At 57.8% G+C, this 115,343-nt stretch carries 103 protein-coding genes, 4 tRNA genes and 1 riboswitch (2 of these 108 only partly in view); of the genes, 42 read left to right on the forward strand and 65 right to left on the reverse strand.

All coding sequences use genetic code 11. The annotated features are described in order from the left end of the window. The 3 genes from C4S72_RS09285 to C4S72_RS09295 all read left to right on the forward strand — a co-directional run. Positions 1-242, forward strand: the final stretch of a protein-coding gene (locus tag C4S72_RS09285) for a sensor histidine kinase (protein WP_104002731.1). It extends 1,858 nt beyond the left edge of the window; 242 of the gene's 2,100 nt are visible here — the last part of the coding sequence; its start codon lies beyond the left edge, outside the window; it ends in the stop codon at positions 240-242. Between the two features lie 195 nt (positions 243-437). Further along, positions 438-2,183 carry an OFA family MFS transporter gene (locus C4S72_RS09290; RefSeq protein WP_104002732.1) on the forward strand — a complete coding sequence of 582 codons (1,746 nt, stop codon included), beginning with the start codon at positions 438-440 and terminating at the stop codon, positions 2,181-2,183. Positions 2,184-2,402: 219 nt separating this feature from the next. Next, on the forward strand, positions 2,403-3,485 hold the full coding sequence (locus C4S72_RS09295; RefSeq protein WP_104002733.1) for a hypothetical protein: 1,083 nt from the start codon (positions 2,403-2,405) through the stop codon (positions 3,483-3,485). Positions 3,486-3,512: 27 nt separating this feature from the next. On the opposite strand, the gene C4S72_RS09300 is transcribed toward C4S72_RS09295, so the two are convergent. The 12 genes from C4S72_RS09300 to nifL form a co-directional block, all read right to left on the reverse strand. Further along, on the reverse strand, positions 3,513-3,836 hold the full coding sequence (locus C4S72_RS09300; protein ID WP_104002734.1) for a DUF3144 domain-containing protein: 324 nt from the start codon (positions 3,834-3,836) through the stop codon (positions 3,513-3,515). Further along, positions 3,826-4,026 carry a hypothetical protein gene (locus C4S72_RS09305; RefSeq protein ID WP_104002735.1) on the reverse strand — a complete coding sequence of 67 codons (201 nt, stop codon included), beginning with the start codon at positions 4,024-4,026 and terminating at the stop codon, positions 3,826-3,828. Before C4S72_RS09305 ends, C4S72_RS09300 begins: the two co-directional genes overlap by 11 nt. A 29-nt stretch (positions 4,027-4,055) precedes the next feature. Next, positions 4,056-4,322, reverse strand: a complete 267-nt coding sequence (locus tag C4S72_RS09310; protein ID WP_104002736.1) for a BolA family protein — start codon at positions 4,320-4,322, stop codon at positions 4,056-4,058. Continuing rightward, on the reverse strand, positions 4,322-4,639 hold the full coding sequence (grxD, locus tag C4S72_RS09315; protein WP_104002737.1) for a Grx4 family monothiol glutaredoxin: 318 nt from the start codon (positions 4,637-4,639) through the stop codon (positions 4,322-4,324). Before grxD ends, C4S72_RS09310 begins: the two co-directional genes overlap by 1 nt. A gap of 15 nt (positions 4,640-4,654) precedes the next feature. Then, on the reverse strand, positions 4,655-5,386 hold the full coding sequence (locus C4S72_RS09320; RefSeq protein ID WP_160115481.1) for an ankyrin repeat domain-containing protein: 732 nt from the start codon (positions 5,384-5,386) through the stop codon (positions 4,655-4,657). Further along, complete coding sequence (locus C4S72_RS09325; protein WP_160115482.1) at positions 5,379-6,983, reverse strand: SagB/ThcOx family dehydrogenase; 1,605 nt, start codon at positions 6,981-6,983, stop codon at positions 5,379-5,381. The genes C4S72_RS09320 and C4S72_RS09325 overlap by 8 nt, the downstream gene beginning before the upstream one ends. Before the next feature lie 4 nt (positions 6,984-6,987). Beyond that, positions 6,988-7,584, reverse strand: a complete 597-nt coding sequence (locus C4S72_RS09330; RefSeq protein ID WP_104002740.1) for a nitrogen fixation protein NifQ — start codon at positions 7,582-7,584, stop codon at positions 6,988-6,990. Further along, positions 7,584-8,006, reverse strand: coding sequence for a thioredoxin domain-containing protein (locus tag C4S72_RS09335; protein ID WP_104002741.1), 423 nt, complete (start codon positions 8,004-8,006; stop codon positions 7,584-7,586). Before C4S72_RS09335 ends, C4S72_RS09330 begins: the two co-directional genes overlap by 1 nt. Positions 8,007-8,017: 11 nt before the next feature. Further along, the gene (locus tag C4S72_RS09340; protein WP_104002742.1) at positions 8,018-8,296 is read right to left on the reverse strand and encodes a 4Fe-4S binding protein; all 279 of its coding nucleotides are present in this window, start codon (positions 8,294-8,296) and stop codon (positions 8,018-8,020) included. 10 nt (positions 8,297-8,306) lie between these two features. Beyond that, positions 8,307-9,818: a nitrogenase cofactor biosynthesis protein NifB gene (gene nifB, locus C4S72_RS09345; RefSeq protein ID WP_104002743.1), complete on the reverse strand. Its 1,512-nt coding sequence runs from the start codon at positions 9,816-9,818 to the stop codon at positions 8,307-8,309. A gap of 297 nt (positions 9,819-10,115) precedes the next feature. Next, a complete protein-coding gene (gene nifA / locus C4S72_RS09350; RefSeq protein WP_104002744.1) occupies positions 10,116-11,723 on the reverse strand; it encodes a nif-specific transcriptional activator NifA in 1,608 nt (535 codons plus the stop codon). Positions 11,724-11,733: 10 nt separating this feature from the next. Further along, entirely contained in the window at positions 11,734-13,317 is a 1,584-nt protein-coding gene (nifL, locus tag C4S72_RS09355; protein WP_104002745.1) for a nitrogen fixation negative regulator NifL, read from the reverse strand. Between the two features lie 284 nt (positions 13,318-13,601). On the opposite strand from nifL, the gene rsxA reads away from it, so the two are divergent. From rsxA to C4S72_RS09400, 9 genes are all read left to right on the forward strand, one after another. Beyond that, positions 13,602-14,174 (forward strand): electron transport complex subunit RsxA, encoded by a 573-nt coding sequence (gene rsxA / locus C4S72_RS09360; RefSeq protein WP_104002746.1) that lies wholly within the window; start codon positions 13,602-13,604, stop codon positions 14,172-14,174. A 28-nt stretch (positions 14,175-14,202) separates the two neighbouring features. Then, complete coding sequence (locus tag C4S72_RS09365) at positions 14,203-14,727, forward strand: RnfABCDGE type electron transport complex subunit B (protein ID WP_104002747.1); 525 nt, start codon at positions 14,203-14,205, stop codon at positions 14,725-14,727. Between the two features lie 64 nt (positions 14,728-14,791). Beyond that, positions 14,792-16,339 (forward strand): electron transport complex subunit RsxC, encoded by a 1,548-nt coding sequence (gene rsxC, locus C4S72_RS09370; protein ID WP_104002748.1) that lies wholly within the window; start codon positions 14,792-14,794, stop codon positions 16,337-16,339. After that, positions 16,336-17,400, forward strand: a complete 1,065-nt coding sequence (locus C4S72_RS09375) for an RnfABCDGE type electron transport complex subunit D (protein ID WP_104002749.1) — start codon at positions 16,336-16,338, stop codon at positions 17,398-17,400. Before rsxC ends, C4S72_RS09375 begins: the two co-directional genes overlap by 4 nt. Positions 17,401-17,402: 2 nt before the next feature. After that, positions 17,403-18,101, forward strand: coding sequence for an electron transport complex subunit RsxG (gene rsxG / locus C4S72_RS09380; protein ID WP_235009080.1), 699 nt, complete (start codon positions 17,403-17,405; stop codon positions 18,099-18,101). After that, positions 18,098-18,799: an electron transport complex subunit E gene (locus C4S72_RS09385; RefSeq protein WP_104002750.1), complete on the forward strand. Its 702-nt coding sequence runs from the start codon at positions 18,098-18,100 to the stop codon at positions 18,797-18,799. Before rsxG ends, C4S72_RS09385 begins: the two co-directional genes overlap by 4 nt. Further along, on the forward strand, positions 18,796-19,062 hold the full coding sequence (locus C4S72_RS09390; RefSeq protein WP_104002751.1) for an RnfH family protein: 267 nt from the start codon (positions 18,796-18,798) through the stop codon (positions 19,060-19,062). The genes C4S72_RS09385 and C4S72_RS09390 overlap by 4 nt, the downstream gene beginning before the upstream one ends. Positions 19,063-19,326: 264 nt before the next feature. Next, positions 19,327-21,240 carry a bifunctional diguanylate cyclase/phosphodiesterase gene (locus C4S72_RS09395; protein ID WP_104002752.1) on the forward strand — a complete coding sequence of 638 codons (1,914 nt, stop codon included), beginning with the start codon at positions 19,327-19,329 and terminating at the stop codon, positions 21,238-21,240. Beyond that, entirely contained in the window at positions 21,237-21,923 is a 687-nt protein-coding gene (locus tag C4S72_RS09400; RefSeq protein WP_104002753.1) for a transglutaminase-like cysteine peptidase, read from the forward strand. The genes C4S72_RS09395 and C4S72_RS09400 overlap by 4 nt, the downstream gene beginning before the upstream one ends. Positions 21,924-22,104: 181 nt before the next feature. Here the strand turns inward: C4S72_RS09400 and C4S72_RS09405 are convergent, their stop codons facing one another. Both C4S72_RS09405 and C4S72_RS09410 read right to left on the reverse strand, forming a co-directional pair. After that, entirely contained in the window at positions 22,105-28,176 is a 6,072-nt protein-coding gene (locus C4S72_RS09405) for a retention module-containing protein (protein ID WP_146071889.1), read from the reverse strand. A gap of 269 nt (positions 28,177-28,445) precedes the next feature. Next, positions 28,446-34,325 carry a retention module-containing protein gene (locus C4S72_RS09410; RefSeq protein ID WP_160115483.1) on the reverse strand — a complete coding sequence of 1,960 codons (5,880 nt, stop codon included), beginning with the start codon at positions 34,323-34,325 and terminating at the stop codon, positions 28,446-28,448. Between the two features lie 336 nt (positions 34,326-34,661). On the opposite strand from C4S72_RS09410, the gene C4S72_RS09415 reads away from it, so the two are divergent. The 5 genes from C4S72_RS09415 to C4S72_RS09435 all read left to right on the forward strand — a co-directional run bounded on the left by C4S72_RS09415 (position 34,662) and on the right by C4S72_RS09435 (position 36,592). Then, positions 34,662-34,737, forward strand: a tRNA-Asn gene (locus tag C4S72_RS09415). Between the two features lie 26 nt (positions 34,738-34,763). Further along, a tRNA-Asn gene (locus C4S72_RS09420) sits at positions 34,764-34,839 on the forward strand. A gap of 16 nt (positions 34,840-34,855) precedes the next feature. Then, a tRNA-Pro gene (locus C4S72_RS09425) sits at positions 34,856-34,932 on the forward strand. A 67-nt stretch (positions 34,933-34,999) separates the two neighbouring features. Further along, positions 35,000-36,250 (forward strand): glycosyltransferase, encoded by a 1,251-nt coding sequence (locus C4S72_RS09430; protein ID WP_104002756.1) that lies wholly within the window; start codon positions 35,000-35,002, stop codon positions 36,248-36,250. A 265-nt stretch (positions 36,251-36,515) separates the two neighbouring features. After that, positions 36,516-36,592, forward strand: a tRNA-Pro gene (locus tag C4S72_RS09435). Positions 36,593-36,666: 74 nt separating this feature from the next. Here C4S72_RS09435 and C4S72_RS09440 read toward each other — a convergent pair. From C4S72_RS09440 to C4S72_RS09450, 3 genes are read right to left on the reverse strand one after another with little or no spacing between them, the layout of a single operon-like run. Further along, complete coding sequence (locus tag C4S72_RS09440; protein ID WP_327332608.1) at positions 36,667-37,116, reverse strand: ATP-binding protein; 450 nt, start codon at positions 37,114-37,116, stop codon at positions 36,667-36,669. After that, positions 37,113-37,457, reverse strand: a complete 345-nt coding sequence (locus C4S72_RS09445) for an STAS domain-containing protein (protein ID WP_104002758.1) — start codon at positions 37,455-37,457, stop codon at positions 37,113-37,115. The genes C4S72_RS09440 and C4S72_RS09445 overlap by 4 nt, the downstream gene beginning before the upstream one ends. Positions 37,458-37,514: 57 nt before the next feature. Further along, positions 37,515-39,539, reverse strand: coding sequence for a CHASE2 domain-containing protein (locus tag C4S72_RS09450; RefSeq protein ID WP_146071890.1), 2,025 nt, complete (start codon positions 39,537-39,539; stop codon positions 37,515-37,517). A gap of 454 nt (positions 39,540-39,993) precedes the next feature. On the opposite strand from C4S72_RS09450, the gene glsA reads away from it, so the two are divergent. From glsA to C4S72_RS09485, 7 genes are all read left to right on the forward strand, one after another. Further along, the gene (gene glsA, locus C4S72_RS09455; RefSeq protein WP_104002760.1) at positions 39,994-40,956 is read left to right on the forward strand and encodes a glutaminase A; all 963 of its coding nucleotides are present in this window, start codon (positions 39,994-39,996) and stop codon (positions 40,954-40,956) included. A gap of 220 nt (positions 40,957-41,176) precedes the next feature. Further along, complete coding sequence (locus tag C4S72_RS09460; RefSeq protein ID WP_160115484.1) at positions 41,177-41,644, forward strand: FecR family protein; 468 nt, start codon at positions 41,177-41,179, stop codon at positions 41,642-41,644. Further along, positions 41,641-42,348 carry an OmpA family protein gene (locus tag C4S72_RS09465; RefSeq protein ID WP_104002762.1) on the forward strand — a complete coding sequence of 236 codons (708 nt, stop codon included), beginning with the start codon at positions 41,641-41,643 and terminating at the stop codon, positions 42,346-42,348. Before C4S72_RS09460 ends, C4S72_RS09465 begins: the two co-directional genes overlap by 4 nt. 18 nt (positions 42,349-42,366) lie before the next feature. Then, on the forward strand, positions 42,367-43,701 hold the full coding sequence (locus C4S72_RS09470) for a TolC family outer membrane protein (RefSeq protein WP_104002763.1): 1,335 nt from the start codon (positions 42,367-42,369) through the stop codon (positions 43,699-43,701). A 317-nt stretch (positions 43,702-44,018) separates the two neighbouring features. Then, a complete protein-coding gene (locus tag C4S72_RS09475; RefSeq protein ID WP_160115485.1) occupies positions 44,019-47,246 on the forward strand; it encodes a PAS domain S-box protein in 3,228 nt (1,075 codons plus the stop codon). After that, the gene (locus C4S72_RS09480) at positions 47,243-48,232 is read left to right on the forward strand and encodes a response regulator (protein ID WP_104002765.1); all 990 of its coding nucleotides are present in this window, start codon (positions 47,243-47,245) and stop codon (positions 48,230-48,232) included. The genes C4S72_RS09475 and C4S72_RS09480 overlap by 4 nt, the downstream gene beginning before the upstream one ends. A 163-nt stretch (positions 48,233-48,395) precedes the next feature. Beyond that, positions 48,396-49,718, forward strand: a complete 1,323-nt coding sequence (locus C4S72_RS09485) for a hypothetical protein (RefSeq protein WP_104002766.1) — start codon at positions 48,396-48,398, stop codon at positions 49,716-49,718. A gap of 34 nt (positions 49,719-49,752) precedes the next feature. On the opposite strand, the gene hypE is transcribed toward C4S72_RS09485, so the two are convergent. The 14 genes from hypE to C4S72_RS09555 are packed head-to-tail and all read right to left on the reverse strand — an operon-like array spanning position 49,753 to position 61,283. Then, positions 49,753-50,778 carry a hydrogenase expression/formation protein HypE gene (gene hypE / locus C4S72_RS09490; protein WP_104002767.1) on the reverse strand — a complete coding sequence of 342 codons (1,026 nt, stop codon included), beginning with the start codon at positions 50,776-50,778 and terminating at the stop codon, positions 49,753-49,755. Beyond that, positions 50,775-51,923 carry a hydrogenase formation protein HypD gene (hypD, locus tag C4S72_RS09495; protein WP_104002768.1) on the reverse strand — a complete coding sequence of 383 codons (1,149 nt, stop codon included), beginning with the start codon at positions 51,921-51,923 and terminating at the stop codon, positions 50,775-50,777. Before hypD ends, hypE begins: the two co-directional genes overlap by 4 nt. Then, positions 51,920-52,180 carry a HypC/HybG/HupF family hydrogenase formation chaperone gene (locus C4S72_RS09500; RefSeq protein WP_104002769.1) on the reverse strand — a complete coding sequence of 87 codons (261 nt, stop codon included), beginning with the start codon at positions 52,178-52,180 and terminating at the stop codon, positions 51,920-51,922. Before C4S72_RS09500 ends, hypD begins: the two co-directional genes overlap by 4 nt. A gap of 28 nt (positions 52,181-52,208) precedes the next feature. Further along, the gene (gene hypF / locus C4S72_RS09505; protein ID WP_200826705.1) at positions 52,209-54,527 is read right to left on the reverse strand and encodes a carbamoyltransferase HypF; all 2,319 of its coding nucleotides are present in this window, start codon (positions 54,525-54,527) and stop codon (positions 52,209-52,211) included. Then, complete coding sequence (locus tag C4S72_RS09510) at positions 54,527-55,978, reverse strand: sigma-54-dependent transcriptional regulator (RefSeq protein ID WP_104002770.1); 1,452 nt, start codon at positions 55,976-55,978, stop codon at positions 54,527-54,529. Before C4S72_RS09510 ends, hypF begins: the two co-directional genes overlap by 1 nt. A 39-nt stretch (positions 55,979-56,017) precedes the next feature. After that, positions 56,018-56,968 (reverse strand): hydrogenase nickel incorporation protein HypB, encoded by a 951-nt coding sequence (hypB, locus tag C4S72_RS09515; RefSeq protein ID WP_104002771.1) that lies wholly within the window; start codon positions 56,966-56,968, stop codon positions 56,018-56,020. 1 nt (position 56,969) lies between these two features. After that, the gene (hypA, locus tag C4S72_RS09520; RefSeq protein ID WP_104002772.1) at positions 56,970-57,302 is read right to left on the reverse strand and encodes a hydrogenase maturation nickel metallochaperone HypA; all 333 of its coding nucleotides are present in this window, start codon (positions 57,300-57,302) and stop codon (positions 56,970-56,972) included. A 1-nt stretch (position 57,303) separates the two neighbouring features. Then, positions 57,304-58,287, reverse strand: coding sequence for a hypothetical protein (locus C4S72_RS09525; RefSeq protein WP_104002773.1), 984 nt, complete (start codon positions 58,285-58,287; stop codon positions 57,304-57,306). Positions 58,288-58,291: 4 nt separating this feature from the next. Next, the gene (hybE, locus tag C4S72_RS09530; RefSeq protein ID WP_160115486.1) at positions 58,292-58,789 is read right to left on the reverse strand and encodes a [NiFe]-hydrogenase assembly chaperone HybE; all 498 of its coding nucleotides are present in this window, start codon (positions 58,787-58,789) and stop codon (positions 58,292-58,294) included. Beyond that, positions 58,782-59,000 (reverse strand): rubredoxin, encoded by a 219-nt coding sequence (locus C4S72_RS09535; protein WP_104002775.1) that lies wholly within the window; start codon positions 58,998-59,000, stop codon positions 58,782-58,784. The genes hybE and C4S72_RS09535 overlap by 8 nt, the downstream gene beginning before the upstream one ends. After that, positions 58,997-59,860, reverse strand: a complete 864-nt coding sequence (locus C4S72_RS09540; protein ID WP_104002776.1) for a hydrogenase expression/formation protein — start codon at positions 59,858-59,860, stop codon at positions 58,997-58,999. Before C4S72_RS09540 ends, C4S72_RS09535 begins: the two co-directional genes overlap by 4 nt. Positions 59,861-59,885: 25 nt before the next feature. Further along, on the reverse strand, positions 59,886-60,317 hold the full coding sequence (locus tag C4S72_RS09545; protein WP_104002777.1) for a thioredoxin domain-containing protein: 432 nt from the start codon (positions 60,315-60,317) through the stop codon (positions 59,886-59,888). A gap of 2 nt (positions 60,318-60,319) precedes the next feature. Continuing rightward, positions 60,320-60,643: a HypC/HybG/HupF family hydrogenase formation chaperone gene (gene hypC / locus C4S72_RS09550; RefSeq protein WP_104002778.1), complete on the reverse strand. Its 324-nt coding sequence runs from the start codon at positions 60,641-60,643 to the stop codon at positions 60,320-60,322. A gap of 1 nt (position 60,644) precedes the next feature. Further along, positions 60,645-61,283 carry a HyaD/HybD family hydrogenase maturation endopeptidase gene (locus C4S72_RS09555; protein ID WP_104002779.1) on the reverse strand — a complete coding sequence of 213 codons (639 nt, stop codon included), beginning with the start codon at positions 61,281-61,283 and terminating at the stop codon, positions 60,645-60,647. A gap of 382 nt (positions 61,284-61,665) precedes the next feature. Here C4S72_RS09555 and C4S72_RS09560 point away from each other — a divergent pair, with 382 nt between their 5' ends. Together C4S72_RS09560 and C4S72_RS09565 are read left to right on the forward strand one after the other, a co-directional pair. Next, a complete protein-coding gene (locus tag C4S72_RS09560; protein ID WP_104002780.1) occupies positions 61,666-63,087 on the forward strand; it encodes a two-component system sensor histidine kinase NtrB in 1,422 nt (473 codons plus the stop codon). A 346-nt stretch (positions 63,088-63,433) separates the two neighbouring features. After that, positions 63,434-65,668: an NADP-dependent isocitrate dehydrogenase gene (locus C4S72_RS09565; RefSeq protein ID WP_104002781.1), complete on the forward strand. Its 2,235-nt coding sequence runs from the start codon at positions 63,434-63,436 to the stop codon at positions 65,666-65,668. A 106-nt stretch (positions 65,669-65,774) separates the two neighbouring features. Here the strand turns inward: C4S72_RS09565 and C4S72_RS09570 are convergent, their stop codons facing one another. The 9 genes from C4S72_RS09570 to C4S72_RS09610 form a co-directional block, all read right to left on the reverse strand. After that, positions 65,775-67,409: a sensor domain-containing diguanylate cyclase gene (locus tag C4S72_RS09570; RefSeq protein WP_104002782.1), complete on the reverse strand. Its 1,635-nt coding sequence runs from the start codon at positions 67,407-67,409 to the stop codon at positions 65,775-65,777. Beyond that, complete coding sequence (locus C4S72_RS09575; protein WP_146071891.1) at positions 67,354-67,788, reverse strand: type 2 periplasmic-binding domain-containing protein; 435 nt, start codon at positions 67,786-67,788, stop codon at positions 67,354-67,356. Before C4S72_RS09575 ends, C4S72_RS09570 begins: the two co-directional genes overlap by 56 nt. 11 nt (positions 67,789-67,799) lie before the next feature. Further along, on the reverse strand, positions 67,800-68,981 hold the full coding sequence (locus C4S72_RS09580; protein ID WP_104002784.1) for a hypothetical protein: 1,182 nt from the start codon (positions 68,979-68,981) through the stop codon (positions 67,800-67,802). 419 nt (positions 68,982-69,400) lie between these two features. Further along, a complete protein-coding gene (locus C4S72_RS09585; RefSeq protein WP_104002785.1) occupies positions 69,401-70,132 on the reverse strand; it encodes an ABC transporter permease in 732 nt (243 codons plus the stop codon). After that, on the reverse strand, positions 70,129-70,821 hold the full coding sequence (locus C4S72_RS09590; RefSeq protein ID WP_104002786.1) for an ABC transporter permease: 693 nt from the start codon (positions 70,819-70,821) through the stop codon (positions 70,129-70,131). Before C4S72_RS09590 ends, C4S72_RS09585 begins: the two co-directional genes overlap by 4 nt. Positions 70,822-70,915: 94 nt before the next feature. Continuing rightward, positions 70,916-71,674: a transporter substrate-binding domain-containing protein gene (locus C4S72_RS09595; protein WP_104002787.1), complete on the reverse strand. Its 759-nt coding sequence runs from the start codon at positions 71,672-71,674 to the stop codon at positions 70,916-70,918. 56 nt (positions 71,675-71,730) lie between these two features. After that, positions 71,731-72,504: an ABC transporter ATP-binding protein gene (locus C4S72_RS09600; RefSeq protein WP_104002788.1), complete on the reverse strand. Its 774-nt coding sequence runs from the start codon at positions 72,502-72,504 to the stop codon at positions 71,731-71,733. A 344-nt stretch (positions 72,505-72,848) separates the two neighbouring features. After that, on the reverse strand, positions 72,849-74,801 hold the full coding sequence (locus tag C4S72_RS09605; RefSeq protein WP_104002789.1) for a methyl-accepting chemotaxis protein: 1,953 nt from the start codon (positions 74,799-74,801) through the stop codon (positions 72,849-72,851). A gap of 264 nt (positions 74,802-75,065) precedes the next feature. Beyond that, positions 75,066-75,683, reverse strand: coding sequence for a LysE family translocator (locus C4S72_RS09610; protein WP_104002790.1), 618 nt, complete (start codon positions 75,681-75,683; stop codon positions 75,066-75,068). Positions 75,684-75,983: 300 nt separating this feature from the next. On the opposite strand from C4S72_RS09610, the gene C4S72_RS09615 reads away from it, so the two are divergent. Next, a complete protein-coding gene (locus C4S72_RS09615; protein WP_104002791.1) occupies positions 75,984-77,405 on the forward strand; it encodes an aminotransferase-like domain-containing protein in 1,422 nt (473 codons plus the stop codon). Between the two features lie 60 nt (positions 77,406-77,465). On the opposite strand, the gene C4S72_RS09620 is transcribed toward C4S72_RS09615, so the two are convergent. From C4S72_RS09620 to cfa, 3 genes are all read right to left on the reverse strand, one after another. Beyond that, on the reverse strand, positions 77,466-78,002 hold the full coding sequence (locus C4S72_RS09620; protein WP_104002792.1) for a DUF924 family protein: 537 nt from the start codon (positions 78,000-78,002) through the stop codon (positions 77,466-77,468). A gap of 18 nt (positions 78,003-78,020) precedes the next feature. Further along, on the reverse strand, positions 78,021-78,851 hold the full coding sequence (locus C4S72_RS09625; protein WP_104002793.1) for a DUF6920 family protein: 831 nt from the start codon (positions 78,849-78,851) through the stop codon (positions 78,021-78,023). A 77-nt stretch (positions 78,852-78,928) separates the two neighbouring features. Then, entirely contained in the window at positions 78,929-80,128 is a 1,200-nt protein-coding gene (gene cfa, locus C4S72_RS09630) for a cyclopropane fatty acyl phospholipid synthase (protein WP_104002794.1), read from the reverse strand. Positions 80,129-80,389: 261 nt separating this feature from the next. On the opposite strand from cfa, the gene C4S72_RS09635 reads away from it, so the two are divergent. Then, positions 80,390-80,692 carry an antibiotic biosynthesis monooxygenase family protein gene (locus C4S72_RS09635; RefSeq protein WP_104002795.1) on the forward strand — a complete coding sequence of 101 codons (303 nt, stop codon included), beginning with the start codon at positions 80,390-80,392 and terminating at the stop codon, positions 80,690-80,692. Here the strand turns inward: C4S72_RS09635 and pdxR are convergent. Further along, positions 80,689-82,122, reverse strand: coding sequence for a MocR-like pyridoxine biosynthesis transcription factor PdxR (gene pdxR, locus C4S72_RS09640; RefSeq protein ID WP_104002796.1), 1,434 nt, complete (start codon positions 82,120-82,122; stop codon positions 80,689-80,691). The two genes, C4S72_RS09635 and pdxR, sit on opposite strands and share 4 nt — an antisense overlap. Positions 82,123-82,213: 91 nt before the next feature. Here pdxR and C4S72_RS09645 point away from each other — a divergent pair, with 91 nt between their 5' ends. From C4S72_RS09645 to C4S72_RS09665, 5 genes are all read left to right on the forward strand, one after another. Further along, complete coding sequence (locus C4S72_RS09645) at positions 82,214-82,816, forward strand: pyridoxamine 5'-phosphate oxidase family protein (RefSeq protein WP_104002797.1); 603 nt, start codon at positions 82,214-82,216, stop codon at positions 82,814-82,816. Positions 82,817-83,084: 268 nt separating this feature from the next. After that, positions 83,085-83,885: a transporter substrate-binding domain-containing protein gene (locus C4S72_RS09650; RefSeq protein WP_104002798.1), complete on the forward strand. Its 801-nt coding sequence runs from the start codon at positions 83,085-83,087 to the stop codon at positions 83,883-83,885. A gap of 62 nt (positions 83,886-83,947) precedes the next feature. After that, on the forward strand, positions 83,948-84,622 hold the full coding sequence (locus C4S72_RS09655) for an amino acid ABC transporter permease (RefSeq protein ID WP_104002799.1): 675 nt from the start codon (positions 83,948-83,950) through the stop codon (positions 84,620-84,622). A gap of 43 nt (positions 84,623-84,665) precedes the next feature. Next, positions 84,666-85,325: an amino acid ABC transporter permease gene (locus tag C4S72_RS09660; RefSeq protein ID WP_104002800.1), complete on the forward strand. Its 660-nt coding sequence runs from the start codon at positions 84,666-84,668 to the stop codon at positions 85,323-85,325. Next, complete coding sequence (locus C4S72_RS09665; protein ID WP_104002801.1) at positions 85,303-86,031, forward strand: amino acid ABC transporter ATP-binding protein; 729 nt, start codon at positions 85,303-85,305, stop codon at positions 86,029-86,031. The genes C4S72_RS09660 and C4S72_RS09665 overlap by 23 nt, the downstream gene beginning before the upstream one ends. On the opposite strand, the gene C4S72_RS09670 is transcribed toward C4S72_RS09665, so the two are convergent. Then, positions 86,002-86,928: a LysR family transcriptional regulator gene (locus C4S72_RS09670; RefSeq protein WP_104002802.1), complete on the reverse strand. Its 927-nt coding sequence runs from the start codon at positions 86,926-86,928 to the stop codon at positions 86,002-86,004. The two genes, C4S72_RS09665 and C4S72_RS09670, sit on opposite strands and share 30 nt — an antisense overlap. A gap of 108 nt (positions 86,929-87,036) precedes the next feature. Between C4S72_RS09670 and C4S72_RS09675 the strand changes: the two genes are divergently transcribed. After that, on the forward strand, positions 87,037-87,270 hold the full coding sequence (locus C4S72_RS09675; protein WP_104002803.1) for a DUF2798 domain-containing protein: 234 nt from the start codon (positions 87,037-87,039) through the stop codon (positions 87,268-87,270). Positions 87,271-87,305: 35 nt separating this feature from the next. On the opposite strand, the gene C4S72_RS09680 is transcribed toward C4S72_RS09675, so the two are convergent. From C4S72_RS09680 to C4S72_RS09695, 4 genes are all read right to left on the reverse strand, one after another. Then, complete coding sequence (locus C4S72_RS09680) at positions 87,306-88,727, reverse strand: NAD(P)/FAD-dependent oxidoreductase (RefSeq protein ID WP_104002804.1); 1,422 nt, start codon at positions 88,725-88,727, stop codon at positions 87,306-87,308. A 29-nt stretch (positions 88,728-88,756) separates the two neighbouring features. Further along, on the reverse strand, positions 88,757-89,095 hold the full coding sequence (locus C4S72_RS09685; protein WP_104002805.1) for a TfoX/Sxy family protein: 339 nt from the start codon (positions 89,093-89,095) through the stop codon (positions 88,757-88,759). A 21-nt stretch (positions 89,096-89,116) separates the two neighbouring features. After that, on the reverse strand, positions 89,117-90,640 hold the full coding sequence (dgt, locus tag C4S72_RS09690) for a dGTPase (RefSeq protein WP_104002806.1): 1,524 nt from the start codon (positions 90,638-90,640) through the stop codon (positions 89,117-89,119). Between the two features lie 76 nt (positions 90,641-90,716). Next, positions 90,717-91,205, reverse strand: a complete 489-nt coding sequence (locus C4S72_RS09695; protein ID WP_160115487.1) for a GNAT family N-acetyltransferase — start codon at positions 91,203-91,205, stop codon at positions 90,717-90,719. 258 nt (positions 91,206-91,463) lie between these two features. Between C4S72_RS09695 and C4S72_RS09700 the strand changes: the two genes are divergently transcribed. Beyond that, entirely contained in the window at positions 91,464-92,444 is a 981-nt protein-coding gene (locus tag C4S72_RS09700; RefSeq protein WP_104002808.1) for a nucleoid-associated protein, read from the forward strand. On the opposite strand, the gene C4S72_RS09705 is transcribed toward C4S72_RS09700, so the two are convergent. Further along, positions 92,445-93,776 carry a Na+/H+ antiporter NhaC family protein gene (locus C4S72_RS09705; protein ID WP_200826708.1) on the reverse strand — a complete coding sequence of 444 codons (1,332 nt, stop codon included), beginning with the start codon at positions 93,774-93,776 and terminating at the stop codon, positions 92,445-92,447. Positions 93,777-94,049: 273 nt separating this feature from the next. Here C4S72_RS09705 and pyrC point away from each other — a divergent pair, with 273 nt between their 5' ends. Next, positions 94,050-95,087 carry a dihydroorotase gene (pyrC, locus tag C4S72_RS09710; RefSeq protein WP_104002810.1) on the forward strand — a complete coding sequence of 346 codons (1,038 nt, stop codon included), beginning with the start codon at positions 94,050-94,052 and terminating at the stop codon, positions 95,085-95,087. 72 nt (positions 95,088-95,159) lie between these two features. Here pyrC and C4S72_RS09715 read toward each other — a convergent pair whose 3' ends face one another. Together C4S72_RS09715 and C4S72_RS09720 are read right to left on the reverse strand one after the other, a co-directional pair. Next, positions 95,160-95,393, reverse strand: a complete 234-nt coding sequence (locus tag C4S72_RS09715) for a DUF5062 family protein (RefSeq protein WP_104002811.1) — start codon at positions 95,391-95,393, stop codon at positions 95,160-95,162. A gap of 70 nt (positions 95,394-95,463) precedes the next feature. After that, a complete protein-coding gene (locus C4S72_RS09720) occupies positions 95,464-96,678 on the reverse strand; it encodes an MFS transporter (RefSeq protein WP_104002812.1) in 1,215 nt (404 codons plus the stop codon). A gap of 187 nt (positions 96,679-96,865) precedes the next feature. On the opposite strand from C4S72_RS09720, the gene C4S72_RS09725 reads away from it, so the two are divergent. Next, a complete protein-coding gene (locus tag C4S72_RS09725; RefSeq protein WP_104002813.1) occupies positions 96,866-97,363 on the forward strand; it encodes a hypothetical protein in 498 nt (165 codons plus the stop codon). Between the two features lie 439 nt (positions 97,364-97,802). After that, the gene (locus C4S72_RS09730; protein WP_104002814.1) at positions 97,803-97,997 is read left to right on the forward strand and encodes a hypothetical protein; all 195 of its coding nucleotides are present in this window, start codon (positions 97,803-97,805) and stop codon (positions 97,995-97,997) included. A gap of 51 nt (positions 97,998-98,048) precedes the next feature. Here the strand turns inward: C4S72_RS09730 and C4S72_RS09735 are convergent, their stop codons facing one another. Then, positions 98,049-98,492 carry a YtoQ family protein gene (locus C4S72_RS09735; RefSeq protein WP_104002815.1) on the reverse strand — a complete coding sequence of 148 codons (444 nt, stop codon included), beginning with the start codon at positions 98,490-98,492 and terminating at the stop codon, positions 98,049-98,051. Between the two features lie 110 nt (positions 98,493-98,602). Next, entirely contained in the window at positions 98,603-99,490 is an 888-nt protein-coding gene (locus tag C4S72_RS09740; RefSeq protein WP_104002816.1) for a LysR substrate-binding domain-containing protein, read from the reverse strand. A 177-nt stretch (positions 99,491-99,667) separates the two neighbouring features. Here C4S72_RS09740 and putP point away from each other — a divergent pair, with 177 nt between their 5' ends. Further along, the gene (putP, locus tag C4S72_RS09745; protein WP_104002817.1) at positions 99,668-101,146 is read left to right on the forward strand and encodes a sodium/proline symporter PutP; all 1,479 of its coding nucleotides are present in this window, start codon (positions 99,668-99,670) and stop codon (positions 101,144-101,146) included. 24 nt (positions 101,147-101,170) lie between these two features. Beyond that, positions 101,171-102,040 carry an urea carboxylase-associated family protein gene (locus C4S72_RS09750; protein WP_104002818.1) on the forward strand — a complete coding sequence of 290 codons (870 nt, stop codon included), beginning with the start codon at positions 101,171-101,173 and terminating at the stop codon, positions 102,038-102,040. A 155-nt stretch (positions 102,041-102,195) separates the two neighbouring features. Here C4S72_RS09750 and C4S72_RS09755 read toward each other — a convergent pair whose 3' ends face one another. The 8 genes from C4S72_RS09755 to C4S72_RS09790 form a co-directional block, all read right to left on the reverse strand. Beyond that, positions 102,196-102,795: an arylesterase gene (locus tag C4S72_RS09755; RefSeq protein ID WP_104002819.1), complete on the reverse strand. Its 600-nt coding sequence runs from the start codon at positions 102,793-102,795 to the stop codon at positions 102,196-102,198. 84 nt (positions 102,796-102,879) lie between these two features. Next, entirely contained in the window at positions 102,880-103,545 is a 666-nt protein-coding gene (locus tag C4S72_RS09760; protein ID WP_104002820.1) for a gamma-glutamyl-gamma-aminobutyrate hydrolase family protein, read from the reverse strand. After that, entirely contained in the window at positions 103,518-104,504 is a 987-nt protein-coding gene (locus tag C4S72_RS09765; RefSeq protein ID WP_104002821.1) for an amidoligase family protein, read from the reverse strand. The genes C4S72_RS09760 and C4S72_RS09765 overlap by 28 nt, the downstream gene beginning before the upstream one ends. Before the next feature lie 71 nt (positions 104,505-104,575). After that, positions 104,576-104,911 carry a putative quinol monooxygenase gene (locus tag C4S72_RS09770; protein ID WP_104002822.1) on the reverse strand — a complete coding sequence of 112 codons (336 nt, stop codon included), beginning with the start codon at positions 104,909-104,911 and terminating at the stop codon, positions 104,576-104,578. 154 nt (positions 104,912-105,065) lie between these two features. Next, positions 105,066-105,659: a uracil-DNA glycosylase family protein gene (locus tag C4S72_RS09775; protein ID WP_327332622.1), complete on the reverse strand. Its 594-nt coding sequence runs from the start codon at positions 105,657-105,659 to the stop codon at positions 105,066-105,068. A gap of 103 nt (positions 105,660-105,762) precedes the next feature. Then, entirely contained in the window at positions 105,763-106,617 is an 855-nt protein-coding gene (locus C4S72_RS09780) for a GNAT family N-acetyltransferase (RefSeq protein WP_104002823.1), read from the reverse strand. A 10-nt stretch (positions 106,618-106,627) separates the two neighbouring features. Further along, positions 106,628-107,557: a DUF808 domain-containing protein gene (locus C4S72_RS09785; RefSeq protein ID WP_104002824.1), complete on the reverse strand. Its 930-nt coding sequence runs from the start codon at positions 107,555-107,557 to the stop codon at positions 106,628-106,630. A 25-nt stretch (positions 107,558-107,582) separates the two neighbouring features. Further along, positions 107,583-108,566 (reverse strand): META domain-containing protein, encoded by a 984-nt coding sequence (locus C4S72_RS09790; protein ID WP_160115488.1) that lies wholly within the window; start codon positions 108,564-108,566, stop codon positions 107,583-107,585. Between the two features lie 229 nt (positions 108,567-108,795). Here C4S72_RS09790 and C4S72_RS09795 point away from each other — a divergent pair, with 229 nt between their 5' ends. Next, the gene (locus C4S72_RS09795) at positions 108,796-109,353 is read left to right on the forward strand and encodes a flavodoxin (RefSeq protein WP_104002826.1); all 558 of its coding nucleotides are present in this window, start codon (positions 108,796-108,798) and stop codon (positions 109,351-109,353) included. A 104-nt stretch (positions 109,354-109,457) separates the two neighbouring features. Here the strand turns inward: C4S72_RS09795 and C4S72_RS09800 are convergent, their stop codons facing one another. Genes C4S72_RS09800 through C4S72_RS26180 form a run of 3 tightly spaced genes read right to left on the reverse strand, consistent with a single transcriptional unit; the run spans position 109,458 to position 112,879 of the window. Next, positions 109,458-111,512 (reverse strand): GspE/PulE family protein, encoded by a 2,055-nt coding sequence (locus C4S72_RS09800; RefSeq protein ID WP_104002827.1) that lies wholly within the window; start codon positions 111,510-111,512, stop codon positions 109,458-109,460. Positions 111,513-111,514: 2 nt separating this feature from the next. Next, complete coding sequence (locus tag C4S72_RS09805) at positions 111,515-111,925, reverse strand: hypothetical protein (RefSeq protein WP_104002828.1); 411 nt, start codon at positions 111,923-111,925, stop codon at positions 111,515-111,517. Between the two features lie 45 nt (positions 111,926-111,970). Beyond that, positions 111,971-112,879, reverse strand: coding sequence for a pilin (locus tag C4S72_RS26180; protein WP_200826745.1), 909 nt, complete (start codon positions 112,877-112,879; stop codon positions 111,971-111,973). Positions 112,880-113,154: 275 nt separating this feature from the next. Then, a riboswitch (cobalamin riboswitch) is annotated at positions 113,155-113,369 on the forward strand. A gap of 168 nt (positions 113,370-113,537) precedes the next feature. Between C4S72_RS26180 and C4S72_RS09815 the strand changes: the two genes are divergently transcribed. Further along, a protein-coding gene (locus tag C4S72_RS09815; protein WP_200826709.1) for a cobaltochelatase subunit CobN crosses the window boundary here: on the forward strand, positions 113,538-115,343 show its 5' end (the start). 2,607 nt of this gene lie beyond the right edge of the window; 1,806 of the gene's 4,413 nt are visible here — the first part of the coding sequence; it begins with the start codon at positions 113,538-113,540; its stop codon lies beyond the right edge, outside the window.

The following is a 115,343-nucleotide window of genomic DNA, read 5'->3' on the forward strand; positions in this document are numbered from 1 at the left end:
GCGGAATTCCCACCGACCAGTTAGCGCGCATTTTCGATCCCTTCTACTCCCGCGGCAAACAGGGCACCGGCCTGGGCCTTTCGATCAGCCAACGCCTGCTGGAACAGGCTGACGCAAGTATCAAAGTGCGCTCGCGGCAGGGCCTTGGCACCCTGTTCGTGATTCACCTCAAGCCAGGCAGCCGGTCCGAGTACTGCACACAGGGTCATTTCGACCCGGTTTCCGAGTTTATCGGGTCATAACGACCCGCCCTCCGCTGCAGCCTTAAACCCTTTTTTGTCCTCGCCCCCCCGACATCTGTGCGTTTGCCCCAGATGGCGCGGGTATTGCGTTGGCTTTTGCTGCTGACAAAGCAAAGGCGGATCCGCGATCTGCCTGTACCCCAGATACTTGCAATCCAGGGGCAAACAATAACGATAACAGCGGAGCTACACCCTATGTCGAACAACGCTTACCAGAAATCTGGCCCTTTTGCCTTTCTGCTGAAAGAGCGAATCGTCGCCAAACCTGGCTTCAATCGCTGGCTGGTTCCCCCCGCCTCTATCGCGATCCACCTCTGCATCGGCTCGGTTTACGCCTGGAGCATCTTCAACCCGCCACTGGTGCGTCAGCATGGCGTTGTTGCCAGCGCCGCCGATGACTGGTCGCTGAGCTCGGTGGTCTGGATCTTCTCCACCGCTATCGTCTTTCTCGGTCTGGCGGCCGCGTTCGGCGGCAAATGGCTGGAAAAGGTCGGTCCACGTGCGGTCGGCTTTCTCGCCGCGATCCTCTGGGGCGGCGGCTTCCTGGTCGGTAGCCTGGGCATCATGCTGGACCAGCTCTGGCTGCTCTATCTGGGCTACGGCGCGCTGGGCGGCTGTGGTTTGGGGCTGGGTTACGTATCGCCGGTCAGTACACTGATCCGCTGGTTCCCGGACCGGCGCGGCATGGCCACCGGCATGGCGATCATGGGCTTTGGTGGCGGTGCGATGATTGGTGCACCACTGAAAACCTGGCTGCTGTCGGTGTTTTATGAAGCACCTCAATACCTGGGTAAAGTCGCCGATGTCAGCCTGATCACCGAGTCCGGCCGTCGCTTCGCCGAGGTTGCAGGCCAGAAGCTTGAAGTTGTCGTCGCCAGCGCCGCGGATATGGCTAACATGCCGATCCCCGGCCCTGAGGGCGTCTACGTGGTCAACACCGGTAACACCGGCGTCGCCAGCGTCTTTCTGACCCTCGGTATCGTCTACTTTGTTGTGATGACCATCGCCGCCTTCTCTTACCGCGTGCCGCCCGAGGGCTGGAAGCCGGAAGGTTGGGAGCCGCCCAAGGCAGTCAGCGGCAAAAATCGTCTGATCAGCAACAACCACGTGCATATCGACCAGGCACTGAAAACACCTCAGTTCTACCTGCTTTGGCTGGTGCTTTGCCTCAACGTGACCGCCGGCATCGGTGTGATCGGTGTGGCGAAAACGATGATGACCGAGATTTTCGGTACTACCTTACCCAACATTGTTGATACCGGCTTCGCCGCCACCTACGTATTGATGATCAGTGTGTTCAACATGGTGGGCCGCTTCCTCTGGGCATCGACCTCCGATTTCATCGGCCGCAAGAACACCTTCCACTGCTTCTTTATCCTCGGCATGCTGCTGTATATCTCCATCCCCTTCTTCGCCGGTCAGGTAAGCAGCAATCCGTCGGTGGTCTGGCTGGTCCTGTTCTGCATCGCCACCATGGTGATCTTCACCATGTACGGCGGCGGCTTCGCGACGATTCCGGCCTATCTGGCGGATATCTTCGGCACCCTGCATGTGGGCGGCATCCACGGACGCCTGCTGACTGCATGGAGCACCGCCGGTGTTCTCGGCCCCTTTGCGATCACCCACCTGCGCGAAGTTTCGCTGCGAGATGCCATCGAATCCCTGGCCTACAAGGTTGATCCCGCTGTATTCCAGCAGACCTTTGGCGCCGGCGTAGACCAGCTGAATGCGCTGATCGCTTCCAAAACAGTGACCCTGGGCCGTCTCATGGAGATCGCACCGGCCGGCACCATCGACCCGACGCCAGGACTCTACAACACCACCATGTATGCCATGGCAGGATTGCTGGTGATCGCGTTTATCGCTAACACCATGATCCGCAAGGTGTCTGAGAAGCATCACGTGGAAAATACGCACCCTGAGGAGGTGCCGGCAAGCTAACCGCCCGCTTCCCGACTAACCAACAAGCCCGCCCTGCCCGGCGGGCTTGTTGCTGTATGGCGCTTGTTTCTAGCGCTGATTTTCAGTGTAAAACGAGCACATTCGGCCTGCATTTTGGAGGTCTCACGCCCCTGATTTAACGCTCACTTTTTAGCCATTCGCGCCGATATACCCCTATCCATGCCCCTCTATTAACTTCTTTGCGCCAGAGCCACGACGATGATTATCAGTCAAAGCCAGATCAGCTTCAGCAGCAGCCATCAGCGCAGCGAGCGCACAACGCAAAGCGAATCTCTGGAGCTATATCGCAGCGATGCCGCCGGCGTGGTGCGCCGCGTCTCCAATGACACCTCACCGGTCAATGGGGCCGCTCAGGTTGCCGCCGCCCATGGGGCAGAAATGGCCTCAGCGAAGACTGCGCCCGAGGCGCGAACCCTGACAGCAAAAGAGTCAGCGGTACCCGGCTCGGGGCAACAACTGACCGATCCCAGACTGAGACTGCAAGCGCTGCTGATTGCCATGCTCAGCGGACGAGAGATCGTGCTGTTCGATATGAACGACCTGAGTGTAAACAAGGATGGCCAGCCCCCAGCGGGCTATCCGACCGAGATATCAGGTGATATAGCGGTGCCAGGCGCTACCGGTATGCGCTACGAATGGAACAGGCAGACAGAGATCAGTGAAGATAGCCGCTTTATCGCCGCCGGACGGGTGACCACCAACGACGGGGTCAGTTTCGATATCGGGCTGAACGTGAAGATGAGCTATCACAATATCGAGCACGAACGACTGGTGCTGACCGCCGGCGTGCAGTTGAAAGATCCGCTGGTGGTGAACTTCGATGCCAGCGCCGCTGAACTGAGCTCGCAACGGATCGCTTTCGATATAGATGCCGATGGCACGAACGACAACATCAACCTGCTGGCACCCGGCAGCGGCTTTCTGATGCTGGACCGCAACGGGGACGGCATAGCCAATGATGGCATTGAGCTGTTTGGCGCCCTGAGCGGCAACGGATTTGCCGATCTCAGCAGCTATGATGAGGATGGCAACGGCTTTATCGATGCCGGTGACACGGTGTTCGGCGAGTTACAGATCTGGATCCGCAATGCCCAGGGTGAGGACGAGTACGCAAGCCTTGCAGAAAAAGGGATAGGCGCGCTCTACCTGGGATCGGTAGAAACACCCTTTTCACTCTATCAAAGCGGCACCGAGCTGCGTGGCGAAGTGCGCGCCACCGGGCTGTTTATCCGCGAAGACGGCAGCACCGGCAGCCTGCAGCAGATCGACCTGGTGGTCTGAACCACCCGGGCGATCCGTCACACGGGATCAGTGCGCGGTTTCCGCCTGCTGATCTTCAGCTATCCCCATGTACTCTTCAAAGTTGGCGATGTAATCCATCAGGTTGCCATCGTAGAGCTTGCGGAAACGATCGGAGAAATACTCCACCGCCTTATCGCGCTTGCCGGCCAGTTCGTCCGCATTAGTCACGCTGCTGGCGGCGATATAGGCGTTATAGCGCGCGGCTGCATAGATAAACGCTACGCCCATCTTGTGCTCGCCCTGCTTGGCGGCCATCTCGTTGGCGATCTCGATCAGCTTGTTGGTGGTTTCAACGAACTCATCGTCAAACAGATTCTCTTCAGCACTCATCGTGATTCTCCATCAGTTTGCGTTGAAAAATAGACTGGCGACCGATCGACAGATGGCGGTGGCGGCAGTAGCGCCCCGCCGCCATCAACATGGCGACCCTGGCGATGCCGCGGCCAAAGCCGCCGCTGGAAAGATCAGCAAACTGGTCCAACGCCTGCTCGCTGTTTTCCCGTGATGTCAGTGCTTTCATGCTGAGCACCTCCGAAAGTTACCCGGCAATCAGCACTCGAGCTGCACCAGGTGGGTATTCTGCAATTCGGCAAACTGCGCCGGCGTATAGGCCTTGATCGTGAGCGCGTGCAGGCGCCCCGTCTTCAGCTGGGTTTGAAACAAAGCGAGCACCAATTTCTGACGCTGCATCAGATTTTGTCCTTCGAAGGTGTCGCTAATGATGGCGAGGGTAAAACTGCACTCCTCACCACTGACATCGATCTCTGCGTCGGGCAGCGCCTGCTGGATGATCGCTTCGATTTCACTGGTCTCCATCAGGCACCTCCGGCGGATTCAAGCATCGGTTGCAGGCTGCCGTCTTCAATCATCGCCACGATCACATCACTGCCACCGACCAGTTCACCGCCGATAAACAGCTGCGGAAAAGTCGGCCAGTTAGAGACGCTGGGCAGCTTTTCGCGGATAAACGGCGCTTCCAGCACATTGACGAAGGCGTAGCCCTTGCCGGTGGTTTTCAGCGCTTCTACCGCATTGCGTGAGAAACCGCACTTGGGATCTTCCGGCGTGCCTTTCATGTAGAGCAGTACAGGGTTATCGGACAGCTGCTTACGGATCTTGTCTTCGGTTGTCATGATGCATCCCTCGGTTTATTGGCCCACGGCCTGACGATGCGTGGCCATCAGCAGTTTCATAATCTCGCGGCTACCGGCCACCTCGACGGCAAGAAAGCCATCCAGGGTTTTCAGACCAGTATCCGCACCCCCGGCCAGCAGCATCTCGACCATTTCGCGCCGGCCCGCCGAAGCTGCCCAGATCAGCGGTGTCGCGCCGTTGGCGTTCTGATTATCAAGATCAACACCCTCACCGATCAGCAGGCTGACGGTGGCTGAATCCCCCGACCGCACCGCAAACCAGAGTGCGTTGTTGCCATCATCGTTGCGCCGGTTTACATCGGCACCTACAGCGATCAGGCGGCTGACTTCAAGGCTGTCGCCGCGGTGTGACGCCTGCATCAGCGACGTCATACCGTATTCACCGGCCTGATCCTGATTCTGCTCTGCGCTCATCTGCCTCACTCCAAGTAGGGGTAACCAGGCCCGGTAGCCGCCATCGATACTGAAACTGCGGCTGAAGCCAAAATCGCGGAACATCCTTGCCATTTCGATACTGCGGCTTCCATCTTCGCAGTAGATCAACATCAATCGGGACGGCTCGACCCGGGTCAGCAGGCGCCCGAGCACCCGGTCATCCAGATGCATCGCGAACGGATGCCGGGAATCCTCGTAGCAGTCCAGCTCCCGCATATCCAGCAGGTAGGCCGGCTCTTCCTTCAACAGCTGTTCAGCGGAGCGTATATCCATCTTCAGTAACTCACCCATCGACAGCCTCCCGAAGGTGGTGGTAACCGGATAATCCGCTGACCCGCTCATCTCTCAGCCCCATACCGGCGGCAAAACCGTAGATCGCCTGGAACTGCTCGCCCTCAAGACCGAGTAGCTGATGCACGGCATCGTCAAAAAAGCAGCCGATACCGGTGCCGTTGAGCCCCAGTGCGGTGGCAGCCAGGTAGAGGTTCTGCCCCAGCATGCCCGCTTCGCGATAAAGCTGTTGGTAGGCCGCGAGGCCATCCTGCAGCAACGGGTCCTGATACTCGGCGATCATCATCAGCGTTACGGCGCTGGCGGCGGCAATCATCTGGTTACAGCAGAGCTGCGCCGCCAGTTTGCGCGTGTTCGCCGTCTTCAGATGGATCAGACGCAGATCATCGTTGAGGTAAACATCGCTGGTGTCGGGCCAGCGCGTCATCGTCGTCTCTCTCAGCAGGACCGCTCCGCTATCCGAGCGCGGCATCAGGTAGAGGCCGGGCTCCAGGCCTTCCACGTTATGCACAAACAGCAGCAGGTGCAGACGAGCGGGATCAAACTGCATGCGGCTGGCACCGGATACCAGCGGTTTGAGCAGTGCGGCAAACTCGTCGTAACCAAGCCTGCGCTGATGGTCATAGCCCTGGGCGCTGCGCCTTGAGATCAATGTCTGCCTGGCATTAAGTGGGGCTTCCCGCAGTGTTTCAGAGCCAGTAGGTGCCCGGACAAGACTCGCACTGACGTTGGTATCCAGCCGCTCCGCCATCGCTTTGCACGCTTTCCAGCGTTGTAACGGCCTGGGCCCAAGGCGTGAAGGTACGCCCTGCCAGTTAGGCGCCTCGCGACAGACCTTGGCGAGGCGGGCGTAGTCCTCTGAACGGCCTTTAAAGGTAAGCAACCATTCGGGATGCTCAGGTTCTACACCGTCAAACTCCGCCCGATCTATGCCGCAAAGTGCCGCCAGCCGCTCTCGCCCCGTATCGACCAGCTCCAGCTCCCATCCCTGCAGTGCTGCGGACGCCTGGCACTGAGCCAGCTGATGACCGCTATCGAGCAGACAGTAGCGCAGGCTGCGCTCGCCGTACTTCCAGGCCTCGCGCTGCAACACGGAGGTCTGTATCAGCGACACGGCAGTGACGCTCTCTGCCTGCAGCTCCAGGCGCTGTTCCAGACAATGACTGAGCACGTCGTAGTGATACACACCGGCTGGCCAGTTCGAACCCGCGGGTAACAGCAGATAAAGCTCACCAGGATGCAGGTTGCCGCTGGAAGGATTCGCCCTCAGCGACCAACGATCCGGGCCAAACACCTTCCAGGCGGTAAGGCCCGCAGCGTAGCGCAGAAACGCGGACAGGGATTCCAGCGTCAATGGCTGAGACTCAAGCTGACCCGCAAAAAGCACCCCGGCATCTGGCGCATCAGCCCTGTCATCGGGCAACGGCAGTGCCAGTTTCGGCGCGCCCTCAAAGGAGCGAAATACGTTAGGCTGGTCGTCCCAGTCCAGAGTTTCGGGCCCCGGCGCGTACCCCTCCAGGCGGTGCTTGCTCAGTTGGTGATAAGCACCGAGCTGCTCCATGGCGGTCTGTTCGGCGGTCGCAGTGATGGCAGCCATGTCGTCACTCCTCCGGCCCAAAACATTCGGCATAGGCGCTGCATTGGTCGCAGCTCGGTGCGCGGCAGACATAACCGCCACCACGTTCGCAAAGTTGCTTGTAGAAGAATCGTTTCCACTTCATATCTCGGTCGTTAAGCGCTTTTAACGCCGGGTAAGCCCGTTGCATCAGATCGCTCAGCTCGCTGCGATCAGGCAATCCAAGATCACGCCAGAGGTGATCGCCGCCCAGGCAGGCGGTGGCGATAATCAACGACAGCTCAACCGGTGCCGCCGGGCTGCGGAAATCCTCGAGCAGCTCGACAAGTTCGATACGCTCATCGTCACGTATGCGCATCAGCTCTTCGCGCAGATCGGAGCGGGTTTGTATCAGATGCTTTTCCGCTGGATCAGCCGCGATAAGGTCGCTGTCGTCAGCAAAATGCCGCTCGATCAAGCGAGCAAACTGTTCTGCCTCCAACCCCAGATTCAGGGGCAGGCAGCCGACCCCGCGACGGGGACCGAGTATTAGGTGAGCGAGATGACGGTCGGTTTCTCCACCCGCCGCGACCGCCATCAATCGCTCTAACTGGTTCTGTGTCTGCACTGCTACCATCGCCATCAGCCCGACTCCGCTCTGCACGCATCGCTGCTGTGGCTCTTGGGACAGGTTTCGATATCCTCATCGGGGAGCCGCTCAAGACCGATCAATCGATCGATCTGCTCGGCGTCGAAACCCTGCAGACACTGCCCGCTGACTTCCATCAACGGACGTCGAATAAGTAGCGGATCGGCGCAAAGCTGCGCCAACACCGCTTCGGGATCCTTGAGGTCAAGCGCCAGTTTGCCCGCCTTAAGATCCGGATGACTCTTGTTGATCCAGCCTGACACCTCGGTGCCGAGATAGGGGCGAAGGCTTTCTGGTGACCAGTCTGCGGTCAGCAGGTTGCGGGCATCGAGTGAATGCCCCGCCTCCTGCAGCAGCCGCTTCTGCTTGCGGTTGTTTATACAACCGGGCTTTTCGTAGAAGACCACCTCAGCCATCGCGTCGCCCCTTATCGTGCCTGGATCTCGGCCATCGCTTTTTCCATCATTTCCGGCGGAATCCCGGTGAGGGAACCGGCCGGGTTCACCGCCTCGCCAGCAGCATCGAGGATCGCGCCTTCGATCGGGCAGATACTCGCGCACTGAGGATCGGCGTGATCGCCCTCGCACTCGGTGCACTTTTTCGCATCGATCATGAAGTGCGGCTTGGCGTCGTAGATCGCGTCTGACGGGCATACATCGAGGCAGGCCCAGCAGTTAACGCAGCTTTCGATAATGCTAAGAGACATGGCTACCTCCTCAGGCGGTCATCTGGCTGTCTTCGGACTTGGCTTCATCCAGCTTGCCGGTCTTGATCATCTCTTCGTAGACGTCCATGACCGCTTCCTCGATCGGCTCCATGGCATGCTCGCCGTTCGGCGCGATGCCGGCCTCTTCCAGCAGGCCCCAGGGCTCGAAACCAATCTTGGAGCAGAGCACCACTTCACAACCGGTCAGGGCACGGATGCTGCCTGCCAGAGCACTTTCCTTCTCACCGCAGCTGTCGTCACCGATACAGTACTGGTCGACCTTGCGGTGGCTGATAAAGCGCACGCCATCGCGGGAGGCTTCGTAGATCAGGAACTCGGTGGCGTGACCGAAATGCTGGTTGATCATGCCGCCGCCGCTGGTAGCCACCGCCATCAACACCGGACGGAAGTGCTTGTTGTCCACAGCGGGACCGCTCGGGACTTTGACCGCAGCCAGAGCGGCACGGCGTTTTTCCTTCTCCGCCAGCTCTTCCTCGATGCCCTGGTGGATGATGGCGCGTTTCTTCATCGCCGCGTCGTAGTCGATATCCATCGCCTCGATCTTGTCGATGGTGAACTCGTCGCCGCGGTCTTCACCGAGCAGACCCACCGCATCGGCACGGCACTGACGGCAATGACGCATCATGTTCATGTCGCCAGAGCAGGCATCCTGCAGATCCATCAGCTCTTCGTTGCTCGGACCACGCTGGCCCATCACACCGTAGAAGGTGCCGTGTTCGGCTTCGGCGATCAGCGGCATCACGTTGTGCAGGAAGGCGCCCTTCTGCTTGACGATGCGGCTGACTTCCTTGAGATGTTCGTCGTTCACGCCCGGAATCATTACCGAGTTGACCTTCACCAGGATGCCGCGCTCCACCAGCATCTCGAGCCCCTTCTGCTGACGCTCGATCAGGATCTTGGCGGCTTTCTTGCCGCGGATACGGCGGTTGTTCCAGTAGATCCAGGGATAGATCTTGGCGCCGATCTCGGGATCCACGGTGTTGATGGTGATGGTGACGTGGTCGATGTTGTGCTTGGCCAGCTCTTCCACGGCATCCGGCAGCGCCAGACCGTTAGTGGATACACAGAGCTTGATATCCGGCGCTTCGGCGCTGAGGCGACGGAAGGTCTCAAAGGTGCGATCCAGGTTGGCCAGTGGATCGCCGGGGCCGGCAATACCGAGCACAGTCATCTGCGGAATATTTGCCGCCACGGCCTTGGTTTTCTTCACTGCCTGGTCCGGAGTCAGCAACTCGGATACCACACCCGGGCGCGACTCGTTGGCGCAGTCGTATTTACGGTTGCAGTAGTGACACTGGATATTACAGGCCGGCGCTACCGCTACGTGCATACGGGCAAAGTAGTGGTGAGCGTCTTCCGAGTAACACGGGTGGTTATGGACCTTCTGTTTGATCTCATCTGACAGATGAGCCAGCTGATCGTCACTACTGCCGCAGGCACTGGCTGAACAACCGCCTTCAGTGCTCGGACTCTGTTCTTCGTTCAGGACTGTCAACTCCATCGTTTTCACTCCTCTGAGGCCTCAGGGCCGGTTGTCAGTTGCAGATCACCTGCTGACAAGAGGGTTGCAATCGGTGGGCCACAGACTATGTGTCTGTTTTAAAAGGACTTAGCCGGATTTGGCGGGTCTTTTCCTTGTGTCTTGTGGTACAGACAGCGGCGCTTTGTCATATCTGCGACATCGCTAGTTGTTAGCCGCGACGGGCTGTTAATACCACTCACAGAAAACCGCCAGAAAACAGAAAGCCCCGCAGCGGGCGTGCCGGTGCGGGGCTTGGGTCCGGATTGATTGTTTCGATCAGATCTTCTTCACATCGATATTCATCGTCTGGATGCGATAGGCAATCTGGCGCGGCGTCATGTTGAGCAGACGCGCCGCTTTGGCCTGAACCCAACCGGCCTGCTCCAGCGCTGCGATCACTCGCTCCCGCTCATCGAGCCCGGGATCATCCAGCATCGGCTCCGGCTCGCCGGCAGACGCTGTCATCGACGCAGGCATCGGCATACTGCTCGGCCCAGGTGCTGCCGAGCGCTGCATATCCAGCCCCTGCAAGGAGAGGGTCTGCGGCTCGATATTGCCATCTTCAGTCATGATCGCCGCACGCTCGAGTACGTTTTCCAGCTCGCGCACGTTACCTGGCCAGTTATGCCCCATCAGCACGCGGATCGCCGCATCAGAGATGCTGAGCTTGCGCCCCTGATTTTGTGACAGCTTGTCGAGCAGGAAGCTGCACAGCTCCGGCAGGTCCGCCTTGCGCTCACGCAGGGCCGGCAGGTTGATCGGCATGATGTTGAGACGATAGTAAAGATCCTCACGGAAGTTGCCTTCGCGCACCTCTTTCTCCAGGTCACGGTTGGTCGCCGCCACGATCCTCACGTTAACGCGGATCGTCTTGTTACCACCGACTCGCTCAAACTCGCCTTCCTGCAGCACACGCAGCAGCTTGGCCTGGAACAGCGGCGAGATCTCACCGATCTCATCGAGGAACAAGGTGCCGCCATCGGCCTGTTCGAAACGCCCCTGGCGCATCTTCACCGCACCGGTAAACGCGCCCTTCTCATGGCCGAACAGCTCCGATTCCAGCAGGTTTTCCGGCAGTGCCGCGCAGTTCAGCCGCACAAAGCTGTTATGCGCCTTGGGCGAGTTGTAATGAATAGCGCAGGCCACCAGCTCCTTACCGGTACCGGATTCACCGCGGATCAGCACCGTGGTATCCCACTTGGCGACGCGACGGATCTGGTCGAACACCTGCTTCATCGGTGTGGTGTGCCCCACCATCAGGTTTTCGAAACCGAACTTGGCGCGCACGGTACGACGCAGCTCGTCACGCTCGTCGGTGATGCTGCGCTGCTGGTTCTGCACCTGCGCGAGCAGACGCACCGCCTGAACCACCAGGTTGGCGACCATCTCCATAAACCGGGACTCATCCGCCAGGAACTCTTCCAGTTCCGAGGCGGGCTGGGCACTGAGTACACCGATTACCTCGCCGCTCTGATCCTTCAGCGGCACGCCGATAAACGGCGCCTCCCAGTCATACAAAGCGAGTCGGTCCAGGAACTTGGGCTCCGAGGAGAGACGCATCAGCACCACCGAGTTTCCGCTTTGCAGAATGGTGCCGATAATCCCCTCACCACGCCGGTAGCGCACGGCGTTCTTGGCCTGCTGAACCATCTCAGAACCGCTGTGCACGGCACTTACACAGAGCTCGCCGAGCTCCGGATCCATCAGCGCTACCAGGCCATGCTTCATGCCGCCCTCTACGTGTAGCACTTTGAGTAGCTCTTCCAGGCTGGCATTCAGGTCCAGCGACCGCGTTAAAGTCCGGCATACGATACTCAGCACGCTGAGCTGCCGGTCGAGGAGCTCAGAACGGTTACGCGGGGTGAAGATTCCTTGCATCGTCATAATCGGCTCCTTAGCTGCGGGCTGTTCCCAGGGGTAGATGGACACAGACTCGGCAGCCCTCCTGGTAGAGGGGATCGATATGAACGGTTCCCAGGTGCTCGGCGACAATCTCCTGAACGATAGTCAGGCCCATGCCATAACCGGCACCCTTGTTGGTATTGGGTTTGGTGCTGAAGAACGGCTCAAAAACTCGGGTACGGTACTCTTCCGACACACCGGGCCCTGTATCGGAGATATTCACCACGACATCGCCGTTTTCAACCCGGGCGACGATACTCAGCTCACGCCTTGATGCGCCGCTGGACGCCATCGCTTCAATAGCGTTGTCGACCAGTTGCTTGAACAGACTATGCAGACGGCTTTCGAAACCGATCATGGCAGGCATGTGCAGCGGCGGATGCCAGTCCACCAGGATGCCATGCTTGAGCAGATCGCCGGTGGAGAGCTCCAGCACGTTGCGCAGCAGCTCGTTCATGTTGATCGAGGTTTTTACCCCGGGCGTTTCGCTCGGCACCGCCTGCTCAAGCTTCTCACGCGCTTCGTTACCGGCATCGATTGCCTCACGCAGGGCACCGATCACCTGCTCGGTCAGCGCACGCTCATCGCCCTTGCGCTGCTCCAGCATGCGCACGGCGGCGTTCATCAGGTTGAGCGGACGCTGGAACTGGTAGAGCGCGCCGTTCAACGCCTCACGCATGCTCTGCAGCGCTTCTTCTTCAGCGATCAGCAGCTTGAGTGCGTTCATCTGCTCGGCGTGCTGACGACGGCGCAGCTCGGTAACGTCGTTGATCACCAGCATCAGATAACGCCGCTCAGGCTGGGCGAAGAAGGAATCGGCGGTTTCATCACCGATCTCGATCATGCTGCCATCGATGGAGAACCAGCGCGGCGTGCTGTTACGGCCGATATCCAGACGGATCTCATAATCGGTAAAACCAACACCACGGTCACGGATAGCCTTCAGCCGCTCGCCCATCTCATCCTGGAGTGCGCGCAGAATCACATGGCTCGGCTCCTGCGGACACATATCGGTGGCCAGGGTTTTGTAGGCGAGGTTGTCGAGTACGATGCTTTCGTCCTCATCGAGCAGCACCATCGCGACGTTGGCGGCGTTAACCGCTTTTTCGATCATCGCCTTCTGATTCTGTACCCGCTGTTCCAGCGAGTAGAGCTCGGTAACATCACGATGCATACCGAGGTAGTGGATAGGCTGGTTTTCCTCATCCAAAACCGGCGCCACCATCAGCTCGGCCAGGTAACGCTTGCCATCCTTACGCCGGTTGACCAGCACCCCTGACCAGGGCTTGAGCTGCTGCAGCCGGCCCCAGAGCGCATCGTAAACCAGCCGAGGCGTGTTGCGGTTGGAGAGAACCGACTCGTTGCGGCCGAGCACCTCGCTGGCGGCGTAACCGGTTTCCTTGGTGAAGGCCTTGTTGCTGTAAAGAATGTTGGCGTGAAGATCGGTGATGGAGATCGCCACCGGCGAGTGCTCTACCGCCTGGAAAAACACGCTGGGCGGCAGCCCCTGAAGCAGGTCGCTGTTTTCCAGAACAGGAGTCTCATCGGTGATACCTGGCTGCTTCGTTTTCGCCATGCTCTCAGCTCCTAAAATGACGGGATGTTCTGAAGAAGCAATTACTGCGCCACCGACTGAGAGACTTATATATAAAGAAAAACCACACTAAATAAGTGGTAAATGTAGTAAGCACGACACATAAAAGTGCACGCCTGCACCGATCTGTTACAAACACAACAATGTCGTTATTCAAACAGTTATCGCTAAAATAACCTCTTTTATTTTCAACGACTTACCCATGGCATGCTTGGTGCACTCAGCACCCCAGAAGACTGATTCCCCGTCTGGAGGCTAAGCGCGACATGGAACTGATCACCCTTTTCATCGGCACCGTACTCGTGAATAACGTGGTGCTGGTCAAATTCCTCGGCCTCTGTCCGCTGATGGGGGTCTCCAACAAATTCAGCACAGCCACCGGCATGGGGCTGGCGACCACTTTCGTACTTACGCTCTCCAGTGTCTCCAGCTGGATCATGGAGTACTACATCCTCGAGCCGCTGAACCTGCAGTTCCTGCGCATCATCTCGTTCATTCTCGTGGTTGCCGCTGTTGTCCAGTTCACCGAAATGATGGTGAAGAAGACCAGCCCCCTGCTGCACCAGACCCTGGGTATTTTCCTGCCGCTGATCACTACTAACTGCGCCGTACTTGGCGTGGCGCTGCTGAACGTGCAGGAGGGCCTCAGCTTTATCCAGAGTGTGGTGTATGGCTTTGGCGCATCGATCGGTTTTTCGATGGTGCTGATCATTTTCGCCGGCCTGCGTGAACGCCTGGCGCTGTCCAACGTGCCTGCCACCTTCGCCGGCGCACCAGTGGGCCTGGTCACGGCGGGGCTACTGTCGATGATTTTCATGGGCTTTGGCGGGCTCGTCTGAGCCTGCCCGCAAAAAGGAGATATTCGCCATGGTAACTGCTGTTGCTGTCTTGACACTTCTCGGTCTCGCTCTGGGGCTGCTGCTCGGCTATGCCGACAAGGTGTTTGCGGTGGAAGAGAACCCCATCGTCAAGGAGATCGAATCGATGCTGCCCGGCACTCACTGCGGCCAGTGCGGTTTCCCTGGCTGCAGCGGTGCCGCCGAAGCGATGGTCGCGGGTGACGCAGCTGTCACCTGCTGCCCTCCCGGCGGTCGTGCCCTGGCCCAAGCCCTGGCGGAAAAGCTCGGCGTGGATGCGGACCTTTCCGGCATGTCGTCGGAGCCGATGCTGGCGAAGATCGAGGAGTCCCTCTGCACCGGCTGCTGCCGCTGCTACCGGGTCTGCCCCACCGACGCGATTATGGGCGCCAACAAGCAGATCCACGTGGTCTTCGCAGATGCCTGCACCGGCTGCGGCAAATGCGTAGACGCCTGTCCGGAAGACTGCATCGCCATGCAGCCCGAGCAGGAATCCCTCGACAACTGGCACTGGCCTAAACCAGCGGCGGCTTAACTTAAGAAATAAGTTAAGGCATAAGCGGCTGAATGAGTTGGCTGTATTAGTGGCGGAGTAAGTTATGTTTGGAAAACTGAAAATCCGGGGCGGCGTCCACGCCGAAGAGCGCAAGGAGCAGAGTACCGGCCTGCCGATCCATGTTCTAGGCATTCCGCCGGTATTGAAACTGCCGCTGCGTCAGCATGCGGGCCGCGCCGCCGATCCGGTGGTCAAGGCCGGTGACTATGTACTCAAGGGACAGCTGATCGCCACCTCTACCGGAGCCGATGTCTGCGCCTCGCTGCACGCGCCCACCTCAGGTACCGTCACCGCCGTCGGTCCGGTCACAGCACCGCACCCCTCCAGCCTGACCACCGATGCGATCACCATCGAACCGGATGGTTTGGATAAAGGACTGGAGTCCCTGGAAAGCGGCGATCCAATGCAGCTGTCACCGGCGGAGATCGCCGACCGCGTCGACCAGGCCGGTATCGTCGGCCTTGGCGGTGCAACCTTCCCGGCAGCACTGAAACTCAAATCCGGCGCGCGGCAGAAGATCGATACGCTGATCCTTAACGGCAGCGAGTGCGAACCCTATCTCACCTGCGACGACATGCTGATGCGTGAGCGCGCCTTTGGAATTATCTCCGGCGCACGATTGATTCAGCGCGCCATCGGTGCACGCCGTATCGTCGCAGGGATTGAAGACAACAAGCCAGACGCGATCGAGGCGATGAAAGCCGCAGCCGCCGGCTTTGCTGATGTCAGCGTACAGGTGATTCCAGCCCGTTATCCCATGGGCTCAGCCAAGCAGCTGATTCACGCGATCATGGGCCGTGAGGTGCCTGCGGGCGGGCGTAGCTCCGAAGTCGGCGCGCTGGTACACAACGTAGCCACCGCCTTCGCGGTGCATCAGGCGCTGTACGACAACCGCCCGCTGCTGTCGCGCATCGTCACCCTGTCCGGTCAGTGTATCGACACCCCGCGCAACGTGGAGGTGCTGCTCGGCACACCAGTGAGCTGGCTGCTGCAGCACAGCGGCGGCCTGAAGGAAACACCGGCACGAATCGTCATGGGCGGACCGATGATGGGTCAGATTCTGCGCACCCAGGATGTGCCGATCACCAAGGGTGCCAGCGGTATTCTCGCCCTGGCCGAACCGGAGATCAGCAAGACCGAATCCTCTCCCTGTATCCGCTGCGGCAGCTGCGTCAACGCCTGCCCCATGGGTCTGGTGCCGCTGGAGATGGCGCGCCATGCCAACGCCGAAGATTTCGAGGGCGCCTCCGAGTTTGGTCTTAGCGACTGCATTCTCTGCGGCTCCTGCGCCTATGTCTGCCCATCACATATTCCGCTGGTGCACTACTTCCAGTTTGCCAAGGGCGAGCTGAGCGCCAAGCGTGAACAGACGCGCCGCGGCGAGCTGACCAAGTCCCTGTCGGAAGCACGCAACGCACGCCTGGAGAAAGAAGCTGCCGAGAAAGCCGCCGCCAAGGCCGCAAAAGCGGCCAAGGCCCAGGCTGCCAAGGAAGCCCGCGAAAAAGCCAAGGCCGAAAAAGCGGCCCAGCAAGAGAAAGAGCAAGCCGCCCAGGAAGTCAAAGCACAAGCCAACGAGGAAAGCGGAGCATGAATCAACTGGTCTCCTCCCCCCACGCCCACAACCGCAGTTCCGTGCAGCACACCATGCTGCTGGTCTGTGCGGCACTGCTGCCGGCCACACTTTACGGGCTTTACCTGTTTGGCTGGCCGGCAATCAACCTGTTTGTACTCTGTCTGGCAACGGCTATCGGCAGTGAGGCGGCCTGCCTGAAGCTGGCGGGACGCTCCACCCAGAGCTGCTGGGATGGCTCAGCGCTACTGACCGGCTGGCTGATCGCCATGACGTTGCCGCCCTGGGCACCCTGGTGGATCGCCGTGGTCGGTACCCTGTTTGCGGTGGTCATCGGCAAGCACCTGTATGGCGGCCTGGGCCAGAATCTGTTCAACCCGGCCATGCTGGCCCGCGTCGGGCTGTTGATCTCTTTCCCGGTGGAGATGACCACCTGGATCGATGTCACACCGATCACCAGCGCCGCCGCACCGGGCTTTATCGACAGCCTGGCGATTACCGCCGGCATCACGCCGATCCCGGATGCGGTGACCGGTGCCACGGCCTTGGGCCATGTCAAAACCGCGCTGACCATGGATGTGACAGTACCGGATGCGATGGCGGAGTCTTACAGCGCCGGCAGCGCCTTCTTCGGCAATATCCGTGGCAGCCTGGGGGAAACCTCCGCCCTGCTGCTGTTGCTGGGCGGGCTGTTCCTGCTCTACAAGCGCGTGATCAGCTGGCATATCCCTGTCTCCATGCTCGGTACCCTGATGGTTCTGTCGCTGATTTTCAGCCTGGCGAATCCGGACCGTTTTGAGCCGCCGCTGTTCCATCTGCTAACTGGTGCAATGATGCTGGGCGCCTTCTTTATCGCCACCGATATGGTCACCTCGCCCACCACATCTACCGGGCAACTGGTGTTTGGCGCCGGCATCGGGGCCGTAGCCTTTATTATCCGCAGCTGGGGCTCCTTCCCGGAAGCGATCGGTTTTGCCGTGCTGTTTATGAACGCGATCACGCCGATTATCGACCGTTATTTCCGCCCTCGTATCTATGGCTACACCCTCACTGGCAAGCCGATTAACACAGGCAAGGAGTGATCATGAGAAACGAAGGCATGACAACCACACCGATCGTACCCAGCTACACCCGGGGTATCGGTTACCAGGCGGGCCTGCTCGGCGGTATGGCGATGCTGGTCAGTATCATTCTGATGCTGGGTGAACACGGTACCCGCGCGGATATCCAGGCGCGGATGGAGGAGGACCGACAGGCGATGCTGTCTCAGGTCCTGCCCGCCAGCCTCTACGACAACAATCCGCTGGAGAGCACCACGAAGCTCGATGGTAATCCCTTCGGCGGCGACCCCACGGTGTTCCTGGCCAGCAAGGACGGCCAGTTGACCGGGGCCGCCTTTGAGGTGATCGGCCAGGGCTACAGCGGCGACATCATCGTACTGATTGGCGTTGACGCCCAGGGCGAACTCACCGGCGTGCGCACCATCGCCCATGCCGAAACGCCGGGCCTGGGCGACAAGATCGAGATCGCCAAAAACGACTGGGTTACCAGCTTCAATGGCTATTCCCTGGACAACCTGACCGAGAAGCAATGGGCCGTGAAAAAGGATGGCGGTCAGTTTGATCAGTTTACCGGCGCGACGATCACGCCCCGCGCCGTGGTTGGTGCCGTCCATGAAGGGCTGCAGGTGTTCCGCGATCAGAAGGAGCATCTGCAAAGCGCCGTGACCGATCAGAGCCACCTATTATCCGCTAAGCAGGCAACAGAGGAGGCGCCGCAATGAGCAGCCCATCCTATAAAGAGATCTGGAGCGAAGGGCTCTGGCACAACAACGTAGTCATGAGCCAGATGCTGGCTCTCTGTCCGCTTCTCGCCGTCACCACCACCGCCAGTAACGGCCTAGGCATGGGGCTCGCCTCTCTGGTGGTGATGGTGGTCTCCAACATGCTGGTATCGATGATTCGTGGCCTGATCACGCCGCAGGTGCGCATCCCGGTCTTCATCGTGCTGATTGCGGCGATGGTGACCATGGTCGATATGTTCCTCAACGCCTGGATGCATGAACTCTACAAGGTACTGGGGCTGTTTATCCCGCTGATCGTCACCAACTGCGCCATCCTCGGTCGTGTCGAAAGCTTTGCCTCCAAACAGCGGGTGCTGCCCTCAATGCTCGATGGTTTCGCCATGGGCGTCGGCTTCACCTGGGTGCTGGTGCTGCTTGGCGCCATGCGCGAGTTCTTCGGCGCCGGTACCCTGTTCGCGGATGCCTCGCTGCTACTGGGTAACTGGGCATCGGTCATCGAGATGAATATCTTCCCGGATTATGGCGGCACCCTGCTGCTGATTCTGCCCCCTGGTGCGTTTATCTGCCTGGGGTTGATGCTTGCCGGTAAACGGGTGCTCGACCGCGCCCTGGAGAAGCGTGCAGAGGCATGCGCCGAAAACAAAAATGAAGAGGGTTCACTGGAGGGCGCGGTATGAAGGTCGCCGTCGCGTATGCCAGTAGCAGCAAGCAGGAGTGGCTGAACCTGAACGTGGAAGAGGAGTGCACTGTAGAAGACGCGATCATCAAGTCCGGCATTCTGCAGCGCTTCCCCGAGATCAACCTGAAAACCCAGAAGATCGGCATTTTCGGCAAGCTGACCAAGCTTCAAGCCAAGCTGGCCGACGGAGACCGGGTCGAGATCTACCGTAAAATCGTCCGCGTCATGGATGAAGATGACGACGAGGATGATGACGACTGAGTTCTGCCGAACCAGCCCCTTCACTATGAAACAGCCGGTGCCCTGCGCAACCGGCTGTTTTCGTTTAACTGCGCGTTATATTAGCTTTTAAATAACAGCAATTCGGAACTAAACTGACCCTAACTTCATCGCTGCAGGTTGCGAGTCTGCGCGCTTTGCAGCCGTTGAATTCATTCAATCCAAAAGGCCAGCTTGTCCAGCCGTCAGTGGCTGAGGTGCCGCAGCAGCCAGACGCCACTGGCTGTTTGAGAAGGGAGTCTGTCGATGACGCTGTCCAAGCAGCTGATGCTGTTGATCTCCGCCATGTTCCTGGCGATCTTCGCAATCAACTTCTACACCAGCCTGAACAATATCCGCGGCTATCTCCAGGATGAATCGGAGATTCACGCCCAGGATACCGCCACATCACTTGGACTCTCCCTGAGCCCCTATATCCTCGATGAAGACGACACCATCCTCTCGACCATGGTGAACACCATCTTCGACCGCGGCTACTACCTGGAGATCCTGCTGGAGAACATCGACGGCAAGGAGCTGGTCCGGCGCACCAATCCCAAGAGCTTTGAAGAGGTGCCCGAATGGTTCACTGACCTCTTCCCGATGCAAACCGCTACCGCTGAGTCCGAGATCGACGCAGGCTGGGTTGTCGGCGGTACAATCTTCGTCACCATTCACCCTGGGCTTGGTTACCTCAAGCTTTGGCAGCAAGCGAAGGATTCACTGATGTTTGCCGCCATCTGTCTGGTGATTTTTATCGCCCTGCTGGTGCTGATTCTTGGTTTGGTGCTGCGACCACTCGGCGTCATCAACAAGCTGGCCCTCAGCATCGCCGATGGCCATTTCGGCAAGATCGACAAACTGCCCTGGACCACAGACATCCGCAACGTGGCTAACTCCATGAACCTGATGTCCGGCAAGATCGAAAAAGTGATCACCAACCTGAACAACCGCCTGGAGGAAACCGGCAAGCGGCTGCGGGTTGATGAGCTCACCGGCCTGGAAACCAAGGCCACCTTTGAAACCGAGATGAAAGACCGCTTTATGTCGCGCCAGGAAGGCTACCTGTTTATCCTGCGCATCGACGAGCTCGGCAAACTGGCTTCGCGCCTGAGCAGCGACAAGGTCGACACCTTTATCAAATCTTTTGTCACCGAGACCCGCGAAGCGCTGAAGGATCAGGGCGTGGCTGGCGACTTCATGTACCGTATTGTCGGCGCCGAATTCATCCTGATTACCGACTGCAAGAGCCAGGAAAGCGCAGAGGCACTTTGCAAAGCCGTGCTGAAACGGCTTGAGGCGCTGGGCAGCGAATATGGCAAAGAGAACGTAGCCCATATCGGCGGCGTACCGCTGGATCCGCAAGGCACCACCGCCTCGCTGGTATCTGCCGCCACCGAAGCCTACGAAAAGGCCCGCCTGATAGGCCACAACAGCTTCGCTATCACCCAATACAGCGCGAACACTCGTAGCATGGATGAGTGGAAACAGCTGGTGGGCCAGATCGTTGATAAACGCCTGGTGAAAGTCGATTACGGCGTTAAAGCCTACAGCCTTGCCGACGGCAAAGAGGATATTCTGGTCCTTGAAGAGGCGATGTCGCAGGTATTCGATGAGAAAGGCGAAGCCCTGCCGATCGGTACCTTTATCTCCGTGGCAGAGACACTGGGCCGTATTCTCGAGTTTGACCTCAACATCGTCACCCGCGTACTGGAATATATCCGCCGCGAGAAGGTGGAACACGATGTCGCCGTGAACCTGTCGTTCACTGCCCTGGCCAGTAACGAATTCCGTGGCGACTTGTTCAAGCTGTTGGAGGACAACAAGGATATCGTCAGCCATCTGGTGTTCAGTATCACCGCCTACGGCGCGACACGGGATATGAAGTCCTTCGAAAGCTTCATCAACTTTGCGCACCGCAACGGCGCCAAGGTGATCCTGAAACGCTTTGAAAGCCGCTTTATCCCGATGGACAGCCTCAAACAGTTCCGCCTCGACTACATCAGGCTGGCACGCATCTACACCGAAAACATCGGTAACGATGCCGAGAAACGTCGTCTTGTGGAAGCGATGAAAGAACTGGGCGAGCTGCTTAACGTCAACATCCTCGCGGAGTCGGTCGAAAGCGACAACGACTACCAGGCAGTGCGCGAGATTGGACTGACAGCGGCAAGCCGATGAACCTAACCCTGAAACCCTGCCGGCGCCTCGGGCGCCGGGCGCTGGGCGCTCTCAGCCTGGGCCTGGGCCTGGCGCTGAGCCTCAGCCCTCAGGCCAGCTTCGCCAAAGGCCTGGTCGAATTCAGCCCTGCCCTGCTGAGCCGGGTCGAGGCCAAGTTCGGCCGAGGCGCGGTGATGCGCCTGAACGCGCTCAAAGACCTGGCGGATAACAACCAGTCGGCCACGGAAATGGACAAGGTCAAGGCGGTCAACGACTTCTTTAACCAGGTCCCCTACTACACCGACCCGGTGCACTGGAAAATGAAGGACTACTGGGCCACACCTTTCGAGAAACTGACCACCTATGGCGGCGACTGCGAAGACTACGCCATCGGCAAGTACTTCACCCTGCGCGAACTCGGCGTACCCGACGACCGCATGCGCATCATGTACGTCAAGGCGCTGGATTGGGGCGAAGCCCACATGGTGCTGACCTACTTCCCCCAGCCCCGCTCCATCCCGCTGGTGCTGGACAACCTCAAGCCCCAGATCCTGCCCGCCAACCAGCGCAAGGACCTGGTACCGGTCTACAGCTTCAACGCCGACAGCCTTTGGCTGGCGAAAGAACGAGGCGTAGGTAAACGGGTGGGCAGCTCAAGCAAGCTGGGGTTATGGACTGATTTGCAGAAAAGGATTGATCAGTAAGGCGGGATCTAATGCGGCTGGAAATCAGCCTTGGAAATGAGAAAGCCCCGGCGGAAACGTTGGGGCTTTTTTCTGTACCGCGGGTAGACCGTTATTCAGCATTGATCATGCTCTGGCCATAAAAGCGACAACGAAAAAGGCCGGCGTTTTAGCGCCGGCCTTTTAGTGCCTAACTCAGTGTTTAGCTGTTATCGACGTTCAGGTTGCCGTTGCTAATCAAGGTACTGAGGTCTTCTCCAGTTACACCATCCAGTGTGATGACCTGATCGGCGGCAGCGGCTGCTTCACCAGCATTGGCTACACCTCCCATACCACCATTGGTACTGATGTAGAGTGTACTATCGCTACCATCGTCATCGACGTAGATGTACTGGTCGATAGTAGCTTCGGTTTCATCAACAAGCAGGTCGGCTAGGTCCAGCACATCGCCTTCGGCTGTGTTGAAGTCAGTGATGGTGTCCTCGGCAAAGTTACCGATACCGACACCACCCTCATCTCCTCTATTCCAGACAAAGACATCAATACCGGCGCCGCCCGTGAGAGTGTCGTCACCCTGGCCACCGACCAGGATATCGTTCTCGTCTCCGCCTATCAGAATGTCATCGCCCTCATACCCAAGCAGCGTTGCTGCCTGATCTGGAGCACTTGCCTCAAGCGAATCTCCGCCGGAAGTACCCTCTTGGATTTCGTGATCCTCAGGGCTGAGCTGAATATGGATGCCATCGGTAATGGTCACGCTGTCGCCGTCACCATCGGTAAGTTCAAGATCGTAATCCATGGTGATCAGATCCCCCGGCGTCGGCACACCCGCACCGAAAGCGCCGAGTTTAAAGGTACCGCCCGACTCGTAGTGATACTCAACCGAGCTAAACCCGCTCGATGTGAAGGTTGCGACCGTCATACCATCGACAACCCCTTCGACCAACGCAGTGCCATCGGCATCATAACCGAGTTCGACAGAGACCAAGCGGGCACCCGATCCAGTACCGAACGTATGATCCCCATCACTGGTGAATCTGAATGTCTCATTATTGTAAGTAACCCAGATACTGGTGATGGTATCTTGGGCCCCATCGCCGACGACGTTATCCAAGTCATTATCATCATATGCTTTGATCAGCACATCAGAACCGGAAGTTGCCGTGAATATGACCGACGCTCCGTTAACAGTATTGTGCGCGTCGAACGTATAGTCCGCGTTCGCAACGCTCCAGTCCTGCTGGGTGGGAGTACCGGTCAGGCCCCGAACATAATCTACTCGCATCGCCTCGCCTGAACCGACACTTTGACCTGAGGAGATACCCCCTTCATTCGCGTTGGTATTTGTCTTACCAGCGGTAACCCCATTCACCATAGGCGTTAAGAGGATATCCTGCTCGCCATTCGCATCAGTTGGGTTCTCATCCAGGAAGTATGCATAGTTTGTGTTGCCGCCATGGAAATCAAAACCTGCATCTTGCACTGAATACGTTGTGAGGCCTCCATCTATCTGCCCGTACAGCGTGAAGGTGTATGTATCATCAGTAACGTCTGTCGCATCAACGTTCAGAGTGATGGTAAACACCTGCGAGCCGGTTACCGCCGCAGAATCACCGTTCAATACGCCATCCGGCTCAGTGGTTGAACCCACCAGACTGCCATTCGCCGCCAGGTAAAGGTATACAGCCAACCCTCCGCTGGTATAACCACTGTCAGAACCATTGGTGGCGGTGAACCTTAAAGTACCGGCCCCATCGGCACCGAAGTTGTTGCCGATATTTCCGTCACTGACATCAAGAGACACAGTGGTCGTACCCAACGCCCCCGTCTTGTTCACAACGAAGGCAACCTCTGGGTCGATCACGGTCGGCAGGTCATCCACGAAGCTGAACGCGCCACCGATGTTGACGGTCTCGGAGTCGCTGGCACTGTCGTCATCACCGTCGGTGATGCTGGCAGAGGCGGTCAGCTCGATGCTGCCCGCGGCCAGTCCCAGGCTGCTGATGCTGTTGTTAGTAGCATCGCCATCGGCCAGTTCGTCGGTGTGGTCGATCTCGGCGTACTGGGTCAGGGTCACGGTGCCTTCGCTACCGCTGCTGTTGTCCACGCTGATGCGGAAGATGGTGTCGCCACCGGCGGTCTGGCCGATGATGTCGTCACCGTCCATCACCAGGGTGATGGCGTTGCCGTCGCTGCTCAGGCCAGTGGCGGCCAGGCCGGCACCAATGCTCAGGCTGTAGCTCAGGCTGGCGGCCGTACCGTCATCGTCTGCACCCATATCCTGGGTCAGGCCGAACAGACCGGAGAAGTCGCCGCTGTCGGTATCGCTGGCGGCACCGATGGTGTTGGCATCGTCGGTGCTCAGGCTCGGGATGCTGGCCTCGGTGACGGTCACGTCCACGGTCGGACCATCATCCAGGAAGGTAACCGTAAAGTTATCCTGCGCTGGATCGCCTTCGTTGTCGGTGATATTCGCCGTTACATCTACAACGATCGGATCATTCGGGTCGGTATCATCCGGGTGGGACATAGCCTGCAGTTGAGTGACCGTGTAGGTTCCGTCGCCATTGACGACGATTTTCCAGTCACCGTTATCCGCGGCCAACGTCTGAGTTGCGTTATTCCAGGTTGCACCGGTGGCGCTGAGGCTCAGTGTGCCGGCACTGTCGTTGCCGTAGGAGGTGGAGAAGTCTTCGGTCACCGAATCCAGACCGCCGGTCTCATCAAGAACAGCGTTATCGACCTCAATTTCCGGTTTGGAATCAGGTCCAATCGTAATAGTCAGAGTGGCCTGAGAGGTGTCGCCATCGGCGTCGGTGATCTCATAGACCACGTCGATGCTGCCCTCTTCACCCGCTGAGGGGGTGTAGGTCACGCTGTCAGTACCGGTCACAACCGCGGAGCCAGTACCGCTGTTGGAAACGATGCTGGTTACGGTAGCGCCATCAGCGCCCTGGATGTCATTCGCCAGAACGTTGTAGGTGACAGCGGAGTCTTCATCTGTACCGGTGCTATCGTTAACGGCGATTGGGCCGTCATCCAGGAAGGTTACGGTGAATACGTCCTGTGCCGGATCACCTTCGTTATCGGTGATATCAGCGGTCACGCTTACCACGATCGCATCGTTCGGATCGCTGGCGTCCGGGTGCGTCATCACCTGCAGCTGAGTCACGGTGTAGGTGCCATCGCCATTGACGACGATCTGCCAGTCACCATTATCGGCAGCCAGTGTATTGGTAGTGCCATCCCAGGTAGCACCGGCAGCGCTCAACGCCAGGGTACCGGCACTGTCGTTACCGTAGTTGGTGCTGAACGACTGGGTATCGGAGTCCAGACCGCCAGTTTCGTCAACGCTGGCGTTAGCCACGCTGATGGTCGGCTCGGAGTCTTCACCGATAGTGATGGTGAGGGTGGCCTGAGAGGTATCGCCATCGGCGTCGGTGATCTCATAGACCACGTCGATGCTGCCCTCTTCACCCGCGGCAGGGGTGTAGGTGACGCTGTCGGTACCGGTGACAACCGCAGAGCCCGTGCCGGTAGTGGAGACGATGCTGGTCACGGTAGCGCCATCGGCACCCTGGGTGTCGTTAGCCAGCACGTTATAGGTCACCTGCGTATCTTCCGCAGTGCTTGTGCTGTCATTAACCGCGATTGGGCCGTCATCCAGGAAGGTTACGGTGAATACGTCCTGTGCCGGATCACCTTCGTTATCGGTGATATCAGCGGTCACGCTCACCACGATCGCATCGTTCGGATCGCTGGTGTCCGGGTGCGTCATCACCTGCAGCTGAGTCACGGTGTAGGTGCCATCGCCATTGACGACGATCTGCCAGTCACCGTTATCGGCTGTCAGGGTGTCCACGCCATCCCAGGTAGCACCGGCAGCGCTCAACGCCAGGGTACCGGCACTGTCGTTACCGTAGTTGGTGCTGAACGACTGGGTATCGGAGTCCAGACCGCCGGTCTCGTCAACGCTGGCGTTAGCCACGCTGATGGTCGGCTCGGAGTCTTCTCCAATGGTGATGGTAAGAGTGGCCTGAGAGGTATCGCCATCGGCGTCGGTGATTTCGTACACCACCTCGATGCTGCCCTCTTCACCCGCGGCAGGGGTGTAAGTCACGCTGTCGGTACCGGTCACAACTGCAGAACCGATGCCTGTGGTGGAGACGATGCTGGTTACAGTAGCACCGTCAGCACCCTGGATATCGTTACTCAGAACGTCAACGGTAACCGGAGTATCTTCAGCAGTGGTAGAGCCATCATCCTTGGCAGTCGGAACGTCGTCGATAATTTCAACAACGATACTGGCAGGCGCTGAACTTACTGTGCCGTCCGATACCGTCAGAGTGAATGTATCCTGCTCAGGACCTGCTTCATCGGTGGTAGCCTGAGTCAGTTCATATTCATAAGTCGCCACGCCGGTGGCGGCATTGTAGGTGGTGACGGTAAACGTGCCGTGCTCACCAGCAAAGCTGGTACCCGCCAACGCAGCCAATGCAACAGTCGTGCCGTTGATGGTGACGCTCTGCAGGTCGTCGAGACCATCCGGATCAGAAACAGAGAAGGTACCGTAGGCAAACTCGGACGCAGAAGCGGCATCGGAGCCAGCAGGCAAGCCAGCTTCGTAAACCACATCGGCGCTGCCATCGGCCAGCGGGTTGGCAGTGATTTCCGGCGTATCGTTCTCACCGGCAACGTTGATGGTGACATCAGCAAAGCTGCCCGGGTTAACACCGTCGGTGACCTGGTAGGCGTTTTCAAACACGACCGCCAGGGATTCACCACTATCCAGAGCTGTCTGCGCCGCAAGCCCGGCATCATTCAGAACAAAGGTGTAAGAACCGTCAGCGGCGATGCTGAGATCACCGTATTCATTGCTGAGCTGAATCTGGGAACCGGTAGGAATAACTACGGAAAGGTTACCTGCAGCGGCATCGCCATCTTCATCGGTATCGTTCGGCAGAACATTACCGCTGATGCTTGCGCCTTCGCTCAGGGTCGCAGAGTCGTTCACGGCAACCGGCGTAGTATCGTCATCGATGATGGTAACAGTGCCGCTGGCCGCATCCGGGTTAACACTGGCATTAACAGCGCTCAGGATCTGGATACCGAAGGTTTCGTTACCTTCGTCCAGCCTGTCCTGCTCGATGTAAACGGTAACAGGTATAGAGGTAGTGCCGGCAGGGATTACTACCGTCTGCGGACCTGTACCACCGTCATACCAATCGACGCCATAAGTGGCGTCACCGCCACCTAACTGATAGGTCACGGTCACATCCTGATCGTAAGCATTGCTCAGGATAAGGTTAAAGGTGACTTCCTTGACGTTCCCCGGGTCAGAGCCTTCAGGAATGAAAACGTTGTTCCCACTAACGACCACACCATCGCTACCCGGTGTGCCAGGATCTGTAGGATCTGTAGGATCAGTGGGATCGGTCGGGTCAGTGGGATCGGTCGGATCGGTCGGTGTATCGACGCTGACTTCGACAGAAACACTGACGGTCGGCAAATCGTCGATCAGAACAGGCTCTTCACCCTGCGGCTGCTCGACCGCAAAACCGATGCCGGTAGTGCCGTAGCCTGCAGTCGGATCGACCTCGCCACCGGTGCGGTTGATTACAACGATGCCGGCACCTTCGTTACCGTCAGGTCCACCGGCGCCTGCACCGGCAGCCGGAGCACCACCTGCTGCGGTGGCTTCACCCACGGCGGTCGGGTCAGCGCCTGCCAGGATGGCGGCCTGGATAGCATCTAGATCACCAAAGGAGTCGCCATCGGTAACGGCTTCAGTGTTATCGAACTGATCAGCAGGGGTAAAAGTATCACTGGACGCGAGCCAGCTCTGGCCACCTTCGAGTACAACGGGGCCGCCGACATCAAGCGTCATATTAATGCGGGAATCAGGGCCAGTACGGATCACTTCATCGGCATAGATAAGGTCGCCGGCCATCAGAATTCTTTCAGAGCCATCCGCAGCAACCGCAACTACTGTGCCGGATACGGCGGTCACACTGCCGATCACTTCGCCATTGATGCCCTGGGACTGGCCTTCGGTACCGAAGCCGGCATCTGCCGCCGCCCAGCTGTCGCCACTGGTCAGGGCCAGGGATTCACCGTTGGTAAGGGCCACTTCAATACGGCTTTCGTCCGCCGGACGCACAACGTCATCCGACATGATGGGATCACCGAGCGCCAACTGGCGTTCCGTTCCATCGGGAGATACTGCAACGGCGGAGCCCTGCAGGAATGATACTGTTCCAATTACGTCTGACATGATCCACCTCTGATAGTACTTTTATACTTCGAACCAAAGGTGCGTCCTTGCCCATTACAGCCGGGCATTCCATGCCCATCACGGCCAAGCTTTCTCTGTGTAATCATGTCAACAGACAAAGCGTTCATATAACCATGCGTCTAATGCCAGTAAAGCAGCTTCTCGAATCGAAGGTACTGTACCCTGGTACATAAGCGTGATCTTATGCAGACAAACACAAAAAAAGCCCACCGGTTAAGGGCGGGCTTTCATCATTCGGGGTGGTTTTATCAGGATTGGTCGACCGAAAGGTTACCGTTATTGATTATACCCGCCAGTGCCTCTGCTTCGGTCGCGGCGGATCCGGGCGCTCCGGCCAGGGTATCGAACGAGGTGTTCTCCAGCACGATTCGCTGGTCGACCTCGCTGCCTGCACCGCCAGATCTTATGGCGATTTCCACGTTAGCACCGCTTTCCGTCATTTCAATGTAGTTATCCAACAGCGCCTGTACGCTCAAGGCTTCTACATCGCCGCTACCATCGAGTTCGTAAGACTCGCCATGCAGCAGGTCGCTGAGATCAAGCACATCGCCTTCATCGACATTGAAATCAACCACCCTGTCTTCGGGCACAAACTGACTATCAGCATCGCCATCCATCCAGCGGAAGGTATCCGCCCCGGAGCCACCAGATAGAATGTCACTCCCGCTGCCACCGATCAGGATATCGCCTCCCTCCTGGCCGTAGATGATATCGTTGCCAGCCCCGCCCTTGAGGATATCGTCACCACCCTCGCGACCGCTCTCCACAGCGAGCTCAGCGTGGTTGTCCCGGATATAGGCAAGGGTATCCGCCCTGCTCCAGGCAGGATCGATGCCCGCGCCATTCTCAAGTGCATTAAACACGTTAAAGCCCGAACCATCCGGCAGGTCGATACCCTGACTTTGGGCAAGCAGGTCAGTATTGAGCGCGTCACCGAAGATAAGATCATCCCCCATTCCACCCTCAATCTGGTCAGCCCCCACTGCGTGAAGGTTGGTAACCGGAGCCAACCCCACAAGGGTTTCGCCCAGCGAAGTGACATCATCCAGCGGGATGTAATCGTCCGTCGCGACGATGTTCAACGCCTCCGCCGGAGCGCTGTCAGGATCGGTAATACGTACACCGATTGAGTAGACGGTGCCGAGTGACTTCAACAGATCCACTTCACTGACGTTATCGGCGCCATAAAACGGCCAGAGCCCAGGGAAAGTGCCGGTAGCATGTTCCATGGCAAACAAGCCATGGTCATATATGGAATTACCATTGTTATCGAGAAACCGGTTGGGCCGTCCGTCCGATACAAACACAGTCTGGTTGATGGCATCACCATCGGCCTCTTTGAGCCACTCGTAGGCCTTCTCCAAGCCAGCCTCGTAGTTGGTATTGCCATCAGCCACCAGCACTTCGGCCACATACGCTTTCGCGGCGGCAACGCCGACGGCAGTCGACAGATCAAACGGCTCAGCATCGGTAGCGTAATTATCGAACGTCACCAAACCCAGGGTCACCGTTCCGCCAGCGTACTTGCTCAGCGTATCGATATACGCCTCCACTGCAGCCTTGTATTCCACAAGCCCCGGATCATCATCATCCATGCTGGCGGATACATCGAGTATCAGGGCGATATGGTAATCCTGAGGTTGATCCACCGAGGTCACGCCACCGACATCGCCGACGAGAATATCGTTGTCGCCACCGGACGTGTCCAAACTGTTGTCATCATTGTCACCAAAGAGATGCAGGTCTGGCAGATTTTCCTCAGACAGCGTGACCTCAATCTCGGCAGACCCTCCATTACCGTCTGTTGCCGTTACTGTAATCACATGCTGATTAGGCCCGGTCTCGAAATCATTGGCGAAGGATTTAGCCCCTGCCTCGGTCAAACTGATTTCCCCCGTTGCACTGTTGATGGCGAACAGATCGTTATCAAACGCATCGGTCTGATTTTCGCTGATGCTGTACGTCAACGTATCGCCATCTTCATCGCTGGCCGACACTGTGGTCAGTACCGCCATTGCGCCGCTGTTTTCTGAATAAGAGGCATCAAAGGAATCTTTATCGAACTCTGGATCAGTGTTGCTATCAATCACCGGAACGCTGGTTTTACCCGATGTAATCAGTCGCTCATATTCAGAGCCCCCTGAGGTTACCGCGACAATACTGTTTGCCAGCTCATCCTCGCTGCCAAGATCGCCTGAGGTGTAGCTAACCGTCGTTGAACCGCTTGTTTCCCCTGCGAGTATGGTGATCGTCTCACCACTGGCCAGCTGAAACACCAGGTTCTGGTCCGGGTCGATCTCTCCAGGAGAGCCTGTGAGCCGTATGGTGTAGGTGATATCGCCCCCTTTATCCGAAATTTCATCGGTAGAGGTACTCAACGTGGCTGTTACGGGATCGATGGTGTCATTGACTTTGACCGTGGCGGTATCGCTGCTATCAAGAGCCTCGAAGTTACCGCCGCTAACGCTGCTGATAGCGACTTCGTAGCTTTCGCCATCCACGTAGACGTCATCGCCCTGAACGCTGAACGGCTCGGAGGTACCCGAGGTCTCACCCACGCCGATGGTGATCGTGGCGCCATTATCCAGGGTGATTACCAGCGGGCTTTCGGTCACTGGCGCTCCGAGAGTCGCCGTAATGCTGGCAGAACCGCTGCCTTCATTAACGGTGATATCGCTGAGGGTAATGACAGTCGTATCGATGGTGTCGTTAATGGTGACGGTAGCGGTATCGCTGCTATCCAAGGCCTCGAAGTTACCGCCGCTGACGCTGCTGATGCCGACTTCGTAGCTTTCGCCATCCACGTAGACGTCATCGCCCTGCACGCTGAACGGCTCGGAGGTGCCTGTGGTCTCGCCCACGCCGATGGTGATCGTGGCGCCGTTATCCAGGGTGATCACCAGCGGGCTTTCGGTCACCGCTGCCCCTAGAGTCGCCGTAATGCTGGCAGAACCGCTGCCTTCATTAACGGTGATATCGCCAAGAGTAATAACGGTCATATCAATGGTGTCGTTAATGGTGACGGTAGCAGAATCGCTGCTATCCAGGGCCTCGAAGTTACCGCCACTGACGTTGCTGATGCCGACCTCGTAGCTCTCGCCATCGATATACGGATCATCGCCCTGAATGCTGAACGGCTCGGAGGTACCCGAGGTCTCGCCCAAGCCGATGGTGATCGTGGCGCCGTTATCCAGGGTGATCACCAGCGGGCTTTCGGTCACCGCCGCACCGAGAGTCGCCGTAATGCTGGCAGAACCGCTGCCTTCATTAACGGTGATATCGCCAAGGGTAATGACAGTCGTATCAATGGTGTCGTTAATGGTGACGGTAGCAGAATCGCTGCTATCCAGGGTCTCGAAGTTACCGCCACTGACGTTGCTGATGCCGACCTCGTAGCTTTCACCATCCACGTAGACATCATCACCCTGGACGCTGAACGGCTCAGAGGTGCCTGTGGTCTCACCCACGCCGATGGTGATCGTGGCGCCGTTATCCAGGGCGATGACCAATGGGGATTCAGTGACCGCTGCCCCCAGAGTCGCCGTAATGCTGGCAGAACCGCTGCCTTCATTAACGGTGATATCGCCAAGGGTAATGACAGTCGTATCGATGGTGTCGTTAATGGTGACGGTAGCGGTATCGCTGCTATCCAAGGCCTCGAAGTTACCGCCGCTGACGCTGCTGATAGCGACTTCGTAGCTTTCGCCATCCACGTAGACATCATCGCCCTGCACGCTGAACGGCTCGGAGGTACCGGTGGTCTCGCCGACGCCGATGGTGATCGTGGCACCATTATCCAGGGTAATCACCAGCGGGCTTTCGGTCACCGCTGCACCCAGAGTCGCTGTGATGCTGGCAGAACCGCTGCCTTCATTAACGGTGATATCGCTGAGGGTAATGACGGTCGTATCGATGGTGTCGTTAATGGTGACGGTGGCAGTATCGCTGCTATCCAGGGCCTCGAAGTTACCGCCGCTAACGCTGCTGATAGCGACTTCGTAGCTTTCGCCATCCACGTAGACATCATCACCCTGGACGCTGAACGGCTCAGAGGTGCCTTTGGTCTCACCCACGCCGATGGTGATCGTGGCGCCGTTATCCAGGGTGATGACCAATGGGGATTCAGTGACCGCTGCCCCCAGAGTCGCCGTAATGCTGGCAGAACCGCTGCCTTCATTAACGGTGATATCGCTGAGGGTAATGACAGTCGTATCGATGGTGTCGTTAATGGTGACGGTAGCGGTATCGCTGCTATCCAAGGCCTCGAAGTTACCGCCGCTAACGCTGCTGATGCCGACTTCGTAGCTTTCGCCATCGATATACGGATCATCGCCCTGCACACTGAACGGCTCAGAGGTGCCGGTGGTCTCGCCCACGCCGATGGTGATCGTGGCGCCATTATCCAGGGTGATGACCAATGGGGATTCAGTGACAGCTGCCCCCAGAGTCGCCGTAATGCTGGCAGAACCGCTGCCTTCATTAACGGTGATATCGCTGAGGCTAATGACAGTCGTATCGATGGTGTCGTTAATGGTGACGGTAGCGGTATCACTGCTATCCAAGGCCTCGAAGTTACCGCCACTGATGTTGCTGATGCCGACCTCGTAGCTCTCGCCATCGATATACGGATCATCGCCCTGCACACTGAACGGCTCAGAGGTGCCGGTGGTCTCGCCCACGCCGATGGTGATTGTGGCACCATTATCCAGGGTGATCACCAGCGGGCTTTCGGTCACTGGCGCTCCGAGAGTCGCCGTAATGCTGGCAGAACCGCTGCCTTCATTGACGGTGATATCGCCAAGAGCAATGAAAGTCGTATCGATGGTGTCGTTAATGGTGACGGTAGCGGTATCGCTGCTATCCAAGGCCTCGAAGTTACCGCCACTGATGTTGCTGATGCCGACTTCGTAGCTTTCACCATCCACGTAGACGTCATCGCCCTGCACGCTGAACGGCTCGGAGGTACCGGTAGTCTCGCCCACACCAATGGTGATCGTAGCGCCGTTATCCAGGGTGATGACCAATGGGGATTCAGTGACAGCCGCACCCAGAATCGCCGTAATGCTGGCGGAGCCGCTGCCTTCATTAACGGTGATATCGCCAAGGGTAATGACAGTCGTATCAATGGTGTCGTTAATGGTGACGGTAGCGGTATCGCTGCTATCCAGGGCCTCGAAGTTACCGCCGCTGACGCTGCTGATGCCGACCTCGTAGCTTTCGCCATCGATATACGGATCATCACCCTGCACCTCAAATGGCGTAGATAGGCCGGTTGTAGATCCAACAGGAATAGTAATTGTCGAGCCGTTATCCAGGGTAATAATCAGCGGAGTCCCGCTAACAGGCTCAGAAACGGTTGCTGAGATATAACCTGCTTCGGCTCCTTCGTTCAGCGTAAGATCACTGAGGAGTACCACGGCATCGAACAGAACAACAAGCTCTTCCCCTGCCGGCTGCTCAATGCTGAACCCAATCCCTGCTGTCTGATAACCAGCGGAAGGGTCCACCTCACCTGCCGTCCTTGCCAAGACGACGAAATCAGCGCCCTCGTTACCGCCGGGTCCACCACCTGCGCCAGCGCCTGGTGCCCCGGCAGCGGTAGCCTCACCCACGGCTGTCGGATCCTGCCCCGCCAGAATTGCGGCCTGAATAGCATCAAGATCCCCAAAGCTTTCGGTATCAGCCACTGCAGCGCTGCTATCGAACTGGTCTGCCGGTGTGAAGGTATCTGACGAAGCCAACCAGCTCTGCCCGCCCTCAAGAGTAATCGACTCGCCCGTCACCATGGACATTTCAATACGGCCATCTGGGCCGGTGCGCACCACCTCATCTGCGTAGATAGGATCGCCGGCAAGCAGCACCCGTTCTACGCCGCCAACACCAACCGCAACCACTGAGCCGCTGACGAAACTTACCATCCCGGCGACATCTGCTTGATTGCCATTAGCGAAATCCGGCGCGAGCCAGGTTTCTCCTTCACCCAGCGAGAGGGTCTCACCATTGGTCAGGACCAGCTGAATACTGGCCCCCGCGGAAGTCCTCAGCTCTTCATTTGGGAAGATCGCATCACCAGCGCTTAATTCCCGTTCGCTTCCATCTACCGATACCGCAATCACGCTTCCATTCAAGGAAGCAACATTCCCTGTCAACCCGGCCATCTTGGCACCTCATCCAAATTGAGTTCGAAAGGCCCAGCGTCCTGCCGGGCTTGCTATGACCAGTAAAGCGCCTGAGGAAAATCGCACCACTGTCCTGTGGTACTAGGAGAAATTCCTAGCCGGGCGAACGCCCATCGCTCGAACAGGCTATATAAGCGATAGCTAACCAGGGAGCCGACACGCTGAATTGGCCTAAGTCATTATTTGATCAGGAATTAACCACAAAAATTGGGTTAAAAAACTTTTCCGATTCCCGCTTGACTCACCCCGCCTCGGTCACTAATATACGCGCCTCGGTTGAGGTGTTCCTCGATAGCTCAGTTGGTAGAGCAGTAGACTGTTAATCTATTGGTCGCTGGTTCGAGTCCAGCTCGAGGAGCCAACCGCCTTAATCGAAATTCGGGATATTCCTCGATAGCTCAGTTGGTAGAGCAGTAGACTGTTAATCTATTGGTCGCTGGTTCGAGTCCAGCTCGAGGAGCCATCCTGAAGTAGAAAGTCGGAGTGTAGCGCAGTTTGGTAGCGCATCTGGTTTGGGACCAGAGGGTCGGGGGTTCGAATCCCTCCACTCCGACCATCTTCTACATCCTTCCCCTGAACCACCCCTTAGATTTAAGATTCCTCGTCCGGGTGGGTTACTCAGCATGAACATCCTTGTTATCGGTTACGTTTGGCCTGAACCTGCGTCCAGTGCTGCTGGCTACCGCATGCTTGCCCTGCTTGATGCCTTTCGCGCCCAAAACTGGCAGGTCACCTTTGCCAGCCCCGCCGAGAAAAGTATCCATCGCACCGACCTGCCCGCGCGCGGCATCCGTGAAGTCAACATTGCGCTTAACTGCTCCAGTTTCGATGAGTTCATCTGCGACCTGAAGCCCGATCTGGTCATGTTTGACCGCTTCATGATGGAAGAGCAGTTCGGCTGGCGGGTAGAAAAGTGTTGCCCTCAGGCTATACGCCTGCTCGATACCGAAGATCTCTCCTGCCTGCGCCATGCCCGACACCAGGCCAGCAAGCAAAGTGGGCAGGTTGAACTGGATGTGCCTGCCGAGCTTCTTTATTCGGATCTCGCCAAGCGCGAAATCGCCGCTATCCTGCGCAGTGACCTGACACTGATGATTTCCGGAGCGGAGATCGAACTGCTCACGCAGACTTTCAACGTTGATCCTAACCTGCTGCTGAACAGCCCATTTATGCAGCAGCCGGTTTTACCGGCACAGCAACAACAGCTGCCTTCTTTTGGCCAGCGCCAGCATTTTATTGTGATCGGGAATTTTCGCCATGCCCCCAACTGGGATGCTGTACTCTGGTTGAAGCAGACGATCTGGCCTCGCATCCGCGCTCGCCTGACTGAAGCAGAGCTGCACATCTACGGCGCCTACCCTCCTCCCAAGGCAACACAGCTTCACAGCCCCACACAGGGCTTTTTTATAAAAGGCTGGGCCGAAGACGTGAATCTTGTGATGCAGCAGGCACGGGTCAACCTGGCGCCCCTGCGTTTCGGCGCGGGCCTTAAGGGCAAGCTGGTCGACGCGCTTGCCTGCGGTACACCTTCAGTCACGACCTCTGTCGGCGCAGAGGGCATGGCCGCTGAGCAGCACTGGCCCCAGCCGGTCGAGGATAATGCCGAGCAGTTTGCAGACATGGCCGTAGCGCTTTATACCCAACCGGAACCCTGGCTGGAATACCAGCAACAAGGCTTTACACTGCACAACCTGCGCTTCGACTTTGCTCGCCATGCCGACGCGCTGATTGAGCGGATACTAAAGCTGAAGCGCGAACTGGATAGCCACCGGCTCGCCAACTTCACCGGCGCCATGCTCAGACACCACAGTATGAAGAGCACGCAATACATGGCTCAGTGGATCGAAGCTAAAAATCGTAAAATAGATAGCTGACTTTCAACCGCTCCACATCAGCAGAGCTGATGTCCTACCTGATTGAAGCCGCCTTTGTCAGCATGACTCTTCGACAATGCTTGAACGTCAGTCCGTCGAGCCTGCGACCCACCGTCTGTGGATCGGTGATTATTCGACATTTACTTAAACGACTATAAATCTCTGATAAATTTCTTTATCATCAAGGCATTATCAGGGTGTTGCCAGGAATATCCAGGATCGCTGGCTCAAGTCCAGCTCAAGGAGCCATCCTGAAATAGAAAGTCGGAGTGTAGCGCAGTTTGGTAGCGCATCTGGTTTGGGACCAGAGGGTCGGGGGTTCGAATCCCTCCACTCCGACCATCTTCTTTACCCCCCCCCTTCCCCAGTGCACTACCAAGACAACGAAATCATCAGTTTTCCAGCCGTCTTACCGCTCATAGACCATACATCAGTATCAAGTGATTGACGCCATCCTCGCGCCGATAATCACATCGATCCATGTAGTGGCGGATCAGCTTGACGCCCAGACCACCCGGGCTGGCATCCTCCAGGGTCATGGGAACGGGCTCCACCTCAAACTCCAAAGGATCAAAAGCCCGGCCATCATCTGTAATTTCCAGACACAGCTCCGCGCCGGTTCGCGTCAGTCGCAGACTGATAGAGTGCGACCGCTCGTCATCGAAAGCGTAATCGATGATATTGGTGACCGCCTCGTTCGCACTGAGGTCAAATTTGAACCGTACCGCAACCGGCACATCCATCTCCGACAACACCTCCTCAAGCCAGTGACTCATGCGAGGGATTTCGGAATGCCGATTGGCGATCTGTAATGAACGCTCAGCTTCACGCGATAAAGATAGGTCACTCAAGGCCGGATACCTCAATTGCCTGCTAACACCTTGCCCGCTTCGTCCAGATCCGCACAGATAGTGATCAGCTGATCAATACCTGAAACCTTTAATACGTCCAGAACCTCGGGCTGAGGCGACAGGATAATGTACTTCCCACCGCGGCGGCTGACCGCCTTGGCATTGATCAGCAGGGCCCGTATGCCGATTGACGACATATACGGAACCGCCGACATATCTACGGCTACTCTTTCGTGGGGCTGGCCCGCCAGTTCAGCGAAACACTTTTCGATGCTTGCCACACCCTCTATATCCATTCGGCCGTCCAGGGAGATTCTGTAGATATCCCCTTCAAGCAGCTCTTCACGAATTTCCATGCGTTATTGAACCTCGATAAAAATTTCTCTCTTGCTGTTGCCGCCAAGTAAAAGATCTCAACCCTTCCATCTGATCACCATGACAGTCAGATCGTCTGAAGGCTCAGCGTCGCCAACAAACCGATATACGCCCTGTTTTACCCTTTCCAGCATAGAAATTGCGCTATCGTCCCTGTTCACGCCCTGTAACGCCTCCAGCAGCCGCTCCTTGCCGTAAAGCTGTTGATTTTTATTTGCTGCTTCCGTTACACCATCCGAGAAAATGCAGAGAAACTCATCCCGGGAAAGCCTGTGCCGGTGCGTGCTGTACTCAAACTCATCAACAATAGCGATGGGCGGCCCACTTGCTCCCTCCAGCTCCAGCGACCGACAGCGCTCCGCCACCAGTACCGGGCGCTCATGCCCTGCGTTACAGTAAAGCAGCTCACCGTTCCGCAGGTCGAGCACTCCCAAAAAAGCCGTAACAAACAGCATCTCCGGGTTGTCCCGTGCAATCTCCACATTGGCCCGGCTGAGCAGCTGCCCCAGGTCCAGATCTTCCAGCCCATCGCGCAGCAATACGCTTTTGCAGAGCGTTTTGCTGATGACCATAAAGAGACTGGCCGGTACACCTTTACCGCAGACATCGCCCAGGACAAAAAAGACACGGTGCTCATCCAGCATAAAACAGTCATAGAGATCACCGCCCACCATTTTGGCCGGCTCCATAAATGCATCGAGGTCGATTCTCGGCTCATTGGCAAACACGTCAGTGGCATTTGGCACTATGCCCATCTGGAACCGTTTCGCTGCCTCCATTTCACCCTGCACTCGCGCTGCTTCCTCGCGCTGTATCCTGAGATCCTTCTCCAGCGTATCGATCTGCCGCTCTTCACGCAGAAGTGAATCGGCCATCATCGCTATATAAAGCACGATAAACAGAACATAGGGAGACGCCACATCCAGTAACAGCAGGTATTTTGAGTAAGTCAGCAGACCTACGGCTGCGAGCAGCATTACAAGCCCTGCAACGATGGGGATATGCATCCAGGCCCTAAGTCGTGGCAGCAGGTAGAGCACCACGAGACCTAGCACCGTCATAATGCCCGCCTCGACCCACCGCGCCCAGTAGGGCCGCTGCAGCACTTTGCCATCGAATATCGATTCGAGTACCTGTGCATGGATCTCCACACCCGGCACCCTTTCCCCCAGCGAGGTGGTGGGAAAGTCCACCAGGCCCAAACCGGTAAACCCGATAAGAACCAAACGCCGCTCTAACTCACCAGGACTGATCGCACCCATAAGCACACGGGAGGCCGAGACAAAACGATCAGGATCATGGTGGGAATAGTGAACCCACACGGAGCCATCAGGCTCCGTAGGTATGCTCAGGTCACCGAAACCGACACTGCTTACCCCCCACTTGCCAACACTGATATCAAATAATGGCGACCCCGCCGCCAGTCGCAATGACTCCAGCGACAGTGAGGGCAGAATATTTCCACCCACCGCGGCCACCATCGGCACTTTACGTATGACGCCTCTGTCCATATCTGCACTCAGAATGGCATGCCCGGAAACCGCCGCCTCCAGGGCCGGCAGATTGCGAAGCGCAGAGGGAAACTGCCTGACCCAAGGCAGCGCCTCTCCGCCCTTAATTCTGACCGGCGTCATCGGCATTGCTTTGGGCGTACTGCCAGGGATACCGGCCACACCGAGCACGGTGGGATAAGCCGCCAGCGTCTGAGCCAGCAGTTCATCGTTACTGGGCAGCGCACAAACACTCTCCAGCAGACTTTCCGGCGCCGATGGCAGCAAACGCAAAGACTCACAAGGAGTGCTGCGATCAGGCTCAGGCATAATGACATCGATACCAATGGCCGCGGGGTTATACACGCCTATCTCGCCAATCAGGCGGGCCATCAGGCTTCGTGGCCAGGGCCATTGACCAAACCGCGCCAGACTCTCTTCATCAATATCGACGATTACCACCGGCGCAGACTGCCTCTCACGCGGCATCACCAACTGGTACAGATCAAAATTGAAAGTGCGCAGAAACGACTGAAACGGCACCAGACTGGAAAGGTGAAACAGCACCAGCACCAATAATCCAGCAGGCGCTGCCCAGCCCCTTAAAAAAGGCGAGAGTGTTGACCTTGCCCTACCGAGCCGAATCACGGAATCTCCGCCCTTCCCTGCCGCCGATGAGTCGATTATCTAAAAGAATTATCTGTCATATAAAAACGTCATTAACTGCAAAGTCAACGTATAAAACCGAGGAGACTATTAATTTTTTATATTGCCTCACCATAGAGCAGAAGGCATTTGCAGCGCCAACAAGGTGCACCTAATCGAAACCATATTAACTTTAGATTATAAAAAAATAATTTTTAATAATTAATATTAATCATTGCTTACATAATATTTTAACAATTACCCTTTTCAAACAACGCGTTCTAAGTAACCGTCCGCAACCAAGTACATATTTCGGTGCAATGGGCATATTAATTGCTGTCCGATCAGACAAACTCTTGCATCGAACCCTGGAGAATCCGGTATGGAAGAACGTTGGCTTCAAACACTGATCGACGGCCTCCACTCACGCTATGCCGGAGTCCACAAAGGAGAAGTGGCCAACTACATTCCCGAATTAGGCAAGGCCTCACCCGATCACTTCGGCATGGCGATCGCCACTTCAGACGGCAAGGTATTCGAGACCGGTAACAGCGATACACTGTTTACCCTGCAGTCGGTATCCAAGCCTTTCGCCTTTGGCATGGCACTCGAAGCCTTTGGCGAGGAAAAGGTAGCCAGACATGTGGGTGTAGAACCCAGCGGTGACAGTTTTAATTCCATCGAGCTGGAAAAGGTCACCAACCGCCCTTTCAATCCCATGGTCAACGCCGGCGCAATCACGGTAACCGCCCTGCTGTATCAGAAATATGGCGATCAGGCTCTGGACCGCATTCTGACGCGGCTCAGCGCTGCGGCCGGACGTAACCTGGGAATCGACGAAGAGGTCTATCACTCGGAGTCAAAAACCGGCCACCGTAACCGCGCTATCGCCTACCTGCTGCTCAATTTCGATATGGTGCCGGAAGAGGTCGAGCCCGCACTGGATCTCTATTTCAAACAGTGCTCCATTCTCGTGAATACCCGCGACCTGGCCATTATGTCCGCCACGCTATGCAACCTGGGGAAAAACCCGGTGACTGGTGAAGAGGTGTTTGACCTGGATGCCGTGCGCAACATGCTATCTATTATGTTTACCTGTGGCATGTACGATTATTCCGGCGAATGGGCCTACCGCGTCGGCGTACCGGCAAAAAGCGGGGTCAGTGGCGCGGTTATGGCCGTGGTCAACCGCCAACTGGGAATAGCCAGTTACTCTCCGAGGCTGGATGCAAAAGGGAACAGCTGCCGAGGAATCAATGTTTGTACTGACCTGGCCCAGGAGCTCGGCCTTCATACATTTGACTGTATGAATGCGGGTTCAAGCTATCTGAAAGCGGTGCTTTGAGTTTTATCTTCGGCTGAATTCGATCTGGATAATTTCGACATATGTCTCTTAAATTAGACACAAAAACAAAAAGCTTATTAAAGTCCCTTTTTCGCCACCTTTTTTACTTGTAGCAAACTATCGCTGAGCTATGATTCACAGCATCCGTGCCTACTAATCATAACGAGTTATATCGCCGGCGAGCAGTAAGGAAGACCGGCGGGTAATGGAGCACCCAACAATGATGTCACCTGCTAAAAAGCTGTGCCTTACGCTGGTTTTAACAACCGCGCCGCTACTCTCATTCGCTGAACCCATCGCAACCATCAAAACCCTCAGTGGTGATGTCACCCTGATCCGCGACGGCGAGACCCTCTCCGCCAAGCTGGGTGAGCGGGTTCACGAGGCTGACCGCATCATTACCGGCGATAACGGTAGCATCGGGCTACTCTTCGACGATGATACCCGTGTGGGTGCTGGTCCCCGCTCAACCCTTTCTCTGGCCGACTTTTCATACGATGCCAATAGTCAGGATGGCAACCTGGATGTCGAGGTCGATAACGGCACCCTGTCGATGATCGCCGGCAAGCTGGTCGAGAATCGCCCCGGCGCCGTTAAAGTCAGAACACCCGCTGCGATACTCGCCGTTCGTGGTACCGAATTCTCCGTCAAAGTAGCTAATTCTCTGGATAAGGATGTTGCGGAATGAGTCGTTCAGCCACCTTGCTGACGTCCTCTCTGCTGCTGACCACCCTGTCCGGGTGCTCTATATATAGCGGAGCGGTCAATTCACTGGGCCCGGATAAGCCCGTGTCTGATATCGCCGCTACCACCGAGGGCGAAGTTCTGCTTTCCACCACACCGCCACCTTTCTGCCCAGCTGTCGTAGAAACCTATATGGTGATGCCCGAAGACGGCCGCACCGGCATTGTCGATGTGGCTCTGGTCAGTGGCGATCAACTGGTACTTGAAGGCGACTACGCAGCAGCCGAGGTCGTTGGCGGCGTAGCCACTCCGTTCACCGGCGACGCCGATTCACTGCGGGAAACCTTCGGCGACTCTATCTCCGCCCTGCCACCGGCACCGATTTATGTACCGGTATATTTCTACTTTGACTCCGATATACTGACCGAAGAATCCATGGCAGACGCCCAGCGCCTCTATCAAGCGGTGCTGGAGCGCGCCGCTCCGGAGGTTATTGTCACAGGCCATACCGACACCTCTGGCAGCAAGGCATTCAACCAGACACTGGGACAGCGTCGGGCAGAGGCCGTGCGCGAAGATCTGATCGAGATCGGCGTGGATCCGCAGACCATCACTACCCGCTCTCTTGGTGAAACTCAGCCAGTGATCGAGACCGGGGATGGCGTCCGCGAACCTAAGAACCGACGCGTCGAAATCAACGTTCGCTAACAGAGTTCGAGTGAATTTATGAATAAGCAAAGGATGCGCCATACACTGCTTGCCGCTGCAATTGGCGGCTCGCTGGGAATCGCTTCTCTCCCTGTTTCCGCACAGACGATCGATGAAGCGATCACCGAAACCATGGAAACCAATCCGATGGTGCTGTTCGACGCAACCCGTCGACTCACCGACGAAGAACAGATCAAGATTGAAAAAGGCGAGTATCGCCCGAACGCCAACCTGACGCTGGGCTATGGCTATGAGTGGACCGACAACAGTACCACCGCCCCGGACGATGACGAGATGGACCGCCGCGAAGCGACCCTCAGCATCAGCCAGATGCTCTACGACGGCTACGCCACCAAAAGTCGCGTCGATTCCGCGGAGTCCATGGCCTCCGCGTCTGCACTGACACTGCTGGCCACCTCTGAAGATACCGCGCTTAGCGTGACCCAGGTTTATCTCGATGTGCTGCGCTACCAGCAGCTGCTCACCATCACCGATGAGAACCTGGAGTCTCACCAGGAAACCTACGACAAGATCAAGCGCCGCTACGACTCAGGCCTCGGCTCCGAGTCAGACCTGCAGCAGGCCCAGGCCCGTCTGGCGCTAGCCTCTTCCAACAAGATCGTGGCTGAAGGCAACCTTTGGGAAGCCGAGATCAACTTTGAGCGTGTGGTCGGTCATCCGCCGGTAGATCTGCAGATGCCGACAGACAAATGCTGCACCGATCTGCCCTCCACTGCCGATGACGCTGTTGCGATCGCCCTGACCGAACACCCGGCTCTGCTGGCAGCCATCGCGCAGCACGAATCGACCATGGCGCAGGTCAACGTAGCCCGTGCGGCCTTCCATCCGACGCTGTACCTGGAGATGAGCGCAAGCTCCAACCACGGCGTCGATGCGTCTGACTACCAGGAAGATGAGATACTGGCGATGCTGATGGCGCGCTACAACGCCTTTAATGGCGGAGCCGACAGCGCCCGGGTAAAACAGCTCCAACACCTGAGCCAGGCCCAGCGCGCTTCCGCCATCGCGGTACAGCGTGAGCTGAAGGCCAACGCTATCTCCTCATGGAACCGGCTCAATAATATCCATCAGCGCCTGCCTCAGCTGGAGCGTCACGTCGCCTCCTCCGGTGAAACACGCACCGCGTACCAGCGCCAGTTCGATATCGGCCAACGCACCCTGCTCGACCTGCTGGACTCCGAAAACGAGTACTTCACTGCACGTTCAGACGCCATCAACGGCACCATGGATGAGTGGTACGGTCGCTACCGCCTGCTTGCTCACGTGGGCAAACTGCTTAAGGCGATGGAAGTCTCTCCCGATTTTGAACAGGTCACTCTGGCTGCCCAGTAATCGCCGCAGAGATAAAACTATGCTGCCCCGAAAAGGGCAGCATCTCCCCCTCCCCCCAGCCTACCCAGCCATGCCTTTGCTTAATGTTTGACGCAATGCAGCTACGTTAATATAGTGCGGTCAAACTGTTCGAATATTATCCGCTGACAAAGATCTACCCTGTCGTCTTTTGCGTACACCACCTTCGATTCGTTTATCCAACCTGCAGGCATCGGCCCTTGAATCTCCACCACATGTTTTCCTCCCCTCCAGCGGGATTCCAGGCTCTTGCTGGCGTCTATTCAATACCCCTGGTTTTACTGTCCGTCGCCGTTGCCATGCTATCGGCAACACTGGCATTGAACTGCCTGAAGAACGCGCGTAGAGACGCCAGCCGTAAAGTAAAGGTGACTCAGGTGATCGCCGGCTCCATCGCGCTTGGCGGCGGCACCTGGTCGATGCACTTCATCGGCATGCTGGCCTATGAGCTGCCGATCGACGTCGTCTACAGTTTTAGCGGCACAGTGCTTTCTGCCCTTCCGGTGTTTTTTGCGTCTTTGCTATCTCTGTCGCTACTAACGTTAAAACGCACCGGCTCGGCCATTATTTTGAGCACCGGTACGTTGCTCGGTCTCGGTATCGGCGTGATGCATTACAGCGGCATGATGGCGATGAAGGTCGAAGCGCGCATGGTTTACGACCTGTTTGGAGTGCTTCTGTCCGTGCTGGTTGCCGCCGGCATGGCAATTTTCGCTATCTGGCTCGGTAGTCGGCAAAAGCCAATACTGCAGCGGCCGCTGCATGACGTAATCCTTCGCGGTTGCATCATGGGAAGCGCCATCGCCAGCATGCACTATGTGGGGATGGGGGCAGTCACCTTCTACACCGCTGGGCATATTATCGATGCGCCTCTGGTGACTCACCCCATATTCGCCATGCTGATCGCCATCGGCACGCTCAGCATTATCACGTCTGTAATCACCACAAATACTCTGGTTCGCTATAAACAGCTTCGCGTCGAAAACGAGATACGCAAACACCGGCTTGAAGCGGTGCTGGAAACCGCCGTGGACGGCATCGTCACCATCGACAGTCGGGGCCTTATCGAGTCGATGAACCCGGCAGCAGAACAGATGCTTGGCTGGAAAATCGACGAGGTCGCAGGCCAGAACGTCAGCCTGCTGATGCCAGCTCCCTACAAGGAGGCGCACGACGGCTACCTCAGCAACTACCTGAAATCCAAGGATGCCAAGATCATCGGCTCCGGCCGTGAAGTGATGGCCAAGCATCGCGATGGTCACCTGATCCCTATCCGACTGGGTGTTGGCGAGGTAGAACTGGACGGTCAGCCACCTCTGTTCGTTGGCTTTATTACCGACATCAGCGAACAGCGCCGCATGCAAAGCGCCCTGCGCGAAAGCGAGCACCAGTTCCGTACCCTGCTTGGCAATATGCCGGGTGTCGCCTTCCGCTGCCTCACCGACAACCCCTGGACCATGATGTTTATCAGCGATGCCGTTGAAGAGCTTACCGGCTGGCCGCCGGAGGAGTTCATCAACGGTCGCAAACATATGGCTCAGCTGATCTGCGAAGACGATATGGAGCTTTGCGAACGTACCGTCAGCGAGGCGATCCAGAACCGCAGCAGCTACTCCGTGGAATACCGTATCCGTCACCGCGATGGCAGCCAGCGTTGGGTGCTCGACAGCGGTGATTTCGAGTTCGTCGACGACCGCGCCAAGTGGATCGACGGCGTGCTGCTCGATATCACCGAGCGCCGCAATATGGAAGACGAGCTGCGTTACTCCAAGCAGGCCGCCGAGGATGCCGCCCAGGCAAAAGCCGCCTTCCTGGCCAATATGAGCCATGAGATCCGCACGCCGATGAATGCGATCATCGGCTTCAGCGATGTCATGCGCGAAGGCAAGCTGGAACCCGAGCAGAAACGCTATATCGACTCTATATCCAATGCCGCCCGCTCACTGCTTTACCTGCTGAACGACATCCTCGACAGCGCCAAGCTGGAGCGAGGCAAGCTGACACTGGATGTGATCGACTTCTCTCTGCATGAGCTGCTGGACAGCCTGGTATCGACCTACTGGCTGACCGCTCGCAAAAAAGGCCTCGACCTGAAACTAACCCTGGATCCGGCACTAGGAGACTATTTCCAGGGCGCACCCGACCGCATCCGCCAGGTGCTGACCAACCTGCTCGGCAATGCAATCAAATTTACCGAAGCCGGATCGGTGGAACTGAAAGCGCTCCGCAACGCCCAGGGCCGTATCGAGTTTAACGTCATCGATAGCGGCATCGGCATGTCGCAGCAGGCGGTCGAATCGATTTTCGAGCCTTTTACCCAGGCTGACGCGTCCATGAGCCGACGCTTCGGCGGTACGGGCCTTGGTACAACGATCAGCAAACAGCTGGTCGAGCTGATGGGCGGCGAGATCAGTGTGACCAGCCAGGAAGGCCAGGGCACCGAATTCCGGGTGACACTGCCGCTAACTCCCGGTATGAAACCGGAACGTCCTGTCACCCAGGCGAGCAGCAGTGAAATAGTGTTACCCAACCTGAATATTCTTATCGCCGACGACATCTCCCAAAACCTGGAGCTGCTGGAACTCGTGCTTGGCCGCGACGGCCATAAAGTGACCCGCGCCCGGGACGGACTGGAAGCGCTGGAGAAAATCAACGCACAGAAGTTCGACCTGGTACTGATGGACGTTCAGATGCCAAAAATGGATGGCCTGACAGCAGCCCGCAGAATCCGTGAGAAAGAAGCGGCTGAAGGCTTGCCCACACTGCCGATTATCGCCCTCACCGCCAGCGTGCTTGAAGCCGACAAACAGGCGGCCCGGGCGGCAGGCATGAACGGCTTTGCCCAGAAGCCGGTAGAGCCGCAGAATCTGAAGACAGAGATCGCGCGTGTCATCACCGGCAAAACCAGCGTTCAGATGCCAGTCACCGCACAGACGGCCTACCGGCAGCTGATAAATCTGGAAAGAGCGCTTGAACTCTGGGGCGACGAAGCACGCTACATTGAGCAGCTGGCACTCTTCCTCGACAAAAAACATGAAAAGATTCTGCGAGAAGCGCTCTCCAATAACAATTTCGATGAGCTCCGCCAGCTCGCCCACGCGGCCTCCGGCGTCAGCGGCAACCTGGCCATGATCCGTGTCTCGCGCCTGTTCAGGCAGCTGGAAACCTGTGCAGAGACACATGACCCAGGAGATTGCGAAACCCTGCTCTCTGACCTGGGTGCATTGCTTCAACGCGCAAAGTCAGAACTTGGGGAGCTCGAGGCCAACCAGCCTGAAATCAGCACAGAAGCGACTCAGAGCGAGCGCTGCGACAGGGCTTTCAACGAAGCCCTCATTAAAGCGCAGCGGCTCTGCGAACATGGCGAAATTGATGACGACATCATCGCCCAGATGCAGGAACACTGCCCCGACGAGCTTTGTCCAACGGTCGCTGAACTGGCACAGGCCCTGGAAGATTTCGATTTCCGCCATGCCAGCGTACTTTTAAACCAGATAGCGGGCACTTCAGAGGAGACACCTGCATGAAAATCGGAAATCCCCTGCCCCGCATATTGATAGTTGACGACGAGCCGGCCAACCTGCGCGTGTTAAGGCAACTATTGAACGACGATTACCGCCTCCTCTTCGCCCGTGATGGAGAGTCGGCGATTGACCTGACGATTAAAGAGCAGCCCGACCTGGTGCTGCTGGATGTGATGATGCCGGGTATGACCGGCTATGAGGTTTGCAGCGCCCTGAAAAATAACCCGGAAACCAATCATATCCCGGTTATCTTCGTAACGGCGCTAAAAGACAGCGTCGACGAAGCGCGCGGCTTCGAGCTCGGAGCCGTCGACTTCATCAATAAGCCGGTGGTGCCCGCGGTACTGCAAGCCAGGGTACGTACCCACCTGACGCTGGTAAAAACGGAAACCGTCACCCAGTCCCATCGCACCTTGATCGAACGCCTCGGCCGCGCGGCGGAATACAAGGACAACGAGACCGGCATGCATGTCATGCGCATGAGCCATTATGCGCACCTGCTGGCGCTAGCCGCCGGCTACAACGAAGAGACCTCCGACGCCCTGCTTCAGGCCGCGCCGATGCACGATATAGGCAAAATAGGCATACCGGACCATATTCTGCTGAAACCGGGCAAGCTCACCGAAGAAGAATTCGAGGAGATGAAACGCCATCCGGTGATCGGAGCGGAAATACTCGGCGACTCCAACGCGCTCCTGATCCGCATTGCGCGCACCGTAGCGCTGACCCATCATGAGAAATGGGATGGCAGCGGTTACCCCAAAGGCCTGAGTGGAACCGATATTCCGATTGAAGGGCGCATCGTCGCGCTGGCAGACGTGCTCGATGCCCTGACCAGCGAACGCCCCTACAAGAAAGCCTGGACCCTTGATGACGCCCTGGCCCATATCCGCGAACAGAGCGGCAAACACTTCGATCCGGAACTGGTCGCTTTGCTGGACGGGCTCGAGCCAAAAATCCGCGAAATCGCTGCCCGCTGGGCTGACTGAACCATCTATACGCCGCTTTGTGCGGCGTTATTCCCCCTTCTCGCGTTAACCGCAACCCGCTGTTTCAACGTTGCCAACATGACCGGCGCAGGATAGGTTGTATAGCTTTTCGGTGCTTGCCAGAGCAAGCGCCAGGCCGGTTGCAAGGAACTGCACAACTTTGATGAACACCGCGAATACCCAGACACTCGCATCACCTGCCTCGCTGCTACCAGGCATCGTTCTGCTGACCATTTTGCCACTGAGCATTGTCGCCGCCTTCAATGAACAGATTCCCGGCTACCTGGCTGGAATTCCCGCATGGGTTGCATTGTTCCTGCTGATAGCTCGTCAGCAGCGCGGGCAGATGATTCAGCGTATCGTGCTGCTGAGTATAGGGCTGACCGGCCTCGCTCTCAGCCTGGTAATCGGCAGTGAAGGCGGAGCCTACCTGCTGAAAGCCCTGGAAGCTAACCAGATGATTATCAGCATGTTGGTGGCGGTTAGCTTTCTGCGTCTTGTGACCCTGAGCGGCCTGGAAGCCGACGACCAGCTGCCGCCTGGCAACAAAGCGCTGCAGGGCACCCTGTTCGGCGGCCATCTCATCGCCTCGGTCATCAACATGTCATCGGTAATGATCCTCGGCGATCGTCTCAGCGCCAACCGGCCGCTGAACTCTCTGCAGGGGCTGATCCTGCTGCGTTCTTTCAGCATCTGCGCCGTCTGGTCGCCGTTTTTCGCCGCCATGGGCGTTATTCTGATCAGCGCTCCGGGCGCCAGCCTGACCACGCTGGTGATCTACGGAATTCCGGTGGCGCTTGCCGGCCTGCTGATGACCAGCTGGCAGATAAGTCGCCATCCGCAGGCGGCAACAACCCAGGGCTATCCACTGCATTTCGGCGCCCTCTGGATTCCCATGCTGCTGGCAGTACTGGTGATGATCGCCCACAACCTCTGGCCAGAGGTATCGGTAATTACGCTGGTCACCCTACTATCACTGCTTTTCACCCTGCTCTGGCTGCCGGTTAAAACAGGCAGCAGAAGCCCAGCCATACTGGCCAAGCATGTTCGACTTGGTCTGCCACGACTGGGCGGTGAGGTGACGCTGTTTGTGGCCGCAGCGGTATTGGCCGCAGGGATCGGCGCCCTGCTGCTATCGCTGGATATCCGACTGGCGCCGGAGCATTTTGGCCCACTGGCCGCCTGCATCACACTGGCGGTATTGATTGCGCTGGCGATGATCGGGATGCATCCGGTCACCAGTGCGGTCCTGGCGGGCAGCATTCTGATGCCCAGCGTGGATGACCCCAACCTGTTGGGGATCACCCTGTTGCTGAGCTGGTCGCTGGGCGTCGGCCTTTCGCCTTTCTCCGGCGTGCAGATAAGCCTGCAATCCCGTTACGGCATCAGCGCTCTGACGATGCTAAGGATGAACCGCTTCTACGCACCGACGATGATCGTCATCGGCTTTTGCACCATTAACCTCTACAGCTACCTGCACGGCTGATTTATATGGGCGTGACGAAGCGCCAATAGCAGCGTCAGCAGATCCGCGGTAACTGCTCACCATTAAGCCAGTCGACCATACGGCTGCCGCCAAACACCGTTTCCATCTGCACGAAGTGATAGGAGTCTTCCACCACAGTGCCGATGATAGCCGCATCCTGCCCCTGCGGGTGGGCGCGCATCACTGCCAGTAGTTCCTCGGCCCTCTCCTGCGGGCAGATAGCGATCAGCTTGCCCTCGTTGGCCACATAGAGCGGGTCCAGGCCGAGGAACTCGCAGGCCGCGCGCACCGGCTCCCGCACCGGAATCCGGCTTTCCATCAGTTGCATACCCACACCGGACTGCTGCGCCATCTCATTCAGAGTATTGGCCAAACCTCCACGGGTGGGGTCGCGCATGCAGCGGATCTCTGGCACACACTCCACCATGGCAGCAACCAGGGAATGCAGTGCCTGGGAATCGGAACAGATATCCGCCTCAAAGCCCAGGTTTTCCCTCAGCGACAGAATCGTCACACCGTGATCGCCAATGGAGCCGGATAACAAAATCGCATCACCGGGTTTAGCCTGGTCACCTGAAAGCTGCAATCCTTCGGGCACCACACCGATACCGGTGGTGCTGATAAAGACACCATCTCCCTTGCCGCGCTCCACCACCTTGGTATCGCCGGTAACGATTGGCACCCCGGCCTCTTTAGACGCAGCGGCCATGGAATCGACTATGCGCTTTAGGTCCGCCAGCGCAAAGCCCTCTTCCAGGATAAAACCCGCCGAGAGGTAACAGGGCTTAGCCCCGGACATGGCGACATCGTTGATGGTGCCATGCACAGAGAGCGAGCCGATATCGCCCCCCGGAAAGAACAGCGGCGATACCACATGGCTATCGGTCGCCATCACCACCCGCCCCGGTGGCAGCGTAAACTGGGCCTGATCGTTGCCCTGCGCCAGCCATTCATTATCGAACGCCTGGGCAAACAACTGCTCGATCAGTTCAGCCATGGCGCGACCACCACTGCCGTGGACCATTTCAACGCGGCCCTTGGCGATATTCAGACGACTCATGCGCGCAGCTCCTCAGCCGGAATCCGGCGCTCACTGAAGCGTCCATAACTGTAATAGGCGGCACAGGCACCCTCGGAGGAGACCATGCAGGAGCCCAGCGGATTATCCGGTGTACAGGGGTCGCCGAAGAGCACGCAGTCACGGGGATTTTTCACCCCACGCAGAATCGACGGACACTCGCAGGCCTTGTTCTCACGACCGTGCAGCTGCTCTACGCCAAAGCGCTTTTCAGCATCAAATTCGGCATATTCACTGCGGATCTGCAGCGCGCTTTCCGGGATGGCACCCAGACCGCGCCACTCAAAGCTGGAACGAAGTTCAAGCACCCGGCTCACCGCCGCCTGCGCCTTCAGGTTGCCCTCGCGGCTGACCGCGCGGATGAATTCGTTCTCCACCTCACAGCGGCCATCATTGAGCTGGCGGATCAGCATCAGGATAGCCTGCAGCACATCCAGCGGCTCGAAGCCGGCGATCACCACCGGACGCTTATACTGCTGCGGGAAGGGTTCATAGGGCGCAGAGCCGATCACCGTGCTGACGTGAGCCGGCCCGATAAAGCCGTCCAGCTGCAGTGCGCCGCTATCCGCCTCCGGCGTATTCAGAATCGCGTGCATCGCGGCCGGCGTAAGCACGTGATTGCAGAACACAGAGAAATTCTTCAGACCCAGCTTCGCCGCCTGATCGATCACCAGCGCCGTGGGCGGTGTGGTGGTTTCAAACCCGATGGCGAAGAACACCACCTCTTTATCCGGGTTCTGCTGGGCAATCTTCAGTGCGTCCGCCGGTGAGTAGAGCATGCGCACATCGGTGCCTTCCGCGCGTAACTTCATCAGGCTTTCACGACCGGAGCCCGGCACACGCAGCATATCTCCGTAGGTACAGAGGATCACTTCAGGGCGACGCGCCAGCGCTATCGCCATATCCAGCCGACCGATCGGCAGCACACAGACCGGGCAGCCAGGGCCATGGATCAGGCGCACGTTCTCGGGCAACAGACCGGGGATACCGTAACGGAAGATCGCATGGGTATGACCACCACAGAACTCCATCAGGTGATAGCGGCGCGCCGGATCAGCCTCCCTGCGGATCTGCTCGGCCAGGGCCCGGGCTTTTTCGCCATCACGAAACTCGTCAACGTATTTCATGCAGCGCCCTCCCCGGCCTTGGCTTCATCGTAGGCCTCCTGCAGCTGACCCAGCTCCTCAAACAGCGCCAGGGTACGCGCCGCTTCCTCCGGATCCAGCTTGTTTAGGGCGTAGCCCACGTGCAGGATCACGTAATCGCCCACCGACAGATCATCTACCAGGGCAATATTGATCTCCTTGCGTACACCGCCGATATCGGCCATCGCGCGCTCAGCATCGATCAACTCTTCGATCCGTACCGGAATCGCCAGACACATGGTTAACCCTCTTCTACTGCATTATTCGTTATACGGCCCTGACGCTCAGGCCCATTCTGACAGCCCAGGCCTGACCCAGGCTGATCGCGGCATCATTGCTTGGCAGCTGGGTGGGTATCAGCACCCTTAGCCCTCCAGCTTCCAGTCGTCCTTTAAGCTGATCTCGCAGCGCGTTATTCAGAAAACAGCCGCCACCCAAGGCCACAATATCCAGCGCCTGCTCTCGGGCCGATCGCAGGATCCACTCCGTCAACGCCTGCACCAAGGTAGCCTGAAAGCGCGCCGCACCAAGCTGTGGATCGGCTTCATCGATTAGTGAGGCCAGCAGGGGTATCAGATCCAGTATCAGCCCCGCTTCGGTAGCGCGGATCTCAAACAGCGAGCCGTTCGCCTCAACCTCTGTTCTCTCTGCATTCTGGGCCAGCGCTTCGAGAAGCATGGGCGCCTCCGCTTCAAAGCTCTGCTGCCGGCAGATCCCGAGCACACCCGCAGCGGTATCGAACAACCGCCCCAGACTCGATGTGACTGGGCAGTTCAGCCCTCTCTCCAGTATCAGACGCACACCCGCTGCTGCGGGATCATCGCCGAAGCGCTGCTCGATCAGATCGGGGCGCCCCACGCGATGGAACAGCGCACAGGCCAGGCGCCAGGGCTCTCGAGCGGCCTTGTCACCACCCGGCAAAGCGATAGAGGCCAACTCACCGAGTTGAGCAAACCCACCCGCATCAACACGCAACAGCTCGCCGCCACGCAACTGGCCATCGCTACCGAGGCCCACGCCATCCAGGGCGACACCCAGCACCGGCTCACAGAGTTGATGCTCCGCCATCACCGCGGCGATATGAGCGTGGTGGTGCTGCACCGGGTACAGCGGGACACCCAGTTGTTCCGCCAGAGTTTGCGCCAGGCGACTAGCATAGAAATCGGGGTGCAGATCACAGGCGATATATTCAGGCTTCACCTCAAGCAGCGCCTGCAGCTCTTTTACGCTGGCCTCAAGGGTACGGCAGTTGGCGGGGTTATCCAGATCGCCGATATGGGGCGAGATAAACGCATCGCCGCCCCGTGTCAGACAGAGCGTATTTTTCAGGTAAGCGCCCAGCGCCAGCACCACAGGCCCTTGGGATTCCAGCGCCACCCGTTTCGGCGCCAGCCCCCGACCTAGCCGGATCATTACCGGCGGCACTGAAATAGCATTAACCACCGAGTCATCACAGCGGTGCTCTATATCACGGTTATGCAGCACCAGCAGATCAGCGATCCCCGCCAACTTATGACGCGCTTCATCATTGGCCGTAATCAGCGGCTCGCCACTAAGGTTAGCGCTGGTCATCACGAGCCGCAGCGAATGCCGCTGCTCTCTCCAGTCGACGCCCTCAGGCCGATCTGCGTACTCATGGAACAGCAGCCAATGCAGCGGGCTATGCGGCAACATAACGCCCAAGCGATCCAGGCCCGGCGCGACACTTTCAGGCAACGGGTTCGGCTTTTTGACGCGTTGTAATACCACCGGCGCCGCAGCGGACTGAAGCAGCTCCGCGCCCTGTTCGGTCAGTTCAACAAGCTCATCCAGCGAGGCGGGATTCAGCGCCATCAGCGCAAAGGGTTTGCCCGGGCGACGCTTACGACGGCGCAGTTCTGCGACCGCCTCTGCGTTGTCTGCATCACAGGCCAGATGAAAGCCACCGACACCGCGCAGGGCGATAATCTGGCCGCGCTTGAGAGCCTCAACGGCAAGGCTTACAGCATCCCTCGCTATCCGCTCACCGGCTGAGGTTTCAGCCCAAAGCTCAGGTCCGCAATCGACACAGGCATTGGGCTGGGCATGAAAACGGCGATGCTGCGGATCGCTGTACTCATTGAGGCAAGCCGGGCACTGCTGAAACTCTGCCATGCTGGTGTTGGCGCGGTCATAGGGCAGCTGCCGAATCAGCGAATAGCGCGGCCCACAGTGGGTACAGTTGATAAACGGGTAAAGATAGCGGCGATTATCGGGATCGAAGAGCTCATCCAGACACTCAGCACAGACATTGGCATCGAGCGTCACCGGCAGTTTCAGTGCAGACTCGCCACGCTCGCTGGCATCGATACGAAAGCCCGGCCCGATGACGCCATTGAACACTTCGGTTTCAATGCCATCGATCTGCGCCAGCGGCGGCAGTTCGGCGCGCAACCGCTGCTGAAAACTGGACAGCGCGTCACTGCTGCCCCGAAGGTCAATCCTCACTCCCTGGCCGGTATTACAGACCTCTCCATCCAGGCTGAGCGAGCTGGCCAATCGGTGCACAAAGGGGCGAAATCCCACGCCCTGCACCTGACCACTGACACTGAGCCGCAGCGCCGGCATTACTGGGTATCCAGCTCATAGCGTTCGATCTTCGCACGCAGCCCCACGCGGGAAAGGCCAAGCTCACGGGAGGCACGGCTTTTGTTCCAGCGGTGGCGGATCAGGGTCTCGCGCAGGATCTGTTTCTCCAGCTGCTCGACACGCTCTTTCAGGGTACCGCTGAGGTCCGCCACATCCGCCAAACGCGGTGCTGGCTCGCCATCGACACAGCTGCGCAGCACCCGCGGATGGATCAGGTCGGCACCAAGCACCGGTTCTTTCGCCATCACCAGCATGCGTCGTACCTCGTTCTGCAACTGACGCACGTTACCGGGCCAGGCGTAACCGCTCAAGCACTCCAGCGCCTCATCGCTGAAACCATCCACCGGTTTGTCGAACGCTTCCACCGCACGATCAAGAAAGGCGTTGGCCAGCAGCGGTATATCCTCGGCGCGCTGCTCCAGTGCCGGCAGCTCCAGTGTCACTTCCGCCAGGCGGTAATAAAGGTCTTCACGGAAGCGGCCGGCAGCGACCTCCTCTTCAAGCCTGCGATTGGTAGAAGCGATCACACGCACATTGATCGGGCGGCGCTGGCTATCACCCACACGGCGCACCTCGCGCTCCTGCAATACGCGCAGCAGCTTGACCTGAAATGCCGGCGAGATTTCGCCGATTTCGTCGAGGAAGATGGTGCCACCGTCGGCCTGTTCAAACAGCCCCACATGGTCGCTGATTGCACCGGTAAAGGCGCCCTTGCGGTGTCCGAAAAGCTCCGACGCCAGCAGTTCGTCTGGCATGGCGCCGCAGTTTTCCACCACGAACGGCTTGTCGGCTCTCAGGCTGTTGTAGTGCAGCGCCCGGGCGAACAGCTCCTTGCCGCTGCCGGAGGGACCGGTTACCAGCACAGAGATATCGAACGGCGCTACCTGGGCGACCTGGTTACAGAGCTGATTCAGCGGGCTATCGCTGGAGCGCAGAATTTCGCTGAAATCGAAGCGCTGACGCAGGCGCTGTTTCTTGGCTTCAACCTGGTCCTCGACCTGAGGCGTGGTCAGACGCATCTCGGTAGCGAGCAGGTCATTTTCCGATTGCAGCTCCACCATACGACAGGCGTTCTGCAGCGTCAGCAGCAGGTGATCCGGATGCCAGGGTTTGGTCAGATACTGGAAAATTCCCGCCTCGTTAAGTCCGCGGATAATATCTTCAGAGTCGGTATAGCCTGAGAGGATCAATCGCGCGGTCTGCGGCCAGCGCTCGCGCACCTCGATCAGGAACTCGACGCCGGTCTGGCCCGGCATACGCTGATCGCACAGCACCGCCTGGATGCTGTTCTCCTCAAGCAGCCTGATCGCCGCTTCCGTACTGGTAGCGGTGAGCACATCAAACTCTTCGTCGAGGGTTCGCTCCAGCGTTTCCAGCGAGCGGATCTCGTCATCCACGCAAAGCACTCTGGGGCGCGACGGGTACTGCATAGGTTTCTCTCCGTTCTGTGCTCTCCGTTCAGAGCGACGTTAGAGCAGCGCTTCCAGCGCCTGGGCCTGCTGTTTGAGGGCGTTGATCCGATCCCGAATACGGGCCTCGCGGCGCGCCTCGATCCAGTCGAGCCATTCGGCCATACCCTCGCCACTGCGGGCCGATACCTGAAGCACTTCGATATTCGGGTTCACGCGACGGGCATAATCGATACAGGCTTCCACATCGAAATCCAGATGCGGCAGCAGATCGGTCTTGTTCAGCAGCATCAGGTCCGCGGCATGGAACATATCCGGGTATTTCAGCGGCTTGTCTTCACCCTCGGTGACCGAAAGGATCGCCACCTTGTGCGCCTCGCCAAGATCGAATGCTGCAGGGCACACCAGGTTACCCACGTTCTCGATAAACAGCACACCGCCTTCGAGTTCACCGAGCCGTTCCAGCGCATGGCCAATCATATGCGCATCCAGATGACAGCCCTTGCCGGTGTTGATCTGAATGGCGCGAGCGCCGGTGGCGCGAATACGATCCGCATCGTTGGCGGTCTGCTGGTCGCCTTCGATCACCGCCAGCGGCAGCCGCTCACCGAACATCTCGATGGTGCGTGTCAGCAGCGTGGTTTTACCCGAGCCGGGACTGGACACCAGGTTCAGTGCAAACAGCGACGCCGCAGCGAAGCGAGCCCTGTTCTGCGCCGCATAACGGTCGTTCTTACCCAGGATATCCTGCTCTATCTGCACCATACGGCCCTGACTGAGCCCCGGTGCATGGGCATGAGCCGCACCCTGACCGTAATGCAGGTTCATCCCTTCCGCCACCAGCGGTGAAGTGTCGGCATCCGCATGTTGATGCGAGTGCTCATGCGAATGGTCATGGGGATGGCTGTGATCATGCCCAGCGGCATGGCTATGTGCATGAGCGTGCTCATGATGGTGATGGTCACCTTCGATACGGGTTTCACCCTCGGCACAACCGCAAACGGTACACATTTTATTCTACCTCCAGCTCTTTTATTCTCAGCTCGTCGCCACGCGTCACCTGCAGTTGATAGCTGCCGCAGTTAACGCAGCTGTCGTACCTCTGGGTGATCGGCACCGTTGTTGCGCAGCCCAGGCACCAGGCCTCACCGGGCAAATCGATAATATCCAGCCGCGCCCCTTCGGCCAGGGTGTTGCGCGTTACCGCATCAAAACAGAACCGCAGGGCTTCGGATTCCACCGCAGCCAGTGGCCCTATCTCCAGCCAGACATGTTTCACGCGGGTGTAGTTTTGCGCCAGGGACTGCTCCTCAAGCAGCTGCACTACCCCCTCAGCGATCGACATCTCATGCATCGTTCATTCTCACTTCGAAAGCCACGCAGGGATCGATGGCCAGTGTCAGCTCCCGGGTCAGCGCTTCGGCTGAATCCCGGTCGATGACAACATTGTTGAGGCGCCGCACCAGCGCCCCCTCAGTATGAAAGTTACGGTCGGTGGGAGCCAGTATCTGCCAGCGCTCAACCCTGTCGCCGTCCAGCTCGATGCCGTGCATCAACCATCCCCGCGCGGTCAGTGCCCAACCGGTCGCCAAGCCATCGCCGCTGCACTGCGCGAGCCCAGCCAGAGCCTCAGCGGTCTCACCCTCCAGCAGTGCCAGCGCGTCATCCACCTGGCTAACCAGAGTCTGAAGCACTTCAGCGATCACCCGGGCCGCATCACGACAACCCAATGCCGCGGCGACAGGTCCTGTCTCCAGTGAGGGCTGCCCAGCCCCCGGCATACCCGGCTCCAGCACCTTGCCCGAACCGCCAAGCTCTATGCCGCGCCAGCGCTCACAGTGGTTAGCGATCCAGATATCCTGCTCGGTGGGCTGGCAACGCAGCCCCCGCCACCAGTTACCAAGCTCAACAACGACAAGCGCCGCTTCGGCCGGATCGGTCTCCAGCGCCTGGCTCAGCGTTTTGCATAGCCTGATGCACTGTGCCGCCGCATCGTCATCAATACTGGGATAACGCCAGTCCAGCAGCAGGCGCATCAGGCTCTCGCGCAGCCTCTCAATCGCCACCTGAGAGTTTCGCACCTGCTCGATTTCGGCATTGGCGATGCACCCTCGCGCCGCTTCCAAAGCGCGGGTTGCGGCAACACGGTGTGCCACCGAGCAGATGGAGAACAGCATGCCGAGCAGTTCCACTGCCTGATCGGGATCACGCCCGCGCAGCAGCGCCCCCACCTGACCGGACGGCCGCAATAGCGCCGGGTTAACAGCGCTAATTTTGTGACCGTCGTGATAGAGATCGACCTGTAGCTTTCCCGCACTTATCGCTGTCATGAGATTACTTTCCCTGGCTGGCTCCCAGCATGCGCCGAAACAGTTCCCGACGCCGCGGGTTTTCGGCCTGCGCAGCAGCATCCGGCGCTGCGCTGTCTTTATCTGTCGATGGCTGCGGCGCCGTAAAGATCAACGCTGCGATCTCGGCGGCTAAGGATTGCGCATCGGCCTGGCTCTGCAGACCCCGCGTATCCGACAGCAATGAAGCGCTGCCATAATGCCCCACCGACTCGTTATAGGCGACGATACCTTCGTACTCACCGGATGCCAGAGACAGCACGCAGCTCTCTCCCTTGGGCGGCATCAGGCCAGATTCGTCCGGTCGCCACACCAGATTGAGACACCAGGGAAGGATCAATATCCCCACCTGGGCCCCATCCAGCTGTTGCCAGCCGAACATGGCCGGTTCCAGCGCCGGGTTATACATCGGCAGACCCGCCATGCGGGCAGTAGCTTCGCGATACACCTGCAGTATCTCGGCGGCGCTGTCCTGCTCAGTCATCGACCACCATGAACTGGTCACGGTCGCCATCGCAGTTGGGGCAACGCCAGTGATCCGGCAGATCGGCAAACGCCGTTCCCGGCTCTATCTGCCACACCTCGTCGCCCTCGGCGGGATCATAAATGTGCCAGCAGATCTTGCACTCCAGCCGGCTGTCAGGCGCGATGCGCGAACCATCACCGAGGTAACTGCCTTCGAAACGTGCGCTCATACCAGCACCTCACGCATCTCCTTGAGTCGTTCAGCGGAGTCCTCCAGATCCTCTTTCGCCGCGCAGGCGACCTGCGGGATCTCGATCACTTCCAGCGTATCCAGGATCAGCTGATCGGTACTGTTGAAGTACTGCACACGCCAGATGCCCGGCACGGCGCAGGCACCGATGCGGCAGTTGCCATAGCCTCGCGACAGGATCACAACCGCGCCCTGCCCCAACCGGGCGTTCAGGCAGTCATGATCTTCCGGCGAGAACGGCAGCAGCGACAGGTTAATCACGTGAGGCATCTGCCGAGGCGACTGTTGATGGGCTCTGGCCACATCCAGAAGCTCGACCAGCACAGGTCCCGCATTGAGAATATCCTTGGGCAGGCTGGCTGAATCCAGCAGGGGAATCTGCGTTGCCGCGAAGGCTTTCAAGCGTGCCAGCTCCGGCACATCGGCCACCTCCAGCCACTGACTCTGCAACACGCCCGACGCATCCACACGCTGCAGCCACCAGACTCCAGCCAATACGGTTTCCTGGGCACGGATCGGCTGCTCCCCCATGATCTGCAGCGCCACCTCGCCCTCACCCAGCACCTGATACAGCAGCGCTCTGCCACTCTCGCCTAGATCATCCAGCGGAATACGGCGGGTCGGCATGCCGGGACGATACTCATCCAGCGCTTCTTGCAGACGCCCCAGCAACAGCAGGGTTTCCGGCGATTCAGCCACCTGCTCGGCTTCCGGCAGACTGGGTAGCTCGAAGGTGTACATCTCCTTCGGCATCGGCATGTAGCTGAGCGTTTCCTCTTCAGACTTGGAGCCAGGACCTATGGCCGGCGTCAGGTCGAACAGCGGGATCTCCTTACTCATAAAAAGTCCTTACTTATAAAAGTGCTCAATGGCCGCAGGTAGATGATTCGCTGCCGGTTACCACCGGAATACCGATACCGGGGTTTCGACGCGGCTCCGCCACTAAAAGGCGTTCTATCTCGTCGATATATTCATCCCAGTTACGCACCTTGGAGATCGCACCGAGGTAACGCCCCTGTTTCAGAAACACCAGGGTCGGCCAGGCGTTAAAGCCGTAACGCCCCTGCAGGCTGCGCTCATCTTTCGCGGCGATCACCGCAGGAGAGAGCTGCGGGAAGCGTTTAACCAGTTCCGGCAGGATCACCGCCACATCCAGGCTTTCAGAAAAGCGGTTCGGATCCTCGGCGAAAAACAGCACGCTGAACGCCTGCTCGCGGGTATGGGAATCGACGCTGTCTGCGTCCAGGCTCGGGTAGCCATAGCGGCTGTTCAGCTGTTCAAGCAGGGGATGAGTCATGGTTAGTTCTCTATCGGTTTATGTACAGCGCCACGAAGGTGTTCAGGCAATTGCGGCTCTCGATCTACAAGGTCGGCAAATAGCCGGTCTATTGCGGCAACATCGCCTCTAGCGCTGGCGTGCAACGCCTCGAGGGCACTGGAGACTTGAGTCGCGCGTTCTGCAGTCATGACATCCCGAGCGGCGCCGGCGAAAACCATTAACCAGTCACCCTGATTAAACGGACCGACCAGACGGGTATCCACCCAGGTCTGCTCGCCACGACCGGAGCACAGCGCCCGACCTGATTCGATTTCCAGCACCTGCATCGGCACTCCGATACACATGTCAGGATTCCTCGTTCAGATCGATGGCAGGATTAAGAAAACGGGCATCGCCGGTGCGGCACGCCTGATCGGAAGCGGGACGGCCCTGCTCATAGGCCTGCAGCGCCAGTTGTCCCGGTGAGAGTTCCTCGGCCGCCAGGCCGGTTTCGCTGCGCGACTCAGCCACTACCCCGCGCTCGGCAAGAAAGTTAAGCGCAATCTCCAGCGCCTCATCGATACGGTCGCGTACGACCGGGGTCAGGCTGCCGCCGAAATCTTCCAGAAGCTCCGGCTGCACGCCGATCAGCAACAGCTCCGACGGATAGCTGCCGGTGAACTCAGCCATCGCCAGTACTTCCTGAAAACCGGTCTGATGCAGGCTCATCTGTTTGGCACCCATAAACTTGGGCACCTCCTCATCACGCACAATCCTCAGCGTTCCCGGCTTCAGGCCGTAATCCACCGCATCAAACACCAGCAGCCGGCTGGCATTCTGGACATGCTGTACGAGGTAAATGCCCTGGGTGCCACCGTCGAGCAGCTTCACCTGCTCAGGAAACCGGTAACGCTGGTTCAGCGTTTCGACACATCGCACCCCGAAGCCCTCATCGGCCCAGAGCACATTGCCTATACCCAGTATCAGTGTTGTATCGCCTGTCATCGCTCATCCCCGGCAGTCGCAGCGTCTTCGGCTTGTCAGTTTTCCAGTTCACAAGAAACCTATTACCAAGTCCCCCTAAACAAAGACCATGCCACAACGCCAAAAGCGCTCTACAGGGTGTTACACCAGGGGTTACAGGCCAGACGATAGACGAGGAAGTGAAAACATGAATTCCACTTAACAAACATTAGTGGAATTTTAGTTTCCACCCACAAACCTGAAGCTTTACATTAAATTGCAGTTTGAGACGGTCCCGGCCAGACCTCGAATCGGCTATAATCACCGGACGATCAGAAAGTTACCCTCTGTCAGAACCGGGTAACCTGTTTTTCCGTAAGCTACCTTTTCCTCAGTTATCGCTTTCAAGGGCCTACATCCTCATATGACCCGTCTTTTTATTGCTCTTTGCACATTGATCGCCAGCCCGCTTGCCTTCGCCGACATTTTCGCTCCCTTCAGAGAAACTGACGGCAGCACCAACTGGCAGTATGTCGCCAACTTCTCCAGCGGGGTGCTGATCATCCTGCTGACACTGGTGGTACTGATTCTCTTCGTCACCTGGCGTCGCGCCCGTCGTTATAACCTGGCACTGGAAGAGATCCGCGGCCATCTTGAGCAGCGCGTACGTGAGCGCACCGCAAAGCTGGAGCAGGAAGTCTCCGAGCATGTGGTCACCACCAAGATGCTCAAGTCATCCCAGTCATATATTCAGAACATCCTGAGCTCCATGCCGCTGGTACTGGTGGGCCTTGACCGCCAGGGCGTCATCACCCAGTGGAACAAACGCGCAGAACAGATCTCCGGCATCAGCAGCGACGACGCCATAGGTCAGAACCTCTGGGAGATCTACTCCGATATCACCGTCGCGCCACGCCATATAGAGCAGGCGCTGGAGAAAGGCGAGGCAATCACCCTGCGCCACAGCCAGCCGGGCAGCTACCACTTTGATATCACCGTTTACCCGCTGCATAACTACAGCGATCCGGGCGTGGTGATTCTGGTGGACGACGTGACCAAGCGCGTCATCGCCGAAAACATGCTGATCCACCACGACAAGCTCTCCTCCATGGGCGAACTTGCCAGCACCATGGCCAGCGATATCAACACACCACTGCAGGGTATCCTGTTCGATCTGCGCAGTTTCCAGGGCGCACTGGAGTCCGGCAAGCTACTGCCGCCAGGCACCGAGAGCAGCCCGGAGAGCAAGCACCTGCACGAGCTGCTGGAAAGCGCCTCAGAAAGTGGGCGCAAGGTGGAATCGATCATCCGCAATCTGCTGCAGTTTGCCCGTGGTCGCAGCGACAAACCACAGAACGCCAACGTGGTCGATGTGATCGAGCATGCGCTTGAACAGTCACGGGATGTGCTGGCCGAACCGGATACCTTCCCGTTCACCAGCGTCCAGATCGAGCGGCACTACCAGGATAATGTGCCGATGGTGCCCTGCTACGTCACTGAGCTGCAGCAGGTGTTCCTGAGCCTGTTCCGCCACGCCTACCAGGCACTGATTGAAAAGAGCGATGCCGGCTTCAAACCGCGCATCGACATCTACGTGGCAGAGAACTTCGACGCCCTGTCGATCCGCGTTGAGCACAACGGTGTCGGTCTCACCGCCGATGAGCAGATGCACCTGTTCGAGCCGTTCATGCACAGCGACGGCAGCATCGAACAGGCCAAGGTCGGCGCCGCCAAACGCCTGTCGCTGGCCTTCTTCGTCATCACCGAACAGCATCAGGGTCACATGGCGGTCACCTCCGATCCGGATACTGGCTCTGCGTTCCATATCCAGCTAGACCACGAATAAGCACAAGCTGTAACGCGGGTTCGCGAGATTCAGATTGGGGCCATCAAGGCCCCGCAATAGCTGGCAAAACAGCGTTGCCAAACACGCTTACGGTATTAGACTTAGGGCTAAAAACTGCAAAAAACGGCCCTTCGCGAGCATTTGGCCATATATCGAAGCCTCCTCTTTCGGTACAATGCGACGCCACAAAAATACTCATAAAGTAGGAACCTGCGAATAAATCCTGCAGCGTTTGCCTCCCCAGGAGTTGTTCGCAGATATCTGAACGACAAGTTGATCAGGGTGACCAAAAGTCCCCTTTTCGAACTGCTTTGGCCAAACCAGCCATCCAACACTGGGGAAAAGAATGACGACATCAAATCAGAAAATCATTTACACCATTACGGACGAAGCGCCGGCGCTGGCAACCCACTCGCTGCTGCCGATCGTTCGCTCCTTCGCTGCCGCTGCCGGCATTGAAGTCGAAACCAGTGACATCTCTGTCGCCGCGCGCGTACTGGCCTCTTTCCCTGAGCGCCTGAGCGAAGATCAGCGCGTCCCCGATTCTCTGGCCGAGCTCGGCGCCCTGACCCAGAGCCCGGATGCCAACATCATCAAGCTCCCCAACATCAGTGCTTCCGTTCCGCAGCTGCGCGCCGCGATCGCCGAGCTCCAGTCCCAGGGTTACAACGTTCCCGACTTCCCTGAAGAGCCGAAGACTGACGAAGAGAAAGATATCCGCGCCCGTTACGGCAAGATCCTCGGCAGCGCCGTAAACCCGGTTCTGCGTGAAGGTAACTCCGACCGTCGCGCACCGGCTGCCGTTAAAGCCTTCGCTCGCAAGTTCCCGCACTCCATGGGCAAGTGGAGCAAAGCTTCCCAGTCCCACGCTGATTACATGCGCGGCGGTGACTTCTTCTCCAGCGAACAGTCCGTCACCATGGCTGATGCTGGCGACGTCCGCATTGAGTTTGTCGGTAAAGACGGCAACGTCGAAGTGAAAAAAGAGCTGAGCCTGCAGGCTGGCGAAGTATTCGACGGCATGTTCATGAGCGCCAAGAAGCTGCGTGAGTTCTTCGAAGGTACCCTGAACGATTGCAAAGAAACCGGCGTCATGTGGTCCCTGCACGTTAAAGCGACCATGATGAAGGTGTCTCACCCGATCGTATTCGGTCACGCTGTGACTGTTTACTACAAAGACCTGTTCGACAAGTGGGGCGCCACCTTCGAAGAGATCGGCGTAAACCCGAACAACGGTCTGTCCAGCGTCTACGACAAGATCAAGCAGCTGCCTGAATCCCAGCAGGAAGAGATCCTGCAGGACATCCACGACTGCTACGCTGAGCGTCCGGAAATGGCGATGGTTGATTCCGTTAAGGGCATCACCAACCTGCACATCCCGAGCGACGTTATCGTTGACGCCTCCATGCCGGCAATGATCCGTAACTCCGGTCAGATGTGGGGCCGCGACGGCAAGCAGAAGGACACCAAGGCGGTAATGCCTGAGTCCACCTATGCCCGCATCTACCAGGAAGTGATCAACTTCTGCAAAACCAACGGCGCCTTCGATCCGACCACCATGGGTACCGTACCGAACGTGGGCCTGATGGCTCAGAAAGCGGAAGAGTACGGCTCCCACGACAAGACCTTCGAAATGAAGGCTGACGGCACCATGCGCGTTGTTAACGCTGCAACCGGCGAAGTCCTGATGCAGCACGAAGTCGAGAAAGGCGACATCTGGCGCGCCTGCCAGACCAAAGATGCGCCGATCCGCGACTGGGTCAAACTGGCCGTTAACCGTGCCCGCAACTCCGACACTCCGGCGATCTTCTGGCTGGATCCGGAACGCGCTCACGACATGCAGCTGAAAGCCAAGGTCGAAGAGTACCTGAAAGAGCACGACCTGAGCGGTCTGGATATCCGCATCCAGGATTACAACGGTGCAATCCGCGAATCCATGGAACGCGCTATCCGTGGCCAGGACACCATCTCCGTGACCGGTAACGTACTGCGTGATTACCTGACCGACCTGTTCCCGATCATGGAACTGGGCACCTCCGCCAAGATGCTGTCCATCGTTCCGCTGATGGCCGGTGGCGGCATGTACGAAACCGGTGCTGGCGGTTCTGCACCGAAACACGTACAGCAGCTGGTTGAAGAGAACCACCTGCGCTGGGATTCCCTGGGTGAATTCCTGGCACTGGCGGCGTCTCTGGACGAAATGGGCATGAAGTACGACAACCCGAGCGCCCGCATTCTGGGTCAGGCTCTGGACAAGGCTACCGGCCACATCCTGGAGAACAACAAGTCTCCATCACGTAAGGTCGGCGAGCTCGACAACCGTGGCAGCCACTTCTACCTGGCTCTGTACTGGGCGCAGGAACTGGCTAACCAGACCGACAACACTGAACTGGCGAAAGTCTTCAAGCCGCTGGCTGACCAGATGACCGCCAACGAAGCGAAGATCGTTGCAGAGCTGGCCAGTGTTCAGGGCAAGCCGGTTGAAATCGGTGGTTACTACCACGCTGATCCGGCCAAGGCTTCTGAAGTGATGCGCCCGAGCGCTACACTGAACAACCTGCTGGATTCCCTGTCAGTCTAAGACTGCAGCTGAAAGCCAAGGCGCCCTTTCATTGAGATCGGGCGCCAATAAAAAACCGGCCCTTGAGCCGGTTTTTTGTTGCCTGCAGACTGTTCGCGCCTGACCGCTACTGCAACGATGAAGACTTCTGCTCCAGCGACGAATCTCCAAATACCCAGTAGCTGTTCTTGTCGCCCTTTTTGACCACGTACATCGCCTCATCCGCGGCTTCCACCAGCCGCTCAACACTGAAGCCAACCCGCTCCGACGAGGCGATACCGATACTGCCTCCCACCTGCACCCAGACCTCGGGACGGATCTCCACAGGCTGCGCAAACACGGAAAGCAGGTTACGCCCCACGGTATCGACCGCATCCTTGCCTGCAGCCAGCATGGAAACCACAAACTCATCACCACCCCAGCGCACGATCACATCATCAGCGCGCAGCGCCCCCTGAAGACGCAACGAGATCTCCTTCAACACAATATCGCCGGCGTCGTGGCCATAGACATCATTCACCGGTTTGAAGTCGTTCAGATCGATCAGACAGAGAATAAAATCACCGCCGCGGGCCTGCGCCTGCTCAATCTGCTTCGGGAAGCCAGCCACACCACCACGGCGGTTCAATAGCCCTGTCAGTTGGTCATGGGTGGCGCCGTATTCGAAGTGCTGCTCAATCAGCGCCCTGTCGGAGATATCGGAGAAGACGACTTCGATATAACCCTCCTCATCGCTATTCTGCGACTCGATCACCGAGAACACCGCGCGCACCCAGACCTCCAGATCACCCGCGAGCATCAGATCGTGGAAAACACTGCCATGATTCTGGCGCACCCTGGCCAGAATCTCTTCAACCAGATCGGGGTCCTTAAACAACCGCGCTAGCGGCTGAGCCTCCTCCTGATCGAGATTGGGACAAAGGTGCTCAACCAGAGACTGAAAAGCAGGATTCGCCAGCGACAGACGGTTGTGCTCATCCACCAGGACTATGCCTGCGTGGGACCCCTCGAATATCAGACGGAATTTTCGCTCCAGCAGGGCGATACGCCGGGCTTGTTCTGCCTGGCTGAGATAGGCGCTATGGATAGCGGAGAGCATCGAGTTGATGTTTTTGGCCAGGTAACCGATCTCATCCTCACTGCGGGTAGCGACCTCCTTGAGCTTGCTCTCATTGCTCAGATCGATCTGACGCAATTGGCCAACGACTGAGCCCAGCGGACGGGTAACAACCACGCGCACAGCCCAAAGTATGGCTATGGAGACCATCAACAGCAGAGCGAGCTGGCCACTCACCACAGACCGCCCTTTACTCGCCGCCAGCTTCTCGATCTGATTCAGATTAGCGTAAACCCGGATACTGCCGACTGCTGTCGCCGGGTCGAAAGGTGATGCGAGCTCGAGGACAAAATCAGCGACCCGCCCCGCTTCAACCACCCCGGAGGACACCTGCTCGCCATCGACGATGTCGATAACCACCATCGAGATATAGCGACTGCTCTGCAAACCAGAAGAGATTTCCAAAGCCATTTGCAGATCCTGCAGGTAGGCGGCAATCGCCGCATTACCTTCGACCACCGAGACCATCTCTCTGACCATCGCGATAGCCGTGGTGCGCTCCTGCTCCTGCGCACGCAGAAAATTAAGGTAACCACCGATGGTCAGAAAGGCCGCGGCCAGGCAGATAATCGCCACCGCGATCTGGAGATCAAGGCGCTCCCTGACCATCCTCTTTAATAACGAAAATGGTCTTAAGGTTTTCATTTTCGCTGTCCTCTGGCAGGTAACCTAGCGCGTTCGGATTGTTCGCCAGCAGCGCTGCAATATCACCCGACTTTGTTACGCTCATAGGTGGCGTCGCGCGTCCGGTAAACATCAGCCTAGCCCAGTAGGCATTGACTTCCGAAACTTTCATGCCGATCAACGCCTGGTAAAACGCAGCCCTCACTGGCGAGTCGACCGGTGCATCTATCTTCATCACGGGCGAGCCGTCCGGCAGACTGTGCACCCGTCCCATGTAGAGATCGACCAGCTCACGCTTGCTGATTGTATTGACCGTGGAGTCCTTGCTCACCACGACCAGGATGTCACCAGCAGAAACCGTACCACTATATGCCAGCAACACCAGTATGACTTTGCTCATCCACTTCATAGTCAGAATACAAAGTCCATGCTCAGGGTAAATGTATCCAGCTTCGCACTCGGCGTCTGCTCGGTCTCACGCCCCCAGAGAAACGCCTCACCCTCTTCCACCCAGGTACGATCCCACTGCATCTTAAGTGCCATGTTACTGCGCAGGTCCCAGCGCGCACCCAGTGAGAATGTTTTCTGATCACTCTGCACCGAGTTCAGCGCTCGCTGAATATAATGGCCCAGCGGCTGAGGCAGCAGCGGTGCATCGAGCTTCGCGGCGTCTTCGGTAGTGCGGGCATGGGATACCAGGCCAAACAGGGAGACATCGCCAAAGCGACGACTCAGGCCGGCATAACCGCCGAGAAAAGGCAGAAACAGCTCGCCTTCAGAATCCAGATAAGCGATCTCCGCAGTCGCTTTCCAAGGCCCGGTACGGTACTCGGCGGCCAGCGAGTAATACTCGGTCTGCACACCATCCAGCCTGAGCGTTTCGACAACATCCCGGCCACCGGTGATGGGCGGCAACGACAGCAGATAGCCTTTAAGCAGATCGACGTTTGGGTTGCTGAAATCCTGGATTTTCGAGCGCGCGTAGGAAGCCGTCAGCGCAAAATTGTTTAGCTCATAGCGCAGAGAGGCACCGTAAAAAGGCTGCAGCTCGAAAAAGTTATGCTGATAGAAAGACTCGAAGACGTTCTTGGTCTTACCAGCGTAGAGCTTCGCTGAAAGCGTGCCGGGGCCAGCCGGACGGCTGTACCTGAGATCCACCCCATCAAGGTAGGAAAACGGAATCAGGCCATAGTAGTCTACCGGAGGCCTGACCCAATCGTAGGCAAAACCGATATTCTCATATTCGGACATCGGCAGCAGGTCCAGACCCAGACGTCCCGCTCTCAGGGTCCAGCGCGGATCTATGTTGTACGAGAGGTAGGCTGCCTCCACCGATTCCTCAAGACCGTTTTCCGGGCGATCCTTGCCGACTAGCTGTAGCGTTCCTTTCAGACTGTCGCTGAAAGTCGCATCAACCTGGACGCCCAGCACAGAGTCAGGCCTGAAGGACCAGTTGCCGAACTCTCCCTCCTGAGAGACGTTGCTGCGAAAACCGAAGTCATCGTCGCCTCCCTTGGTCAGGGCGATGGAGCCAAAGCCACTGATGCGGAGATTATCGGGAAAATGATCAGCCGAAGCCGCGGCAGAAACCACAGCAAGCAGAGCACCAATAGCCGCGGCAACTAATCGGCGCGGCGCAGGTAAACAGGCGGGACGGGGGGCAAAGAAAATCAAATGCTTTCAACTTCATACAAAACAGCATTTATCGAGCGTCGTTACCTGACCAAAACCTCCCCTCCCTGAGACAGGAGCGCTATGTTACCAAAAAACAACATAATCGGAAGTGACTTTTTGGCTAATTTCTAACCTACTTTAGCCCGAGCTCATATACCCTGCGAACCAGGGCGAAGCCGCCGCTGCAAGCACAAATAAAAACCCCGTGAGTCCTGAGACATCACGGGGTTAAATAGTAAATGAAATAACCTGCCTGATTCACTTTCATCAAGCTCTTGGGTCAACCCCGAAGGTCGGCAACCGACGCCGAGGTGATCCTAGCCTGCAAACTTCTACACTCAGTTACCGATCGGCTGTTTTTTAGCTTCGACCGTGGGCGCCTTGTAATGCTGATAGCGGTTCAGGCGATGCTCGATCAGTCTGAAGCAACCGATCATGATGGCGGTGATCAGCAGATAAAGCATGCCGGCGGCGAAGAAGATCTCCAGCGGGGTATAGGTGCGAGCGATGATCGTCCGCGCCGCGCCGGTGATATCGAGCAACGTGATCGTTGAGGCCAGTGAACTGCTCTTCAGCATCAGGATCAGCTCATTACCGTACGCCGGCAGAACGATCCCAAAGGCCCGCGGTAGCACGATGCGGCGGATCTTCAACGAGCGGCTCATACCGAAGGCATCGGCCGCTTCCAGCTCCCCTTTTGGAATCGCCTGAATGGCACCGCGGATCAACTCCGCCGTATAGGCCGCAGTATTCAGCGTGAAGGCGATAATCGCACACCAGTAAGGTTCTTTGAGGATCGGCCAGAGCGCAGACTCCTTGATCGCGTCAAACTGGGAGGCGCCGTAATAGATCAGGAAGATCTGCACCAACAGCGGCGTACCGCGGAAAAAGAAGATATAGCCAAACGGCAGCATACGCAGCCAGCGGTTGTGCGAGGCGCGCATCAGCGCCAGAGGCACCGCCAGGATCAGGCCGAGCAGACCGGACAGGAAAACCAGCTCCAGCGTCACCCACACGCCATCGATCAGGCGCGGCATGTACTCGTAAATAACACTCCAGTTCCAATTCATGCGCGCGCTCCCCGTGCCGCAGGGTCAGCCGCACGCTCCAGCCAGGTGGTGGTCAGGGTCGCCAGCACTGTCAGCCCCAGATAGATAATCGCCGCCGCCATATAGAAGGTAAATGGCTGCTTGGTTGAACCCGTAGCCACATAAGCCTGGCGCATCAGGTCGTTAAGCCCCACCACGGAAACCAGCGCCGTGTCCTTCAAAAGCACCTGGAACAGGTTGCCAAGCCCGGGCAGCGCCAGCCGCCAGACCTGCGGCAGGATAATGCGAAAAAAGGTCTTACCGCGCGTCATGCCCAGAGCCTGAGCCGACTCCCACTGCCCTTTGGGAATCGCCTGAATCGCGCCACGGAACACTTCGGTGGAATAGGCGCCAAAGGCGATGGAAAGCGCAGCGACACCGGCTGCGAAAGCGCTGATTTCGATGTATTCGGTGTAACCGAACTTCTCGGCCACCGCCATCAACAGCATGGAGCCGCCGAAATAGATGGTCAGCACCAGCAGCAGTTCGGGGATGCCGCGCACCAGCGTGGTGTAGGCAGTTGCCAGCATGCGTGCCGGCCAGAAGGAAGATAGCTTGGCCGAAGCGCCGAGCAGACCAAACGCCAGTCCGAAGACAAGGCTGGTCAGCGCAAGCTTGATGGTAACCCAGGTGCCAGATAGCAGCAGGTCACCGAATCCTAATAGATCCATAAATAAGATCACCGCGGGAGCGGCCAGCCCCTTGATCAGCTGACGGCCGCCCCTTTGTCTTTAAAGGTGGAAAGTCTTTCTAAATGGATAAGTCTTAATATATGGAGAACGGGAAATATTTTTCGTTGATTTCAGCATAGGTGCCATCATCAACAATTGCCTTGATCGCGGCGCTGAATTTGTCCTTCAGGTCATCACCCTTACGCACGGCGATGGCGATCTTGTCATCGATATCGATATCTGCACCCTTGAACTCGAAGCCTTCACCTTCTGCACTGCGCAACCAGTCAAAAGCGGGGAACTTGTCGGACAACAGCGCGTCGAGACGACCGGCGCCCAGATCCAGGTAGGCGTTATCCTGGGTATCATAGAGCTTCACATTGACCACATCGCCAAGCTCATCTTCGAGGTACTGACCCGCCACGGTGGCGCGCTGAGCACCCACGGTGAGACCCTTCAGGCTTTCAGCACTGCCGTCGAAATCGCTGCTGGCCGGTGCAATGTAAGCCAGCACGTTGGAGTAGTATGGCGCGCTGAAATCCACCACGCGCTGACGCTCTTCGGTGATCGACATGGAGGCGACAATGGCGTCGTACTTGCGACCCATCAGACCCGGAATGATGCCATCCCAATCCTGGGCGACGATTTCGCAGTCCGCTTCCATCTGCGCGCAGAGCGCTTTTGCGATGTCCACATCAAAGCCTACCAGCTCACCATTCTCATCGGTCATGTTGAACGGCGCGTAGGCACCTTCTGTCGCAATACGGATTTTGTCGGCGGCACTCGCCAGGGTCGAACCCAGAGAAGTCGCCAGAATCAGGGAGGCAGCCGTAATCAGTTTGCTTGCTTTCATAAACTAGTCACCGTTTGTCACTAAGTTGAGTTTGCGGGGCTGTGCCAAGCCATAGCTCAGTGATGGCTGGCCATAAAGTCACGCACTCGAGGGGATGTCGGTCGGTCAAACACCTCTTCCGGTGTTCCCGACTCTTCTATATTGCCCTGGTGAAGGAACACCACCTTGTTCGAGACCTCACGCGCAAAGCGCATTTCGTGTGTCACGATCAACATGGTGCGGCCCTCTTCGGCCAGCGAACGCATAACCGCCAGGACTTCATTGACCAATTCCGGGTCCAGCGCAGACGTGGGCTCGTCAAACAGCAGCACACGTGGTTCCATCGCCAAGGCCCGAGCGATAGCGATACGCTGCTGCTGGCCACCCGAAAGGTTGGCCGGATAGACGTTCCGCTTGTCATACAGACCCACCCGCTCGAGCAGTTTCTCGGCGCGGGCGATCGCTTCATCCCTGGATAGCTTCAGCACCTGGGTCGGTGCCTCGATGATATTGTCGATAATGGATTTGTGCGGCCAGAGGTTGAAGTTCTGGAACACGAAGCCGATCTCGGAGCGCATACGCTCCAGCTGACGGCTGTTGCTCGCCTTCAGATCACCATCTTTACCGGACTCGAGCGCCAGCTCCTCACCGGAAATAATGATCCGCCCCTTGCTCGGGCGTTCCAGCAGATTGATGCAGCGCAGCAGGGTACTCTTACCGGAGCCACTGGACCCCAGAATCGAGATAACTTCCCCATCTCCGGCACTGAGCGATACCCCTTTCAGTACTTCAAGCGTACCGTAAGACTTGTGAATATCGACCAGCTCCAGCGCTGTCTTTTTCTGCTCCATACCCGCCCTATTCAAACCCATATCAGAAAACAGCCAACTTTAGCTGAACTACGCGCCTGAGCCAGTGAAGGATCAGGTCGCTAAGCCCTTATGTAACGAAATTGACCGATTGGTTAGACAATTTTGTAATATTGCCATTCTCCACTGCAAAGTTCATCCGCCGAGGTCAACGAATACCCGTCAGATAGGCAAAATCATCACGAATTAAATTCATAGTAGCCAAAAAAGAAAAAGCCCGACCAGAACGGCCGGGCTGAAGATCAAGAGGGGAGATCTTAAAAGGAGGCAGGCGAACCTGCCCGTAACGGCATGAGGTCAGCGCACGAGCCGCGCTGCTTTTACAATCAGACTTTAAATTCCTTCACCAGCCCCTGCAGATTCCTGCTGACATCAACCAGCATGCGGGTTGCAGCCACGGTTTCGCTGGAGCTGGTCGCCGAGGTTTCGGTGATATCACGCACTCGCACCACGCTCTGGTTGATCTCTTCAGCCACGGAGCCCTGCTCTTCGGCCGCGGTGGCGATCTGCTGGTTCATCTGCTGAATCAGCGATACCGCGTTGGCGATATTGTCCAGCAGGCTGCCTGTGGTGTGAGTTGAAGAGACACTTTCGTCGGTCATCTGCTGACCGGATTCCATCATCGCCAGCGATCGTTCTGCGTTTTGCTGCAAACTGCCGATCAGCTCTTCGATCTCGGTAGTCGACTCCTGGGTTCGCTGGGCCAGCCCGCGCACCTCATCGGCCACTACCGCGAAACCACGCCCGGCATCTCCGGCGCGAGCCGCTTCGATCGCTGCGTTCAGCGCGAGCAGGTTAGTCTGCTCGGCGATCCCTTTAATCACATCGATCACACGACCGATATCGTCGCTCTGCGCCTTGAGCTCGCCCATAGCGTTCGCGGTTGCAGATATTTCAGAGGCCATGCGGTTGATGGTTTCGACGGTTCCGCTGATCCCCTTCACGCCCTCTTTCGCCTGGTTATCGGCATCATCGGCGGCGCCTGAGGCATCCTCGGCACTGCGCGCCACCTCCTGCACCGCCATGGTCATCTCGTTGATCGCTGCGGCCACCTGGTCGGTTTCAGCTCGCTGAAGCTCCATCCCCTGCTGGTTTTTCTCGGCGGAGGAGTTGATCTGAGACGATGCAGAGGTCAGCTCGCTGACTCCCTGGTTGATCCGGCTGAGCAGTTCACGCAGACGGCTGTTCATCTGCGCCATGGCGCCCATAAGTGCACCGATTTCATCTTTGCGATTGCTATCGATGGTCTGCGTCAAATCACCCTCAGCAATGCGATGCGCCGCATTCGCGGCATCGGCCAGCGGCCGACCGATAACCCGAGCGATCAACATCGCCAGCAACAGACCCAGCACGATTGCCAGCGCAGTCACCACGGTCAAAATCAGGTTGGACTGGCGAGCGTCTACCCTCTGCGCTTCGGCCTGGTCGTCCAGCATCTGCGCAACTTCCTTAGACAGCGCTATAGCAGAGCCCACCAGAGCCAGTTGCGCATCGCCAAGGCGGTTATCGATCTGATGCACCCGCATCAGATACTCACCGTACTGATTCAGGTTACTGGCCGCCTCGTTCAATGTATTACGTGAGATACCGATCTGGCTCTGGCGCAAGGTATCGGCCAGGTCATTGAACTCGGCGACAATTTTTTCGATGGTGCCATCCAGAGCCCGGGATCCGTTCTCGGTGCGGTTATCTGCCGCAGCCAGCGTAATCAGATAGCCACGCACCTGATATCGGGCCATGGTGTAGCGGTGATAGGCCTTCTCAGCCAGCGCTGCAGCCCTCCAATCATCGCGCTGCAGCGCAATCCGGTTCGCTTCATCACTGATCTCACCCAGCAGCCCCAGTAGAGCGGAACCATAGCTTGCCCACTCTTTGCGGGTATCGACACGCTCACTTTTCAGGCTGAGAATCTTGTTCAACTGCCCCTGGTAGGAACTCAGGGTTCTGCCAAGCTCATCCAGCGCACGCGTTTCGCCGGCGTCCAGATCTCTCGCTTTCAGCTGATTAAGCTTCGCCACCATGCGTTCGATGTTCTCGCTCAGCACCTCGTAATCCGCTTCCGCGCCAGTACGCAGGTAACGCTGGCGAGAGCTCTTCGCATCCATCAGCGCGACATTGATATCTTCGGCCAGGCTGACCTTCTCACTACTGTCTTTTGCCATTGAGAGCCCCCGGCCGCCGGCCAGGGCTACAATCAGTGTCAGCAGCAGGATGGTTCCAAAACCGATCAGAAGTTTTTTACCGATGGAGATGTTTTCGAGGAGCTTGGTAATTCCCATAGGATTCCGTTTCCGTGAGCCAGAGGTGTGAACTGACCTTAGCGGCAGCCCTATGGATTTATTTAATCATTTATATGACTCTAAATAAATAATGTATCCACAATGCAACAATATATTAGCGATTGCTCAAATTACGCCCAGAAAGGTTATTCAGTGATCAGCGTAAGCCCTCTCTGCGGACAGCCATTAGGCGCGACAGTTACTGAGACAGGATTGAAAGAGAAATCAGGAAAAGAAAACCGGCCAGAACGGCCGGTTTATATATCAGGCAAGAATCATAATGACGCAGGCAGCGGTCAGTGTACCCATCACTGCGTTAAACCAGCGCCAGTGCAGCGGCGTATGCAGCAGGCGCCCGATGGCCACTCCAAACCCCGCCCAGAGTGCAATGGATGGCAGGTTGGTCACGCCCATCAATAGCACCACAACGATGGCAGAAGTGACAAAGGCGTCGCCGGTCAAGGTGAACGATGCGATACCGGAGATCGCCATCACCCAGGCCTTGGGGTTGGCAAACTGGAACGCTGCGGCCTGCATGAAAGTCATTGGCCGTTTCGCTTCAGCATCACTGGTTTTGCTTGGCGGAGGTGCACTGGCGATTTTCCACGCAAGCCAGAGCAGATAAATACTGCCCACCACCTTGAGCCCCAGCTGCAGCACAGGCCACTGCTGGAACATTGCGCCCAAGCCCAGGGCAACTGCACTCATCAGCACCATACAGCCAACGGTGATACCCGCCATGTGCGGCAGAGTACGCAGAAAGCCGTGGTTGGCGCCGGAGGCGGTCAGCATCATGTTGTTGGGGCCTGGCGTCGCGGACATGCTGAATGCAAAGGCAACAACCGGCCCGGCCAGAGCAAGCAGTTCGGCGGTAGAGATCATGACCTTCCCCCCTGCAAGCAACAACGGCGACGACGGCTCTGACGCATCATGATGGCCATCACCTCAACGACCGCGCATACAGACTGAACCACCGGCAGATTAAGGAGTTGGGAACCATGAATAGACATATAGAGCCTCCGATGCATAATTGTATGCATACAATTATCAGTAAATAGGATATAAACACCTCATACGAGAGGTACAATCAAGGTTAGTGCGGGACTTAAAACCGAGCAATCAGAGTTTTGTACCCCATACACTCAAATGTCACCCTGACAATCAGCCCGGGATAAAAGCCGCATGAGCATCAAGGAAAAAGCCCAGCAACGGGCGAGCTGGCTGCCCTCCGGCCAGACACCGGCCGGGGCGCGCTACAAAACCCTCGCCGACCAGATCGCTGCCGCCATCGCATCCGGCGAGCTCAAGCCGGGAGACCGACTACCACCGCAGCGCCTGCTCGCCGATGCGCTGGAGGTGACCGTCGGCACAATCACCCGCGCCTATAAGGAAGCGGAAAGGCGGGGCCTGCTTGAAGCCAAGGTAGGCAGTGGTACACGGGTCAGGGGTAAACACAGTGATGAGCCAAACTTCCACCATCTCTCGAAAGCCACCGGAGACAGCATCGATCTGTCCCTGAGCATCCCTATCCCCTGCGCTCTGCGCGAGCGGCAGCTGTCGGCGATCATGGCCAGGCTGAGCGAGCAGCCCAGTGCACTGCACAACGCGCTCGAGTATCAGTCGGAAAAAGGTAACCCTGAGCAGAGAAAACAGCTGGCAGCCTGGCTCAGCGGCCAGAATCTTCATATCGACGCCGATGAGCTGTTGCTATCGATTGGCGGGCAGCACGCGGACTTTCTGGTGCTGCAATCGTTAATCCGGCCCGGGGAAGCGGTAGCATCCGACGCCCTGACCTACCCCGGCATGATCGCCTGCGCCCGTCAGCTCGGACTCAAGCACCTGCCGGTGTCCATGGATCGTGAGGGGATGCGCCCGGATGCACTTGAGCGACTGTGCGAGCGCCAGCGGGTACGCCTGCTCTACCTGATGCCGGAGCATAACAACCCCACAGCGGCGCATATGAGTGAGCAGCGGCGGCGGGAAATCGTCCGCATCGCACGTAAATACGACCTGCTGATTCTGGAGGATGGTGTGCAGTTCGTCAGCGCAGAGCTGCGCGGCACGCCGTTTTTTGAACTGGCGCCGGAGCGGGCTTTTTATATTTTCAGCGTGTCGAAGATTCTATCAGGCGGTCTCAGGTTCGGCTGCCTGCGAGCGCCCTCAGCTCTGATCCCTCAACTCGCGGCAGGACTAAGAGCCCAGTTCTGGTCCAGCCCGGGGATTGTCGGAGCCGTTGCCTGCGAGTGGCTTGCAAGCGGCGATGCCGACATCCTGATCAACTGGCAGAACCAGGAACTGGCAGCACGCCATGCGCTTCTGGAGCAGGTGTTTCGCGGGTACGACTTTCACGCCCACCCCTGCGGGTTTCACGCCTGGCTGCATCTGCCCGAGCCCTGGCGCGCCAGCGACTTTGTCGAACAGGCACGGCACCGAGGCGTGACCCTGGTCAGCCCCGAACCCTTCTGCGTGGGCACCCAGCCGGCGCCTCAGGCGGTGCGGATCTGCATCACCCCGCCCACCTCTATTGAATCGCTGGAAACCGGGCTGAACCGGTTACGGGACCTGCTGGCAGAAGGCCCCAGCCCAACGGCGCCGCTGGTATAAGCCGGGGCCTGGCGGTTGCCAGAAAGCAGATCTATTTAGAAGCTTCGTTTAGAAAATGGCTTAGAAGCCTGAGCCGGGCTGCTTGAGAAACTCCAGTTCCTCTTCGCTGGACTCACGGCCGAGGATGGCGTTGCGGTGGGGGTAGCGACCGAAATGGTCGATGATCGCCTTATGCCTCAGCTCGAAGCGGTATTCGCTTTCCAACCCGTTATCCCGGAACAGTTGCTCTGCCTGCTCGTGGATCAACACCGACTCCGAGTGCATGTAAGGCATATAGAGAAAGTGACACTGGATGGCGCTGAGATGCTTGTCGACGCCGGCGCGCACGGCCTCCTGGGACAACACCAACGCCAGCGTATCCTGGGCGAAGGCCGCCGCCGTATCGCGATAGATATTACGCGAGAACTGGTCCAGCACGATGATCTCGGCGAGGCGCCCCTCGGGCTGTTCGCGCCAGGCAAAGAGCTCGCCTCTTTTGGCTCGCTCCAGCGTCTGCAGAAAGCGGCGCTCGATCAGCAGATCCAGCGCGCCATCTTTCTTCCACCAGTCTTGCGGTGAAAGTTCCGAGAACCAGAACTCCAGCACCTCGGCATACATCAAAACCTCCTGATCAGCCTATACCTGGGCGTCAGTATAGGTCAGCGAGTCGAGCTCGGCCTGCCAGTAGGGAGCGGGCTCTTCCCCTTCCAGCCAGATCGCCTCGGCCCGCTGTGGCACCAGCACACCGGCCACCCTTGCGTAGGCATACCAGCGCCCCTCCCAAGGAGTTGGCATAAACTTTCCTGTCTTGAATCGCGCCCTCTCCTGCGCATAAACACGGTCAATCAGCCCCTCGTCATTGAAGACGAAGGTCAGCGAGGCGGATAACTCACCGTCGCGGATACTGATCTCCACCGAGTTATCGCCGACCTGCTTAAAGCTAAGTCCCGGATGGGTAAGCAGCAGCATCGGATACCAGGGCAGCTCCGCCAGAAACCGTTGCAGCTCCGCCTCTGCGAGAGCTTCCCTGTCTCTCTGGTCAGCGAGGGGCAACAGCCCCATAAATGCCGCTCGCAGACTACCTTCCTGCTGCGCATAGGCATCGCAGACCCAGATCGTTGGGCGGATTCGCGCAATCCAGGCAAACCCGGGAGCACGAGTAAATACCAGCTGCCGGGCCTTGAATGCCTTCCACTGAGGCTCGTTTTCGCCCAGATCGATGAGGCCGTGCTGCTTGAGTTCAACGCGGGAAACCAGCGGCATGGGGTCGCCGGCGGGTAAAACATTATCCAGGTAGTTCTGAAGCACGGCTGGCAGGTCGGCCTGGCCGCGCGCCAGGCCCGTATCATCGCCCGAGGCTGTCTTTAAGCGGTGGGTCAAACGCCGTTCCCAGCCCAGGGTGCGCCACAGGCCAATGCAGAACAGCGTTGTTAAAACCAGCAGGAGAATCCAGCTCCAGGCGTCCATTCATACCTCTACATCTACACTTCTAGAACTGCGGGCACGACGGCGCCCGCATTTTAAGGACGCACAGTATTCCAGATTCAACGCACCGAGCGATAGACCTCCTGACTTTCCAGCGGCGCCAGCACCACCTGCCAGAGTTGGCCGCGCTTGGAGCGGAAGAAACCGGCGCAGCTCATCAGGTAGTAACGCCACATACGGGCAAAGCGTTCATCGTAGTTGCCGGCAAGGCTGTGCCAGCTGGATTTGAAGTTATCCCACCAGGCCATCAGCGTCTTGTCGTAGTCGGTACCGAAGTTGTGCAGGTCTTCCACGTTGAAATAGCTTTTGCAGGAGCCCACCAGCTTCGGCAGCGTGGGCAGCTCGCCGTTGGGAAAGATATAGCGGTCGATCCAGGGGTCGACGCCGCCGCCATCCTGTTCGGTACCGATGGTATGCAGCAGGAACAGGCCGTCCGGTTTCACGCAGCGCGACAGAGTAGAAAAGTAGGTGTCGTAGTTTTTGTGGCCCACATGTTCGAACATGCCGACAGACACCACGCGATCGTACTGTCCCTGGATCTCGCGATAGTCGATCAACTCGATATCCACCGGCAGGCCGGCACAGCGCTCCTTGGCCATCTTCACCTGCTCTTTCGAGATGGTGATGCCATGAACCTTTACGCCATAATGTTTGGCCATGTAGGCCGCCAGGCTACCCCAGCCACAGCCCACCTCGAGTACGGTCATACCGGGTTTGAGCTTGAGCTTACGGCAGATCAGGTCGAGCTTGGCGATCTGGGCATCCTCGAGATTATCGGCCTCGGCCCAATAGCCGCAGCTGTAGCACCAGTGGCGATCGAGCATCTTTTCGTAAAGATCGTTGCCGATGTCATAGTGCTGTTCGCCAACCTGGAAGGCACGGCTGGAGGACTGCAGATTGAGCAGGCGCGCCTTGAGGTAATGCATGGCGATGTAGAGACGTGCGCTGCCCAAAGGCCTTTCATCAAGCCGGGCATGCATCAGCCGCGTCATCAAACCGGACAGATCATGGCACTCCCAGTAACCATCCATGTACGCTTCGCCAAAACCGAGCGAGCCCCGGGTCAGCACGGCGGCATAGACGCTTGGATCAGACACCTGGATATCCCAGGGCCTGTCGCCGTTAACACGCACATCAGCGTGGGCCAGCAGGTTGCTAAGCACCTTCGGCGGGGCCGTATCCAGATAGTGTGAGTGAGTGATGCCTGCGTGAGATGGCGACTGAACTGACGCCTGAACTGAAGAGCGTTTATCCGTCATGAATTCCCCCTTGATGATCAGATGATCATCTTTTCAGAGTAGACACGAACCGGGGGCACGGCTAAATGGCGATTTATTAAGTAGCGTTTTCATACTACTAATAGCTCAATTAAATGATTAATGCACACAACAGTGTGGTGCGATGCGTAGTGAAATATAAAAGTAGCGCGCTATGAAAGTCGCGCGATATAAAGCTGACAGCCACCTCTCTGCCGGGCTAAGGTGAGCCGCATCCGTTAAATTCCAAACTGAGGAACAGCCATGTATATCGCCATGAACCGCTTCCGCATCGCCCTGGGCAAAGAGGAAGCCTTCATCGACATCTGGAAAAACCGCGACACCTTTCTAAGTGAGGTGCCGGGCTTCAAGAGCTTCAACCTGCTGCAGGGCCCCACCAGTGACGAGTGCACCCTTTTCGCTTCGCACAGCATCTGGGAGTCGGAAGAAGCGTTTATCAACTGGACCAAGTCCGAAGCCTTCCGCAAGGCGCACGCCAACGCCAAACCGGCTAAGGATATCTACCTGGGCCCGCCGCAGTTTGAAGGCTTCAACCAGGTAATCTAAGACTGGCCAGTTGCGAGCAACGGCCCGAGTACCCGCTCCAGGATCGCGACACCGTGACTCATGGCATCGCGATCCTGAGCGGTAAATCCCACCACCAGCCCTCGACTCTGCTGTGGATCATAGCCACTCAGCGCCCGCACGCTGACACCCTCCAGCGCGAGCAGTTTTTCCAGCGCTTGATCATTCAGAGACGCCGGCAGCTGCAGGCAGAGGTTCATGCCACCGCCGGCATCGACCAGGGCAAGACCGTCCAGTGCACTCGCGGCGATCAACCGCTCCAGAACCTGTCTGCGCTGCTGGTAAAGGCGCTTCATCCGTCGCAGATGCCGGCCGTAATCCCCGCAGGCCATAAACTCCGCCAGCGCTATCTGAGCAGGCAGCGACAGACCGCCATCGATCACCCTGCGCGTTTGTAGAAACCCCTGCACCAGCGCCAGCGGCAACACCAGGTACCCCAACCTCAGGCCAGGAAACAGGGTACGGCTGAAGGTGCCGGCATAAATCACCCGCTCATGAGCGTCCAGCGAATACATCGCAGACAGCGCCGGTCCCGCCGCAAATTCTGAATCGTAATCATCCTCTAGCAGCCATAGATCGTTTTGCTGTGCCCAGTTAAGCAGTGCTAGGCGACGATCGGCGGAGAGCGTATGCCCCAGAGGAAAGTTACGCGAAGGCGTCAGCAGCATGAGCCTGGCTTTTCCCAGCCTATCGACCCCATCAAGATCCTGCTGATGGAAATAGTCGATCTGCGCCCCTACCGCTTTAAAGACCCGTTCACTGCCGGGGAATCCCGGCCGCTCCAGCAGCACCCGATCTCCTGCCCGCACCAGCTGATTCGCCGCCAGGTAAATCCCCTGCTGGGAACCGGAGGTGATCAGTACCTGGTTGGCATCCACCGGCATGCCGCGCTGAGCGCCTAGCCAGCGCACGATCTCCTGGCGCAGTCGCAGATCCCCCTGCGGATCGCCCGCCAGCAGCCCTGCTGAAGACACCGACTTCTGCATCGCCCGTTGCCAGCGGCGGTAAGGGAAGTGGTCCAGGGCGGGTATCCCAGGCTGCAGCAGGCCCGGACCTGGGCTGACCCATCCACCTTGCTGCGTTCGCTCAGGCTGGGGCATTCCTACGCTGGGCTCCCCACCCTGAACCGCTTTGGGCAGCTCCGCCACAAAGCAGCCAGCGCCGGTGCGCGTGTAGATATAACCCTCCGCCTGCAGTAGCTCGTAGGCACTTTTTACCGTGTTTCGCGAGATCTTCAGCGCGCTCGCCAGTGAGCGGGTAGCCGGCAAGCGCGTACCGCCGTCTATTCGGTGATTCAGAATCAGCTGCCGCAACGCCAGGAACAGCCGCCGGTAGGCCGGCAGCGACGGATCCTGTTTATTGAGCTCAAGGAATAGACCCAGGTCGGTTCTGGTCAATCCTGACTCATCCATAATTGGGTCCTTAATTTCATTATTTATTGGATCTTATCCAGACCCAATTTAAGACCTACTCTAATCGCTCAATCAGATGGAGTGAACAGAGATGAGCGAGTACAGCCAAACCGAACGGACCCGGGTTAGAAGAGGCAGCAAAAGAGCCAACTACGACAAAGAAACGATCAACGCGATTCTGGACGAGGCGATGATCTGCCATGTCAGCACCCAGCTTGGGGGCCAACCGCTGCTACAACCAACCATCCATTGGCGTGACGGCGATCAGCTCTATGTGCACGGCTCCAGCAAAAACGGCCTGTTCAGGGCGCTGCTTGAGGGTTCGGAAGCCTGCATCGCCGTTACCCTGCTGGACGGCATCGTCTTCGCCCGCTCCGCGTTCCATCACTCGGTGAACTACCGCAGCGTGGTGATCTACAGTCAGGCGCGTCTGGTCGATGACGCCGACGAAAAGAGCCGCGCGCTGGATCAGCTGATGGAGAAGTTCCACAAGGGGCGTTCGGACGAGGCTCGCCGCGCCAATGAAACCGAGATGAAAGCGACCAGCGTTATCGCCTTCACGCTGAGCGAAGTGTCGGCAAAGATCCGCACCGGCGGCCCGGTGGATGATCCGGAAGATATGGATCTGCCGGTTTGGGCGGGCGTACAGCCGATCAGCACAGTACTGGGCGAAATCGAATATGAAAACCGTTAACCCGGGCTGAGCCTTTAAAGATCATGAAACAAAAGTTTCACTTCGATTTATACAAGATCAATCTAAGTTATTGATTTTCAATTCTTAACCGATTGGTCAGCTATGACCTAATATTGATCATCCGCACTATGATGGAGCATTAACGGCTACCAGTGAACCATATGTTTCAGTATGAATTGTCTAACAATCAAGGCGTTACGTTTTGGCCTTGAAGTTGCAAAGCGACAGCTACTGAATCATTCGTTTCCTAAACAGAGGGTAGCCAATAATGAAAATTTTAAAAAAAATGAGCCTGGCTGTTGCCGGCTCTCTGCTGCTGACTTTCGGCGCCATATCCACCGCTTCAGCCGATAAACTGGACGACATTACAGAAGCGGGAGTCCTGAAAGTTGCTGTACCTCAGGACTTCCCTCCCTTCGGTTCTGTAGGACCCGACCTTCAGCCCCAGGGCTACGACATCGATATGGCCGGCTACCTGGCCCAGGAACTCGGCGTAAAACTGGAGCTGGTTCCGGTCACCAGTGCCAACCGCATCCCTTACCTGCAAACCCAGAAAGTTGATCTGGTGATCTCCAGCCTGGGTAAAAACCCGGAGCGTGAAAAGGCGATCGATTTCACCAAGCCGTATGCGCCCTTCTTCCTTGGCGTGTTTGGTCTTAACGAGGTAGAGGTAACCTCACCGGAAGAACTGGCGGACAAAACCGTTGGCGTCACCCGCGGCGCGGTTGAAGATATAGAGTTGAGCAAGCTGGTCTCTGACGACGTAACCATCAAGCGCTTTGAAGATAACAACACCACCCTGTCCGCCTTCCTGTCAGGCCAGGTCGACCTGATCGCCACCGGCAACCTGGTGGTGACCGAAATTGCCAACCGCAGCCCCTCCCGCGTGCCTGAAACCAAGTTCCTGCTGAAAAACTCCCCCTGCTACGTGGGCGTCATGAAAGGCGAAACCCGCCTGGCCGATAAGGTTAACGAACTGATCGGCAAAGCCTACGCCGACGGCGTCCTGGAATCCCTCTCGCAGAAATGGCTGAAAGCGCCGTACCCCGCTGACCTGGCGTCCATGTAACTGCGCTCGCCGGAGCAGCCCTTCTGCTCCGGCTTCAAGACCAACCCTAACTGGAACCAAGAATGGGTTATGAACTGAATTTCGGTGCTCTGCTTGAGTACCAGGACGTCCTGCTGTCCGGACTTTGGATGACGGTAAAACTCACCGTTGTATCCACGCTCCTGGGCATTATGCTGGGCATCCTCGGTGCGGCTGCACGGCGCCACCGCAATCCCTTTCTGCGCCATGGCTCCAAAGCCTACGTAGAACTGATCCGCAACACGCCCTTTATTGTGCAGTTGTTCTTTATCTTTTTCGGATTGCCCGCCATCGGCATCAAGATGACGGAAGTGGAGGCCGGTATTCTGGCCCTTGTGATCAACCTTGGCGCCTATCTCACCGAGATTATCCGCGCCGGCATCGACAACACCCCCAAGGGACAGATCGAAGCGGCCCGCACTCTGGGGCTGAGCAGCCGACAGATATTTATCCGTATCATCCTGCCACCGGCTTTCCAGCGCGTTTACAGTTCCGTTGTCAGCCAGTGCATCATCGTCATGCTGGGTTCCGCCGTGGTGTCACAGATCTCGGTGCAGGAACTCACCTTCGCCGCCAACTTTATCCAGTCGCGCAACTTCCTGAGCTTCGAGTCTTACCTGGTCGCCGCGCTGCTTTACCTGCTGCTGGCCTTCCTGATGCGTCTTATCTTTAACCTGATCGGCTCGCGAGCCTTTTCCAGAGAGGAGAAGCAGTCATGAACTGGGAAGAAGAAACAGTCATGAACGGGGAGAAAAAACTGTCATGAGTCAATTTACCGACTGGGATATCCTGCGTAACCTGCTGCTGGCAGCCCGCTGGACCATCCTGCTCTCGCTGCTCGCCTTTGCCGGTGGTTCTATCGTCGGCCTGCTGCTGACCTTTATGCGAATCAGCCGTCGCAAGCCGCTGATCTGGATCACCCGAATCTACATCGAGATTTTTCAGGGCACACCGCTGCTGATGCAGCTGTTTATCGCCTTCTTCGGCCTCGGCCTGCTTGGCATCGATGTGTCGGCCTGGACCGCGGCGGCACTGGCTTTGACGCTGTTCTCCAGCGCCTTCCTGAGCGATATCTGGCGCGGCTGTGTCGAGTCCCTGCCCAAGGGCCAGTGGGAAGCCTCTCGCTGCCTGGGCCTGAACTATCTGCAGACGATGCGCTACGTGATTCTGCCCCAGGCGCTGCGCATCGCCATTCCGCCGACCGTTGGCTTCTCAGTCCAGATCGTCAAGGGCACCGCCCTGGCGTCGATCATCGGCTTCGTGGAACTGACCAAGGCAGGCACCATGCTCAACAACGCCACCTTTGAACCGTTCAAGGTATTCGCCATGGTTGCCCTGATCTACTTTCTGCTGTGCTACCCGCTGTCGCGAGCCAGCCAATATCTTGAGGAGAAGCTAAATGTCGCTGGTAAGCGTGCGTGACGTACACAAATATTTCGGAGACCTGCATGTCCTCAAAGGCATCGACCTGGATGTCAAAGCGGGCGAAGTGGTCTCGATCATCGGCCGCAGCGGCTCGGGCAAAAGCACCCTGCTACGCTGCATGAACGGCCTGGAAAGCTATGATCAAGGCGCCATCATCCTGGATGGCATGGAGGTCAGCACCGACGAGTTTCAGGTGCGCAAGCTGAGCCAGAGCGTTGGTATGGTGTTCCAGAGCTTCAACCTTTTCCCTCACCTGACCGTGGGCGAGAACATCATGCTGGCTCCGACGCTGATCAAGAAGACCAACAAAGCCGAAGCCAAGAAACTGGCCCAGGAGGTGCTGGAGAAGGTCGGTCTGGGCGACAAGTTCGGCCAGTATCCGGAAAAGCTCTCCGGTGGTCAGCAGCAGCGCGTTGCCATCGCCCGCTCCCTGGCGATGAAGCCCAAGGTACTGCTGTGCGACGAGATCACCTCGGCGCTGGACCCGGAGCTGGTGGGTGACGTGCTGAAGGTTCTCGAGCAGCTGGCTGCCGAGGGCATGACCCTGATTCTGGTAACCCACGAGATGAACTTCGCCCGCGATGTTGGCGACCGGGTCGTCTTCATGCACCAGGGCAAGGTCCACGAAACCGGCGATGCCAAGACCGTCCTGGCCGATCCGCAGACACCGGAACTACGTCAGTTCATCGGCGCGGTGCTCTAACTCAAGCGCCAGCCTGGCCCCGATAGCACCCACCTGCTCAACCAGGAAATTGAGCAGCAGCTGGGTGCGGGGCATCAACAGGTTGCGGCTGTTCCACACCATATAAAGTCGACGATTCTCCCCTTCCCACTCCGGCATGATCCGAATCAGCCGACCACTGGCCAGATGCTCGCGCACCAGCAGATAGGGGCAGTGCATAAAGCCGCCGTTACTCTCCAGCGTCGCTATCGCCACATCCAGATCGTTACAGTGGAAGTGCGGCTCGATCGCCAGGTTGCTGCGCGCCCCGGTCTGGCGGTTTTGCAGTACCAGATAACGCTCCTCTAGCGAGGCGATGCACGGATAGGCCAACAATGCCTGCATATCCGCAGCACCGTTAAGTGCGCGAGCTACCTCCGGTGTCGCGACCAGCACCGACGGAAACTCGCCAACAAACTTCTGTCTGAGGCCCGAATCGATCTGGTTACCGAACCTCAGCGCCAGGTCCGCCTGTCGCTCGGCCAGGTTTTCAACATCGTTGCTCAGCAATATGCTCAGCTGAATGCCTGGGTTTTCTGACAGAAAGGTCTGCAGCAGCGGCTGCACGATATGGTGTGTCAGGTTGATCGGTGCAATCAGCCGGATACGACCGCGATGATCCGCCGTATCGGTATGCAGCCGCCCCACTTCTGTCTGCAAAGACTCAACCTGAGCCACGGTGGATTCGTAAAGACGCTGGCCGATGGGGGTCAGCGAGACACCACGGGCGGAACGGTTGAGCAGTTGGCAGTTAAAGCGGGTCTCCAGGTTCTGGATACGCCGGGTCAGCGTCGCGGTGGAGAGTTCAGCGGCACGCGCAGCAGCGAGAAAGCTGCCTTCCTGCACGACACGGACAAAGAGTGAAAGATCATCGAGCATGATTTCATTTTTGAAATTTTAGATAACGAATATCAGTCTACTCGACAGAACTGAAACCCACTACACTCTGTTGTTCAAATTGTGAACTAAAGAAAGGACCTCTAGCCGATGTACCTCCTCAAGGCCCGTTTACTGCAAAGCGGTATCATGTCATTTATCCTCTGCACGCTGATGACCTGCTGGGTGACGTTTATCAACCTGGGCCTGACTGATGCATTTATCGGCCGCTGGATGAACGCCTTCCTGCTCGCCTGGCCGATCGCCTACGCCATCGCTTTTGCGGCAGGCCCCTTTGTGGCTCGCCTGACCGAGCGACTCCTGGCCGGATCCCGTCAGGTCTGACCAGGCAAGCCGCCCTCCTGCTTGAGAAAGCGGGTTCAGGGTGTTGGGCTTGCAGCCATCAACCCTTCGAAACGATCAGCCAGGGCGCTGGCCATACGCCGTCTCCAGCGCGGACTGTTCTCGTTGGCGAGCACCGCATCTTCATGCCCAAGGGCCGCCAACACAGCGCTGTAACCCAACCAGCGGAAGGGTTCCGGTTCCCAGGAGCGCAGCGAACTAGATAGACCCTCACCACGCAGCACCCAGGGCGCCCGGGTAGCGTCATTTTCAACACCAAGAATCAGCTCAGCCAGGGTGCGTCCGCAGAGGAAGCTGGCGCCTACTCCCTCGCCGCCATAGCCGCCGGCCAACGCCAACCCTTGGTGAAGATCCCAGTAAACATGGGGTAAAAATCGGCGTGAGAGGCCCAAGTTACCACCCCAACCGTGGGTAATTTTCACCGACTCCAGCTGCGGGAAAAGCGACAACATCAGCCCACGATGACGATTAAACTCGGTATTAGACAGGCTGAAATCCTCGCGCAGACGCCCGCCGAAACGGTATCCACCGCGGGCACCAAACACCAGGCGATCATCCCGGCTGCGGTGGAAATAGGTGACCATACGGCTCGCTTCGCTAATCGCCTGACCATCGGCCATACCCAGTTCATCCCAGAGTGTTTCTGACAGTGGTTCGGTCGCAATCTGCAAACTCTGCACCGGGATCTGGTAACGACTCAGGGGCGGCAAACTGGCGGCATAACCCTCGATACAGGGCGCTACGACGCGTGCCTTAACCTTGTGGCCCCGCACTTTGAGCCTGTGCGGCTGCCACTCATCCACCGGACTGGATTCATAGATAGTCACACCCAGACGTTCAACTGCCTGGGCCAGCCCCAGCGCCAGCTTTGCCGGATGAATGGTGGCGCAGTGCGGCGAGTAAAGCGCACCTTTGCTACCGGCGATATTGACCTGCTGTGCCAGTTCATCGGCATCCAGCCAGCGATAATCCTCGGCGCTGTAACCGCGGGCATAAAATCCCCTGAGCTCTTCGCGGACCCAGTTTTCCTGCTCAGGAAAACGAGCCGCGCACATCAGCATGCCGCCCTTGCGATAACCGCAGTCTATCCCCTCTCTCTTAAACACTTCGGCCGCATCATCAGGGATGGCATGAATCAGCTCCCGGTAGCGTCGTTGTTCCTCCTGCGGCAACCCAGCCAACAGTTGATCCTGGCCGGCCAGCTCACCGATCAGCCAGCCACCGTTGCGACCGGAGGCGCCAAAACCCACGTGCCGGGCCTCGAAGATCGCTATGTTCAGATCCGGCTGCTGACGTTTCAGATGGTAGGCGGTCCAGAGACCGGTATAGCCGGCGCCGATAATCGCCACATCCAGATCCAGCTCCGACTCCAGCGCCGGGCGGGAAACAACCTGATCGCCAACCTGCTCCATCCACAGGCTGATTTGGTCCAAAGACATTGGGTATCCTTACATCCAGAAGATTCGATTCATCGCCTTGATCTCAGCGCCGCGCCAAAGGCTTCGTTACCCCAGAGCCGCATCAGCTCAAGCGACTCAAGCGACTCTCCCAGGAGCTCATCCGGTGCCTGGTAGTAGGAGAGTGCACAGCGTTTGCCCTGACGCATATAAGTGAAGGGCTCAAACCCCTGATCCAAGAATGCCTGACAGTTATGATCATCCGCTTTCAGGTAGAGCTGGTCGTCAAAAATAATCGCGAACATCAGGCCATCGATAAACAGCCCCTGCCCACCAAACATGCGCCGCGCCGTTACCGGCCCGATCACCTGCATCTGTTCAACCAGCCAGTGAGTAAACTCAGTACTCATCGGAACACAACCGCCATCGACTTAACTCAGGCTCACCGAAAGGGTGCGAAACTCATCCAGGGCAAACTGATCGGTCATACCACTGACCATATCCTGCATCAATCGGCAGCGGCAGTAGCGCTCCCAGATTTGCGTCGCCTGATCGCCCTGTTTGAGCGCGTCAGGCGGTTCAGCCAGCAGCGACAGATAGGCTTTAACATGCTTTTTCGGCAACCGGTGAAACAGCCGGCTTTCGACCAGCAGGCCGCGGCTTCCGCCCTCACACAAGCGCTGAAAATCAGCCATCGGCAGCATCAACAACGGCCGGTAGTGCTCCAGCAGCCCGGAGATAATCTGAAAGCCCTGCAGCTCCAGGGTTTCGACTTCCGGCACGCAGAATACGTGATTGATCGCTACCCGCTTCAGGCTTTCAACGATGGCATGACAGGGGGAGTTATCCTCCAGCAGGGCCCGGTCCAGACTGCCCTCGCTGACCGCCTCGGCATGATCGAGAAATACGCGGGCGGCGTGCTCAACCAGCGGATGGATCAGACCGACACGCAGGTAGACGAAGAACTCGTGCTCCTTGTTGATCTCCTCCTGCTGCCAGCGCTTCAGCGCGTAGTCCACCAAATCGGCGAAACACTTGCCGTTAAAGCTGGGGTCATCGGCATCATCAAAGGGCTCACGCAGTTGCTCATACTGCGCCTTCAACAGCTCGGCGAGCCGTGCGCAATCCAGTATGCCCTTATCAACGCCATCCTCCAGGTCGGCCAGACAGTAGGCGATATCGTCGGCGGCTTCCATCAGGTAGGTCAACGGGAAACGCTGCCCCGGCTTCATATCCAGCGCCTGCTGCATGCGGGCGACAAAGCCCCGCTCCGAAAAGTAATAACCGGGCTTTTTCTTCAGGTAAGCCAGAGGTGCATCTTTCGGCGGCCGCTCTTCGGTGGCGCAGCGGGTGTATTTGAAGATACAGGCGGTCTGGGAATAGGTGAGGTTGAGCTTCTGCAACTGGCTGATCAGCCGGATCGCCTGGGCGTTGCCCTCGAAACTGGCCAGCTCGCGCAGCAGCTCCTGCCGCAGACTGGCGGCTGGACCTTCCAGCTCGTGCACGAAGGGCGGCAGCAGCGGCAGGGTCTGTTCAAACCAGCGGGAGATCGCCGCCTCGCCGAAATGACCAAAGGGTGGGTTGCCGATATCGTGCATCAGGCAGGCCATCTCCACCAGGGTTTCGGTGGCCCGCTCCAGTCCGTCGAGCCCCAGTATTCCGGCGCCCTCACCGAGCTGATCGAAGATCGTTCGCACGATGTAACGCCCGGTCTGCTGCACCTCCAGTGAGTGGGTCAGACGACTGCGCACGGCGGCGTTGTGTTCCAGCGGAAACACCTGGGTTTTCTGCTGCAGGCGCCGCACCGCGGCGGAATTGATAATGCGGCCGCGATCGCTCTCCAGCTGTTTTTCCAGCGCTCTGACGCCGCAGCGCTCCACCCGATACTCTTCTGGCGCTTTCTCGCGCTGCTGATAGGGTCGCTGAATCGAAAAGCGGGAGGCGAAGTCGGGCATATCCATTACCAGAGAGTAAAAGTGAGGAGCCCTGACTATAAACGCCCGCCCTTACCCTTCCAACCTTGCCGTTAAGCTAAGCGGTCAGAGGCTTTTGCATTTGCCAGTTACGCAGGCTTACTCCCTGGCGCTCGACCTGGTTCGCGCTCAGCACCCGAAAACCGCGGCGCTCGAAGAACGGCCGCGCCACATCGGATGCACTGACGCTCAGCAACGCAAGACCGCGCTCACGGGCCAGATTTTCCAGATGGCCATAGAGCGCCGAGGCAACCCCCTGCCCCTGATGGTAATTCTGGGTATAAAGCCAGTCGATATAGCCTTCCGGCTCAAGGCCAATAAAGCCGACCACACGCCGGTCGATACAGGCGACAAAGGTTTCATGTAAGGGGATGGCACGGCGCCAGTAATCGTAGTCCACCGGAGCCGGAGCCCAGGCCAACTGTTCGGCCCTGCTGTAGATATCAGGGTCTATGCCATGCACGCTATCGAAAAAAATATCTGCGATCCGATCCGCATCGGCGAAATGCGCCGGTCTTACACGGATATCGCCCTTGCCCTGAGCCATCCGCTGCTCCTTGCTTCCAGCTAAACTGATTCCCCACCAAGGCTGATGGAGACTGGGGAAGAGACACGCCCAGTGACTCTTTCCCATTATGCCCTTCTACAGTCTAACCAAAGCGCGTCATTCAGCCATCTCTAATATCAACATTGGGCTGCCTCTGAGCGTCAGTTCCACCCATCGTCTGCGTGCATTCAGCTATCGGAACCACCCCGCTCCGTGCGGTATACTCCTGCGCCTGTTTTTCATTCAGCCGGAGCTCCCATGTCTGTTTCTCAAGCGATCATCCACCGCCTGACCCGCGACAGCGGCGACAAATCCTACAGTCTCAGCGACAAGCCTCTGGAACTGACAGAAACCGAAAGCCGGCTGCTCAGCGAGATCAAACCACTGTTTGTGCGTCGCGCCAGCAAGCGCTACGGCTGTTTCTCCAACGAGGCCGACGTGTTCAAGGGGCTGGTGGTGAACTGGCTGGGCGATACGCTGAACCTGGTCTCCTTCAGCCAGAAAACTATCGAATACCTGGCGATCGCACTGGAAGAACAGGATGTGGAGTCCGACGGCTATTGGCTCTTTGCCGTGGATGAGCAGGAAGCGGGCCGGATCCTCTGGCTGGCCCAGTTGCGCCAGCGTGAAGGGATCGTTGTGAACGGCGACAACAAACCGGACTATTGCGAGTATATCGATTTTGGCAAGCTCGGTTTCTGCGCCAGCCTGAACCTGGACCAGGTAAACCAGCCGGGCGAGCAGAAATTCCTTACCATCAGTTTCGGCTTTGGCGAACGCCCGATGCAGAAGCTGATGATGGATTTCCTCAGCTTCACCGACACCGTGGACACCACCGCCGATACCGAGCGCTTTATGTCTCTGGTGGAGGATTACAGCCGTGATATGCCGGAGGACACCGGCAAGCGCTACCAGAAAGAGGTGGCTGAATACTGTATCGAACAGGTAAAGAACGGCGAGGCGGTGAACTACCGCGAGCTGTCCGGCGAGATCGAAAGCCAGGCGCCCACCGGCCTGGATCGCTACATCGAAGAGCGCGATCCGGAGCTGAAGGAAGCCTTCATCCCGGATCAATCCAGCCTGAAGAAATATATTCGCTACAGCGGTCGCAGCCGCGATGTATCGATCAGCTTCAGCAACGAATCGCTCGGCAAGAACATCACCTTCGACCCGAACGCCGGCACCCTGACCCTGAGCGAGCTGCCTGCCGCGTTGATCAAGCAGCTCAAGGGCGAGTAATCAGACGGTCTGCGCGGGCTGGGGTGACTTGATACGCGGGAAACCGATGATGATCGAGAGCAGCGCCACCAGCCCCAGTAACCAGCAGTAATAGATATTGCCGATCAGCGCCAGCGGCGAGAGCTTGGCAGTAGAAGCCGCCAGCAGTACCTGGGCACCGTAGGGAATCAGCCCCTGCACCACGCAGGAGAAAATATCGATCAGGCTGGCGCTGCGGCGCGGATCCACCTCATGACGCTCGGCGATATCCTTGGCCAGAGAGCCCGCCAGCAGAATCGCCACTGTGTTGTTGGCGGTGCAGAGGTTGGTCAGGGCTACCGAAGCACTGATGCTAAGCTCACCGCTGCGCTTGCCGGGCTCGCGGTTACCCAGGCGGCTGATACGGTCAATTGCGCCGGAGATCCAGGCCAGACCGCCCTGGGATTTCATCATTGCTCCGAGACCACCGATCAGCAGCGACAGGATCATAATCTCCTGCATGCTGGTATAGCCCGCATAAATGTCGGAGGACCATTTCGCCAGGTTATAGTCCGGCATCATCCACAGACCTATCCCGCCGGCCAGCAGAATACCGATAAACAGCACCAGCATCACATTCACGCCAAGCACCGCCAGTATCAATACCGCCAGGTAGGGCAACACCAGGATCAGGTTGTAATCGCCGGGCGCCTCCACCTGGGCTGAACTGCTCTGCAGCCATAGCCAGACCAGCGTCAGCAGCGCCGCTGGCAAGGCGATCATGAAGTTCAGCTTGAACTTGTCACGCATGGCGCAGCCCTGGGTTCGGGTCGCTGCGATGGTGGTATCCGAGATGATCGACAGGTTATCACCGAACATGGCACCACCGACTACGGTCGCGACCGTCAGCGGCAGCGACAGATCGGTCGCCTCAGCCACGCCCACGGCAATCGGCGCGATCGCCGCGATGGTGCCCATGGATGTACCCATGGAGGTTGCAACAAAGGCCGCGATCACAAACAGACCCGGCAGCACCAACTCGGGCGGAACCACACTCAGCCCCAGGTTCACCGTGGCATCCACGCCACCCACCGCTTCGGCCACACTGCCAAAGGCACCGGCGAGCAGATAGATCAGCACCATGGTGATGATGGTGTTATCACCTACGCCTTCGATAAAGGTGTTGATGCGCTCGTTCAGTGAGCCCCTGGCGAGCAGCACCGCCAGCACGATAGCCGGCAAAATCGCCACCGGTGCCGATATCTTGTAAAAGGCGAAGTCCTCGCCCTGGGACTGATACCAGAGGCCACTACCAACGAAGAAAAGCAGGAACAGCGCCAGCGGCAGCAGCGCCAGCGGAGACGGTTTATTCATGATGAGTCGATCACCCTGATGGTTCTGCCCGACCGGGTAAGGTCAGGTGAAAAAATGGGTTGTCCCGGGATCCACCGGAATTAGTAGCGGGGAATTATACAGCGATCAACATATATCACTAATACCTTATTGTAATACTCAGGTATATCACGGACATATACGCCCACAAGACTCACCGGGCTGGATTGTCTATAATCCCCAGCCACTATCTACAGACAATATCTCCAGCCACTTCCGAGCTGTGCAATCCACCCTGCCATCGAGAGATTGACCATGACCGAACGCCTTACCCTGACCCGCCCCGATGACTGGCACCTTCACCTGCGTGATGGTGACGTACTGCAACATGTAGTGCCGGCTACGGCCCGTCAGATGGGTCGCGCGATCGTCATGCCAAACCTCAAGCCGCCGGTCACCAATGCGGAAGAGGCGCTGGCCTACTACGACCGCATCATGGCGCAGGTGCCGGCAGGCGTCAGCTTCGAGCCGCTGATGACACTCTACCTGACCGACAACACCACTCCGGAGATGATCGCCGCCGCTGCCGCCACCGGCAAAGTCGCCGCGGTAAAGCTCTACCCGGCCGGCGCCACCACGAACTCAGCGTCCGGCGTCACCGACCTGGGAAAACTGGGTGCCGTCTGCGATGCCCTGGCGGAGCACAACATGCCACTGCTGGTGCACGGTGAAGTGACCCATCAGGATGTCGATATCTATGATCGTGAGAAGCGCTTCCTCGACGAGATCCTGAGCCCGCTGGCCGCCAAGCACAACAACATGAAACTGGTGGTCGAACACATCACCACCAAGGACGCCGCAGACTTCGTCAACAGCCAGGGCGATAACGTAGCAGCTACCATCACCGTTCAGCACCTGGCCTACAACCGTAACCATATGCTGGTGGGCGGTATCCGTCCGCACCTGTTCTGCCTGCCGATTCTCAAGCGCAACATCCATCAGGAAGCGCTGCAGGCAGCGGCCATCAGCGGCAGCCCGAAATTCTTCCTCGGCACCGACTCCGCTCCCCACGCCAAGGGCGCCAAGGAATCTGCCTGTGGTTGCGCCGGTTGCTACAGCGCCTACGCGGCGATCGAGCTCTACGCGGAGATCTTCGAAGACCTGGGTGCGCTGGATAAACTGGAAGGTTTCGCCAGCCACTTCGGCGCCGACTTCTACGGCCGTGAACGTAACAGCGACCAGGTCACCCTGGTGAAATCGCCCTGGGAAGTGCCGGCAGAGATGCCGTTCGGCAACGATATCATCGTGCCGCTGCGCGCCGGTGAAACCCTGCGCTGGAAGCTGGAAGGCTGATAATCGGCGGCATTTAATCGCAAAGAGGGCGTCGCTTCTACGACGCCCTCTTTGCGCATGCGGCACTATTACTCAGAGATGTGATGCCCACAACGCCAGCCGGTGGCGCATGGTTTTCTGTGATACCTGCTCTTCCGGCATTGGCTGAATCACTTTATCGTGAACCAACAACCGGTAGATATATTCAATCTTCAGATCGGCTGAGTCGCCCGGCTCAAACTCCACGGCACCGCGCTCCTCTCCGTATTTCACGCCCTCTTCAATCGCCTTGCGGACCAGTTCCTTCTCGTTCTTAAGCTTCTTCATCGCGTCACTCCAAGACTCATAAAGACTGTTACCTACACTCTTAAGGTCAGGATAGACGCTAACAGCTTCTTCAGCGCTGCGCCTCTACTTCCGCCATCGCGGGAACCAGTTTGTGATGACGGTAGGCGATCACAAAGACAGCGAACCCTGTAAGCGCTGTGGCGGCGCCGACCAGGCCGGTGCTGCTCCAGCCAAGACCCGCCGAGATCGCCATGCCACCCAGCCAGGGACCCAGTGCGTTGGCCAGATTGAAAGCGGAGTGGTTGGTGGCTGCGGCCAAGGTCTGCGCTTCAGCGGCCACATCCATCAGGTGCGTCTGCAGCGCGGGAGACAGCGATATCATGGTGCCTACAGCGAAGGCCGCCAGCAGCATGGTGTAGATATTCTGGGTCGCCAGCGGAAACAGCAGCAGAATGCCGCTGCTCCAGAGCAGCAGCCAGCCCACCGCCTTGAACTGCAGCCGGTCAAACAGCCAGCCACCGGCGATATTACCTACGATGCCGCCGGCACCAAAGGCCGCCAGCGCCACCGGGATCCATACCTTGGATACCTCGGTCACTTCCAGCAGTGTTGGCGCCAGGTAGCTGAATACGCAGAACATACCGGCAAAGCCCACCGAGCTGATCGCCAGCGACAGCCAGACCTTCGGCTGGTTGAAGGCGCGCAGTTCCCGCACCGGGTTGCTGCGCGGCTCGTTACGATTCAGCGGCAGGAATAGGGTCACCAGTACGACGGTCAACAGTGCAATCACGCCAACGAAGCCAAAGGCGTAGCGCCAGTCCATCGACTGTCCCAGCCAGGTGGCCAGAGGGTTACCCAGCAGCATGGCGATGGTCAGGCCCATCAGCACCCGGCTCACCGCCTTGGCGCGCTGATTTGGCGGTACCAGCGAAGCCGCTACCAGGCAGGCAACGCCAAAGTAAGCCCCGTGCGGCAGCCCCGCCAGAAAGCGGTATAGCAGCATGCTGTGGTAGTCCGGTGCCATAGCGCTGGCAAAGTTACCCAGCGCGAAGACGAACATCAGCAGAATCAGCAGATGGCGCCGGAACAAAAGCGCGCCGACAATCGCCAGCAGCGGTGCGCCTACGACGACACCCAGGGCATAGGCGCTGATCACATGGCCTACCTGCTGTTCGGTGATCGAGAGTCCTTCCGCCACATTGGGCATCAGCCCCATGATCGCGAACTCCCCGGTGCCGATACCGAAACCTCCCATAGCCAGTGCAATTTGAATCAGCAGCACCGCGCGGCTAGAGTAAGCGGTCTGGTTATCGCTGGGGGTCATCGTCGTCTCCCTGATGGCGGAAAAAAGCCGACCATTATGGTAAAGAATTAACCGCTATTAAAGTCACGCCCTGCCAGACGAACTGCTGGCCTCGCACCAGATTTTGGGCCAAATAGCGGACAAACACTGGATTCGCCGGTAATATCCGACCCCATAATCACACTGCCGCATAACAGAGTTGCTATTTATGAAACTGAATGATCCCTTCGGCCGCATGGCCCGACGCCGCGAACGAGAATACGAGTCGCTGAAACAGGCTCTGCTCAAGGCCAACATGACCGATGCCCAGAAAGCCGCCGATCTGCGTGACAACCTGGCCAAGCGCAGCAAAACCGGTCTGATGGTGGTCATTCCTATCATCGTGATTATGGCGCTGGTGTTCCGCGAATATGCCATCTTTGCACTCGCATTCGGAGTGCTCGCCATTCTCTGGCTCACTAACACCAGCCGCCGTGGCCAGGAATATATCAACCGTTACATCGCCGAAGAGTGCGGTCAGCCAACCGATACCGAAGCTGAAGCCGAGCCGGCAGCGCTGGAGTCGCAGGTAGACGACGAGCCGCAAGCCAACGAGGAAGCGCAGGACAAGGCTCAACCGCAGGCCGAAGCGGTACAGGAAGCTACCCAGGAGAGCAGCGAATCCAGCGAGCCGAAAAAAGATTCCGAGCACCCAAGCAAAGGCTAAACAGCCCCTCCCCTTGCGACTGTGGCAGGCGCCTTGCCCGCCACAGTCGATCCCGATATTGACCCATGTCAATAAAACAACATTTGTTGCTTCCAGCCTGAAGCTTTCACGACATCAGGCTCGGGACTCTCTGTGCCTCAAAGCTTGAATGCACCTGGCCACTTGCTCCAATTTATTGATTTTGATCAACAAACACTGACTTGAGTCAAATGCGCTGTATTGACAGCCAGGTTGGTACAGGACTTGCGATAAGAGAATCAACATGACAGCGCCGCCTGAGACGCCTGGTCCCCCTTGCGGACTCAGACGGGACGGGTACGGAGTGGCGGGCTCCGTACCCCTGTCATGCCCTCGACTGCTTTCATGCTTTTGATCGAAGTCGGGACAGGAATTCAGCACAAAACAATCAGTGATTAGCGAACAGTCAGGAGTAAAGGTTATGGCCAAGTACTATCTGCACCTTGAAGCCCAGAAAGAAGTCGGCAACCAGATCCATGAATCCCAGTGTTCACATATGCCGGAGAAGGCGGAGCTGCGTTACATCGGCTCCTACTCCAACCCCAAGGCAGCGCACTATGACGTGAAGATGTTCTATCCCCAGGTCAGCTACTGCCCTGACTGCATTACGCAGTAACGCCGCTTTTGTCTTGCCCGGCACCCTCTCTCCCGCCGGGTGAGGCATCCCTTACTGGGCGCTGACGACGTATTCAAGCACTTCGATCACCTGCTGCGGCGTCTGTGCCCAGGCCAATGCGGCCGCATCCACCTCTTTCAGCGGATGAATAATGTCTGCACTGTGCAGCGTGATATAGGGCTTGCCCAGCGCAGCACAGAAACCGGCATCAAACGCCGCATTCCACTGCTTGTACTTGTCACCGAAGCGTACAATCGCCAGGTCACACTTTTCGATCTGCGTCTTGGTGCGGATGGCATTAACCTTGGCCGACTTGTGATCGCGCCAGAAATTGCTGCTCTCCTCACCCAGCCCATCGCCCGCAGCGTCGCTGGCATCGTGATTGGTGACCGCCGATGTGAAGCTGATCGGCAGGTTCTTCGCCTTACAGCCTTCGATAATCTGTTCACGCCAGTCGGTATGAATCTCGCCTGACAGGTACACGGTCCAGCTCATGATTAACTCCTTATTATTGGATGACTCTTTATTGCATGGTCCGAGCAGGCAAGGCCGAATGCCCCACGCCAACCCGGCCAGTACTCGGGTGTTACTAAGAACGTCTTACGTTAGATCTGAGGCGGCTGCTCCGCCTCCTCCAGCACCCAGTCCATAAACCGCTGCACGGCCGGGCGCGGGTTCGGGTGAGTAAACAGCCAGTACGCCCGCGAAGTGTTAGAGGGCGTATCAAACAGCATCTCCAGGGTGCCATTCGCCAGCTCGGTCTCGATCAGCCGCGGCGGGCAAAGTGCTATCCCCTGCCCTGCAATAGCAGCAGAGCTTAGCAGGTTAAAGTCCTGATAAAACATTCCTCGCTCCAGATGCCCAGGATTCAATCCCACACTCTGAAACCAGCTGCGCCAGGAATCGGAAGTTTCATCGTGCAGCAGATCCAGCCGCAGCAGATCGCGAGGCTGCTCGATCGGCGCCACCGTCTGCAGATAAAGCGGGCTGGCCACCGGCAGGGTGACGCCTTCACAGATCAGCTTTCGGTCAAAGCGCGATCGGGGTGGGCCATCAAACCAGGTGATCTGGATATCAATATCCGGAGGCACCTCATCGCGGGAAACATCGATATATTCGATGCTGATCGCATAGTCGGGATAGCGGCTGCGGAAACGGTTCAGCCGCGGAATCAGCCAGCGCACCGCAATAGAGGGCAGGCAGACGATCCTCAGCTGTTCCATATCCTTGCGCAGGGTAATGCTGTCCACCGCTTCATCTATCAACGCAAAGCCCTCAGAGAGGCGGTACGCCAGCTGCTCGCCACTGGAGGTCAGCCGGATGCCCCGACCATTCTTCTCCATCAGCTTTACCTGCAGGCTGCTTTCAAGCCGCCGGATCTGGTGGCTGACCGCCGACTGGGTAATGTGCAGCACCTCGCCGGCCGCACGCAGGCTGCCCAGCCGGGCCACTACCTCAAATGTCTTCAGTGATGAAAAGCTAGGACGCGCCATATATGACTCAAAGTAAAGTGTCGTATCAACATTAATCAGTATTCATTACTTTTTGTTAAGGATAGTTTACCAGCCCCTAAAAAATAAAACGTATGAAGACGCTATCAATAAGTTGATAAGCGCCTCACTCCAGTTGCCCCTGGTGTTAAGTACAAAAACCAATCTGGAAACTCAGCCATGAGTACATCTGTCATCATCTCTTTCGCGATCTACCTGCTAATGATGCTGGGGATCGGCTTTTACTTTTACCGTAAGACCAACGACCTCTCCGATTATGTTCTTGGTGGTCGCAGCCTTCCCCCTGCCGTTGCTGCGCTGAGTGCGGGCGCTTCCGACCTGAGCGGCTGGGCCCTGATGGGTCTGCCGGGCGCCATTTTCGCCGAGGGTTACGCCCAGGCATGGATCGCCGTCTGGACCCTGGTCGGTGTCTACCTCAACTGGACCCTGATCGCCGAGCGCCTGCGCGTGTTTACCGAAAAGGCCGGCAACGCCCTGACGGTGCCGGATTATCTGGAAGCGCGCTTCGACGACAAGCAGCGCCTGCTGCGCACCGTCTCCTCCATCGTGATGCTGGTGTTCTTCACCTTCTACGTCTCCGCCGGTCTGGTCGGCGGCGCCACCCTGTTCGAGAGCCTGTTTGAGCTGGACTACTCGGTAGCCCTTTGGGTCGGCGGCGCCATTATCGTTGCCTATACCTTTCTCGGTGGCTTCTCGGCCGCGTCCTGGACCGACCTGATTCAGGGTTTGATGATGGCCGCCTCACTGCTGATCGTCGCCGTCATGACGCTGGTTGCACTGATGAATGGCGAAACCGGCGCCGCTGCTGATGTGGCAGTCCCCGATCTGCCGGGCTGGACCGAAGGCATGACCTTCCTGGGTATGGTTTCTCTGGCAGGCTGGGCGATCGGCTACTGCGGTCAGCCCCACGTTATCGTGCGCTTTATGGCGGTCCGCCGTCGCGAAGATGTGAAGATCTCCCGCCGCATCGCCATGACCTGGTCCGCCATCACCATGGCCTCAGCGGTCGCAGTCGGCGCCGTGGGCTACTACTGGTACGGCGGCGCCATGGCCGATGGCGAGCGCGTCTTTATCCTGCTCGCCAACACCATGCTCAACCCCTGGGTTGCGGGCTTTGTTCTGGCCGGTGTGCTCGCCGCCATCATGAGCACCATCGACTCCCAGTTGCTGGTCTGCTCCTCAGCGATCTCTGAAGATATCTACCGCGGTCTGATCCGTCCCGATGCCAGCCAGAAAGAGCTGGTCTGGCTGAGCCGTATCAGTGTGGCTGCCGTTGCCCTGCTGGCCGCCGTGATGGGCATGGATCGAGACAGCAGCATTCTGGACCTGGTTTCCTACGCCTGGGGTGGATTCGGCGCCGCGTTCGGCCCGGTGATTCTGCTCTCCCTGTTCTGGCGTGGCATGAGCCGTAACGGTGCCTTCGCCGGCCTGATCGTCGGTGCAGCCACCGTAGCGATCTGGAAACCGCTGACCGGCGGCCCCGCCGGCATCTTCGATATCTTCGAAGTGGTACCCGGCTTCGTTCTCTCTTTCCTTGCTGTCGTCATCGTCAGCAAGCTAACCGATAGCTCACGCGCAGCCCGCAAGTTCGACGGTCTGATGACCGACTACAACCAACCGGCCAACGTCAAAAGCTGATCTTTTTTACTGGAGATAATTCAAATGTCTAAAGTCCCTGCGGCCTACCAGGCCACAAAAGGCTCAGTGCTGGATGTCGACAAAGCGTTCTACGACAGCCTGACCGCCGCCAATACCGACCGCGAGCTGGTTGAAACCCACATTGCGCCGATGCGCGATGGCTACGCCTGGACCGTACCGGCCGGCCACGTGTTCCGCGTCAAGATCACCGACGGCCCCCAGGTAGGCGACTTCAATATGTGGAGCCTGCACAACCCGCGCGAGCGGATGTGGGCATCCCGTACCCGCCAGCTGCAGCGCGCTCATGTGAGCACCTACGACCGTCTCTGGTCGACCCTGCCGTTCCTGCGTCCGATGGCGACCATCATCGACGATACCCTGGCGGATTACGGCGTCGATGCCGAAGGTGGCCGCGTGCACGATCTGCTCGGCACCCGCTGCGACCCTTACGTTAACCGCCTGCTGACCGGTGAAGACTTCGACTTCCACTGCCATTCAAACCTGGTACGTGCCGTCGAGCCTTACGGTCTGACCGAGTATGACGTGCATGATGTGCTGAACATCTTCCAGTGCACCGGCCTTAACGAGGATGACCAGTACTTCATGAAGGCCTGCCCGGCGGACAAGGGTGACTACCTGGAGTTCTTTGCCGAGATCGACCTGCTCTGCGCCATCTCCTGCTGTCCGGGCGGCGATCTGTCGGTGGACCTCTGGGGCGAAAACGCCCAGGATCCGCTGCAGACCTGCAACCCGCTGGGCATTGAGATCTACCGTCTCAAACCTGAGCTGCTGAGCAACTGGAAATCGCCGGAGTTCTCTCCGTACAAGGGCCGTCACGGACGCAAGAACCCGGACGTAGACTGGGCCGCGATCAAAAAGCAGGGCTGCTGCTAATCCAGCCCCGTCATTTTCGGCGGTTTGACGAGCACAGTTTGAACTGAGCACCTTCACGGGCAGTATCGAAGATACCTCTATAGTGATTAAAAAGAGGTATTCAGATATTGCCCGTTTTTCGCTTTGAATCTCAGGCTAGCAGCTCATCGCAAAACTCAAAGCGCACCTTCCTGCTGCAGATGATCGTGAATCGCCTGCGCCAGGCGTCGATAGCCCTCAGCGTTGAAGTGCACTTGGTCCGACTTGTAAGCCGGTTCCCTCAGCAGTTCTGCAACCGTGCCCTCCAGGTAGGCAAGATCGTACTCCTCGGCCAGCTCGGCGTAGAACGGTGCTGCACTGGAAAACAGGCTTTTCTGCGGTACGCCGACCAGCATCACCTGAATATCCGCCCCCTTGGCCTGTTCAATCATCTGCGCCAGATTCGCTTTAGTCTGCGCCGGATTGCGATTACGCAGGATGTCGTTACCGCCCTCGAACAGGATCAGCAGTTCCGGGCTTTCCCGCTCGAGCAGCGTCGCCAAACGGCTGACACCCTCGGAGGTTTCCTCCCCCGAGATCCCGGCATTGATCACCTCACGACCGCTTAACTCGGCCAATACGCTGGGATAACTCTGTTCACTGGACACGCCATAACCTGCCGTGAGGCTGTCACCAAAGGCAAGGATACGGGCGTAATCGCCCAGGGGACTGAGCTTTTGATCACTGCATCCAGCCAGCACGAAAACCGCCAGACCCAACATCAGACTTCGCAGCATCGATATCACGGAAACTCCTTATTCCTTGGTAAAATTGGTTTGATTCGCATTGGTTTGATTCGCATTGGTTTGATTCGAGTTGGTTTAACGCATACGGGAAACCAGCCAGCGAAACAGCGCAAACTGGGATGGCAGATAAAACAGATATTCCGGGTGCCACTGCACACCGATAATCGGCTGACCGTTGATATGTTCCACCGCCTGGGTGATCTGGTCCAGATCCCTGCCGACCACCTCCAGCCCCTCGCCGGTGTCCCGAATCGCCTGATGATGCAAGCTGTTAACCCGCAGCTGCAGCTTGCCGCAGAGCTGGGCAAGCACCGAATCCTGTGCCACTTTCACCTGTTTGGTGGGTAACAGCCCGGGGCGATTGTAAGTGTGTTTGCGCAGCGGGCGGATATCCTGATGCAGATTACCGCCCAGCACCACATTGATCAGTTGGGCGCCGCGACAGATACCCAACAGCGGTATGCGGGCATCGATGGCGTGGTTGATCCACTGAATCTCCAGCTCATCGCGTGCAGGATCCAGCTTCACCTTGGCGTCGATATCACCCTGGTAATGCTCCGGGGCGATATCGTTGCCGCCGCCAATCACCAGACCATCCAGCGCTTTACCACTGGGCGGGTGGCGCACACTGATTCGCTCAGGCGTCGCGCCGGCAAGCCTCAACGCCAGCGCAGAACACCACCAGCTGGGCGCCCAGCGGCGCCCGTTACCGGTTACGCCAACTCTCGGTCTTGCAGCCATCTGGTTATAAACTCCACCCAACTCCTACGATTGACGCCGATGACCGGCAGCCGCGCATCCAGAAATGCCTGACCCAGCTCTTCCAGCGCCTGGGGATCGTTGGCCAGCGCTTCGACGACACACCAGACATTCCAGGAATCCGCCGGCGACCAGCCCGGCCGCTCTATCTGGCAGTTGGGCAGGCGGTAGTGAAACGTAGGACGAGCATTAACCTTGGCGTCGCCCACCGCGTCCTGCACCCGGGATTCATCAATCTCGGCCAGCAGCGGCAGCATATCCAGGGCACGGTTGCGGGTGGGGTTATGTTCCAGGTAGGTGGCAAAAAGCTGGTCCATATCCGGCTCCGACATCTCCAGCAGCTCAACCACGTAAGCTTCTGGATAGAGCCCGATATAGGGGCTGATCTTGCGTGCGGTATTGACCTCGTGCGCCTCTACCAGCCACCACTGCAGCAGGCTGAATGCTTTCAGATAGGCGTGCATGCAGGGCGCGTTCAACTGTGGGATTTCGGCGTTGATATGCACCCCGTAGGCGGCGATCAAGGACTCTTCGGTGCCCTGGGCGCCCAGATCACGCAGGATGTCCACCAGCTCGTCCAGACGCTCCAGCTTATCGATCGCCACCGGTGGGCAAACCACCTCAACCGGCACCAGCAGCCCCGCCGCCTGGCTTAGCGGCTTAAGCCACTCTTCCGGCTCACCCTTTTCGGCACTTTCTGCCGCCTTGCGCTTGAGGAAGGCCCAGTCCAGCTCCACCGTCAGCTTGCCGATGGAGGGTAGCTCCAGCACCAGCTCCGCCTCGGTCTGGTAAACGATGTTACCGTCAAGCTTTTGCTTCAGCGCATTAGCGGTGTCATCCAGGGTAACGCCGGAAAACTCCAACTCGAAGCCGACCTTTCTGACTTCACCATCACTGCCGGTCAGGCGAGCCGGTTGTCGGTAAGGTGCGTGGCTTGTCATGATAAAACTCCCTATAAAACTCCCTATAAAATTCCCTGATCTTTACACTTTAGAAAAGACTCAGCACCGACTCAGGAAAAATCTTCCGGCTCGTCGGTGTAAACGCAAACATTCCACTCTTCCGCCAGCCCATCTTCCGCCAGGCAATAACGGCTGAAGAACTCCTTAATTCTTGGCCCCTCGTTATGCTTGGCAAAGCTCTCGGCATCGCGCCATATCTCGTTAAAAGCGATCGGGAAACTGCTGCCATCGGCATAGGGGTTGGGAATGTGGCGCGTCACGCGATACTGGATACAGCCCTCTTCGCGCAGGGTGTTGGGCTCCAACGACTGCAGCACGGCAAACAGCTCTTTCTCCTTGCCCGGGCGCGGTTTGAACTGGGCAATACAGTAAACCAGTGATGACATCCTTCTCTCCTTTTTTGCGGCTAAGCCTGAATGGCGTAAATGTTTGATACGTAATATCTAAGGGCACAGATCCATAGTTAAAGGCCAATGCCAAAATCTGGCTTGATTATGCGCCAACTATTCAACCAAGTGATGGACCCAGTAGATAACTGAGTTATGGAATAAGTTGCTTGATTCTGACTGCCAGCGCCGGCAGCAGTTCGGTTTCAAACCAGGGATTACATCTTAACCAAAGATTGTTACGGGGGCTGGGATGCGGCAGTGACACCAGGTCTGGCCAGGTGGTTTGCCAGTCACGCACCCGTTCCGTCAGCGTTCGTTTATCCGTTCGTTTATGAGCGCCAAAGTGATACTGCTGGGCATACTGGCCTAGCAAAAGCGTCAGTTGGATATTGGGCAGCTCAGCCATCAGCTTATCCCGCCAGGCGGGCGCGCACTCGGGCCGGGGCGGCAGATCCCCCGATTTGCCGGTACCCGGATAACAGAACCCCATCGGCAGTATCGCCACCAGGGCCGGGTCGTAAAACTGCTCGCGGCTCAGTCCCAGCCACTGCCGCAGGCGGTCGCCGCTGGCATCATCAAAAGGCAGGCCAGACTCATGCGCCTTGCGTCCCGGCGCCTGACCGACGATCAGGATCCGCGCTTCGGGCGAAGCCTGGATTATCGGCCTGGGCTCCAGTGGCAGCTGCGCTTCACAGAGTCGACAGGCTCGCACCTGGCACATCAGCTCTTCAAAGTTCACATCCACAAAAGCTCATATCAACAGAAGTTCATCCCCCGAGAACAGGAACACGAGCAACAGGTAGCTCATCACATCCATCAGGTGCCATTCGATTATCGAACCAAGCCTTTTAGCCGATCTCGAACGAGGTCACACCGTAGATTCTGCTCAGCGGGAGGTCCGGCTGAGTACCGGTGTACATGCGAGCCGTTTCAAACACCGGCGTCATCTGAGCTGAACGGGCCAGCGCTACCGCTGCAGCGTTATTGTCAGGCAGATCCAGATAGATCGGAGCCCCTTCGGGTACCGCCCGTTGCAGATCATCAAACAGCGTCGCCGCAAGCTCCGGGCTATCCGCGTAGAGTGGCCCGATCTTAAACCCTTCACGGCAGGGCCTGACCACGCCATAACCGGCCAGCGCACCGCCCTCGCGTATTGCCAATGCACTGCCACCGCGCTGTTCGATCCAGGCAGCCAGAAAGGCCGGACGCGCATCGGGAAAGAATGCTTTATCGTACTCAAGCAGTTCAGGCAGGTCCGCTGGCCCAAGCTTAGTGGCAGAGGACGGCGTCAGCTGCTCGGAGTGCCGGACATTTCCGGCATAACGCACATTATTCCAGGCCAGGCGGAATCCGGACCTGGCGTAGTTATCCTGCTGCGCAACGACTCCATCCAGCGCCACATTGCAGCCAGCCAGGTAAGCCATACCGGCGTTCCAGATCTGCATGCCGTAGCCTCGGCCGCGATACTCGGGCTTTACGATATAAAACCCGAGAAAGCCCAGATTATCGCTGTAGCGCACCACTGAGATGGTCGCCACCGGCTCGCCACCAACCAGCCCCAGCAGGAAGCCCTTAGGATCCGCCTGGTAATAGCAGCGGGCATCGTTAAGGCCAGGGTTCCACCCCTCGTTGGCCGCCCAATCCAGCATCAGGTTGAGCTCCTCGGGCTGCATCGGTCGGATCAGCAGTTCATTCTCAGTCATGGTTTGTGTCTCAGTGCGATTTACGCCCGAACAGCGGATACAGCAGGTATTCGACTACAAGAAAGACGATACCACCGGCCAGCACACCGAGCCCCGCGTTAATCAGTGAGGGAAGCACACCGTTTACTATATTGCCGATGGCAGGCAGGCCATCCGCACTTTGCTCGATATGATGCAGGAACTCATGGGACCCGGGCGTCCCGTGTACCAGGATGCCACCACCCACCAGGAACATGGCGATGGTGCCGATCACCGACAGCGATTTCATCAGCCGGGGCGCCAGTGAAAGCAATCCCCGTCCCAGCGCCGCACCGATGCCGGTTTTGGCGCTCTCGGCCAGATAAAGCCCGGCGTCATCCAGTTTTACGATACCGGCCACCAGAATATAGACGCCCGCCGTCAACACAAGCGCGATGGTTGAAACCACCGCCACCTGAGTACCAAAAGCCGCCGTTTGCACCGACCCCAGCGCGATAACAACGATTTCTGCGGAAAGAATAAAATCAGTACGGATCGCGCCCCTGATCTTTTTCTTTTCGAATTCGCGCAGATCGACGTTGGTATCGGCGATCGCTTTCAGCTCTTTGGCATGGGCCGCTTTGTCGGGCTTGATGCTGTGCAGCACCTTTTCAAAGCCTTCAAAGCAGAGATAGGCGCCGCCCACCATCAGCAGCGGCGTAATCAGCCAGGGCGCGATTACCGAGATCAGCAGCGCCACCGGCACAAGGATCAGCTTGTTGATGATCGAACCCTTGAACACCGCCCAGACCACCGGCAGCTCCCGGTCGGCCTTAACGCCGGAGACCTGCTCGGCATTCAGTGCCAGATCATCCCCCAGCAGACCGACGGTTTTTTTGGCCGCCACCTTGGACATCAGTGCCACATCATCCAGCAGAGTGGCGATATCATCGATCAGTGCGAGCAGACTGGTTCCAGCCAACGGGAGTCTCCTTTTCCATCATTCCTTAACGTTTGCTGCACTGTACCGTTTCACCACTCAGGTTGGTATAGCGGGCCTGAGCGCCGCTTTCCCAGAACTCGACATTGCGCCCCTGATAACGCGCGCCACTGGCGGCCACCTCCTGAAAGAGCAGGCTCTGGTTTTCACCATCGCCCAACATCAGCGCGGGCATCAGCGTGCGGTTATAGAAATAAGCGGTCAGCAAACGCCCATCGTCGCAGCTGTAAAGTGTCGGCGCCGGCACCTCGGTACTGCCGGTCTGGATCTCCAGTTCGGTAATACGGCGGGTATACTCATCGCGGGCACAGCTATCCATATCTTCCGCCTTCCAGCATTCGTCGCGCCCCTTGATCCAGCCGCGCTGGGTCGCCTTCAGGGTCGCTATCTCCTCTTCCGGAAAGGTTTCCAGCCCCTTGCGATACAGCTCATCGAGTCGTCGGTCGAGCATCGACAGCTCGGTATCGCTGCAGATCAGCTCCTGCACGCTGCCCTCGGCACGGCTGCAGTCAAAGCTTGGCTGGTTTGCATCGACAAACTTCAGAATGGAACCATCGGCCATCGTCGCCAGATAGAGGTCGCCCTCCCGCATCACGAAAGAGCGCACATAGGTCAGCTCCTTGAGAAAACGATCCGCCTCGGTATCCTCACCGCAAGCACGGCGGGTCATCGCTGCAGGCCCGAGAGTGATACCCGAGGGCGGCGTGTGCTGCCAGGCACCAAAACCGCGATTACAGTCCGCCTGAACCAGTACCTGGCCATCGGCGTTAAAACTCAGGGTATAACTGTGTCCGGCCCTTGGTTTGAAGAGGCTGTCATCCATGGACTGAATCTGTTCCAGCACCCAGGTTTTGCCGGTCACAGCCTCAATAGCCGCGCCCTGTTGGGCTGCAGACTCAACGCCGGTCGGCGCACCGGGTTCTGAGGTCTGGAGCTGGGTCTGGGTATTAGTTGCGGAGCAAGCGGCCAGCAACACGCTTATTGTCAGCACAGATAACGGCAGAATCCTTTTCATCATCACTCCCCGATCAAACAGCTGAATAGGTTGAAACCGGGCTGAATTATGGCTCATTTAGCTTCACCCCGCCGCCCTCTTCAGCTGGTACAGCCTTTGCTATCTCCCCTGACAAGCCAGCAAAACTCCACCAACCCGCCACAAATGCGCTCGTTTATTCACCACAGGGGGCGACTTTGTCGGTTTTACGACAGGGCAGATTACGATGAAAAAAATAGGGATCTTTTTCGGCACCGAGACCGGCACCACTCGCCTGATCGCCAAGAAAATCTACAAACTGCTCGGCAGCGACATCGCCGACAAGCCGATCAACGTCAACCGCATCACGCCGGAAGATATGCTCAAGTACGATGCGCTGATTCTCGGTACGCCAAGCTATGGCGAGGGCGATATTCCCGGCAAGGGCGTCTCCGGCTGCTTCGAGCCTAACTGGGGTGAGTTTCTGGCGCAGTTCGGCTCACCCGATCTTAGCGGTAAGCGCATCGCCATGTTTGGCTTGGGTGCCCAGGAGCGCTACTCCGAGCGCTTCGCCAGCTCGCTGATGGCGCTTTATCAGACCTTCGCCATGAAGGGCGCGACGATGGTTGGAGATTGGAGCACCGAGGGTTATACCTTTGAGTATTCGGCAGCCGCCATCGTCGACAGGTTCGTGGGCCTGGTGATCGATCAACGCACCCAGGGGATGCTGACCGACGCGCGACTCGAACAATGGGTTGAGCAGATCAAACCGCAGCTGCTGGAGTCGCTGAAGTCTGCTGCCTGATCTGCGCCAAACCTCAGCACAGACCAAGCAGAAGCCCCTTAACTAAAGGGCGGTAATAAAGCGCCTGGGATGAAGAGCGATCCGCCGTGGATCTACTCGACCTGTTACAGGTCCACCGCGGCCACGCAAAGGCGTCGGAACTGCTCTTCGTCGATGGGCCAGATGCACCATTCGGCATAGCCCCGCCAGCGCAGGTAATCTTCCACCTCTGTATTGTGAGCGGAAAGCACCATGATCACGGGCAACCCGCACCAGGACATATGGGTGCGCAGCTGTTTGAGGTAGTTCACCGGGTCCCGGGCCACATCCACATAGACGATCAAGCCGAACACCAATGCGTCCCGACGCAGAATCTCTGCCCCCTCTTCACCCGAATAGACGCGAATCAGCGGCCGGTCTATCAGCGAGCCGATCCGGCTGGAGACCTCATCATCGGCGCCAAACAGCATCAACCCCGGCTGTTTGCGCTGGAACACATTGTCACTGACAGAGCCCAGGGCATCACTGGTCACGGTAGGGTCGATCACTTTCCAGAAGCTGGCACCAAGTACCCGCGTCACCTCATCCACGGTAGTTAATCCAGAGGTGATTTCGTGCCAGGCCACGGTGGCCAGGCTGCGCTCAAGTTCCACGTCAGCAGAACGCAGATAGTTTTCGGTCCGCAGCAGACGTCGATCCTCATCACTAGGCGTGTAGACTTCGACCAGCGGTATGCGGCCTTTATAGCCGGTGTGATTGCAGGCGTTGCAACCCACTGCTCTGAACGTTGGCTTCTCCTGAACCGCGTTGGCGAACAGAGTTTCTATCGGTGTCAGATCATCCTCAACCCGCACCGCACAAACCGGACAGACCCGTCGCACCATTCTCTGCGCCACAACAGCCGTGAGGCTGTCTGCTATCTGTCCCTGAGTCACGCCCAGGTCTACGAGTCGCTGCACGGTCCCAAGGGCATCGATCGTGTGCAGGGTCGAGAAAACCAGATGGCCGGTCATCACGGCACGCATCACCATGCTGGCAGTGGGTTCATCACGCACCTCACCGACCAGAATGACGTCAGGGTCCTGCCGCAGCATTGACCGCAGTACGGTGTCGAAGCTGCGACCATGAGCCGTATCGACCTCAATCTGGCTGATACCTGGCAGGCTGTACTCGACCGGATCCTCCGCGGTCATTATGTTACGTTCCGGCGTGTTGATACCGGCAAGCAGGCTGTAAAGACTGGTGGTTTTACCCGCCCCGGTCGGGCCGGTAAACAGAATCAGGCCCTGGTTCTGGCGGCTTAAAAGTTCCAGCTGACGCTGCTCGCGCAACGGAAAGCCGAGACTGTCGGAGGAAAACTTGCGGTTTTTATCCAACAGGCGCAGCACCAACCGGCTATCGTCACGGCTGGGCAGTACAGAAACCCTGAGGTCGTAAAGCTGGTCGTCGACACTTGCGCTGAGGCGTCCATCCTGAGGTGTCGTATGGTTGGACGTATCCAGGCCCGACTGCGTCATCACATAACGCAGTACTGCGTCCTTTACCTTTTTAGGCAGGCTTGAGCCACGCACCATCAGACCGTCCACCCGATAGCGGATGAGTCCACCGCCAAGAAAATTCTGGATATGAACATCACTGGCGCGCATCTTGACGGCCTCGTTCAGTATCATCTTGGCAATCTGGCTGATCAGTTGATCAGTGTCCGCACTGACCTCCAGATCCTCATTGTCGATCCACAGATGGCGGGTTCCCAGACTATCAAAAGCGGAATAGTGCAGGTTGAGTACATTGGCTATCTGCTCCGGCGGCGCAAACGCAAGCTCCGTCTTACGGCCGATGCTGAAAGCGATCTCCTGCTTTATGGTCTGATCAAAAGGGTTGCTGACCGCCGCAACCACCTGGTGCTCACCGATCTCCGCCAGCACCGCATGCAGCCGCCGCGCCGTCGATTCCGGTAACGGTATATCCTTGGTGGAGATCACCTGCTCGTTCAGATCCACCACCGGCACACCGCTGCTTTCCAGCAATTCGACCAGTTCGCTGCCCGGACGCGCCAGGGTTCGGCAGATGACGCTCCAAGCCTGTACCTGATCATCCGGCAGCTCCAGTGACTTGAGAGCCTCCGCTTTTTCCGGAACCGCCTTACCCAGGGTTACCAACATCCAGTCCAGTGCAGACATCTTTACTCTCTCGTCAGGAATACTTCACGGGCGACCATCGACCTGCTGCGATCGAGGTAATAAAGGAGATACCGACCATAGGATTCTTCCACCACACCGATGGTCGCAACCAGCACCGGGGAGCTAAAGGGAGCAGTCATCGGAAGCCCCTCTATAAATCTCCGTTCCAATTCCTGCTGGGCCTCGTCATAAAGCGAGTCGATCTCCATGGCAGTCACAGGACCACCATGAATCCCCAGGGTTTTCATCCAATATCCCGCTTCATAGAAAACCAAGGCCACCACCACGCCCCAGAGCAACAGGGTGCTCAGTTTCTTGCCGGTGCTCGCACCTGTTGGCTTGATCGGCTTGGCACCGGGGCGAGCCGCCTCAGAGAGCGCGGCCTTGGAAATGTACTCATTTATATCTGCCATCCAACTGACCTCTGGCGATACCTGAAAACTAGGGTTGATGGGTGATCAGCGCGGATACCAAACACCGTTAATAATTTCGTCGGGATGTGGACACATGGAGTAGTGACCCGAGTTGTAATAGTGCAGGTTGCCCTTATTGGTGTAGCAGGCCGCCGGTATCTGAGCAGGCGGTCTTGGCGTAGTGACAACAGACGTCGACTGCCCCGCAGGATTAGGGTTCTGCGAGTTACTGTTACTTCCCTGCTGCTGTTGCTGCTGAATGACGGCAGCAGTCTGCGTTTGAGAGCCAGCATTACCTGCGGACGCAGTTTGAGTTGAAGTAGGTAACGGCTGAGGCTGAGGCTGGGGAGTCGCCTGAGGAGTCGCCTGCGGCTGCAGCTGCGGCTTTTGCTGCGGCGCCAGCTGAGGTTGCGCCTGGGGCTTGAGCGTGGGTTGAGGGTTCGGTTGCGGATGGGCCGCGACCTGCTGAGGTCCGGTACTTGTCTGATGCACGTGCAGAAGCGCCGTTGGATCAATCAGATAAACCGCCAGATACGCGCCCGGCCGAAAGGTATAAACCAGGTTATCAGGTAACTTGTAATGCGCTTCATCGACAATATGAGTGCCACGCTCATCGATGGGATAAAAAACCGCCACCGGATAGCCATTGGCATCCGACTTCACCAATGACTGGAAATGCGGCACCAATAGATTGCCGGAATTCATTTTTAAAGGATCTGGCCACTTGTTGGATGGCGGTGGAGTCTGCAACTGATCGGGCCAGCCCGCAGTAGCGTTTTGCTCTGCACTCATCAGGCGTAGTGCATCGATATTGGTCAGCAGTTGAGATGCCTGTGCGGCGTAGATGTAATGCCGGTAGGCAGGGAGCGCGATAGCCGCCAGAATTCCGACTATGGCCAGGGAGATCATTACTTCAATCAGCGTAAAACCCGCCGATCCTATTCTTCTTTTCATCAGCACAGCGTCCAGAGGCAGATGTTATATATACGTCGAATGGGTCTGAAACAGATCTGGTTAAAACCTAATCACTAAACAGTATTGCAGCAAGTACTAAATCATTCATTTCGCATATATTTTGCTTAAGCCTGATCTGGCTCCAGAATTGAATGCCCCTTCACCGGCGCCCGGTAAAAGCCTTTTAAATCAACTTTCCGAAAAAGCATCCATTGGCCGTTTCATGCTGCAACATGCTGCCGCTATGTGCTTGCGCAGCCTCCCGGCTGACGGTACTCTGCCCCGCAATTGCAGGTGCCCCGCTGCCATTCCAGCGCGGTGGGGATAATCGGGAAGTCAGGTGAAACTCCTGCGCTGCCCCCGCAACGGTAACGAAAGCCAAGCGCCTCATCACCGCCACTGCAGCCTTTACGCTGTGGGAAGGCCTAACGCGCCGTCTATCCAAAGACACTTTCCAAGCCCGGAGACCGGCCTGCCAGATGACCGCCCATAGCGGTTATCTCCATGCGCATCAGGCGGGGTGTCCCTGAAACAGCATCAGTATCCGCGCCCCGGAAGACCCTTGCGTCTACCGCAGCGGAGAACCTGTATCTGTTCCAAGTTCCGACGGTTAATTCCAGTACTTGCCGGTGCGTGTAGATCTTATTCAGGAGTCTGCATGCGCAATCGTTCATCTCTCTCAGCTGTTCCAGCCCTCACTATCTGGCTGACAGCGCTGTTCTGCCTGCTCGCCAGTGCGATGTTCGGCCAGGTTCAGGCCGCCACGCACAGCGCCGTGGCGATCGTCTCAGACCGCTCAGCCCCGGTGATGGCGGCCGGCGCCTACCGCTTTCTGGAGGATCATCCGGATGCGAGTATCCAGATCCGCAGCGTCGCCCAGGTAAACGAGATGGACGATGCCGCGCTGGAAGCGCTGATCTCACCGGCGGCAACGCTGATCTATGCCGGCGTTTTCGGCGCGCCGGTTGAGCGCCTGCTGGCTCTGCCTGTCCAAAGCGACCAGCAGCGGCTGGTGTTTCACAGCGACCGACGTCTCTATGACCTGCACAACGATGCCGAAGGTGGCCGCTTCACCGGGCTAGATGCAGAGACCAAAGAGAAGCTGTTCAGCCGCCCGCCGACGGATCAGCCCTTCCCTGCCTGGCTGGCGCAGCAGAAACAGGCACTGCCGCACTTTAACCACTGGCTCGACGCGCGCAGCTACTGGCAGAACCGCAACGCCGGCAATATCCACGCTCTCTGGCAACTGCTGCTGGACCCGACCGCTGAACCAGCCGCCGCCCAGGTGAATGCGCCAGTACGTGCCTATCTCGATACCAGGCCGGTCAAACTGAATGAGCTGGCGGCGGCGATGGAAGATCGCGACACCCTGTTCGTGCTCGACCACCAGAGCGGCGATCTGCCCGGCAACTGGAGCCTGCACCGCAAACTGTGCAGCCAGAGCGAGCTGCAGTGTGTGACGCTGCTGGCAGCCTGGGGCGCCGGCAGCGAAGAGGCCATCGAGCAGATCCAGGCGCTTGCGCCCAAACAATCTGCCTGGACGATCCTGTCGGTGCAGGACTTCGTTATCGGTGGCGGCGAAGGTCGCGAAGCGGTCAGCGCCAGGCTCAATGAACTCAACGTGCCTGTGTTCAAGGGTATCCGAGTCGATGAATACAACGCCGACAGCTACGCGTTTTCCGCCAACGGCCTGCCCGCCGACTCCGTATATTATCGCGTCGCGATGCCGGAGCTGCAGGGAATCGGCCAGCCAGAAGTATTGGCACTCTCCACCCCAGCCAAAGTTGACGAGGTGACCGGCGCGCGCCTGATTCTTTCACAGCCCATCGACAAGGCGGTTGAACGTATTATTGGCCGCATCCAGCGCTGGCTGGCGCTGCAGCGCAAAGAGAATGCCGATAAGCGTGTCGCTATCGTCTATTACAACCATCCGCCGGGACGCCACAATATCGGCGCCGACAACCTCAATGTGCCCGAATCTCTGTGGCAGATTCTCAACGCCCTGAAAGATCAGGGCTACGATACGGGTAACCTGCCGCAGTCGTCCGAAGCGCTGCTGGACCTACTGCAGGAGCGCGGCGTCAACCTGCCCGAGGACCGTCAGGCGCTGGAGCAGATGGCGCCGCTGGTCAAAGGCGTAAGCAGCGAGGATTACCGCCAGTGGTTTTCCACCCTGCCAGAGACGGTACAACAGGAGATGGTGCGCGGCCCCCTGGGTTACCTGCACACCCGGCTGAAGCCGCTGCTATCGAGCAACCGCGCCCAGCCTATCGACCCCGGTGTACACCAGGAGATGGCCACACTGATCCAGCGCAGCCTGGGCGATCTGCGCCACGCCCTCGACGGCGTGCGTGACCAGCGCCGCAGCCGCGCCCTGGATCTGCTCGATCAGCTCAAAGACAGCTACACGGTTCTGCTTGGCGACGATCTTGCCGACGAGCAGCGCATTAACCAATGGCAAAAC

The organism is Marinobacterium lutimaris, from assembly GCF_900108065.1.
Lineage (GTDB): Bacteria > Pseudomonadota > Gammaproteobacteria > Pseudomonadales > Balneatricaceae > Marinobacterium_D > Marinobacterium_D lutimaris.

What these genes read in the sequence shown, in the direction of transcription:
- C4S72_RS09680 (WP_104002804.1), bottom strand. Translation starts at nt 88,727, where the DNA reads ATGTCTTTGGACCAAATCAGCCTGTGGATGGAGCAGGTTGGCGATCAG.
- rsxC (WP_104002748.1), top strand. Translation starts at nt 14,792, where the DNA reads ATGTTTGGAAAACTGAAAATCCGGGGCGGCGTCCACGCCGAAGAGCGC.
- C4S72_RS09470 (WP_104002763.1), top strand. Translation starts at nt 42,367, where the DNA reads ATGAATAAGCAAAGGATGCGCCATACACTGCTTGCCGCTGCAATTGGC.
- C4S72_RS09700 (WP_104002808.1), top strand. Translation starts at nt 91,464, where the DNA reads ATGTCTGTTTCTCAAGCGATCATCCACCGCCTGACCCGCGACAGCGGC.
- C4S72_RS09485 (WP_104002766.1), top strand. Translation starts at nt 48,396, where the DNA reads ATGAACACCGCGAATACCCAGACACTCGCATCACCTGCCTCGCTGCTA.
- C4S72_RS09695 (WP_160115487.1), bottom strand. Translation starts at nt 91,205, where the DNA reads ATGGCTCAGGGCAAGGGCGATATCCGTGTAAGACCGGCGCATTTCGCC.
- pyrC (WP_104002810.1), top strand. Translation starts at nt 94,050, where the DNA reads ATGACCGAACGCCTTACCCTGACCCGCCCCGATGACTGGCACCTTCAC.
- C4S72_RS09320 (WP_160115481.1), bottom strand. Translation starts at nt 5,386, where the DNA reads ATGGGTGAGTTACTGAAGATGGATATACGCTCCGCTGAACAGCTGTTG.
- C4S72_RS09765 (WP_104002821.1), bottom strand. Translation starts at nt 104,504, where the DNA reads ATGACAAGCCACGCACCTTACCGACAACCGGCTCGCCTGACCGGCAGT.
- C4S72_RS09575 (WP_146071891.1), bottom strand. Translation starts at nt 67,788, where the DNA reads ATGAGCAAAGTCATACTGGTGTTGCTGGCATATAGTGGTACGGTTTCT.
- C4S72_RS09755 (WP_104002819.1), bottom strand. Translation starts at nt 102,795, where the DNA reads ATGCTGCGAAGTCTGATGTTGGGTCTGGCGGTTTTCGTGCTGGCTGGA.
- cfa (WP_104002794.1), bottom strand. Translation starts at nt 80,128, where the DNA reads ATGACGGATAAACGCTCTTCAGTTCAGGCGTCAGTTCAGTCGCCATCT.
- hybE (WP_160115486.1), bottom strand. Translation starts at nt 58,789, where the DNA reads ATGACTGAGCAGGACAGCGCCGCCGAGATACTGCAGGTGTATCGCGAA.
- C4S72_RS09310 (WP_104002736.1), bottom strand. Translation starts at nt 4,322, where the DNA reads ATGGAGACCAGTGAAATCGAAGCGATCATCCAGCAGGCGCTGCCCGAC.
- nifL (WP_104002745.1), bottom strand. Translation starts at nt 13,317, where the DNA reads ATGGCGAAAACGAAGCAGCCAGGTATCACCGATGAGACTCCTGTTCTG.
- C4S72_RS09480 (WP_104002765.1), top strand. Translation starts at nt 47,243, where the DNA reads ATGAAAATCGGAAATCCCCTGCCCCGCATATTGATAGTTGACGACGAG.
- nifB (WP_104002743.1), bottom strand. Translation starts at nt 9,818, where the DNA reads ATGGAGTTGACAGTCCTGAACGAAGAACAGAGTCCGAGCACTGAAGGC.
- C4S72_RS09650 (WP_104002798.1), top strand. Translation starts at nt 83,085, where the DNA reads ATGAAAATTTTAAAAAAAATGAGCCTGGCTGTTGCCGGCTCTCTGCTG.
- C4S72_RS09475 (WP_160115485.1), top strand. Translation starts at nt 44,019, where the DNA reads ATGCTATCGGCAACACTGGCATTGAACTGCCTGAAGAACGCGCGTAGA.
- C4S72_RS09760 (WP_104002820.1), bottom strand. Translation starts at nt 103,545, where the DNA reads ATGGCTGCAAGACCGAGAGTTGGCGTAACCGGTAACGGGCGCCGCTGG.
- C4S72_RS09390 (WP_104002751.1), top strand. Translation starts at nt 18,796, where the DNA reads ATGAAGGTCGCCGTCGCGTATGCCAGTAGCAGCAAGCAGGAGTGGCTG.
- C4S72_RS09675 (WP_104002803.1), top strand. Translation starts at nt 87,037, where the DNA reads ATGTACCTCCTCAAGGCCCGTTTACTGCAAAGCGGTATCATGTCATTT.
- putP (WP_104002817.1), top strand. Translation starts at nt 99,668, where the DNA reads ATGAGTACATCTGTCATCATCTCTTTCGCGATCTACCTGCTAATGATG.
- C4S72_RS09385 (WP_104002750.1), top strand. Translation starts at nt 18,098, where the DNA reads ATGAGCAGCCCATCCTATAAAGAGATCTGGAGCGAAGGGCTCTGGCAC.
- C4S72_RS09400 (WP_104002753.1), top strand. Translation starts at nt 21,237, where the DNA reads ATGAACCTAACCCTGAAACCCTGCCGGCGCCTCGGGCGCCGGGCGCTG.
- C4S72_RS09300 (WP_104002734.1), bottom strand. Translation starts at nt 3,836, where the DNA reads ATGAGTGCTGAAGAGAATCTGTTTGACGATGAGTTCGTTGAAACCACC.
- C4S72_RS09780 (WP_104002823.1), bottom strand. Translation starts at nt 106,617, where the DNA reads ATGACTGAGAATGAACTGCTGATCCGACCGATGCAGCCCGAGGAGCTC.
- hypE (WP_104002767.1), bottom strand. Translation starts at nt 50,778, where the DNA reads ATGAGTCGTCTGAATATCGCCAAGGGCCGCGTTGAAATGGTCCACGGC.
- C4S72_RS09600 (WP_104002788.1), bottom strand. Translation starts at nt 72,504, where the DNA reads ATGGAGCAGAAAAAGACAGCGCTGGAGCTGGTCGATATTCACAAGTCT.
- C4S72_RS09330 (WP_104002740.1), bottom strand. Translation starts at nt 7,584, where the DNA reads ATGGCGATGGTAGCAGTGCAGACACAGAACCAGTTAGAGCGATTGATG.
- C4S72_RS09605 (WP_104002789.1), bottom strand. Translation starts at nt 74,801, where the DNA reads ATGGGAATTACCAAGCTCCTCGAAAACATCTCCATCGGTAAAAAACTT.
- C4S72_RS09730 (WP_104002814.1), top strand. Translation starts at nt 97,803, where the DNA reads ATGGCCAAGTACTATCTGCACCTTGAAGCCCAGAAAGAAGTCGGCAAC.
- C4S72_RS09625 (WP_104002793.1), bottom strand. Translation starts at nt 78,851, where the DNA reads ATGGACGCCTGGAGCTGGATTCTCCTGCTGGTTTTAACAACGCTGTTC.
- C4S72_RS09305 (WP_104002735.1), bottom strand. Translation starts at nt 4,026, where the DNA reads ATGAAAGCACTGACATCACGGGAAAACAGCGAGCAGGCGTTGGACCAG.
- C4S72_RS09545 (WP_104002777.1), bottom strand. Translation starts at nt 60,317, where the DNA reads ATGACTCATCCCCTGCTTGAACAGCTGAACAGCCGCTATGGCTACCCG.
- C4S72_RS09660 (WP_104002800.1), top strand. Translation starts at nt 84,666, where the DNA reads ATGAGTCAATTTACCGACTGGGATATCCTGCGTAACCTGCTGCTGGCA.
- pdxR (WP_104002796.1), bottom strand. Translation starts at nt 82,122, where the DNA reads ATGGATGAGTCAGGATTGACCAGAACCGACCTGGGTCTATTCCTTGAG.
- C4S72_RS09705 (WP_200826708.1), bottom strand. Translation starts at nt 93,776, where the DNA reads ATGAATAAACCGTCTCCGCTGGCGCTGCTGCCGCTGGCGCTGTTCCTG.
- C4S72_RS09295 (WP_104002733.1), top strand. Translation starts at nt 2,403, where the DNA reads ATGATTATCAGTCAAAGCCAGATCAGCTTCAGCAGCAGCCATCAGCGC.
- C4S72_RS09340 (WP_104002742.1), bottom strand. Translation starts at nt 8,296, where the DNA reads ATGTCTCTTAGCATTATCGAAAGCTGCGTTAACTGCTGGGCCTGCCTC.
- nifA (WP_104002744.1), bottom strand. Translation starts at nt 11,723, where the DNA reads ATGACGATGCAAGGAATCTTCACCCCGCGTAACCGTTCTGAGCTCCTC.
- C4S72_RS09635 (WP_104002795.1), top strand. Translation starts at nt 80,390, where the DNA reads ATGTATATCGCCATGAACCGCTTCCGCATCGCCCTGGGCAAAGAGGAA.
- C4S72_RS09590 (WP_104002786.1), bottom strand. Translation starts at nt 70,821, where the DNA reads ATGGATCTATTAGGATTCGGTGACCTGCTGCTATCTGGCACCTGGGTT.
- C4S72_RS26180 (WP_200826745.1), bottom strand. Translation starts at nt 112,879, where the DNA reads ATGAAAAGAAGAATAGGATCGGCGGGTTTTACGCTGATTGAAGTAATG.
- C4S72_RS09525 (WP_104002773.1), bottom strand. Translation starts at nt 58,287, where the DNA reads ATGACAGCGATAAGTGCGGGAAAGCTACAGGTCGATCTCTATCACGAC.
- hypC (WP_104002778.1), bottom strand. Translation starts at nt 60,643, where the DNA reads ATGTGTATCGGAGTGCCGATGCAGGTGCTGGAAATCGAATCAGGTCGG.
- C4S72_RS09555 (WP_104002779.1), bottom strand. Translation starts at nt 61,283, where the DNA reads ATGACAGGCGATACAACACTGATACTGGGTATAGGCAATGTGCTCTGG.
- C4S72_RS09465 (WP_104002762.1), top strand. Translation starts at nt 41,641, where the DNA reads ATGAGTCGTTCAGCCACCTTGCTGACGTCCTCTCTGCTGCTGACCACC.
- glsA (WP_104002760.1), top strand. Translation starts at nt 39,994, where the DNA reads ATGGAAGAACGTTGGCTTCAAACACTGATCGACGGCCTCCACTCACGC.
- C4S72_RS09685 (WP_104002805.1), bottom strand. Translation starts at nt 89,095, where the DNA reads ATGAGTACTGAGTTTACTCACTGGCTGGTTGAACAGATGCAGGTGATC.
- C4S72_RS09615 (WP_104002791.1), top strand. Translation starts at nt 75,984, where the DNA reads ATGAGCATCAAGGAAAAAGCCCAGCAACGGGCGAGCTGGCTGCCCTCC.
- C4S72_RS09665 (WP_104002801.1), top strand. Translation starts at nt 85,303, where the DNA reads ATGTCGCTGGTAAGCGTGCGTGACGTACACAAATATTTCGGAGACCTG.
- C4S72_RS09715 (WP_104002811.1), bottom strand. Translation starts at nt 95,393, where the DNA reads ATGAAGAAGCTTAAGAACGAGAAGGAACTGGTCCGCAAGGCGATTGAA.
- C4S72_RS09795 (WP_104002826.1), top strand. Translation starts at nt 108,796, where the DNA reads ATGAAAAAAATAGGGATCTTTTTCGGCACCGAGACCGGCACCACTCGC.
- C4S72_RS09805 (WP_104002828.1), bottom strand. Translation starts at nt 111,925, where the DNA reads ATGGCAGATATAAATGAGTACATTTCCAAGGCCGCGCTCTCTGAGGCG.
- C4S72_RS09725 (WP_104002813.1), top strand. Translation starts at nt 96,866, where the DNA reads ATGAAACTGAATGATCCCTTCGGCCGCATGGCCCGACGCCGCGAACGA.
- C4S72_RS09585 (WP_104002785.1), bottom strand. Translation starts at nt 70,132, where the DNA reads ATGAATTGGAACTGGAGTGTTATTTACGAGTACATGCCGCGCCTGATC.
- C4S72_RS09670 (WP_104002802.1), bottom strand. Translation starts at nt 86,928, where the DNA reads ATGCTCGATGATCTTTCACTCTTTGTCCGTGTCGTGCAGGAAGGCAGC.
- hypB (WP_104002771.1), bottom strand. Translation starts at nt 56,968, where the DNA reads ATGTGTACCGTTTGCGGTTGTGCCGAGGGTGAAACCCGTATCGAAGGT.
- C4S72_RS09500 (WP_104002769.1), bottom strand. Translation starts at nt 52,180, where the DNA reads ATGTGTCTGGCGATTCCGGTACGGATCGAAGAGTTGATCGATGCTGAG.
- C4S72_RS09595 (WP_104002787.1), bottom strand. Translation starts at nt 71,674, where the DNA reads ATGAAAGCAAGCAAACTGATTACGGCTGCCTCCCTGATTCTGGCGACT.
- C4S72_RS09375 (WP_104002749.1), top strand. Translation starts at nt 16,336, where the DNA reads ATGAATCAACTGGTCTCCTCCCCCCACGCCCACAACCGCAGTTCCGTG.
- C4S72_RS09395 (WP_104002752.1), top strand. Translation starts at nt 19,327, where the DNA reads ATGACGCTGTCCAAGCAGCTGATGCTGTTGATCTCCGCCATGTTCCTG.
- C4S72_RS09540 (WP_104002776.1), bottom strand. Translation starts at nt 59,860, where the DNA reads ATGAGTAAGGAGATCCCGCTGTTCGACCTGACGCCGGCCATAGGTCCT.
- C4S72_RS09510 (WP_104002770.1), bottom strand. Translation starts at nt 55,978, where the DNA reads ATGCAGTACCCGTCGCGCCCCAGAGTGCTTTGCGTGGATGACGAGATC.
- dgt (WP_104002806.1), bottom strand. Translation starts at nt 90,640, where the DNA reads ATGCCCGACTTCGCCTCCCGCTTTTCGATTCAGCGACCCTATCAGCAG.
- C4S72_RS09290 (WP_104002732.1), top strand. Translation starts at nt 438, where the DNA reads ATGTCGAACAACGCTTACCAGAAATCTGGCCCTTTTGCCTTTCTGCTG.
- C4S72_RS09620 (WP_104002792.1), bottom strand. Translation starts at nt 78,002, where the DNA reads ATGTATGCCGAGGTGCTGGAGTTCTGGTTCTCGGAACTTTCACCGCAA.
- rsxA (WP_104002746.1), top strand. Translation starts at nt 13,602, where the DNA reads ATGGAACTGATCACCCTTTTCATCGGCACCGTACTCGTGAATAACGTG.
- hypD (WP_104002768.1), bottom strand. Translation starts at nt 51,923, where the DNA reads ATGAAATACGTTGACGAGTTTCGTGATGGCGAAAAAGCCCGGGCCCTG.
- C4S72_RS09535 (WP_104002775.1), bottom strand. Translation starts at nt 59,000, where the DNA reads ATGAGCGCACGTTTCGAAGGCAGTTACCTCGGTGATGGTTCGCGCATC.
- hypA (WP_104002772.1), bottom strand. Translation starts at nt 57,302, where the DNA reads ATGTCGATCGCTGAGGGGGTAGTGCAGCTGCTTGAGGAGCAGTCCCTG.
- C4S72_RS09610 (WP_104002790.1), bottom strand. Translation starts at nt 75,683, where the DNA reads ATGATCTCTACCGCCGAACTGCTTGCTCTGGCCGGGCCGGTTGTTGCC.
- C4S72_RS09770 (WP_104002822.1), bottom strand. Translation starts at nt 104,911, where the DNA reads ATGTCATCACTGGTTTACTGTATTGCCCAGTTCAAACCGCGCCCGGGC.
- C4S72_RS09325 (WP_160115482.1), bottom strand. Translation starts at nt 6,983, where the DNA reads ATGGCTGCCATCACTGCGACCGCCGAACAGACCGCCATGGAGCAGCTC.
- C4S72_RS09800 (WP_104002827.1), bottom strand. Translation starts at nt 111,512, where the DNA reads ATGTCTGCACTGGACTGGATGTTGGTAACCCTGGGTAAGGCGGTTCCG.
- C4S72_RS09750 (WP_104002818.1), top strand. Translation starts at nt 101,171, where the DNA reads ATGTCTAAAGTCCCTGCGGCCTACCAGGCCACAAAAGGCTCAGTGCTG.
- C4S72_RS09405 (WP_146071889.1), bottom strand. Translation starts at nt 28,176, where the DNA reads ATGTCAGACGTAATTGGAACAGTATCATTCCTGCAGGGCTCCGCCGTT.
- C4S72_RS09430 (WP_104002756.1), top strand. Translation starts at nt 35,000, where the DNA reads ATGAACATCCTTGTTATCGGTTACGTTTGGCCTGAACCTGCGTCCAGT.
- C4S72_RS09570 (WP_104002782.1), bottom strand. Translation starts at nt 67,409, where the DNA reads ATGAAAACCTTAAGACCATTTTCGTTATTAAAGAGGATGGTCAGGGAG.
- C4S72_RS09720 (WP_104002812.1), bottom strand. Translation starts at nt 96,678, where the DNA reads ATGACCCCCAGCGATAACCAGACCGCTTACTCTAGCCGCGCGGTGCTG.
- C4S72_RS09565 (WP_104002781.1), top strand. Translation starts at nt 63,434, where the DNA reads ATGACGACATCAAATCAGAAAATCATTTACACCATTACGGACGAAGCG.
- grxD (WP_104002737.1), bottom strand. Translation starts at nt 4,639, where the DNA reads ATGACAACCGAAGACAAGATCCGTAAGCAGCTGTCCGATAACCCTGTA.
- C4S72_RS09740 (WP_104002816.1), bottom strand. Translation starts at nt 99,490, where the DNA reads ATGGCGCGTCCTAGCTTTTCATCACTGAAGACATTTGAGGTAGTGGCC.
- C4S72_RS09335 (WP_104002741.1), bottom strand. Translation starts at nt 8,006, where the DNA reads ATGGCTGAGGTGGTCTTCTACGAAAAGCCCGGTTGTATAAACAACCGC.
- C4S72_RS09655 (WP_104002799.1), top strand. Translation starts at nt 83,948, where the DNA reads ATGGGTTATGAACTGAATTTCGGTGCTCTGCTTGAGTACCAGGACGTC.
- C4S72_RS09645 (WP_104002797.1), top strand. Translation starts at nt 82,214, where the DNA reads ATGAGCGAGTACAGCCAAACCGAACGGACCCGGGTTAGAAGAGGCAGC.
- C4S72_RS09735 (WP_104002815.1), bottom strand. Translation starts at nt 98,492, where the DNA reads ATGAGCTGGACCGTGTACCTGTCAGGCGAGATTCATACCGACTGGCGT.
- C4S72_RS09560 (WP_104002780.1), top strand. Translation starts at nt 61,666, where the DNA reads ATGACCCGTCTTTTTATTGCTCTTTGCACATTGATCGCCAGCCCGCTT.
- hypF (WP_200826705.1), bottom strand. Translation starts at nt 54,527, where the DNA reads ATGCCGGCGCTGCGGCTCAGTGTCAGTGGTCAGGTGCAGGGCGTGGGA.
- rsxG (WP_235009080.1), top strand. Translation starts at nt 17,403, where the DNA reads ATGAGAAACGAAGGCATGACAACCACACCGATCGTACCCAGCTACACC.
- C4S72_RS09445 (WP_104002758.1), bottom strand. Translation starts at nt 37,457, where the DNA reads ATGGAAATTCGTGAAGAGCTGCTTGAAGGGGATATCTACAGAATCTCC.
- C4S72_RS09460 (WP_160115484.1), top strand. Translation starts at nt 41,177, where the DNA reads ATGATGTCACCTGCTAAAAAGCTGTGCCTTACGCTGGTTTTAACAACC.
- C4S72_RS09365 (WP_104002747.1), top strand. Translation starts at nt 14,203, where the DNA reads ATGGTAACTGCTGTTGCTGTCTTGACACTTCTCGGTCTCGCTCTGGGG.